The sequence below is a fragment of the Candidatus Omnitrophota bacterium genome, assembly GCA_041650805.1.
Lineage (GTDB): Bacteria > Omnitrophota > Gorgyraeia > 2-01-FULL-45-10 > 2-01-FULL-45-10 > JBAZKM01.
Genome location: JBAZKM010000005.1, coordinates 1 through 115,343 on the forward strand (window position 1 = coordinate 1; position 115,343 = coordinate 115,343).

The window sequence follows — 115,343 nt, forward strand, 5'->3', positions numbered from 1 at the left end:
GACCCGGAATCTATCACCTCGGGCGATATAGACGGCGACTCCAGGGACGAGGTCGTGATCGACTTCGGCGCCTCTTACGGCATATGGATATGGCATGACGACGGAACATGGCTCCAGATAACCGCGGTCGACCCGGAATCTATCACCTCGGGCGATATAGACGGCGACTCCAGGGACGAGGTCGTGATCGACTTCGGCGCCTCTTACGGCATATGGATATGGCATGACGACGGAACATGGCTCCAGATAACCGCGGTCGACCCGGAATCTATCACCTCGGGCGATATAGACGGCGACTCCAGGGACGAGGTCGTGATCGACTTCGGCGCCTCTTACGGCATATGGATATGGCATGACGACGGAACATGGCTCCAGATAACCGCGGCCTGAGCGCAGGATAGATAGTGACCGTAAAGCCAAAAAGGTCTATAATAGCATCATGAAGAAGTGGTTATTGATAATTTCAGCCGTACTCGGTTTCGGCCTCATCCTCGCCATAGGCGTCACTTCCATAACAAGATCTTCCCTTAAAGAGTTTGAAGCCGGATTGAGATCACCCCCTAAATCCCCTCCGGAGAGGCCGCGCGCCCTTAAAGAGAAAACGACGGAAATAAAAGATCCGGCCGTAGAGAAGGCCGTCCCGGATACGGCCCCTGCGGTCCCGGCCCATGCGGTCGAAGCGCCGCTGCCGGAAGAGGCAGAAGAGCCGGCAACACCGGAGGAAGAGCCCCCTGCAATAGAAGAAGAGATGGTCCAGCCGTTACCCGAAGAACCGGCAGTCATAGAGGATATTCCCGCGGAGGCGGTCCCGGAGCCCACATCGCCCGCTCCGGCCGAAACGAAGACCCCTGAGATGACCGTCGAGAACGCGGCCCGGATCATCGCGGCGACGCCAGCCGTCAGGAATACGACGGGACCCGTTGCCGGGGCCGATCAGGCGGCCTCTGCCACCCCTCCGCAATCCACCCAGACCGATGCGGCCTCCGCGGCCAAGGCGTCCAATGACATAACCTCTTTCGTCCCGCAGACGAATACCGTAGGCCCGGTGCCGGCTTCCGCCAAACCCGCCAAGCAGCTCCCTCCGTTCACCCCCGTAAGGAACACAACCGGCCCGGTAAAGACGAACAAATAACAAAACGTTCAATATAGATTTGCTGATTATCATTCTCAATGATATAATTACTATATATCATGAGCAAAAGCTATACCGCGAGTTTCTATGATTGGCAGAGCGGCGCCGCGCGGTCATCGGCGGAGGAGATGGTCCCGCTCATCATCGACCTGGTCCGCCCCGCCTCGGTAGTCGACGTGGGTTGCGGCACGGGGGCATGGCTTTCCGTCTTTAAAAGACACGGCATATCGGATATCCTCGGTATCGACGGCAGTTCCGTCCGCCGCGATATGCTGGAGATACCGCCTGACCGCTTCCTCGCAGTAGACCTCGATGAGCCCGCCGGAGTGAATAGGACGTTCGACCTCGTGATCTGCCTTGAAGTGGCCGAGCACATAACGGCCGCCCGCGCAGAGCGCTTCATAGATTTTCTTGTACACCTGGGGCCGGTCGTCGTCTTCTCGGCGGCCATCCCGTTCCAGGGGGGTACCAACCATGTCAACGAACAGTGGCCCGGATACTGGTGTGACCTCTTCTCCCGGAAAGGGTATGTCGCGGCGGACTGCATAAGGAAGAGTGTCTGGCAGAACGAAAAAGTGGATTACTGGTATGCCCAGAATACGCTGGTCTTTGTCAAAAGAGAATCGGTCGACAGGTTCCCGGGCATCAAGCGCTGTTATGAGAATACGGATCCCCGGTCCCTGTCCGTAGTGCATCCGAGACTTTATCTTAAGAAGGTCGACAGGGCGCTCAGCGGCCCGGACCTGACCGAGCTGCCGGTCCTGAAGGTCATCGCGGCGCTGCCGGCGCTTATATTCAGGTCGTTCTTCAGGAAGATAATGGGGATATTCCGCCTTATCAAAGGCCGGAGATGAAGACGGGGATGCCATCATCTCTCTGGAACAGAACATTCCTTAAGAATTTTGCCTCGCTTTCTGTCCTGCAGGTCAGTAATTATATCCTGCCTCTGATAGTCCTGCCTTATCTCGTGCGGGTCATCGGCCCGGAAAAATACGGGCTGATCGCTTTCGCGCAGGCGCTCTGCCAGTATTTTGCCGTCATTACGGATTACGGTTTCTGGATGTCCGCTTCGAGGGAGATCGCCATAAACAGGGACGACGAAAAGAAGGTGTCCGAGACGTTCTCGTCCGTGATCGCGGCCCAATTCCTGCTCATGTCGGCCTGCTTCCTGGTCTTATGCGCCATGCTTCTCTTCATACCCCGTTTCAGGAACGACTCGCTAGTCTATCTCTTCACTTTTGGCACCATCCTCGGCAGCATCATGTTCCCGAACTGGTTCTTCATGGGGAAGGAACGCATGGAATTCATGGCGGTGCGGGATATACTCGTCAAGATCGTCTTTACGGTATTAATATTCGTATTTGTCAGGAAGACGGAGCACTACATCTATGTCCCCATAATAAATTTTTTCGGTTACATGTGCGTAGGGTTATTGAGCGTGTGGACGCTGGTGAGAAAATTCAGGATAAGGGTCCGCGTGCCCCGCATATCGGATATCGTCAGCCGTCTTAAGAATAACAGGCATATCTTCGTCTCCGCCATATCGTTGAATTTCTACTTTGCCACCAATACATTCTTCCTGGGCATATTCACCAACAATACGATCGTCGGTTTCTATGCCGCGGCCGAGAAGATAATCATCACCATAACGCAGATATTCAATCCGCTCTTCAACGCCGCTTATCCTTACATCGCGAAGCTCGCCAACGAGTCGAAGGAGAAGGCGCTTGAAAAGGTGAAGAGGATATCGGTCATAACGATCGCCGCCTCCTCGGCCATATTCGCGGTCTTCCTGGCGCTTTCTGACGGGATAAACCTGCTTATACTGGGACCGCGGTTCGCGGATTCCGCGGCCATATCGAGGATACTCTCTCCGGTGCTTGTGACCCTGCCCGCCGTGTGCCTCCTGGCAAATGTGATACTGGTACCCTTCAGGCTGGAGAGGCCTCTCTCGGGGATATATGTGCGCGGCTGGATATTGAATACGATAGCCCTTCTCATAGTGCTGGGCATCTTCAGGGCGGGCGCCGCCGGCGTCGCTCTGACCAACGTAACGGTGCAGGCCTCATTGGCCCTGGCGATGCTCCTGGCGGTCAAAAGATACGGGGTGATAAGATCTCAAACAGCGAGCTGAAACGCTATGCGGCGGTAGTCTCTCTCGCTATTATAGCGACCCTCGGGATATTTTTTGTCCCGCTGGCGTTATTCCTCCTCATCGCATTCCTGTCGATCGCGGTCCTCTACCTGAAGAGCCCCAAGGTCAGTGTATTGATGATCGGCATATTGCTCATATTCCAGCCGCTTATAGTAGCACTGGTGGGGCGTTATCCGGACGCGGAGCTTCTGGTCAAAAGGTCCGAAGAGCTATTCATCCTGTTTGCCTTCGGCGTCGTCTTCTTCCGGAATATCGTATTCGAAAAGAGATGGTTCAGGACCGGCATCGAGATCCCGGTACTTTTACTGGTAGCCATAGCCGTCGCGGGATCCCTTAAGAACAGGATAGTGCCCGCGCACCTGGCGGCCTTCGACCTCATGCTGCTCCTCAAGGGTTTCATGGTATATTACATAGCGTATTCCCTGCGGCCCGATATCGGGGAGATATCGTTTTCATTACGGATCCTGCTGGGCGTGGGATTGTTCATCCTGTTTTTGGGGTTCGCGGACCTGGTCTCGCCCGCGACCTTCGCGAACATGCTGCGGGATGCGGAACCGACCGAGTACAGGTTCGGGATACCGTCCATAAGCTCAATGCTCTTCCACCCGGGGGCGTTCGGCGGGCTGATGGCGTTCTTCGGGTGTTTTTCGCTGGCTTATTATCTCGTTATGAAATCACCGCGGTATCTGGGTATCGCCGCGCTCTTTTTCGCGGGCGTCTTCTTCTCGGCCAGGGTAAAGCCCATCGTGGGGATCATGTGCGCATGCCTTGTGCCCATAATGGTCCTTCCCGTAAAGAAGAGAGTGAATTTCATATTATTGCTCGCCCTGCTTCTCCTGATCACGGCCAATATCATAGGCCCGAAGGTGGGCGTGCTTTTTCATGACAAGATATATGACTACTTCCAGGGGCCAAGGGCAGGCAACTTCGCCCGCAACGTCCTCTATTCAACGAGCCTGCGCCTGGCGAAGGACTTTTTCCCATTCGGCAGCGGGTTGGGGACGTTCGGGGGATGGGTGGCCGCTCTCTATTACAGCCCCATATATGCCATATACGGCATAGACAACGTGCTGGGGCTGGAGAGGGGCGGGAAATTCCTCACGGATACGTTCTGGCCTTACATAGTGGGGCAGTTCGGTTATTTAGGGCTGGCCTGTTATCTATGGATAATAGCCGCTATATTCATGCGCCTTGCCAGGGCGTATAAGAGGTCCAGCCTAGACGCCGTAAGGGCTTTCATAATCGGGACGCTCATGATATTTACGGAGGCGCTCGTGGAATCCATCGCGGAGCCCGTATTCCTGAAACCCCCTCTCTTCTTTCTCATCTTCGCCTGCGTCGGCGTCTCCCTTTCGTTATCCGACGCTCGTATCAACGGGCAGGGCCCGGAGGAAGGAGGCAGTCATGCCTAAGATGCTCTTCCTGAAGACGTCATTCTCCGGCTCAAGCAGATATCTTATGGATGGGTTCAGGAATATGGGCTGGGAACTGACGGTGGTGGAAGTGCCTTTCCCGAAGACCGACAGGATCCTCGCCCTGGCCCTGAACTTCCGCTTCGATCCCATGGAATGGATAGCGGCGGCCCAGAACTGGCTTGGCCAATTCTATAAAAGGCCCTCTCTCTTCATGGCGAAGACGAGATTCTGCCAGGACGCCGTGGAGAGATACGGGGAGAGCGTAGACGTCATATTCCAGACGCAAAGCCTCTTCATGCCCGTAGCCGGCATAGAGGGCCTAAGGACGCCTTATACCGTATTTACGGATTATACAAATATGCTTGCCGATAAGAACCCCTATTGGCGTCCTTTCGCGCCGGCAGGGAGAGAGAGCTACGAGCTCGAAAAGAGGCTCTTCCGGAACGCGTCCGCGGTCTTCATCACCAATGAGAACGCCAGGAGGTCGCTGGTGGATGACTACGGCGTCTCCGGGGACAGGGCGGTCGTAGCCAGGTTCGGGGCGCCTTTCGATAAACTGCCGGAAGACAGGCCCAGGAGCTATGACGGCAAGACGATACTCTTCATCGGCAAGGACTTTGAGAGGAAAGGCGGATGGGTGCTCGTAGAGGCCTTCAGGAGGGTCAGGCAGGAGATACCGGCCGCCGAGCTCATCATCGCCGGGCCTCAGAAGTACGCGTTAAAGATAAGGGATGAAGGCATTTCGATCTTAGGCAGGATAGGCGACAGGGAGCGTATCGGGGGCCTGTATAAAAAGGCGTCTCTCTTTGCTATGCCCTCTTTGAGCGAACCGTCCGCCCAGGTATTCCTGGAGGCGATGGCCTATAAGCTGCCGTGCGTCAGTACGGACGTGGACGGGACTTCGGAGATAGTCAAAGACGGCCAGACCGGCCTTCTTGTCAAGCCGAAGGATGCGCAGGCGCTCGCCGGGCGCATCGTCTCCCTTTTGAAGGACCAGGACCTGATGAAGAAGATGGGCGAATACGGTTACGCGCGCGTAAGGTCCGATTTTACGTGGGAGAGGACCATAAGAGATATGGACGCGCGCCTGAGGGCCATAATAGCCGGAAAGGGCCGGCCATAGACGATGAATATACTGATGCTCGTGCCGTGGGAAGTGGATACCGTCGCCGAAGATGACGTATCGCGGCAATCGGCGAATGTACTGGTGAGGGGTGGGCGGTACTGGTTCTTCCGCCACCTGAAACGCGGCGATGTAAATATAGACGTGATCGGGAAAAGGGAAGCCCCGCTTATAGATCATATTGAGAAGCGGCTCCTCCGGTTCCATCTACTCTATCCGCTTGCGGTATCCGGACGGGTCCGGAAGTACGACATGGTATTCTGTTTCCATTCGCAGATAGGCATCGTGCTGGCGCTATTGATGAGCGTATTCGGCCCCCGGGGCATCCCGCTCATCATATTCGACGTCGAGGGGCTCGGGAGAAAGCATAATTGGTGGCAGCGCGCCCTGATAAAGAAGGCGCTCCCCGCGGTCTCTAAGATATTCTATTTTTGCACCGCCCAGAAAGAGGATTACATCAGATATTTTCCGGAGATAGGAGAGAGGGCCGTATTCGTGCCGTTCGGCATAGACGTATCCAGGTACGCTGCCGGGAGGGCGGTTGAGGAGGACCGGATCATCTCGATAGGCCATCAGGACGCCTCTTTCAGGGACTGGGGCACCCTTCTGGAAGCGTACGCGCTGGTGGGTACGAAGACCTCATTGCTCATAGTCGGCAAAGAGGATTTCGGATGCTGCGCGGTCGGGCGCAGGAGATTACCCGGCGGCGTCGAATTGGCGGGCAGGGTCGGCCTGGGCCGGCTCAACGACCTCGTCCTCAGGTCAAAGTTCGTCGTCCTGTCCCTCCCGGAACGGAGGCATTCGTTCGCCCAGATGACGCTCCTCGGGTGCATGGCGCTCGGGAAGGCCGTAATAGTTTCGAAGGTCTCGGGCGTGATCGACTACGCGGAGGACGGCAAGACAGCCCTCTTTACGAGGCCTTACGATGCGGAAGATATGAGAGATAAGATAGTGTCTCTTCTTCGCGACCCCGGCAGGGCCGCTGCCATAGGCGCGGACGCGAGAAGAGCGGTGGAGACAAGATTTACGGAAGAGATGATGGCCGCAAGTATATTTAATGCCGTATCCGGGCTGGGATGAGAGATGAAGGTACTTCTCGTAAATAAGTTCTTCTATCCGAAAGGCGGGTCCGAAAGCATCTTTTTCGATACCGCCCGGGTCCTGGTATCGAAAGGCCACAGCGTCTCCTTCTTTTCGATGGCGGATAAGAGGAACCTGCCGTCGCCTTACGGGAAATACTTCGTGGCGAATGTAGATTATGAAAATATGAATGCCGCCGCCGGGATAAGGGCCGCAGGAAAGATCATCTACTCGTTCGAGGCGGAACGCAGGATGGAGGAGCTTATAAAGGACGAGAGGCCGGATATAGCGCATCTGCACAATATACACCACCAGATCTCGCCCTCGATAATCCGCAGCCTGAAGAGACACGGGATCCCGGCGGTGATGACGATGCACGATTACAAGATGTCCTGCGCCTCGTATATGATGCTTGCCGGGGGCGCGGTCTGCGAGGCTTGCCGGGGGCGCAGGTATTATCATTGTCTCCTGAAAGGATGCGTCAAGGGCTCGAGGATGAAGAGCCTCGTCAGTACGGTCGAGATGTACCTGCACCATTCGGTCCTCAAGATATATGACATGATCGACCTATTCATAGCGCCGAGCTCATTTTTGAAGGATAAACTGTACGAAATGGGATTCCGGGGAGAGACGGTCCATATACCCAATTTCATATTCCCTGATAGCCTCGGACCCGCCCCGGACCGGGGGGGCCGGACGATCGCCTATTGCGGCAGGTTGTCCGGGGAGAAAGGCCTGAAGACGCTTATCGCGGCCATGAAAGGGGCGGGGGACCTGAGGCTAAGGATAATAGGGGACGGGCCCGACCGCAGCATGCTGGAGAAGTTCGCCGCGGAGACGGGGGCCGGGATATATTTCACCGGGCATCTTGAAGAGGCCGCCCTGCGGGAAGAGATGGCCGGGGCCGCCTTCCTCGTCCTGCCGTCGGAGTGGTATGAAAATAGTCCGAGGGTGATCATCGAGTCCTTCGCGATGGCCAGGCCGGTGATCGGCGCCGATATAGGCGGGATACCGGAACTCGTAAAAGACGGGCATACCGGATTTACTTTCAAGCCGGGGGATCCCCGGGACCTGGGGGAGAAGATCAGGTATCTTGCGGACCATCACGATAAAGCGCTGGAGATGGGCAGGAACGCAAGGCGGTTCGCCGCGGAGGAGCTGAACGGCGAAAAATATTACGGGTCATTGATGAAGGCCTACGGGCGGGCGTTCGAAAGATCCGGCAAAAAGGGGTCCTGAAAGATGTTCGGGTCGAAAAGCAGATTATACGGTTCGGTGATAGTGACCTACAGGTGCAACGCGCGCTGCAACATGTGCAACGTCTGGGAGCACCCGACGGGCTCCGGCGAAGAGATAGGCCCGGACGTCATCAAAAAACTTCCCCGCATGTCCTTCTGCAACGTGACCGGGGGGGAGCCGTTCGTGAGGCAGGACCTGCCCGATATAGTGGCCATCCTGCGGCAGAAGGCAGACCGTATCGTCATAAGCACGAACGGATATTTTACCGACAGGATAACGGACCTGTGCAGGAGATACCCGGGCACAGGCATACGTATAAGCATAGAAGGGCTGCGGGGATCGAATGACGCCATAAGGGGGATACCGCAGGGGTTCGACAGGGCATGGCAGACGCTTTTAGAGTTGAGGGATATGGGCATGAAAGATATAGGTCTTGCCATGACCGTGCAGGATTCCAACGCTAAGGACCTCACGGCCCTTTATCAGCTCGCCCTGGGTCTCGGTTACGAATTCGCGACAGCGGCGCTGCATAACTCGCACTATTTCCACAAGAGAGACAACGTCATACGCAATAAAGAGGAAGTTATAAAAGAGTTCGGGAAGCTCATAACGCTTCTCCTGAAGTCGAAGAAGCCCAAGGACTGGTTCCGGGCATATTTTAATTACGGCCTGATAAATTACATAAGGGGTAAGAAGAGGTTCCTGCCGTGCGAGATGGGGCAGGACGGGTTCTTCCTCGACCCCTTCGGTGATGTACTCGCCTGTAACGGGATGGACGAGAAGATGCCGATGGGGAACCTGAAGGACCAAACCTGGGAAGAGATATGGGATAGCCCGAGGGCAAGAGATGTGCGCGATAAGGTGAAGTACTGCACCAGGAATTGCTGGATGATAGGGAGCGCCGCGCCGGCGATCAGGCATCATCCTATGGGGCCGGTCGCGTGGGTGCTGGCCAATAAATTAAGGGTCATGTTCAATAAAGAGATCGACCTGAGATGAAGAATATCAAAGTAGCCGTTTTGGGGACAAGAGGTTTTCCCGGAGTGCAGGGAGGCGTGGAGGCGCATTGCGAAAAATTGTACCCGCGCCTTGCCTCTCTCGGGTGTGACGTGACCGTCTTCACCAGGGCGCCTTATGTGGATACGGGTATAGGAGAATATAAGAAGGTAAGGCTGGCGGCTCTTACGTGCCCCAGGAGCAAGAACTTCGAAGCGATAATCCACACCGTGAAGGGTATCTTTGCGGCCGGAAAGATGAGGCCGGATATACTCCATATCCACGCCATAGGCCCGTCTCTCCTCGTCCCGCTGGCAAAGCTCCTGGGCCTTAGAGTGGTGATGACAAATCACGGCCCGGATTACAAAAGGAAGAAGTGGAATTTCATAGCCAGGTTCGCCCTGAGGATGGGGGAGCGCATGGGAAGCCGTTTCGCGGACGGTGTGATATGCATATCCGAAAAGATAGGAAGAGATATCAGGATAAGATACGGCCGGGATGCCGACGTGATACCAAACGGGGTGGAGGCCCCCGTGATATTGAGATCGGAAGAGGCCCTGAAAAAGTATTCTTTGACCGGCGGCAGGTACATATTGACGGTCGGCAGGTTCGTGCCCGAAAAGGGGTTCGACTATCTGATAGATGCATTCGCCATGGCCTCGCCTGAGGGCTGGAAACTTGTGATAGCAGGCGATGCCGACCATGAAGACAGGTACAGCAGGGCCCTTAAGAAGAAGGCCGCCGGCCGGAAGGATGTTGTCCTCACAGGGTTCCTGAAAGGCAGGGACCTGGGAGAGCTGTACAGCCGCGCCGGCCTATTCGTCCTTCCTTCGTATTATGAAGGGCTGCCCATAGCGCTTCTCGAGGCGATGAGCTACGGCCTTTCGTGCGTGGCGAGCGCCATCGATGCCAATAGGGAGGTGCCCCTCCCCGGCGGGCGTTATTTCGCCGCAGGCGACACCGGCGCGCTGGCCGGGAAGATAAGAGAGTTCACGGCCAGGCCTTTCAGCGGCGAAGAGAGCTTGTCGGAGAGGAAGACGGTCCTGGAAAAGTATGACTGGGATGTAATAGCGGGAAAGACGCTCGAAGTATACCGCAGGATATCAGGCGGACGCAATGTATAATAACGGACGGCACATCGTGAATTTTGCGCTTGCGGCAATCTGCCTCTTGCTGGCGGTGCCTATAGCCATGCCCCTGGCCGCGGAGATAGCGTACAATAACGCCGAGCGGCTGGAGGGCCGCCTGCAGTACGCAGGCGCGCTGGCGGATTACAGGAACGCCATTCGGGCAGATCCCCTGAGCGCCCGCTACAGGTCGGGCTATGGGGCGTTCCTCCTCAGGCGCAGCGCGGACCAGAAGGGCAGGATCGCCATATACTGGCTCGAGGAAGCGGTGCGGTCGTTCTCGTATGCCGCTGAACTCAATCCGAGGAGCGCAGAGACCGAACTGAACATGGCCCAGGCCAAGATGCGGCTCTTCCTGTATAACGTGCGGGAGAAGCGGCTCAAGGACGAGGCCTTTGTCCACTTCAGGAATGCTCTTAAGAACGACCCCAATGGTTTCAACATATCCTATTCGGCCGGCTACTCCGGGATAGTGGCATGGAAATTTTTGAACGACGGAGAGAGGCGCCTCGTCCTGGACAGGTTACGGTACAGCATATCTCTCAGGCCTTCATATAGCAGGCACATCTATCCGCAGCTCTGGCGGTATACGAAAGATCTCGGCCCCCTCAAGGAGGTCACCCCGGATACGCTAGAAGCCAACGAGGGCCTGTATTATTTCATAGTGGATAATAACCTGAAAGAATTGATACCGGAAGGGCGCGCCAGGGTCGATCTCTTCAGGGAAAGAGAACGCCCGGAGGAGGTCTCCGCAGAGAGGGATGCGGAACGCAGGAGGATAGAGGTCATAAAGACCGGCCGCGGCGCCGCCCCGGCGGCCGCTTCGGTCGGGCAGGAGGATTGGCGCGGCACCGATCATTCCGGTAAAAATCCTTACGTCAACGGCGCCATGTACTGGGGAGGGGCGGTGGATGCGGTGATAGAGATGCCGCCGGGCCCGTCGGTAGTGAGGATCAAGGCAAGAGGTTCTCCCGTCGAAAAGGTCTACCCGTATATGGTCGTGAAGCTGGATGCCGAAGAGATCGGAGAGGCCTTCGCGGAGAGCCCGGAATGGAAAGAGTACTCTTTCAAGGTCAGGACGGACGGCGGGGCAAAGGTCCTCAGCGTCATATTTATGAACGACCTCGCCACCGATGCGGAGGACAGGAACCTCTTTGTAGGTGAGGCCGTGATAACCAAAGACGGGGAATGACATGTATAGGGCTTTTCTGTTGAGCGGCGTCTCCTTCCTTCTCGTCTTCGCGCCTGTCGCGCGCGGGGCGGTGAGGATATGGTCGATCACACCGGTGCTGCTTATAGAGTTGCTGCTCGTGTTTGCCTGGTTGTGGAGGGTAAATAACAGGGTCCACAGTCCACAGTCCACGGTCCACAGAAAATTCGCGAGGACGGAGATAGACCTGCCGATCGCGCTCTTTGTGATCCTGGCAGTCGTCTCGGCCTTCTTATCCGTATATAAACACGATAGCATATATGCCGTCATGAAACTTTTCGGGTATGTGGGCGTATATTATCTGGTCGTGAACGAATTCGACCGCGAAATGATAAAAAGGCTTTTGAATATAGTCATATTCACCGGCGCGGCCCTCTCCCTCTGCGGCATTATGCAATATGCGGATCTCCTGCCGCGCGAATGGTGGGTCCCCAAAGAATTTTTGGCCGCCACATATGTCAACCATAACCATTTCGCGGGGTATCTGGAGCTGGTGATACCGGTAGTAATAGGAATGATAGTAAATGGAGTTAGGAGTCGGGAGTTAGGAGTAAGAAGGAAAGAGATAGTGCTCGTCATGGCGCTCGTCATGATGATGGCGGCTTTCATACTGGCGCAGTCGCGGGGGGCATGGTGCAGTCTGGGGTTCGCGGTCCTGGTCATGATAGCCATTCTCGGAAAGAGCAGATCAGGCCGGGGGAGACATTTTTTTATGATCTTCGTCCTCCTCTTCATAACGTTCCTGTCGATATATCTCAATATAGACCTCATAACACAGAGGATCGACCAGCCCGCCGGGGAGGCGTCGCTCGCCATCCGCATGAAGATATGGCGCGGCAGCATGGAGATGCTGGCCCGCAACCCTTTCACCGGAACGGGCATCGGCACATTCATCTGGGCATTTCCCCGGTTCAGGCCTCCGGAACTGCAGGTGATGGCGAACTTCGCGCATAACGATTACCTGCAGATGGCCGCGGAGATGGGCCTGGCCGCTCCGGCGATCATGCTTTGGATATTTATATCGGCTATACGGCGCGGGGCGGCTAAAGGGGCTTCGCATCCCGTACGGCTCGGGTGTGCCATGGGGGCCCTGAGCCTGGCTATCCATGGTATCACTGATTTCAATTTTCATATCACGGCAAATATGCTATTATTCACTGTATATCTTGCCGTCATAATGAAAGGGCGCGCCGGGAACGGAGGAACGGATAATGCTTAAGGAAAAGGACGCTGTCATCCGGAAGGCGATGTTGCTATTCGATGCCTTCGTCGTCTCCGTATCGTTCTCGATAACATTCCTCCTCAGGCAGAACCTGAAGTCGTTCTACAAGCTGGATATGATCCCTTCGACGGATATCATCACCGACATGTCCGGCGCCTCGCTCAACGATTATCTCGTCGTCCTCTTCTTCATAGTCCCCATATGGTGCATCATGCTCTACCTGTCGGGCATGTACCGTTCCATGCGCACAAAGACGATCCTGGAAGCTGTCTGGATCCTCATAAAGGCCTCGTTCTTCACAACCCTTGCCTTCGGCACCATCGTCTTCCTCTTCAAGATGAAATTCGTGAGCAGGGCCTTCTTCGTCATATTCCTGGCCCTGAGCTCTCTTGCCATACTGACCGAAAAGATCGTCATATTTTCGATCATGCATTACGTGAGGCGCCAGGGGTATAACTACAGGCGGTTCATCGTGGTCGGCACCGGGAAGCGCGCCGCCAGGTTCATCGAGAGGATAAGGCACCACCCGGAGTGGGGCCTGAGGATAGAAGGTATAGTGGACTATGAGAAGGAGCATGTGGGGAGGGAGGTCGAAGGGGTGAAGGTCATAGGGACTCTCGAAGACCTGCAGAGGATACTACATGACAACCCGATAGACGAAGTGGTCTTCATAGTCCCGCGCGCGGTCCTGAGCCGTATAGAGGGTTCCGTATACATATGCGAGACCGAAGGGGTGAAGGCCACCATCGCGGTGGACCTCTTCGACGTGAGGGTCGCCAGGTCGCGCCTTACGGAACTCGAGGGTGTGCCCCTGATAACGTTCGAGACGACGTTCGCGGAGGAATGGCAGCTCTTCATCAAGAGGGCCGTCGATATCATCGCCTCCGGTATAGGCATAATCGCCTTAAGCCCGCTCTTCCTGGTGACGGCCCTTCTGATAAAGATGACATCGCCCGGGCCGGTCTTCTACAGGCAGAAGAGGGTCGGGCAGAACGGCCGCCGCTTCGTCCTTTATAAATTCCGGTCGATGTACGAAGGGGCTCACGAAAAATTATCGGAATTGATGGCCATGAACGTCATGAAGGGGCCCGTTTTCAAAATGAAGGACGACCCGAGGGTTACGCCGCTCGGCCGGCTCCTGAGGAAACTGAGCATAGACGAGCTCCCGCAGCTCTTCAATGTCTTCATGGGCCAGATGAGCCTCGTCGGCCCGAGGCCGCCGCTCGCCAAAGAGGTGGCTCAGTACGAGCCCTGGCAGAGGAGGCGCCTCTCGATGCGGCCCGGCATCACCTGTATCTGGCAGATAAGCGGCAGGAACAATATAGATTTTGAGGACTGGATGCGGCTCGATCTGGAGTATATCGACAACTGGTCATTGTGGCTCGACTTCAAGATCCTCGTGAAGACGATACCGGTGGTGCTCTTCGGGATAGGCGCTTACTGAGGCCGGTCGTCTATTTTATGAGAAGGAGATAATATGGTGAAATTGCACAAGATACGGTTAGTTGCAGCGCTCTTCCTGTGCGCGGCCGTTTCCGGAGGCTGCGCCCCGAGACATGCCGACGATGATAAAGTGATCGCCCGCGTAAACCGTTACGAGATGACGCTGGAGGACCTCCGGGACGAGCTTGCCACGAGGGGCGCCGGAGGCAGACACCTCGCCGCAGGGACTTCGCTGCCGACGGATGACCTGCTCGACGAGCTTATCACCAAAAAGGTCCTGGTGCAGGAGGCGCAGAGGCAGGATTTCGACAAGGACAGGATGTTCATGAAGGAGATAGAGCGGTACTGGGAACAGGCGCTCATAAAGATCCTGCTCAAGAAGAAGACGCGCGAGCTCGCCCGGACCATCAAGGTGAGCGATGAAGAGGCGCGCGACGAATACGGGCGCATCAAGGAGGAGGAAGGCGGCAGGGTAGAGCCGTATGAGATGATGGCGAGCGGGATAAAGAACGACCTCCGTTACCGCAAGATCCAGGAGGCCCTGGATAAGTGGGTCATCTATCTGAAGAAGGAAGCCAACGTCAGGATATACAAAGAGAATATAAAGTGAGGTGAAATATGGAGACGTCCCACAGGAACAGGAGAAGGAACTATTTCATAAAGAAGAGATTCCAGACGTCTTTTATAATTAAATTCTGCTCCCTCGTGGTGCTGGGAGCCGTTATCTCGGGCGCCATCATATACGCCATGTCGAAGGCGACGGTCACCACGACATTCGATGATTCCCGGCTTACAATAAAGAGCACGGCCGACTTCATCCTCCCGGCGGTGCTACTGGCGAGCGCCGTCGTCATCATCGTCATAGGCCTCGCTACGATAGTCATGACGCTATTCACGTCGCACAGGATAGCCGGTCCTCTCTACCGTATGGAAAAGGACGTCGGCCACGTCGCGCTGGGTAACTTCAACAAAAGGTTCAGCCTGCGCCACGGGGATGAGATCAAGCCGCTCGCCGAGAGCCTCGACGCGATGGTCTCGATGCTGAGGGTGGAGATAAATACGATAAAGGACCTCGTCCGCGAACTCAATTCGGACGCGGCCGCGATCGAAAAGGACGACGGTGTCAAACTGCCGCCGCGGTTCAAAAAGAGATTAGCCGACCTTATGACAGTGATCGAGAAGTTCAAGACGTAATTCAACCGGATACAATGCAGATATCGTTCCCGACACGTAAAAATTTGCTGGACCCGAAGATCATGGCGCTCTCATTCGCGGTGGCCGCCGCCTCTTTTTGCGCGCCCCTATTCGGCGAATATGCGGAGTCGCTGAAGGGGACCGGCGATGCGGCCGCGAGCGCCGTCGCGGAAGGTGCGCCGCCCGCCGCGGCCCAGGAAGAGTGGCGGTCGACGGAGAGCGAGTTCTTCACCATATATTACCGCCCGGACGCAAGCCTCAAATCGATGGACAGGAAGTTGCGCCGCCGGGGGTATTATATGAGCTGGGGCAGGTCTTCCGAGGTCCTGCCCGGTTCCGGGGCTAGCATAGCCCGGAGGATGGACTCGATCTTCGGTAGGGTCGAAGAGGTCCTCGACATGTATCCCAGGAATATGCATATAAAGATCAGGATCTTCAGGGACAGGGAAGAGCTGAGCGAAGAGTATAACAGGATCTTCCATAAGAGCGCCCATTTCAAGTCGTTCTACGTCCACAAACATGAGACGATCTACACCTCCGAAGAGGATATATCCGACTCGGTCATCTCTCACGAGATGGGGCATGCCATAGTCGACCACTATTTTGCTATAATCCCCCCTCCGAAGATACGAGAACTTCTCGCATCATACGTCGATACACATCTGGATGAGGAATAGGATGGTACAATTCTGTTAGGTAATAAAAAAGCATGATTTAGTCGATTGACGTCTAGATGAAATTATGATATATTAGTATCACAAACTATAAACAGACCCGGTTATATCACACTCTATGGAGGAAAAGACGATGCGAATATTGAAATTTTCATTACTTGCCGTATGTGCGCTGTCTATACTATTTATAGCGACCGCATCCCAGGCAGCGGGCGGACTGACCGTGGCAGAGATCACCGGGAAGGTGCTCGTCAAGATACAGCCATCCGCGGAATGGGCGCCGGCAGCCAAGGGCCAGGTCCTCAACGGCCAGGATGCCATAAAGACGGAAGCGGACGGCGGTGCCCTCCTGGAGCTTCCGGACAAGAGCAGCGTTACATTGAAAGCGAATTCCGAGCTGGCGGTAGAGGCGATCCTGTGGGAAGATGCCTCCAAGAAGGTGGGGCTCAACCTTCCTGACGGGGAGCTCAGGGCAATATTGAATAAACTTGGCCCCGATTCCGAATTTACGGTGAAGACGCCGACCGCCATATGCGGCGCAAGAGGGACGATCTTCTACCTGCTGTCGAGGGGCCTGAAGACGAGGGTATTCGTCGAAGACGGCCTGATAGAGTTCATCAATACTAAGAGCGGCGAGAAGAAGGACGTCGGCGAGGGCAACTATTCGGATGCCAACGATGACGGTACCATTACGGAGCCGGGCGCGCCTTCAGAGGGTGACAAGAAGGAGATGACATCCGGTTGGGATACGGGTCTGGTAGCCGAACCGTACAGCGAGCCCGCAGGCGATAATGCAGGCGGGACCGAAGATGATATACAGCCGGCAGCTGTGATACAGGAGACGCACGCAAGCCAGATATAAAGAACGACAAATATTCAAAGAGATCAAAGAAGGGGCCTTTTGAGGCCTCTTCTTTTTGTCCCGCCGGAATTGTCTAAAAAGCTCTTGACAATTATCCCCTTAATGATAAGATTTTAATATTATTATGTCAATAAACTATATATCGGTCCACCAACCACACGAAAGAGCCAGATGAAGATAATGAGCTTGCGGGGCGTACGTCCCATCCTGACGGGTTATCTTGTAATATCGTTCCTCTTCTCCTATTCCTGCGGTCCGTCTTATGCTGCCCTCCTCAACAAGGACCTTCCCCAGAGAGAAGGCGTCAAGCTGGGCAGCAGCAATATGATATTTCACTCCGCTTTTTCACAGGAAGAGCAGTACGATTCCAACGTCTACCTCACCGATTCCGACCTGCGGTACGATCTCGTGAGCATAATGAACCCGTCCCTGGGTATCGAGATACCGTTCAGGGATAACAGCATAAGCGCCGATTACGACTGCAATATGGTCTTCTTCGGCCACCAGGTCGAGCAGGACCACATAGACCACCGGGTGAGGGGCCTCATCGATATAAACCTCACGGACTATAAGATCGAGGTCAAGGATATGTTCAGGCACTTCACCGACAGGTCCGGTTCCGAAAATACGGCCCGGCTCAAGAGGGACACCAACGATCTCGACGCGGAGATATCCGCGGAGTTTGAGCGTTTCGGTTTCAGGGCGGGATATTCCAACAGCATAGAGGACTACCTGACCACCGATATATCCTTTGACCCGTTGACTTACGAGGACAGGAGCACAATGAGGCACGACGTCATGGGCGAACTCAGTTACCGGTTCATGCCCAAGACGCTCTTCCTCCTGGAGACGGACCTCGGCTACGTCGATTACTACAACTGTTCCCTCGTCCCGAACTCCTGGTATACCGAAACGGTGGCCGGCATAAAGGGCGAGTGGTTCAGCAGGGCAAACGTCAATTTTAAGGCCGGTTTCAGGTACCAGCACTATGAGTCGTCGGACCTGATAGACGATAAGCCGTATATAGGGCCGGTATTGCGCGGCGGTTTCGACTATTACATCACCGAAGACGATACCCTGGGGGTGAGGGCCGAGAGGACCATATATGAATCGACCTACGACAAGATGAACTATTACAACGTGAACCTCATAGGGTTCGACTATACGCATAAATTCAGCGATAAGCTTTCGGTCTCGGCCGCCGGTTTCTACCAGATCAACCTCTATCCCAGCGAGACGACGGAGAACGGCAAGACCGGGAAGAGGTACGACAATTTCTTCGGCGGATCATGCGGTGTGCGTTATGACGTGCGTAAATGGGTCTCGGTCGAAGCCAGGTACGAATATAACCAGAGGATATCGAGGTTCGATACGTTCGATTACGCGGATAACCTGATATCGCTGCGCGGGACAGTCGGGTTCTGATAATATGACAAAGATCTTATCGGTGTTCGTTTCGGCAGTGCTGGCATTATGCCTCATATCCCCGGATCTCTTTTCGGCCGAGAGGCCGGAGTACCGCATACAATCTTCGGATGTCCTCTCGATAACCGTGCACGGCCAGCCCGATCTCGCCACAAAGACGAGGGTCACCCAGGACGGGTATATATCGTTCCCTTTGATAGGAAAGGTCGCCGCCAAGGGGCTCACCGTCCAGGAGCTGGAGCAGACGATAAAAGAGATGCTCGAGAAGAGCTACCTGGTGAACGCGGCGGTCCTCGTCTTCATCGAGGAGTACCATCCCAGGCAGGTCTCGGTCATAGGAGAGGTGAAGAGCCCCGGTAAATACGACATGCCGGGCGAGAAGAACATAACCCTGATGCAGTCGATCGCGATGGCGGGCGGTTTCACCAAACACGCCGAGGTCACGAGGATACGCATCATGAGGATAGAGAACGGCGAGAAGAAGACCTTCGTGGTGAACTCAAAAGAGATCACCGATAAGGGGGATAAGGACAAGGATATGCTGCTTGAGGCCGAGGACATTGTCTTCGTGCCGGAGAGTTTCTTCTAAAGAAAGAACGGTATAAATGCACGCTTCCCAGCCCATCAACGAAACCTTACACCTGCAGGACTATATCAACGTGGTGCGCCACAGGCGCGACGTCGTGACCCTCTTCTTCGCCACCGTCGTCCTGGTCGTTGCGATAGGCAGTTTCGTTATGATGCCCATATACCGGGCGACCGCGGTGCTACTTATAGATGTCGAAAGCCCGAATGTGCTCACCACGTCGGGGACCGTGGCCCTCGAGTCGCAGAACTACTATTCCTATAAAGAGTATTACCAGAGCCAGATAGAGATAATAACTTCCGAGGCGCTCATCAGGAAGGTATTCGATGAATTCGGCCTCGGCAAGATGAGGGAGTACGCGAAGGCGAGAGAGCCGATCAAAAAATTCATAAAGACAATAAGGGTGGAGCCGGTGCGCGACACGCGGCTATTCAGGTTGAACGTCGATAACAGGGACCCGGAGGTCGCCAGGAAGATAGCGAACCGGCTCGCCGAGATATACGTGAAGCGGAACCTGGCCTACATAAGCAAGAACGAACTGCTGAACCTGCTGAAGAACGAATACCTGAAGCTGGAGACGCGGCTTTCCGAATATACCAAGGTCTATAAGGAGGACCACCCCGAGATGATACGTCTCCGCAAGGAGATGTCGGAACTTGTAACGAAGATAGAGCGAGAGAAGGAATCGGCCATCACTTACGATATAGGGGACATGGAGTCCAAGACCGAATACCGCCATACCCTAGAGGGCCTGAAGGCCAATAACGTAAGCATACTCACCCTGGCCGAGACGCCGCGCATACCGATAAAGCCCAAGAAACTCCTGAACATAATCATAGCGATAGTGGTGGGGCTGGTCGGCGGGACCGCCCTCGCGTTCTTCTTCGAATATATGGATAATACTGTAAAGGACGTCGAAGAGATAGAGCGGATGACGCACTGGCCCATACTCGGTAACGTCCCGACGATAGACGCCTCCGGCAAGATGGCGGAAGGGGAGAAGGACCTGTACGTCCATATAAGGCCGAAGGACCCGATATCCGAGATGTACCGCTCGATCAGGACCAGCATATTGTTCTCGGCGACGGAAGAGCATCCCATAGACAGCATTATCGTAACGAGCCCCGGGCCCCAGGAAGGGAAGACGCTGATGTTGTGTAACCTCGGCATCGCGATGGCCCAGAACCAGAAACGCGTGCTCCTTGTGGATGCCGACATGCGGAGGCCCCGCCTGCACGAGGCCTTCAAGATACATAACGAGACGGGGTTAAGCGATTTCCTCTCGGGACAGGCGCCTTTCGATAAGCTGGTCCAGAAGACCGAAATAGAAGGTCTCTCTATAGTGAGCGGGGGACCTCATCCGCCTAACCCGTCGGAGCTCCTGGCGAGCGTCAGGATGAAGGAATTCATAAAGACGGCCAAAGAGAAGTTCAATTTCATAATATTCGACACGCCCCCGTCGGCTATCCTTACCGACGCCATCATCCTCTCGAGGGCCGTCGACGGTACGGTGATGGTGATCGAAAGCGGGAAGACCGAGCGCAAACTCCTCAGCAGGGTCTGCCGGCTCTTCGCCGATTCAAGGGTGTACGTAATAGGCGTCCTGCTGAACAAGATCCGCATCAAGTCGAGCGAATACGGTTATTACTCTTACTATTACGGCAAGTTGGATTGAACCCGGCGCGAGTCACTCCCCGAACAACCCGCTCTCATAGGCCTTCACCAGCGCCCTCGACGCGTGCTGTACGTAGTCGACACGGATAGGGTCCCTCTCAAGCGATTGCCTGAACCCCCCGGCCGCCCTGGAAGCGTTCTTCAGATAAAAAGAGTTCTCTTTGGTGAACTGCGTCTGCAGGATGAACCTTGTCCCCAGCCTTATCGACTCGGAGTACTTCGCGGCGCGGGCCGTGTCGCCCGTCTCGCGCGCTAACCTGTACGCGTCATTGATGCCTTCGAGGTAGACCGAGGTCGAACATCCCCTGGGCGTGCCTTTCGTAAAACCGCCTATCTCGTCAGGGTGGCCGCTTTCGAATACCTGGTAGTTATCTATGCTCCAATCGTTCATCTCGAATATGAAATCGGCAAGAGACCGGTCCTTTGTATGCCGGTATAAGAGGTAATATGTCTGCGTGTGCCACGGTATGAATGCGGCGTTCTTATTTGCCCTCCAATGGTCCCTGTAATAGGGGAAGGCCTTCTTCACGGATCCGAGATATGCCTCGTCCCCCGTTGCCGCGTAAAGGTGCATCAGGCCGAGCATCGCCTCTCCCGGGGCATAGTCGATCCCGTCGTTACCCTTTTTGATGAAGTCCGTGTCGTATGAGCCGTCCGGGTCCTGCATCGCCAGGATGCCGTCCCCGAGACGTTTCAGGACCCCGCCCTTATCCGGACGGTCGGTATTGAGGAGGGCAAGTATCATGAAGGCATTGTAGGCGATGGAGGCCCTCCCGTCGATGACGAAGAATGAGTAGCCGCCTTCATCGCGCAGACGGCCGAGGTAGTAGTCGATCTCGCGCTCTATCAGCTCGTCCGATGAGCCGTCCCGCAGGAAACGGCGCAATTCCGTGATGGCCCAGAGCGCCGCCATCTGGCGGGGGTGGTTATTCTTTTCCGAATAGAGGTCCCTGGCCGGAGAGTATGCATATTGCGTCATGCCGGACCCCGGATCGACGTTATTGAGGAACCACCCGTAGCCGAGGGATATCCTCTCCAGGATCGCGGATCTCGTTATATCATGCGCGTCTACCGGGACATTGAAACGGTAAAGGTCGGTGGTGCGGCGCCGGGCATCGCTCCTGAAGACGACGGAATCGTATAGGTATATCTCAATATCTTTGCCGAGGTAGCCGTCTTCCGGCAGGCCGGCCTTTTTGGAAAGCTGCTTCATCGCCGTTTCGAGCCCGATATTGGCCGTGATCATCACCGACGGTATGAAATACGTATGCTTGCCGCCTTTAGAGACCGACAGGCCGTGTATGCCCGGCTCCGCGTATCTTTTCAGATAAGCGAGGTCGTTCTGCGCCATCCTCCTGCCGTTATAGAGGAAGCTTATCACGACCGAGACATCTTTGAGGCCGTCCTTGGTAAGGTCCTTTTTGAACCGCCTGTCCCCGGTCACGTTGATGGTCGCTTTCCTGATATCGGCCAGGACCCTGTTGATATCCTTCGGCCTGTAGCTATTCCCCTGGCATCCTATGAGGGTGTTACCGTAGTAGACCGAGACGAAGACGATGTCGTAATCCGGATCTGGCGCACCCGTCTCCGGCACCGGTATCTTCGGCACGGCCTCCCCGTCCAGGCAGCGGCCCAGGACGAAGTATACGTACCCGGCCAGGAATTTCTTCTCTTTATATGTGAGGTCTTTTACGGAAGAGGCGCTCGCGGCGGATGGTCCCGTCGAAGGGGCGAACGTCGAGAAATATGATAAGATCGTTACAGCGGCTAAGATCTTTCTTCCGAGTGTCATCGGGAAAGATTTTAGCACATCCTCAACTTAATGAGAACAGAAAATTTGCGGAAAAATAGAGTTTACACTTGCCGAAACGCGATTACGTGATATAATTACAGTGTCGTATAACACGGGGTGTTGCCAAGAAAAAATTGTCAGTCGTCTTGACCATTTTTTTTCTTACCCAACACATCGCTCTGCAGCAACTGGCCGCGGAACCCTACTCACCGCTGCCTAAGGTAAAAGTTAGTTTAACAGAAACCAATCTTTCCTTCAGATACCTCAACGACACGATCCTCCTGGCGCTCACCCTGTATAAACTTGACGCCGTCGAGAGATACACGAAAGAATCGATAATAAAGGAGTATGGCGCCAGGTTCGCGGGGCTCTCTAAGGTCAGGTTCGACCTCGAGAATATGGATATCGGCAGAAAAGGTTGGACCCGCTACTACCCGTTTTACATAAAAGGCGAACAGTTCATAATGCGCATCTTCCTTACCGAAGAGTCCTCATTCCAGCCGAAGGTACAGGTGCTGTACGAAGGGGCCATAGATAACCCCAGGGTGACATTCCAGGTATTGCCCCCGCTCCAGGAGATCTTGAAGGCATGTCACATGAAGCCGCACAGCCCGCAGTCCGCCTCCGCAGTAGGCACAAGCCTTTGAAACCCGGACCTCTCCTTCCCGTCCTATTAGTGATAGCTTTCGTCTGCCCGGCCGCCATGGCCGACCTCGATGACCTGATAGACGTGGCTCAGGGCCAGTCGAATATGCAGAAGCACTACGCCGGGGAGACGCAGACCTATAACGGCGTGAAGCGCGCACTGGAGACGGGGGTCCTCGCTAAGGGCAGGCCGGCATCGGAGATCAGGGCCCGGTACGGCGAACCGGTCGTTACGCTCTGGGACCGGGACAAGAATATGGAGAAGTGGATATACAAGAGCGCCTCATCGTCTTTCTTCGACGGGGAGCAGGTCTATCTCTTTTTCGATAAGGACTGCACCCTCGTCGAGACCGAGATGAGGAAGAAGGACGACGCGGCCCGCTGAAACAAGATTTGCTTGCCTAAACCCATTCCGTTCGGTACAATAACCTGAAAACCATATAAGAAGGAGTGTGTCATGTTATTCAATTTTATGCCAAAAGAGTTCAACTTCTTCGACCTCTTCGACAAGCAGGTCGACTTTGCCGTTGACGCGGCGAGCTACCTCAAGGAAGTGGTGTCAAACGGGTCTGCGGACGGGGAGGTGCTCCGCAAGATACAGGATATCGAGCATTACGCAGACGACGCCGCGCACAGTGTCATAGACCGCCTGAACAAGACGTTCATCACGCCGTTCGACAGGGAAGATATACACGCCCTCACCAAAGAGATCGACGATATCGTGGATATGATAAACACCATAATAAGCCGGAAGAAGGTGTATAAGCTCGAGGGGGTCGATAAGGACCTCGTGAAATTCGCTACGGTGATCGAGGAGTCGGTCCGGGCCGTATCCAGGGCGGTAAAGGGTATGCGCGCCATGAAGCACTCGAAGACGGTCTTCGATGCCTGCGTCGAGATCAACCGTCTCGAAAATGTCGGCGACGAGATGCGCGACGAGGTGCTCGGCAGGCTCTTCGAGACATCGAAGGACCCCATAGCCGTAATAAAGTGGAAAGAGATATACCAGGACGCCGAGACGGTCCTCGATATCTGCGAGGATGTCGCGCATGTGGTGGAATCGATCCTCGTGAAGCAGGCCTGATCCATGACATTCAGTATCCTCCTCCTGATAGTCCTCGCGCTGGCGTTCGATTTCCTGAACGGTTTTCACGATTCGGCCAATTCTATCGCCACGGTCGTCTCGACGCGGGTCCTGTCGCCGCGCCTTGCGGTCATCTGGGCGGCCTTCTTCAACTTCATCGCGTTCCTCTTCTTCGGCCTCCACGTCGCGAACACGATAGGCAAGGGCATAATAGACATAACGATAATCGATAAGGGGATCATCTTCGGGACGCTCGTCGGGGCATGCGGATGGAACCTCATCACGTGGTACCTGGGCCTTCCGACAAGCTCTTCCCACGCCCTGATCGGCGGCATGATAGGGGCCGCGCTCGTGAAGGCTGGGCCCGGGTCGCTCGTATGGAGCGGCATCATGAAGACGGTCAGTTTCATAATCATCTCGCCCGTACTGGGGCTCGTTCTGGGGCTCGGGTTCGGTTTTGCCGTATACTGGCTCTTCCGTAAGAGCGCGCCCCTGAAGGTGGACCATATATTCAGGAAAGGGCAGCTGCTCTCAGCCGCGTTCTACAGTATGGGCCACGGCGGGAACGACGCTCAGAAGACGATGGGGGTCATCGCAAGTTTATTATTCAGCGCGGGGCTTCTGGGCAAGACATTTTATATACCTTTCTGGATCGTATTGATGTGCTATACCGCCATCGCCCTCGGCACCATGTTCGGGGGATGGCGCATAGTCAAGACGATGGGCCAGAAGGTCGCGAAACTCAAACCGGTGGACGGTTTTTGCGCGGAGTCTGGGGCGGCCATAACGCTCTTCATATCGTCGGCCTTCGGCATACCGGTGAGCACGACACACACGATAACGGGCGCCATAATGGGCATCGGCTCGCTGAAACGGCTGAGCGCGGTAAAGTGGGGAGTCGCAGGCCGTATAGTATGGGCATGGGTATTGACGATACCGTGTTCGGCGGTGATATCGGCCCTGGCATATGCGGCCGTCCGGCATTGATATGACATAGGAGATCCGGTGGACCTGATAAAGACGATCATGGAATTCGTCTTCCACATAGATAAACACCTTAATGTAATGATCCAGAATTTCGGGAGCTGGTCCTACCTCCTGCTCTTCATGATCGTCTTCGCGGAGACGGGCCTCGTAGTGACCCCGTTCCTCCCGGGCGACTCTCTCCTCTTCGCATCCGGTGCGCTCGCCTCGAACGGTTCGTTCGACTTCTGGCGGCTTTTCATCGTGCTCACCGCCGCCGCGGTCATAGGCGACAGCGTCAATTACGCCATAGGCAAGGCCATAGGCCACAGGGTATTCGAGGAGGGGCACTCCCGCATTTTCAAGAAAGAGTACCTCGACCGCACTCACAGGTTTTACGAGAAGTACGGCGGCAAGACTATAATACTGGCGCGGTTCGTCCCCATCGTGCGGACGTTCGCGCCCTTCGTGGCCGGCGTAGGCAGGATGAATTACGGCTACTTCTTCCTCTATAACGTGACCGGCGCGCTATTGTGGGTCTCCGTCTTCGTGGGGGGCGGGTTCTATTTCGGCAACGTCCCCATCGTCAAAGAGCATTTTTCGATCGTCATATTCGCCATCGTGGTCATCTCCATCCTGCCGGCGGCCGTCGAGGTATGGCGGCACCGCCGGACAAAATAGGCACCGGGCGCATGGATAAGAGACCTCTTACGGCAAGGATCCTGCGGTATTTCAGGTGGCTCTACCTGAAGATATTCAGGATCAACGACACCCCTCAGAAGATAGCCGCGGGTTTCGGGATCGGCGTGCTCCTCGGCGTCATGCCGGGCACGGGCCCCTTCGCCGCGCTCTTCCTCGCCATACTTTTAAAGGTGAACCGGGCCGCGGCGTTACTCAGCAGCATCCTGACAAATACGTGGCTTAGCATACCCGTATTCTTCCTGGCCGTTAAGACGGGTTCAGCCGTGACCGGCATCGGCTACGGTGATATAAGCGATTCGTGGTCTCTCTTTTTGAAAGATTTCACCTGGGGGAAGCTCCTGCAGCTATCGGTGTACGATATCATCGCCCCGGTGGTCATAGGGTATATCCTGGTCTCTCTATGCATGGGCATCATCGCGTACTTTGTGGTATTGGCGATAACTGAACGGAGAAGGAAGGCGTAAGACCCTTCCGAAAAGGAGGTTTATATGGAACGGGCAAATGTAGTGACCATGAAAGGTAAACCGGTAACGCTTGTGGGTGATGAGGTCAGGGTGGGGCAGAAGGCGGGGGATTTCAGGGTGCTCGATACCGGCCTGTCGGAGAAGACGCTGGCGGATTTTAAAGGCAGGATAAAGCTCATCGCCGCCGTCCCTTCCCTGGATACGCCCGTATGCGATACGGAGATAAAGCGTTTCAACGACGAAGCGGCGAAACTCTCCAAAGACCTGGTCGTGATCTTCATCAGCATGGACCTCCCGTTCGCCCAGAAGAGGTTCTGCCAGGAGTTCGAGATAAATAAGGTGAAGACCCTCTCCGACCACAGGGACGGCGACTTCGGATCGAAATACGGCGTCCTGATAAAGGAGCTGCGGTTACTGGCAAGGGCCGTCTTCATCGTAGATAAGGACGACACGGTGCGATACGTCGAATACGTGAAAGAGCTCGGCATGCCTCCGGATTACGACGCGGCCCTCAGGGCATTGAAGGGCATAGTCGCCTGACGGCTAGGGGCTCAGGTCATTCAGGCGGGTCCAGCTCCCGTCGCCATGGCGCACCCACAGGCCGTAACCGGTCCCGAAGTCGATGATGATCTCGTCTTTCCCGTCAGCATCGGTATCCCCGGCGATCATCGCTTCGGACTTTACATCGCTTATCAAGTCCCATCTGCCGTCATCATAGTGTAACCATATCCCGTATTCGGGGCCGAAGTCGATGATTATGTCGTCTCTGTCATTACCGTTAAAGTCACCAGCGGTGATAGAGACGGCGTTTAGGGGGCTTATCTCATCCCAGGCCCCGCCGTCATGCCAGACCCATATACCGTGTGCAGGGCCGAAGTCCAGCACCAGCTCTTTCCCGCCGTCCCCGGTGATATCGCCCGTCGTCATCGATTCCGGGCTTACGGGGCTTATATTGCTCCAGGCGCCGCAGCTGTAGGCCCATATACCGTACGCAGGGCCGAAGTCTAGCACCAGCTCTTTCCCGCCGTCCCCGGTGATATCGCCCGTCGTCATCGATTCCGGGCTTACGGAGCTTATCTGGAGCCATGTGCCGTCGTTATGCCAGACCCATATACCGTGTGCAGGGCCGAAATCCAGCACCAGTTCTTTCCTGCCGTCCCCGGTGATATCGCCTGTCGTCATCGATTCCGGGCTTACGGAGCTTATGAAGCCCCAGCCCTGGTCATCGCGCCTCACCCATATCCCGTATTCGGGGCCGAAGTCGATGATGATGTCGTCTTTTGTATTGCCGTCGATATCGCCGGCAGCTAAGGAGAGGGAAGAGAGGTCATGGAGCCGGCTCCAGGTGCCGTCATCATGGGCTATCCAGATGCCGTATAGTGAGCCGAAGTCGATGACGATATCGGCCTTGCCGTTACCGTCAATATCGGCGGGTACCATGGGCAGCCTCGCGGCGGTTACGGTGATCTCCAGGGATGCGGTGTTGCCGGCGGCGTCCACAGCGTGTATCGCGCCGCCGTATCTCTCGCCGGTCACGATCGCAAAGTTGCGGCTAAGTTTATCAGCGCCAGCGCTGTAAAGCGACCTTATCTCTTCGGACGATAACGCGCGGTCGAAGACGACCACATCGTCGATAGAGCCGTCGAAACACCTCCCGCCCCCGTCGCGTCCGCCTATGGTGAGGTTATGCCCTTCCACGGCTATTGTCTGCTTGGAGAAGGCGGTCTCGCCCTTCAATGCGCCGTCCACATAGATACGCACGGAGGTCCCGTTAAAGACGCCCGCCACGTGGTGCCAGCTGCCCAGTATGACATCCGTCTCCCTCGCCTGCTGTTTTGTCCCGTTCCATGTGAAGAATCGCCATGTACCGAGCTGGGTTGCCGCAAGGACATACGGCTCATTCTGGAACCCCGTGCCTTTGCCGACTATGTACCTGTAACCGTCCGTCTTTATGGACGTCTGCTTGACCCACGCCGCGACCGTGACCTCATTTTCCATATTGAATGAGGCGCCGTTCCCGGCATTTATATAATCGCTTGTGCCGTTCAGCCTCAGGGCCTTACCTCTCTTTGCGTCCACCGTGCTCGCGGGGCCCAGGGAGCCCATGAACTGTCCGAAATTATCATGGGCGGAGCCGTCAGGCGCGCCCGACTGGCTGCACTCCTCAAAGTTCCACCACCCTGCCAGGCTGCCGTTCCAATCTATTAAGAGGCTCGTCTCCGAAGGGTCCTCCGCGCCGGCCGTTATATCTACGCTGTCACCGGACCTTCTCTGGGAAAGCTCTATGGCCGGGGCTGTCATGTCTATCCTGAGCGTATAGGGCCGGGGAGAGGAACGGTTATTATCCAGGATATCCGTCGCAGAGCACTTCCATACATACTCGCCTTCCGGCAGCGTCTCGGCAAACGTCACGGATGCGTTTAATCCGGTGACGCCTTTGGCCTGTACCTCCGTAAACTCGTCCCCGGACTTCATATGCAGTTTAATATCTTTCAGTTCGGCGGTGCTGACGGCAGACCCGGCGAAGGTCACGGCGCCGTCCCTCAATGAAAGGCCGTTAGCAGGCGACTCGAGCGTGACGGTCGGGTTCATATAACCGGGCAGCCCGAAGAACGAATCCCGGTCCAGCAGCCCGCCGCCAAGTCCGGCAAGCATCTGCCATTGGTCCATGGTCCTGCCGTCCTCATAATAGACAGGATCACCGTTCGCGTCTACCCCGTACTGATAGTATCCCCTGAATAGGTAAGGCGTGGAAGGGTTATACCAGTAATTACCGCCGGATATGAGAGTGTCTATAAAATGCTTCCAGAAGGTCCCCTTTGCCATGTCTCCTTCCAGCAGGTAGTTCCCTTCCCCGGCAATGGTATTATTTGTGAGGGTCCAGAACTCCGGGCGCAGGTTAAGGAAGGCGCCGGTCTCATGATCGGGAGTGAAGTTATCCTCTCCGTCCGGCTCCTGGCCGGCTATCACGATCTGGGACCCGATGTTATCGCAGATCTCATTATTTTCCAGCGTGACGTTACGGGAGTAGGTTGAATATACGCCGTATCTCTCATTGGATCTTATGGCGCAGTTCCTTATGATAAAAGGCCCCTGGCTCCTCTCCATTATGATGCCGCTCAGGTAGTTATCCCTCAACTCGGAATTTTCTACCAGGATGTCCTTATTGTCCGAATCGAACCACAGCCCGCATGACCGGTTGCCTATCGTCTTATATCGCGTGAACGTCATGTTCCGTGTGAACATGAACTTCTGCCCGACCGCCCAGTCATAGAAATCGCCCCATGCCGCCCGCCAGGCATTGTACGAGGATTCGCTCTCTTCGATACGGACAAAGTCCGCGCGCCAGCCGCATAATCCGCTCCCCCCGTTATAGTTTGCTATGACCCCCTTCACCGTGATGTCGCTGCTTTCACCGACCCATGTCGAATGGCGTATGCCCCCTATCCAGAGGCCGTTCCAGTTGTTCCACAGGAATTTACAGTTTTCGATGACGATATTGCCCGACTCCTGTATCTTCACGGCGGACTCTTCGACGATGCTGTTAAAATGCGTAAAGGTGAAACCGTTCAGGATGACATTTATCGCGGAGTCGGAGCTGAATCCCACATTACGCGTAGAGACATCGATAACCGCCGTTCCTATATCGGTAGTTTGTGGAAGACGGATGTAAGCGATGTCGTTCTCTTCATCGATATAGAAGGTCTCCTCCTTCAATTCTTCGCTGGCGAGGACCTGGGTAAGGAGTGAACCGTTAACGAATATCATCTCCCTCCGCCTGACTATCGGCGCCATGGAAATATAATACGGCGACCCGGCCCAGATGTCGGCGGAAAGGCCCCAGTCGTACGGCCACGGGTGGCTGTATATCCCGTTACCCTGTCCGGTCCAGCCGTCCCAAACGTCCGAACCCGATATTATGACTTCCCCGTTTGCCTCGATGCTGATAGAAGGGTATTGGTCGTAGAACGCCCGGCGTTCCTGGATGGTATTGGTGTGCGTGATAAAATTGAGCGGGTCAAATGAGGCATCGAGGCGCATCGTCTCTCTGTATGTCCCGGCGGCGATGATCACCCGTGTGTCGGTATTATTAGCCTGGTTGACGATGGCCTGCGCGAGGGCCTTGTTTATCGTCTTCCACGCGGCGTCCGTAGATGTGCCGCTATTCAGATCGTTGCCCGATGCGCCATCGACATAGTAGACGACCCGGTCGAACGCTTCGGCCGGCCCGACGGTGATCAGATAAAAAGCGAGGAGCGTGAACGCAACGAACTTTACCCTGTACATAGATATCCCCATGGCCCACTTAGTTAACAATATTAGTAAGTGTAGTCAAAAAAAGCCCTTATAATATCCCTATAGAGCTTCATATAGAGTATGCCACATAATTACCTCAATGAAAAGCGGCCATATCCTGCTTTTTCATTTCTTACATTATTATTGTTGACTAAATCTGACTTTTGAGATATATTTGGAGTGGCCACGAAAGGAGTGGCGTATGGTAATGGTCATCCTAAATGTGCAACGACAATAAGCAACCCGGGGGAAGGGGTTGCTTTTTTTAATGGGAGTTCTATATGGATAGGCATATCTGTATGTTCTATGAGACAGAAAAAGACCTGTGTCAGATAGCGGCATCTTTTTTCAGGACGGGAGTAGAGAATAATGAGTTGTGCGTCTGGGTCGTCCCGCCGTATATGGGGATCGAAGGCGCGAAGAAGTCCCTCGGCGCAGAGATAGAGGACCTCGACGCCCATATACGGAAAGGCCGGATGAAATTCATGAATTCGACCGATGTCTATAACGGCCCGGACGGAATCTCTCCGGATAAGCTCCTGGACGGACTTACCAGAATGGAACGAGATGCCCTGGAGAAGGGGTTCTCCGCCCTGCGTATCAGCGGGGACGCCTCCTGGCTCCCGGAAGTGAACTGGGAAAAGTTCGTCGATTATGAGCGGAGGGTGAACGAACTTTTAAAGGAAAAGAAGATCACCGCGCTCTGCACATTTCCCATGCAAAAGTTGGATCTGCACAATATCTTCACCATGAAACTCTACCACGGGGTCACCATCACGAACCAATCCGGCCATATCGAGTATTCCAAGAACTATTAAGAAGAGGGGGGGCGTATGACGATGAACATGATCCTGGGAAGGCGCGCTAAGATGACGATAGCCTTTTTGGCCGCGGCCCTTACAGCCCTTACGACCCTTACGCTTTTGAGCTTCGCCGCCGATAAGGACGAAGAGAAAGAGAACCCCAATATAGCATTGACGATCTCCCAGAGGCCTTACCAGGAGTTTGCCATAAAGCTGAAGGCGAACCACTCGAGGGGCTACAAGTGGGTGCTCGATAAGAATTTCGACAGAAAGCTCCTGGAACCGCTCGGCACCGAATTCGTCAGGCCGAAGGGCGGGATGGAGGGCGCTGACGGCACGGAGGTCTGGAGCTTCAGGGCGCTGGGCGAAGGGGAGACGGTCCTCTCCTTTAAATTTGCCAAACCGTCGCAAAAGGAGCTCCCCGCGACCAAGACGGCCGTATATACCGTGAAGGTGAAGACCCCTGCCCCGCAATAGTACATCTCTGTCCACTTAGCTGTACATATCCCCTGTCATAGTCTGTCATACTTCGTATCCCATCATATTGGTATCCAATAAGTTACAAGACGCATCCATTGTATTTAATATGGCACAAAAATTGCTTATATTAGTGGTGTAAGAAATTTTTGTCTGTATATGATCATAAAGGAGGGAGTATATGAATATCAGGGGAATGGCGGTTGCGGTATTTCTTATCGCTGCAATGATATTAGGTAGCCACGCCGCAGAGGCGTCGGTGCTCGATTTTGAGACGGGCTCACAGTCGGGCGAGACCGTGATCTTCAACAACCAGGGGTACGGCGGGTTCACCTGGGACGAGAATTTTTACTTCATTAACGAAAGCGGTTTTTACGGCAACGACCCGATAAATTTCCCTTCTTACGACCATGCCGTCTATAACGGTAACGGCATCCTCGTCTCAACCGTCACCCGGAGCTCAAACTTCGATTTTATAGGGGCTTCTTTCATACCGTGGCTTTCCCAGAACCAGATCTACGACTATTCTTCGACGACGATAACGATGAAAGGGTATAACGGCAGCGACCTGGTAGGCGAGGTCACGCATTCGCTCACCGACAGCTTCGTCTATTGCGCCGCGAATTTCTCCGGCATCGACAGGCTGGAATTCATCGCGACCGAAAATCCGGCACCGCATGCCCCTTTGTATGAGAACGAGCGGTGGTGGCTGATGGACGACTTCACTTACACCGCGTATGACACGGGCGGCGATGTCGTTCCCGAACCCGCGACGATGGCCCTCTTCGGCATCGGCGGCGCGGTAGCTGCATTCATAAGGAAGAAGAAGAGAGTATAATTTTTTATCGGGGATCGTAACCGAAAAGGAGATGGTATGAAGAAGGGACTTATCGTTATCGGTTTGATAGTGTCGGTGATCTTATCCGTTGGCCCGGCCAAAGCCGCGGTTATCGTCGATACCGGCAGCGTATCCGATCCGCTGAACGGCGGCCCGATCCTGGTGGGCAATGTCCCCGGCTATAGCTATTTTCAATGGTTAGCCGGTAAATTCACGCTCGGCCAGACCTATACGGTGACGGATATCCAGGGCTGGATCTCGACCGGTTATTCCAACAGCCTGGCATCCAAACTGACGCTGGTCGTCTACGGCGACGGCGGGACGGTCCCGAATAAGAGCAATGAGCTCTATAGCGGCCTCTTTGACCTGCCGGGGACTACGACAATAGCGCACAACTGGTATGGCGTGAGCGGGTTGAGCCTTACGCTCGGGCCCGGGTCATACTGGGCGGCCTTTGAGACGAGGCAGGGATATATGTATGACGGGTATATGCAGCATCCCGTGCCGAACCCGCTTTCGGGTTATGCGGTCGCATATCCCAGCTACCCCAATTATAATTCATACGCGAACGCGAATTTCGGTCTGAAGGTCCAGGGTGTTCCGGGTCAAAGTCCGGTCGTCCCTGAGCCCGCCACTATGGCGCTCTTCGGGATAGGCGGCGCGGCGGCGGCATTTATGAAGAGGCAAAAGAGAACGTAATAGAGACCGCTTAGTAATTTTCACACCGGCCCTCGATTCCTTCGGGGGCCGTTTTTTATTATAAAGCCTCTCTTGCCGATTAGAGGGATTGGAGCTATAATAGCGTCTGAAAATATGAGACCATATATAGATAAGGTGACGGCGGAAGACCATCTCCCCGAAGACCTTGAGATGAACGATGAATTCAAGTCGGCATTCAATATCATGGAGAATACCCGGCAGTGCATCTTCATCACGGGCAAGGCCGGCACCGGCAAATCGACGCTCCTGAGGTATTTCAAGGCCCATACGGGCAAGAAGATAATCGTCCTTGCCCCGACGGGCGTAGCGGCCATCAATGTGAGCGGGCAGACGATCCACTCCTTCTTCCGGCTGCCCCCGAAGATAATCCACAAGGATACCATAAAGCGCCTCAGGGACAGGACCCTCATCGAGAATCTCGACATGGTGATAATAGACGAGGTCTCAATGGTGCGGGCGGACGTCATGGACGGTATCGACTACGCGCTGCGCTTGAACCGCGGCAGGATGAAGGACCCGTTCGGCGGGGTCCAGATGGTATTTTTCGGGGACCTCTTCCAGCTCTCGCCCGTGGTCGAAGACGAAGCTAAGGAAGTGATGGGGGAGCTCTACCCGAGCCCTTATTTCTTCAGCGCCAGGGCCTTCGACGACCTCTATATACGCCTCATCGAGCTGTCGTCCATCTACAGGCAGAAGGACAGCTCGTTCATGGAGCTTCTGAACAGGGTCCGGAACAAGGAATATACCGGCGCGGACCTGGCCACGTTGAACAGGAGGGTCCAAAGAGGCGCCTCCGTCTCCGGCAAGGACGCGACGGTGACCCTGACGACGACGAACGTACTTGCTAACAGGATAAACCGGGAGCGCCTGTCGGAGCTCCCCGGCAGGGAGATAGTGTACGAGGCGGCGGCGACCGGGAAGTTCGAAGAGTCGGCATACCCGGCAGACGCGGCCCTCAGGCTTAAGGAGGGCGCGCAGGTGATACTGATAAAGAACGACCCCGACAGGCAGTGGGTGAACGGGACGCTCGCGAAGGTCGTGGCCCTGTCGGACGATTCGATAGTCGTCGATATAAACGGACGCACATGCGACGTCCCCGTAGTCAAGTGGCAGAAGATAGAGTATAGTTACAACGAAGAGGAAGATAAGATAGAGGACGAGGTCGTCGGGGTATTCGAGCAGTATCCCATAAAGCTGGCCTGGGCCATAACGATACATAAGAGCCAGGGCCAGACGTTCGATAAGGTCGTGATCGATCTCGGTAACGGGGCGTTCACCCACGGCCAGTTATATGTGGCGCTCAGCAGGTGCACCTCCCTGGACGGCATAACGTTCAAGCGGCCGGTGACCGGGAGCGACATCATATTCGACCGCCGTATATATGAGTTCAGGGACAAGTTTGAAGAACTGGTTTAAAAGGATAAAGGATATATGAAGATATTGCGGCCGCTGGTGATACTCGACCTGGAGACGACCGGCACATGGGTCGAAAAAGACAGGATCGTTGAGATAGGCCTGATCAAGCTTATGCCGGGCGGGGCAAGGACCGATTACATAAGGCGCGTCAACCCTGGTATCCCCATACCCCCGAACGTCAGCCGCATCACCAATATCACGGACGCCGACGTCAGGGACAAGCCGGCCTTCAGGGAGATAGCGGGGGAGGCCCTGTCGTTCCTGGGGGACTCCGACCTCGCGGGTTTTAATATACTGAGGTTCGACCTGCCTCTCATGGAGCGCGAATTCTACGATGCGGGCCTCAGCTTCTCCTGGCGCGACCGCGAGATCTATGACGCCCAGAAGATATACCATATACACGAGAAGAGGGACCTTATGGCCGCCTATCTCCTCTACTGCGGCAAGAAGCTCGAGAACGCGCATTCCGCCCTGAACGACGCGGAGGCCGCCATGGATATACTAGACGCTCAGATAAGGCAATACGGATCGGAGGAGAATGGGCTGGGGTCTTTAAGGGACATCGACTACGAACGCTCGAACGATTACTTCGATAAAGGACGGAAGTTCTGCTGGTGGAACGGCGAGCTTTACCCGACTTTCGGCAAGTACGGGAAGAAGAAGAGCCTGAAGGAGATCGCCGGCTCCGACCGCGAATACCTGGAGTGGGTGCTCACCAAGGACTTCAGCGCCGAGGTCAAGGCGATGGTAAAGGACGCCCTCGGCGGCAAATTTCCGCAGGTGAAGGACGGTAAAGGATAAGGCATGAATGATCGGAGGTGCCGGTTATGAGATATACCAGAGGCACGATAGGAAGGGTATTCCTCGTCAAGTTCGACGATAAGGACATCCTCCTGGAAGAGATAGACGCCCTCGCCCGGAAAGAGCGGATCAAGGCGGCGACCTTCATATTCCTGGGCGCGCTGAGGGAAGGGGACCTCGTGACGGGCCCGAAGAGACCTGTCATCCCGCCCGATCCGAACTGGACGAGTTTCAAGGGCGCGTGGGAGGTCTTCGGCACCGGGACGATATTCACGAATAAGAGCGGTCCGCAGATACACATCCACACCTCCATGGGAAAGAGGAACAAGACGCTCACCGGCTGCGTCCGGAAGGGCTCGAAGGTCTTCCTCGTCATAGAGGCGGTCATCTTCGAGCTCAAGGGCGTAAAGGCGGCAAAGGACCTCGACCCCTCGACCGGCCTGAATCTCCTGCAGATAGGGAAGTAGGCGGGAGAATTTCCAAATTTCCGGGACCCCGGAGGTAAAGATATGTCGCAAAAAGAAGATAAGAAGTGGTACTTTAGAAATACGACGCTGGCCGTCGCTATTTTGTGTGTCGGACCGCTGGCTTTGCCGTTGCTTTGGGCCAATCCGGGGTTTCGACCGAAGGGTAAGATATTTATCAGCATCGCCATCATTGTGTTGAGCATAGTCCTATTTATAGGATTCGCCAGATCACTTGAGTCCGCGGGCGATTACTATAAGATGCTCGATGATATGTTGAAGCAGTAAATTCCCCGGGAATAACGATGAAGAATAACGAGATATGCGGGAACAGTAATGTGACCGTCCAGAAGAAGGACGGGGAGGTCGTTATAAAGATAATAGGCGACTTTGACAGCTCTACGACACCCTCGATACAGAAGTGCTGCAAGAAGATAAAGGAGAACGGGGACGCGGGGAAGATCATACTCGATTTCGCGAGAGCCGTTCGGGTGGATACGACCGCCTTCGCATGCATAATCAACTTCATCAAGGAGCATATAGGTTCCGGGACGGAGATATTCGTTACTAACCTGCATGACCCGGAAGAGCGGCTTATGGACATATTGAAGGTGGAGAAGCTGATAAAGGTCCTGTGATGGTACAAAATATGGCGAAGGGTAGGATGACGGTAATAGGGGCAGTCGTTATGGTAACGGCATGTTGCGGTTGCGCCTCTTTGATGCTTAAGGAGAAGGAGAGGGCGCTCGACGAGGCTTTTGATAAGGGCAAGATAACAAAGACCGAGTACTATTCATCTATCGGCGACCTGCAACGGGAAAAGGCCAGGAAGGGCCTGAAATAGGATGGGTCGATCATGAGTTATTATTTACCGGCAGTCCTGAGACAGGTTCTCGGTCGATACGTATAAAGATGCGGAAGCGATGATAAGGGCGCTTAAGCGCCTCAGCGCCGATAACCTGACGAACCTCACCCCGCATCCCCTTAAGGTCTTCTTCTCTTACAGCCATCCGCCCGTCCTTACGAGGATAGCGGACATAAGGGCGCGGAGTGAGCAGGCGCACTCCCGGGAGGACCTTACGGCGAAGTGTTAACCCGCGAAGATTTGTGATATAATTATCCCATGGAGACGGAAGATAACCTTATAGCGTCTAAATTCGAAGAATGGACGAAAGGGAAGGACCCTAAAGAGGCGAGGATATCGGTATTCGAGCATATCCGCGACATACCGTATGCGATAGTCCCGTCTTTGAGGGACCCGGCCGCCGGCCCTTCCGGCCTCCTGAAATTATGCAAGGGCTCATGCGTGCCGAAGCACTTTTTACTCGGGACGATGTTCGGCATGCTGGGGATAAGCGTTAAGTACGCCACATACACCTTCAGCTGGGATGACCCAGGCGTAAAGTATCCTCCCGACCTGAGGGCGCTCGTAAAGAAGATGCCGATAACCGGCCACCTCGCCTGCAAGGCCCTGATCGACGGCAGATGGGTATTGGTCGATGCCACATGGGACAGGCCGCTCGCGAAGGCGGGGTTCCCGGTAAATGAGCGCTGGGACGGCGTAAGCGATACGGCGAACGCCGTCAAATACATAAAAGAGACGGTCCACGAAAGTCTCGAAGAGAGGATCGAGTACGACGGCGCCGTGAGAGGCGCGTTCACGGCCGGAGAGAAGGCCGCTTATGGCGAATTCATCCGGAGACTTAACCCCTGGCTCGATAAGATCAGGGGACGATAGCTTTGGCCCGGGCGTGGGGCCCGCGCCTGTCACGGGAAAGCGGTAACCAAAAAAGGAGAGGAAGTCATGGCAGATGCAGCTGTAGAAAGCAAACATGATAAATTCAAAAGGCTGGCGACGCAGAGGGTGGCGAACGCGCTCAAGAAGGTAGAGCTGATCGGGAACCTCTCTTCTTCCGGCTACGAATATTCTACGGAAGAGGTGGATAAGATATTCACCGCCCTCCAGCAGACTCTCGACAGCACGAAGAACAGGTTCTCCAAGAGCAAGAAAGAAGAGACGAAGAAATTCGAACTATAGACGGCTCGTGTGTGATCAAGATCAGGGAGGCGGACCTCGAGGAAAAGTTCATATGCTCGAGCAAGCCGGGCGGGCAGAAGGTCAATAAGACGTCCGCGTGCGTATACCTCAGGCACAGGCCCACGGGTATCGAGGTCAAGTGCCAGAGGGAGCGCTCCCAGGCCCTGAACCGGCTTCTTGCCAGGAGGATACTCGTCGGTAAGGTCGAATCGCTCGTCCTGGGCAGGGAGGCGAGGGAGCGGAAGGAGATAGAGAAGATAAGGCGCCAGAAACGTAGACGCTCCCGCAGGGCCAGGGAGAAGATACTCAGGGATAAGAAGATACATTCCGAAAAGAAGCGGCTGAGGATATCCCCCGGCATAGAATAGATCTTCGGAAATAACAGGAGGTGCGGCATGGGTCTTATGGGTTGGATAATAGCGGTCATAGTGGTCATATTTCTTCTGGGGATAAGGATCGTGCGCCCCACGCACAGGGGGCTTGTCGAGAGGTTCGGCAGGTATAACCGCTTTGCCAGCCCCGGGTTCAACTGGATAATCCCGGCGGTCGAAGTGCTCTACAGGATCAATATAACGGAACAGATGATAGACGCCGAGCCCCAGGAGATCATCACCAACGATAACCTGAATGCCAAGGTCGACGCGCAGGTATATTTCAAGGTGAAGGCGGATGAGGATAACGTGAAGAGCACGCAGTATAACGTGAATAATTACCAGTGGCAGATCGTGAACCTGGCGCGCACCACGTTGAGGAATATCATCGGCACCCTTACCCTGAAATCGGCCAACAGCGAGAGGGGCAAGATCAACGCCGAGCTGCACAAGACCCTCTGCGAAGAGACCGCGAGCTGGGGGCTGGAGATCGTCAGGACCGAGCTGAAAGAGATAGACCCTCCCAAGGACGTCCAGGAGACGATGAATAAGGTCGTCAAGGCAGAGAACGAGAAGATCGCGGCGATCGATTATGCCACCGCGACCGAGACCGCGGCAGACGGCCAGAAGAGGGCGGAGATCAAGAAGGCCGAGGGCATAAAGCAGGCGCGCATCCTGGAGGCGGAGGGTGAGGCGGCGGCGATAAAGCTGGTCAATGAGGCGGCAGAGCACTATTTTGTGGGCAACGCGCAGGTCCTGCGGAAACTCGAGGCGGTCGAAAAGTCACTGGCGAACAACGCGAAGATCGTCGTCCCGGCAAATACGGAGTTGGTAAACGTCATCGGCGAAATGGCCGGTATCCTGCCCCTGAAGCACAAATAGCCGTAAGTATCCGCGATATTGTCGCAACTGCGTTATTTCACCCATGCCGTAGCGCATCGCAGTAGCCGACGTTTTAACGTCGGCTACGTCTGTGGACAAAAATAGGGACAGCGACCATTTTCTGTTAATAAATAGGCGCTGACCCCATTTTAGGTGAAACAGTTCAAGCTCCATCCCTATACGGTTCGTAGGCTGGCAAGAGCGAAGAAGATCCCTGCCTTTAGGTTCGGCGGCCAATGGCGATTCCGAGGGGATGAGATAAGCGAATGGTCAAAACATCGCCCTGCGCCCAAATCGTACACTCCATTTTCAGTATCCGACATAGCCAGTCGTCTGCGCTAAAGAGGCGTATATCTGGCCGGGCATAATCTCATACAATCTAATATAATCTCATATAGTTGAAGTACGACAAAACAGAGAAAAAATAGCTTGACATTCTGTCAGAAAAAGTGTATATTTTTTCTGACAAGAGAGAGGTGGCATAAATGACGCAAAGCATTGATAATAGGATACTTAACAGGATATACGGAAGGCATAGGGGTTGGGTCTTTACTCCAATCACATTTCTTGACCTTGGAAGTCGTACAGCCGTTGATCAGACTTTGGGACGTCTGACTAAATCAGGAACTATACGTCGTTTGGCTCGAGGATTGTATGACTACCCCGCGAAACATCCCGATTTTGGCGACCTTCCGCCTAATTATGATCGTATCGCACAAGCACTGGCGGGACGAGATAATTTGAAAATTCAGCCTTCCGGCGCATATGCCGCCAATCTGCTTGGTTTAACGGAGCAGGTTCCGGCAAAGATTGTTTTTTTCACGGACGGCCCTAATCGTAAAGTGCAAATAGGTAAAAGGAAGATCGTTTTAAAAAGAACAACGCCGAGAAACATGGCAACAGCAGGACGGATAAGTGGATTAGTCATTCAGGCCCTGCGTTATTTAAAGCAGCGTAATATAGATGCAACTGTCATTGCAAAGCTTAAAAGACGATTGTCCGGTGATGATAAAAGTACGCTTATGAATGATATTCGTTATGCCCCGGCATGGATAGGAAATATCTTTAGAAGAATACAAAAGTGAGAAGTTTATGGATAATTTTTTGTTATTAAAGGATTCAGATAAAAAAGCATATTTTGATGTAGTGGCGGATGAATTAGGTGTCACGCCTCAGCTTATAGAAAAAGATTTCTGGGTATGCTGGATACTCAAAATGCTTTTTTCATTGCCTAAATCAGGCAGTCACTTGACGTTCAAAGGAGGCACGTCGCTTTCTAAGTGCTATAACGTTATCAAGCGTTTTTCCGAAGACGTTGATGTTTCAATCGAAAGGACTTTTTTAACAAGTCAAGAATCGATTGAACCAGACAGGAAACAGGGCACTAAAGAAAATCAGCGAAGGTTGGATCGCTTGAAGCAGGCATGCCAAGAAAAGATTGTCGATGTGATTATTCCCGAGTTGGAGGATAACATTGGCTCCGCTTTATCTAGTATAGGGAAATGGGTGATTAAACTGGATCCTGATGATCCGGATAATCAAACCATTTTATTTACCTACCCGAGCGCTATCGAAAATGGCAAGGGCGGCTATGTTCAGCCCGTTGTAAAAATTGAACTCGGAGCGAGATCGGATCATTGGCCTGTTGCGGTTATGTCTGTTAAGCCTTATGTTTCTGATGCGGCCGGTAAGGTGACTATTGAAGGCGCGCAGGTACGCGTTTTGGGGGCCGAAAGAACATTCTGGGAAAAAGCGACAATATTACATGCAATAAGCCATGGCTCAAAATTACGCGCAAGGATGTCACGCCACTACTACGACGTGGGCGAGATGGTTGGTTCTTCTATTTATAGCAAAGCTATTCAGAATATTGACTTGTTGATAAAAGTTGCTGAGCATAAGGACTTATTTTTTAAAGACAGTAAGGCGCGGTATGATTTGGCAAAGCCCGGGAGTCTTCGGTTAATGCCTTTAGGAGAGCATCTTGTTCAGCTAAATGATGACTATCGGCAAATGCAGGAAATGTTTTTTGAGGACCCGCCGTCTTTTGAAAGTATTTTGGAAAAATTGAAGACGGCAGAAGAAGAGATTAACAGGATCAAGCAATGAACTATTGGTGGACGTCACTACCACTTTTCAAGGAAAATAGGGACAGCGACCATTTTCTGTTAATAAATAGGCGCTGACCCCATTTTAGGTGAGGCGGTCGAAAAGTCATTGGCGAACAACGCGAAGATCGTCGTCCCGGCAAATACGGAGCTGGTAAACGTCATCGGCGAAATGGCCGGTATCCTGCCCCTGAAGCATAAATAGCCGTAAGTATCCGCCATTCGGTACGGTAATCCGACAAGATGCTGGTCCTCCTTCGCCCTTCAATGCGGATACTGAGGTAGGGCTTCGGAGAGACTGCGGCGCTCATTGAGGTTTCAGAAGTTGATAGACAGTTTGCTGGCGTAGCTCAGTTGGTAGGGCAGCGGTTTTGTAATTCAACAAAGGCCGTTTCTCAAGGCCTTATCACCCCGTAAGTTACAACTTCCCCAATTGCGAACCCCTTAAAACATTCAGTATAGAGTGGTATTGTTTAGTATCCTTTCGTCAAGAAGTTGGCACCTACAAGACACCAAAGCCCAAAACGGGACCACCTCCTGACCCCCCGAACACCCCCGGTGAGCCAATATAGTGCCTCACGATTTGCTTGTAGACAAAAAGCCTCAGTGCTATAATAATACCCAATATGGATAATGACAATGCAAGCTTACATATAAGAAGGTTATATGGCCGGGAATAAAATCCCGGCTTATTTATTTGGGGCACGAACCGAAAATAAAAATATGGAAACAAAGTCTTTAAATAAAAACTTACGCAAAGCAAGCCAAGCAAAGAAAGACGAGTTTTATACCCAACTCGTTGATATTGAAAAAGAGTTAAAACACTACAAAGAACAATTTCGTGGCAAGGTTGTTTATTGCAATTGTGACGATCCGTTCGAGAGTAATTTTTTTAAATATTTCGCTGCCAATTTTAACGCACTAAAGCTAAAGAAGCTTATTACTACAAGTTATGTTAAATCTCCTATTGTCGGTGGGCAGTTATTGCTGTTTGAGGTAGAAGGGTTAAAGCCATCGGGCAAAGAGCCATTTAAAATCGAGATCAAAAAAGTTCCAGATGCTGATGGAAATGGTGCGATAAATCTTGACGATGTGGAGTATTTGTTAAAACACGACAAAAACACTGCAACCCCTCTGCGTGGCGATGGCGACTTTCGTAGCGAAGAATGCATAAAGTTGATTAAAAAGGCGGATATAGTTGTAACGAATCCGCCGTTTTCTTTATTCCGTGAATATGTCGCTCAACTTGTAGAATACGAAAAAAAGTTCATAATTATAGGCAACACCAATGCGTTAACTTATAAAGAAATCTTTAAATTAATTAAAGATAATAAGTTGCGTACCGGTTATACAAATTTTAATGTTGGGATGTTCTTTGTCGTACCAGACGACTGGGAACATTTTCATCATAAAGATGAAAAAGGAAGAAAAATTGCACGAGTATCAACTTCATGCTGGTTCACAAATATGGATGTTGAAAAACATAAAGAATATTTAACTCTGTATAAAAAATACAATACCGAAGAATATCCCAAATATGACCACTACAACGCAATCGAGGTATCAAAAGTTGCGGAAATTCCAATGGATTACCGCGGTACTATGGGCGTGCCAATTACCTTTCTCGATAAATACAATCCTAATCAATTTGAAATCATTGATGGCTTAAATCGATACACTATATTAGACGTTGCTGGTCTGAATAATAATGCTGTAAAAAAGCATCTTCATATGACAGAGATAGGCGGAAAATCGACGTACTTTAGGGTTTTGATTAAGAATAAAAAGAAGATAAAATATGAAAATCGAACTGCACAAAATTCAAATTCGTAAAGTAATAGCAGGCTACAAAGACAGTGCCGAAGAAGGCGTGGTGGCTTATAGTGGCAAACTTGATATTCGTCCAAAATATCAGCGTGAGTTTGTGTACAAGGCAGATCAGCGCAATGCCGTAATCGAAACTATCAAAAACAGCTTTCCGTTGAATGTAATGTATTGGATGATTAGAGAAGACGGTGGCTACGAAATGCTGGACGGCCAACAACGCACCATTAGTATCGGGCAATATGTTAATGGCGATTATTCTCTGGACAACCGTTTTTTTCATAATCTGACCAAAGAGGAGCAGAATAAAATTCTTGATTATGAACTAATGATTTATTTCTGCGAAGGCACGGATATAGAGCGACTGGATTGGTTTAGGGTTATCAACACCTACGGAGAGAAAGTTAACGATCAGGAAATCCGTAATGCTGTTTATACCGGGCCGTGGCTTAGTGACGCGAAATTGAAATTTAGCAAATCAAATTGTGCGGCATATCGCTTAGCAAATGACGGGGGCCAATTAGTAAGTGGTTCGCCAATTAGACAAGAATATTTAGAAACTGTACTGGTGTGGATAAATGACGGCAAAATAGAAGATTATATGGCAAAACATCAACACGATGCGAATGCCAACGGGCTGTGGGATTATTTTCAAAAAGTAATTGCGTGGATACGGGCAACATTTACGAATTATCGTAGAGAGATGAGTAGTGTGGCATGGGGGGAATTGTACAATGTATTCAAAGATAAGAAACTGAACGCTAACAAACTAGAATCTGAGATTAAAGAGTTAATGCAGGACGAAGACGTAACAAAAAAATCCGGAATTTATCCGTATGTTTTAACTCGAAATGAAAAATTCTTGAATATTAGAGCATTTACAGATAAGCAAAAAAGAGAAGCATATGAAAAGCAAAAAGGTAAATGCATAAAATGCAAGAAACGTTTTGAGACAGAGGAAATGGAAGCCGATCATATAAAGCCCTGGCACGAAGGCGGAAAGACTATTTCAGAAAATTGCCAAATGTTGTGTAAGCAAGATAACCGAACCAAATCTGGAAAATAAAACCAACCGGGGAATAAAAGGGGCCATCCCAGAAAGGGACACCCTACAAGATGGATGAAAGATTCTAGGGTGTCCCCAAATAGGATGGCCCCAGTATGTAATAGGGTAGGGAAGGAGCTTAAGTATGAAAGATGACCACCCGAAACATGACCCCAGAGAAATAATTCGCGGATTTCAACAACTGCTTTATTCTCCTACAAAATCTATTGGATTTTTTGCAGGAGCCGGAACATCGATGTCGATAAAAGATCCCACCTCAAAAAAAGCGCTTATCCCCGGCATAAATGAATTAACAAACATTGTGGAGACTCAACTATCCGCCGAAAAATCCAAAACATGTTATAAGGCCATAAAAGAAGAGCTCAGTAAGAATAAGCAGCCCTCTCAAATCGAATACATACTTTCAAATATACGTCTAAAGGCTCAGGTTATTGGTTCAGAAACCTTGTGCGGTTTAAATCAACAGGGATTTAAGGACTTGGAAATCGAAATTACGAAAAAGATTGAGAAGCTCGTTTCTCCTGAGATACCAAAAGACATAGTTCACCAAAAATTTGCAAAATGGATTCGCAATGCTAACAGAAGAAAAGCTATAGAGGTATTTACAACAAATTATGATTACTTGTTTGAAGTTGGTTTCGAAAGGGAAAAGGTGCCGTATTTTGACGGCTTTGTCGGTAGTCATAAACCATTCTTTTATCCTGCATCTGTAGCGGAAAATGATCTGCCCGTCGATTGGGTACGTCTATGGAAAGTTCACGGATCTCTTGGATGGCGACTAGACGAAGAGCATAAGCGAATTGTTCGTGAAAAATCCGAGGGGAGCCTTATGGTTTTCCCATCCTTGTTAAAATACGACGATTCTAGAAAACAGCCGTATGTAAGCTTCATAGAGCGACTTGATAATTTCTTGCGAGAAGATGACAGTTTTTTAATTATTTGTGGATATGGATTTGGTGACCAACACCTTAACGATACAATCATTCACGCGCTATCTAGAACCAGATCGTCCGCGATTTATGCGTTTCTTCATGGAGAGGCTTCAGAAGATCACCATGCAGTTAAATTAGCCAAATATGAGCCACGCTTAACGTTAATGGCAAAAAATTCGGCGGTAATAGGTGGTACATATGGCTTGTGGGAATTAAACAGAGAACCATCTGCTTCAGATAGCACTCAAATCGGCTCTTATTTTGACGAAGATGCTGTCCCGGCAAATTTAACCACGCCTGCTAAGGATAATGGTAAGAAAATACCTGATCACGAAGCTTATTGGGACGGCAAGGGGGTTTTGAAGTTAGGCGATTTTTCGAATCTAGTGGAGTTTTTAAATTTAATGCTTCCAGAGAATTCTTAAAAGGAAAAAATGCTTCGCAATGACACAATAATAGGTACGGTAGAAAGCGTTCTAGGGAATCGTATATCAATATTGATTGATACCGAACATTTGCCCTCCAATGTTCCGGTAATCGATGGGCGCGTATATCGTATTGGACAGATTGGCTCTTTTTTGAGGATACCGATTGGCTATATAGATCTTTATGGGGTCGTTACTCAGGCGGGAGCAGATGCAATACCAGAAAAATTGCGAGACATGGAAGATGCAGATAAACTCAGTAAGCAAGCTAGAAATTGGCTAACAATGGTTTTGGTTGGAGAAAGGGTTGGAGATCGCTTTGAGAGAGGTGTAAGCCAGTCGCCAGTAAGCGGGGATCATGCTCACCTTGTCACAATCGATGATTTAAAAATTATTTATGGCAACATGAATGACAAAGGTTCTATTTCAATTGGGCAGATTAGCGCATCGGAAAGCTTATCTGCAAGACTTGATATAGATAAATTAGTAACCAGACATGTCGCGCTTCTCGGCTCTACTGGGAGCGGAAAATCTAATGCTGTAACAGTTTTTCTTAGTGAAATAGCCAAGGGCAAATTCCCATCGGCTCGTATATTGTTAATAGACCCCCATGGTGAATATGGCGCAGCGCTTGGTAGTCATGCCAGAGTATTTAAAATTAATGCCAATAAACATAATGGCGAATATCCCTTATTTATTCCTTATTGGGCATTACCATTTGGAGAATTATTAAAAACATTCGTGGGCGCACTTACAGATCCTCAAGAAGAATATGTACGGGAAAAGATTTTCTCAAAAAAATTGGAAGCTAGTAAGAATCTTGCCTCCCCTCCTGAAGAAGCAGCGCTAAGCGCAGATAGCCCCATACCTTTTAGTCTGAAAGAATTATGGTACCAGCTAGATCGATTTGAACGCCTGACTATTAATAGAGGGGCAGGCGGAACAATTACGGAGGCACTGATAAAAGAGGGAAATTCTGATTCTTTGGTTAGCGCACAATTTGAGCCCCATTCTACTACAAACACCAATCCATATTTAAATAACCAAGCTAAGGGAATCCTGCGTTATCTTAATAATATTAGAAATAGACTGGTCGATCAAAGATTTAATTTTTTCTTCCATCCGGGTGAATGGGAACCTTCAAAAGATGGAAAAGTAAAAAAAGATTTAGACGCACTTTTAGTGGATTGGCTAGCCCATGACAAACCTATCACTGTATTAGATCTATCAGGAGTACCGGCAGAAATTACTGCGATTGTATCAGGAGCCGTTATCCGAATTGCCTATGACGCACTATTTTGGGCACAAGATTTACCGATTGGTGGCAGAAAACAACCGTTATTAATGGTATTAGAAGAGGCTCATATGTATTTGCAGGCCGGAGAGGAGTCCGTCGCTTCTAGCTCTGTTAGAAGCATTGCAAAGGAAGGACGAAAATATGGGCTAGGATTGATGTTAGTTACTCAACGACCATCCGAACTTGATCCTACGGTTCTTAGTCAATGCGGGACCACAATAGCATTACGCATGACCAACGGTCAAGACAGAGCTCATGTCTCATCCGCAGTTCAAGATGATTTATCAGATATGTTGGCACTTATACCAAGCCTGCGAACTGGAGAAGCTCTAATCTTTGGCGAGGCTGTGAAAATCCCATCACGAGTAAGAATTGATGCGGCCACGAAAGCACCTAAAAGTGAAGACCCCAGAGTCTCAAGAGCGTGGTCGCAATCTCCACCATTAGCAGATTATTATAAGCAAGCAATCGATCTTTGGCGTAATGGTCGATTTAGTGTTGAAAAGAAGGAGGAAAAATAATTATGGAAATGAAGCAAGTAGCTTCCTCTAATCTTCAAGCAGTTGGATATGACGAATCTACAGAAACTATGCGGGTTCAATTTACAAATGGTTCAATCTATGAGTACCGCAATATACCCGCCGTTGTGTATAATGATTTTATGCAAGCAAGCTCATTAGGAGCTTATTTAAATAGAAACATTCGTAATAATTACCCCTATGAAAAAATCGGTTAAATTAATAACTGTAGGTGAGCAATGAGTCAGTATTATAATGGGAAAAGAACCCGCAACTTGTTCGATCCTAAAAATGTGGCACCTTTTAAATTAAGTCGCACAAAAATTGACCTTTTTTTATCATGCCAAAGATGCTTTTATCTTGATCGACGATTAGGTGTTGGACAACCTCCAGGATATCCGTTTAGCCTTAACTCTGCAGTAGATGCCCTTCTTAAAAAAGAATTTGACACTTATAGAAAAAATAAAACCGCACACCCTTTAATGAAAACTTTTGGTGTTAATGCTATTCCATTCCAACATGAGAAGCTTGATGAATGGCGTGATGCGTTAAGGAAAGGGGTTTCCTATCTCCACAAATCGACGAACTTTATTGTAACGGGTGCCATAGATGATGTATGGGTAACCCCTGAAGGCGAGTTACTGATAGTTGATTATAAGAGCACATCAAAAAAGGAAGAAGTTAACCTTGATGCAGAGTGGCAAATATCTTATAAAAGACAGATGGAGCTTTATCAATGGCTTTTTCGTAGGAATGAATTTAAGGTTTCGGAAATCGGATATTTTGTTTATTGCAATGGCCAGTCTGGTAAAGAGGCCTTTGCAAATAAACTCGAATTCGATGTAAAGATAATTCCATATAAAGGCGATGATGCATGGGTTGAGCCAACTTTAATAAATGCTAGAAAGTGTTTAGATGCTGATACAATTCCGGAAGCAAATCCAGAATGTGATTTCTGCCGCTATCACGAGCTGGTAAAAGAAGCTGAGAAGGATACTAAATGAACGCAAATGAACCTGAAAGCATTTTTCGATCCGCTTCGCCAGAAGAACTGCGGGAAAGAGCGCTTCAACATCCCAACATACTTTCGAATGATATTCGAGTTACTATTGAAAGAAAAATTGTAGAATTAGAAACCGAATATCAACATACGCAAGGGTTAATTCTAACGGAATCTGATTTAAAATGCTTACTATACAACAAGTTAGCAGAAATTCCTGTGTTGCGTAGAAGTTTAAACACACGAGACAGCCATATAAAAGCAAATTCCATTCATACGGAGTTGCCTTGGTATGACGAGAATAGAAAATTAACTATAAAGCCAGATATAACCTTACTTGAGCCAGCACATTTAAGTATATTACATGGCTACGGGCTACATCCGTGGCAAAATCTTCCAAGTAAAGGATGTTCTTTTAGCGGCAATGCGATTATTTTTGAGTTAAAATTCATAAGAGCCAGGTCAGGAATTACACAACAGAAACTAAGGGGGTCTATAAAAAAGGACCATAGAAAGATAGAAAGGTTATTTATACGGCTTAACTCAGAAGGTTATTCTCATAACGTATTTTGCTACTTTGTTATTTTTAATAAGACAAATAAGAAGTGTGCAGAATTTGATGATTTTATGAATAGTTTTAGAGAAAGCAATAAATACAAAATGATTTATGCTACAGGTGGGATTGATTAAAAATAGCTGTAGGCTATGCAGTCAGAATTAAAATTTCAATAAATCGGCAGGACTTACCTTTTGGAGTTTTGGGTACGGTTCTGGAGGCAATCCCAGGCCCGTCCCTGTTCTGATCCCAGAGTTGTCCCCGGCGCAATCCCAGACCTGTCCCCGACGAAATCCCCGACCTGTCCCATAGAACGCTATCCTTTTTCCCTTGCCTAAGTATCTGCCATTCGGTACAATAATCCGATAAGCCCCTTCCCGAGAGCAGTGAGATAAAAAGGGGTTTCAGGGGAAAAGACCGTTTTCCCCTGAGCTCATCTATAGCTTGCGAAGGAAGGGATATATTAAAGGGAAACCATTGGGTTTCCCTTTAAGGAGCGGAGGCCGAGCAAGACCTACCAACGCTATAACACGTTGGTCGCAGCGAGGCCGAAGCGACGCTGGCGTAGCTCAGTTGGTCCTCCTTCGCCCTTCAATGCGGATACTGAGGTAGGGCTTCGGAGAGACTGCGATATGCTTTGAGGTTTCAGAAGTCGATAGACAGTTTGCTGGCGTAGCTCAGTTGGTAGAGCAGCGGTTTCGTAAACCGCAGGTCGGGGGTTCAACTCCCTCCGCCAGCTCCATCCTACTTCGCTCAAAGCTTTACAGCTTTGAGCTTCGTAGGACAAGTTCCTACTTCGCCCTTCAACGGGTGAAAAGTCGGGTAGGGCTTCGCAGAGATAGTACTTACCTGCACCACGTATTGTGAAGGTCGTCCCACCTCTCGATCGTATCCTTAAGGTATTCGACATAGCCGTTATTTATGAAGTCCCAGGGGACGTATATCTGGGTACCGCGGCCGTTGGCGACATTACCGAAGAGGAATACCGTGCCTCTCTTCAGCATCACCTCGCCGCGCATCCTCGCATCGTTATAGTCCCCGAGGAAGAGGTTGGCTTTCGTCTCCGGGGGAGACCCGATGAACCTCTCTTCGGAGAACCACGGCCCATCAAATCTTGACTTGCCCTTCTCCCCGGTGCTGTCGAATACGCGGAAGAGCCTTATGCTGTCCGCGACCACCGTGCAGATATCGTACTTTCCGTCCTCGAAATCCTTTATGACTTTGCTGTAAGATCCCTCGGGCAGGGTCCCCGCGTAGATAGAGGTGCCTTCGAGGAGCGGCGGCGCGCGCGAAGGCGCGACATGCGGATAAGCGGACTTCCGGCCGAAGACGGCAAGGTTGGCGGCCTCTATCTTATCGAGCGCATCCTTTACGAAGGGCCTTGCGTCTATCTCCGACAGCTCTTCGCACATCCCGGGCCCGGCCGGTGGTCCCCTGGCAAGCTCTCTCCCAGGCCCGCCTTCGTCTATTATTGCCGGCGACTCGTAGTCCTTCCATATCCTCTCGAACTCCTCCTCGTAGTCCCTGACACGGCCCGGTATCACCACCAGATTTTCGCTATTCTTCTTCTCCGCCGCCGCGGTCCAGTTGTAGCTCCCGGTGAGCGTATTCTGGCCGATCAGGGCGAACTTATTGTGCATGATGCCGTGCGGTATGCGGTGATACCTTATTATGAGCGAGCCGCGGACCTGCCCGTCGGCCCTCTTCCTCTCGGCCTCTCTCTCGAGGCCGCGCAGAAACTCCTCGATGCCGTAACTGAGGCGTTTCTGCGTCTTGTCGAGGATGATCCTCACGTCGACCCCGGCCTCTTTCGCTTCAAAGAGGGTCCCGGCGATGTCTCTATCGGTAAAGTAGTATAGGGCTATATCTATGGTCTGGGGGTATTCGGGGTGGGCTGACTTTGCGGCTTTAGTATCTTCTATGATTCGTTTTATCTCATCATGGCAGCCGCCATGCGGGGAGAATAAGGCCTTTATCCGTGAAGGGGGGCCTCTCGCCCCGGGCGGAGAGCGGCCTGAGAGGACGCCTCCGAATATCCGCTCGAACTCTTCCCGGAACGGCTCCGCGCAGCCGAGGACTATCGTATTCTCCCGGTAGTCATTGGCCTTCTCCGTCCAGTTGTAGCTTCCGGTCACCACGAACTTATCGTCCACTATCATGAACTTATTATGCATGAGGCCGCTCTTACGTTTATCTATAACCGTCTCTATGCCCGCCCCCTTTAGCTCGCCGGCCGCCTTTCTCTTCACATTGCACTTATCCATGACCACCCTTACCTTCACACCCCGCTCGTGGGCCTTCAACAATGCCGCAAGTATGGCCCTGTTGTCGAATTCGTATATCGCTATATCTATCGTCCTCTCCGCCTCTCCCATCGCCTCTATTACCTGCCTCTCGCACCCGCCGTCCGTTGAGAAGGCGACGGGCGGGGTGTCCTTTATCTTTTCATACTCCTTCCCGGAGATGGTCTCGCAATAGAGCGTTCTTTCCGTATCGAACGGGAGGGCCGTATACGCGCATGTCCTGGCCTCGGCCTTGTTCAGGAAGTAGTGCAATATGAGAGGGTCGCCTCCCGTACTTTTCAGATATTCTATGTAAAAGCCGCCCCGTTTCCCGGCGGCCTTGAATTCGCCTCCCAGGCCGGATGCTTCGTGGATCGTTTCAAGCCGCCCGATGAGCCTGCTCAGCTCTCCGGTGCCGGCATTCGACTCAAGGGCTTTCGATATGGTATTATTGACGTAGAGGCAGTAGTAGTCCTCCTTGAAGCCGTTCTTTATATCTTTGTCGAACCTGCTCTCTACGACGACGGGCGTCTTGTCGGCATCCTCTATCTTCGCGATGGGGTCTATATTCGACGGGGGGCTGAGGGCCCTCTTCATCAAAGGCAGGTCGAACGCGGTACATGTTGAAGTGATTAAAAAAGACCATATGGTTATTGCGATGCCGAGCTTACCATATGGTCCTATCCTTCGTATGCTGCCGCGATCCGGCCTCACCCTCATAAATATCACCCCTTTGAGGGCATCAGATTTATTATTGCGTCATCTCATAAGCGTTATCTTCCTCCTCGAAACAGGTTGTAGTATTATGCCAATAAAAAATGCCTGGCAAATATGCCAAGCATCGATTTTCATACACCAGATAAGTATACACGAGGGTATGCGAACTGACAAGGCACGAAGTCCGGCTTTTTCATTATTTACGCGCTCCTAAAGCCGCTTTTTTTCCGGCAGTATGATATAATATATGCATACGGAAAGAGGGGAGGGCCTTTATGCCAAGAAAGATACTGGTCCTGTCGGGCAGTCCCAAGCCGGACGGCAATACAGCCGCGCTCGTCGGCTGGTTCGTCGAAGGGGCGCGCTCAAAAGGCGCGGATGTCGAAGTCGTCCCGACCGCCTTTCTCAAATACAAGTCTACGGGGTGCATGTCATGCAGGGCGTGCCAGAAGAAGGAGGAGTACGAGTGCGCCATAAATGACGAGGCGACCCCGGTCCTGGCGAGGATGGCGGATGCCGATGTCATCGTAATGGCCACGCCGCTCTACTTCTTCGGTCCGAGCGCACAGCTGAAACTCGTCTTCGACAGGATGTTCTCGCTATATAAATGGGACAATGAGGCCGGCACCATGGTGACCCCGCTTAAGGATAAGACGCTCGTCCTGATGGCGAGCGCCTACGAAGACGTAGGGCTGGACGCGCTGGCTAAACCGTTCGAGATAACGGCCGGCTACACGGGCATGAAGTTCGAATCCCTCCTCGTCCCGAACGCGGGCGTATCGGGCGATATAAAGAAGAGGGAAGGGGTGCGCGAGAAGGCCATAGAGCTGGGCAAAAGAGCGGCTATATGAGATACACGCGGTATATATTGATATGCATCGCGGTTTTTTTATCGGAGGGGGCATATATGAGAGACGCTGAGGCAGGAGAGGAAAAGGCGACCTTTGCGGCCGGCTGCTTCTGGGGGGTTGAGGAGGCGTTCAGGACATTGAAGGGCGTCGTCTCGACCAGGGCCGGTTATACGGGAGGCAGGACGAAGGACCCGACCTATAAAGAGGTCTGCACCGATACCACAGGCCATGCCGAATCGGTCGAGGTCACTTACGATCCGTCAATGATATCATATGACGAACTCCTAAGGGTCTTCTGGGATATACACGACCCTACGACCCCGAACCGGCAGGGGCCGGACACCGGCTCACAGTACCGTTCGGCCATATTCTATCATGATGAAGACCAGAAGAAGGCGGCGCTCGCTTCAAAGGAATGGCTTGAACGGACTGGAAAGTTCAGCAGGAAGATCGTGACCGAGATAGTCCCTGCGTCTGAATTCTATGAGGCCGAGGAGTATCACCAGCAGTATGATATGAAACGCGGGGTAAGGTCCTGTCCGCGGCCGCAATAAGGTGAATATGCTTAGGCATATATTTATACTGACACTTTTTATTTCATCCGTGCTCCTTCCCGGCATGGGCGAGGCGAGGGTGATCGAAGAACATATCTACCTCGTGCCGGCGGGAGACGTCGATGCGAAGGTGCTGGAATATATAAAAGGGCGCCTCCCGGAGGCGCTCCCCATGACGTTGAGGGTGACGATAGAGACGCGGAAGGAGCTGCCCCCGGACGCTTACTATGCCTCCCGGAAAGGGTATGACGCCTCGGCTGTCCTGGACGGCATATGGCGGCTCGTCACGATAGATGTACGTAACGAGCGGGTGCTGGTGGTGACCGGCGCCGACCTCTATACCCCTGAGGCGGATCACATATCCGGCCTGGCGGACGGGAAGAGAGGCATATGCATAATATCGCTGGCGCGCCTTGGGGACGGGTCCCGCGGCCCGGGACCGGATGATAAGCTCTTTCCGGAGAGGGCCTTCAAGGAGGCGCTGTACGTTATAGGCAGATCGCTCGGCCTCGCTGACTGCTCCGACCCGAAATGCGTCATGAGCTCTTCCGCCGGCGCTCCGGATACGGGCAAAAAGAAGGACAGGTTCTGCCACGATTGCCGGAGATCGCTGCGCCGCAATTATGATGACCCGTTATTCAAGTCGTTGTCCATATAAAGGAGGTGGCTATGGTGATATTGGCCAGGATGGTGGGGGTAGTGATCGTATGCATGGGCACCGTCATAGCGCTCAACCCGGCCGTCTTCAGGAGGGTGATCGATTTTTGGTCCAGGGGAAATAACGTCTATATGGCCGGGGCGATGAGGCTCGTCTTCGGCACGATCTTCATACTGGCGGCCCCGCAATGCAGGTTCCCCCGGGTCGTATCGATACTGGGTGTACTGATGCTGATAGGCGCCGCGGTCGTCTTCCTGCTCGGCCCGAAACGTATAAAGTATATATTTGACTGGTGGCAGAAGAAGCCGCCTGCGGTAATGCGCGTCATGGGCCTTCTGGCCATATCGATAGGAGCGCTGGTACTTTACGTGATATGAAGATGATACGTTTCCGGGACGTATTCAAAGATAAGAACTTCTCGCTACTCTGGTGCGCGCAGGTCGTATCGAACTTCGGCGACCGGCTGAACCAGATGGCGCTGGTCGCCCTCGTCTACCAGCGCTCCCCCGGGAACGCCGTGGCGCTCGCCAAACTGATAGCCCTTACCATAATCCCGGTCTTCCTGATCGGCCCGATCGCGGGCGCGTGGGTCGACCGGCTGAACCGCCGGAACGTCATGATCATATGCGACATCCTGCGCGGTTTCCTGGTGTTGTTGATACCTTTCTTCATCAAGACGAACCAGATCCTCCCGATATATCTCATAGTATTCCTGACGTTCTCGATCTCGAGGTTCTTCATCCCGTCGAAGATGGCCATAATACCGGAGCTCGTCTCGAGAGAAAAACTCCTGGTCGCGAACACGCTTTCGGACACCACGCACATGATAGGGAACGTCGTGGGCCTTGTGGTCGCCGGCATCATAGTGAATATCCCTTCAATAGGCGCGGTCGGCGGGTTCTATATAGACGCGACGAGCTTCTTCATATCGGCCGCCTTCATCGGGATGATAGTCCAGAGGGAGTTCATACGGCACGTGCGCGATGATTTTGAGGTGACTAGAGAGGCGCTCGAGGACTCCATCAGGAAGTCGATCGTTACGGAGATAAAGGAGGGGATAGGATATCTTACGAAGTACGGTAATATGCGTTTCATCGTGAACGCGTTCTTCCTGCTGATGGCCGGGATAGGCGCGATATCGTGCGTCATCATCGTCTTCATACAGGACGCCTTCGATACGCCGACGCGGGACCTGGGGTTCCTCGGGATGTTCCTCGTGATCGGGCTTTTTCTCGGCACGCTCTTGTACGGGAAGTTCGGGCAGGGCCTGAAGAAGAGGATGATCGTCTACGCCAGCTTCACCGCGACAGGTATCTCCATAGCGCTCTTCACCTTTTCCGTGAAGGGATGGCCCGATATACTGCTTTCCGGGCCGCTGGCGGCGCTCATAGGGATCGCGGTGAGCCCGATGATGACGTCGATGAATACACTTACGCACGAGACGGTCCCCGAAGAGGCGAGGGGCCGGATATTCAGTTCGCTCGAAGCGGTCATGCACCTTGCTTTCCTGGTATTCATGTTCGCCGCCGCGTATGCGGTCAAACATACGGGCAGTTTCTGGGTGCTCACAGGGACGGGGATGTTGTTTCTGGTATACGGTGTGTCGGGGGTCTTATATGAAAACAGGACGAGGACTACTTATCCTTAGAGGAGAGCTTCTCTTTTTTGACCTTATCGTCGCAGACCTTGTAGTAGTTGCAAAGTTCGCAACAGAGGTTCTCCTCGCCCTTCTCTCCCCGGTACCACTTCGTCTCGCAGGTCCAGTATATCTGGCACGTTTCGCAGCAGTTCAACTTATCGCGGGTCATTTTCTTCCTCCGAGGTATACAATACAATATCGGAAAAACAATGTCAATAGATATTTAAGAGGAGAATATGAATAATAAAAAGATGATAGATGTAGCGGTGCTCATGCTGTACATAGGGATCATATATTCCACGCTATCCGTGATGCCGGTGGTATTTTCGTTCTTTTCGAAACTGGTCGGACCGAAAGGAGGCCTGGTCATAGATATCGCGGCGTTCGTGATGATAGTGACCGTATGCCTCCTCTTCGGGTCGCGGCTGGGCCGGAACGGCGTCATGCCTTATATATGGCTTATGGTGATATTGTCGGTATATGTCTATGTCCTCATGGAGTGCACGCCTATCATCGCGGAGAAGGTCCACCTCCTCGAATACGGGTTTCTCGCGTATCTGGTGTGGAGGGTCTTCAGGGATGTGCGGCAGGAATGGATACGGTATCTTCTGATAACGGCGCTGGTCGTGGCGGTCGGGTGGTGCGATGAGCTTATCCAGGGGACTCTGCCGAACAGGGTCTATGACGTGCGGGACATATATCTGAATATATTGAGCGGACTGCTGGGGCTCGCCCTTGTTATGCTCCTGGCCCCTGGGAGAGACCGGAGATAGGGCGGACCCTATTTGACCATCCACCTCAACTGCGCAAGTATAAGCATGTGAGCTATCAGTAACTGCGGTATAGCGACCACTATACCCACCTTAAGCCACTCCAGGAAACCCACGGCCCCCAGCTTCCTGCGTTCCATCACGCCGACAGCCACTATATTTGCGGTGCTCCCTATTATGGTGAGGTTGCCGAGAAGCGTGGACCCGAAGAGGACCGACCACCAGAGCGGGAAGGTCGGTATGCCCATAGCGCCTATATCCTTGATGATCGGCACGAACGCGGCGACGGCGAGGACGTTGTCCATTACGGAGGTGAGGGCCCCGGACGTCCATGCGCATATGGCGACGAGGAGAGGGATGTTGTCCCCCGCCGCGCCTATTATCCTCTGCGCGATGACGGAAGTGATGCCCTGGAATTTAAGCGTGCCGACGGAGGCGAATAAGAACAGGAAGAACGCGAGCGTCCACCAGTCGACCCTCTTTTCTACGATGACCCGCGCGTTCTCCCTTGAGAGGAGAAGCGCAGCTGCGGCCCCCAGGAGCGCGGTACCGAGGAGCATCGTATTCTTTTCAAGCCCGAGGAGATGCTCCACATGGGAGTGGAGAACGAGCCCGATTATGACGCAGGCGAAGAGAAGACCCGATACCAGGACGCCGCGCGTGACCGGCTCTTTTGCGGATAATGCTTCTCCGCGGCTCTTCCTTTCACCGGCATCGGACCTTAAAGCGGTGTGAAGGTGGCCGATCGCCTTTGAGTAATAGAAGAAGAACAGCATGATAGTGGCAATAAGCACGACGATGGAAATGGGCGAGGCCCACCGCAGGAACTCCGCGAACCCGAGCCCGCTCCTCATGGCGATGATGACGCCCACCGGGTTGCCGACCACGGTGGCGCTTGAACCGACATTCGTCGCGAAGACGACCATGATGAGGAAGGGGACGGGGTTAAGTTTGTATTTGGAGGTTATGTTGAGCATCGCGGCGGCCATGAAGAGTATCGATGTGACCTCATCTACAAGGGCTGCCGAAAGGAACGAGGCGACGAGCATCACCGTCATGAGCCGCCTGCCGTCCATCCCCACCAGCACGATGAGACGGTCTATGAGATGCTCGAAGAACTGCTTCTCTTCCAGAAAACCGACCACTATCATCATGCCTATAAGGAAGAGTACGATATCGAGCCCGGCGAATTCCACCACATGAGCGACATCGATGAGCCCGGTGGCGAGCAGTATCCCCACGCCGAAGAACGCGAAGGCGAGACGGTATTGCCAGAAGAATATCGCCCCAAAGAATATCGAAGAGAAGCCCGCTACCGCCGCCAGCTGTTTAGTCGTGAGGCCCAGGAGAGAGGACGCCGCGACAAGGACGACGATCCCCGTGATGTAGTATATCGCATTTTTCATCTCTTGCCTGTCCTTTCCGGTTTGACTAAGCGCCATTGTAACATACAAGGAAACCGGCCACAATGTTTTTTGTTGAGTAAATCGCGGATTCATTATATAGTATAAGCCGGGTCTCATCAATATACCTGTAAATAAGAAAGGAGAGTGAACGGTATCATGTTTGAAGTAACGAACGATAATTTTGATAAAGAAGTGACGAAGTCCGATAAACCCGTCCTGATAGATTTCTGGGCGACGTGGTGCATGCCCTGCAAGATAATAGCGCCTCTCGTAGAGGAGCTGTCCGATGAGCTTGCCGGGGAGATAAAGGTCGCCAAAACGAATGTCGATGACAGCCCGGAGCTCGCAACGGAGCTCTCGGTCCTTAATATCCCCACGCTCATACTCTTTAAGGACGGAAAAGAGGTCACCCGCATAATCGGAGTCAATTCCAAGGAAGCGATAAAGGCGAAGATAAGCTCCGTCCTTCGTTAAAGAGGCCATATCAAGATGTACATCCTGGGCATATCGGCGTTCTACCACGATTCCGCCGCCGCGCTGATAAAAGACGGCGATATAGTCGCGGCCGCCCAGGAAGAGAGGTTCACGAGAAAGAAGCACGACCAGTCATTCCCGTCAAACGCCGTAAGATTCTGCCTGGAGAAGGCCCACATCACCATCGGCGACATCAATTACGTCGCCTTCTACGACAAGCCCTTCATAAAATTCGAGCGCATACTCGAGACATATCTCGCCTATGCCCCGTACGGCGTCAGGTCCTTCGTGAAGGCGATCCCCATGTGGATAAAGAAGAAGCTCTTCATGAAAGACCTCATGCAGAAAGAGCTCGGCTACAAGGGCGTGATAATATTCCCGGAACACCACGAATCCCACGCGGCGAGCGCCTTCTTCCCGTCGCCGTACCGCGAGGCGGCGATACTGACCATGGACGGGGTGGGGGAGTGGACGACGGCGAGTTTCGGCTCCGGGACCGGCAACACCATATCGATAAGGTCGGAGATAAAGTTCCCCCATTCGCTCGGCCTCCTCTATTCGGCGTTCACATATTACACCGGTTTCAGGGTCAATTCGGGCGAATACAAAGTGATGGGCCTCGCCCCGTACGGGAGGCCCATATACCGGGACCTCATACTGAAGGAGCTGATAGACCTTAAAGAGGACGGTTCCTTCAAGCTGAAGATGAAATACTTCAACTACTGCGCCGGCCTCACCATGACGAACCGGAAGTTCCATGCCCTTTTCGGCGGCCCGCCAAGGAAGCCGGAATCGAAACTGACACAGCGCGATATGGACCTGGCGCGGTCCGTGCAGGATGTCACCGAAGAGGTGATGCTGAAGATGGCCTGCCACGTCCGCAAGGTCACGGGAAAAGAGCACCTGGTGCTGGCCGGAGGCGTCTCCCTGAACTGCGTCGGTAACGGCAGGATATTGCGGGAGGGGCCGTTCAAAGGCGTATGGGTGCAGCCGGCGGCAGGCGACGCGGGCGGCGCGCTCGGCGCGGCCCTGTTCGTATGGTACCAGTACCTGGGCAACCCGCGTTCCGCGGACGACAGGCACGACTTCCAGAAAGGCTCGTTCCTCGGCCCCGATTACAGTAATTACGAGATAAAGAAGTTCCTGAGGGAGTGCGGCGCCCCGTACACGGAGCTCAGCGACCCGGAGATACCGGAGCGGATAGCGGACCTGGTCGCCTCCGAGAAGGTCATCGGCTGGTTCGAAGGTAGGATGGAATTCGGGCCGCGCGCGCTCGGGAGCCGCAGCATCATCGGCGACGCGCGTTCGCCGAAGATGCAGGAGGTGATGAACCTCAAGATAAAGTTCAGGGAGAGCTTCCGCCCGTTCGCGCCGTCTGTATTGGCCGAGAAGGTCTCCGACTATTTCGAGATGGACGGTGAAAGCCCGTATATGCTCCTCGTTGCGCCGGTGAAGGCGTCGAGGAGGAGGCCGGTGAAGGGCGGGGAAGAGGAGCTCTTCGGCCTCGCCCGGCTGAATGTCGTACGGAGCGAGATCCCTGCCGTGACGCATGTCGACTATTCCGCCCGCGTCCAGACGGTGGACAGGGCCCGGCATCCCCGCTTTTATGACATGGTAAAAAGGTTCTACGAAAAATACGGCTGTCCGGTGATAATAAATACCTCCTTTAACGTCAGGGGCGAACCGATAGTGGCCTCGCCGAAAGATGCGTACCTCTGCTTCATGCGCACCAATATGGACTACCTGATAATGGGCAACATGCTGCTTGAGAAGAAAGAACAGAAGCCGCTCGATAAGGATGTCGACTGGCTCAAAGAGTTCGAACTGGATTGACCATGATAATCTGGGATGAGATAAAGGCGATAAGGAGCGGCAAAAAGGAACTGCGCGAATTTGGTTTTACATTTGCGGTGATTTTTGCTATCTTAGGGGGCATAGTCCTCTGGAGGGGGAAGGGTTCATGGCCTTACCTCTTCACCGCCGCGGTTCTGTTTGGCATCCCTGCTGCGGCGCTGCCGGCGGTCCTCTTACCGCTCCAGAAGGCGTGGATGGCATTTTCCGTAGTCATCGGATTCTTCATGAGCCGGCTCGTCCTGGCGCTCTTATTCTACGGTGTAGTGACCCCGATAGGGTTATTGATGAGGCTTACGGGTAAGGATATCCTGGACGAGCGGATAGACCGGGGGAAGGGGTCATACTGGCAGGATAGGCCTCCCGCGGCGAAGGACAGGGCAAGTTACGAAAAACAGTTCTAGGAGGATGGCATGGGTGCTATGGGGTTTTTAAAAGAGTTGTGGGAATTCATGAGGATGCGGAAACGCTGGTGGCTCCTCCCGATAGTGATAATGCTCGTACTCCTGGGGCTCCTGATAGTATTTACGGAATCGAGCGCGGTAGCGCCGTTCATCTATACGCTGTTCTGATATTAGGGTATAGGGTATAGGGTATGGGGGGTAGGGAAATGATGAATATTGCGGTATTGTGTTCGGGGAACGGGACGAACCTGCAGGCGATCATAGACGGCGTGAAGTCGGGTCACATACCGGCTTCCATAGCCCTCGTCGTGAGCGACAATAAGAAGGCGTTCGCCCTGGAACGCGCCCGCAAGGCCGGGATAGAGACGCTCGTCCTGGACCCGAAAGATTTCAAGTCCCGCGAAGATTTTGACCGCAAAATAGTGGAGGGGCTGAAGAAGAGAGAGGTCGGGCTTGTGGTCCTGGCCGGCTTCATGCGTCTCATGAGCCCGTATTTTATAAAGGAGTACAGGAACAGGGTCATCAATATACACCCGGCGCTCCTGCCGTCATTCAAAGGCACTCACGGCGTAAAGGACGCGCTGGAATACAGCGTAAAGATCTCCGGCGCGACAGTCCATTTCGTCGACGAGGAGCTCGACCACGGGCCTATCATACTGCAGTCTCCCGTAGAAGTGAAAGATGGCGATACGGAAGAGAGCCTGTGGCAGCGCATCCATGAAGAGGAGCACAAGATCTATCCCGAGGTGGTCAAATTGTTCGCTGAAGGACGGCTCAGGGTGGAAGGTAGAAAGGTAATAATAAAATAGTCGAAAGGAGTAACGGCAAGCATGAAGACGGGCATTAAAGACGTTAAGGCGAGAGAGATACTCGATTCGAGGGGGAACCCGACGGTCGAGGTGGATATATGGCTCGGGGACGGTTCGTTCGGCCGCGCTGCGGTGCCGAGCGGCGCGTCTACCGGCGAACATGAGGCGGTAGAACTCCGGGACGGCGACAAGTCGCGCTACCTCGGCAAGGGCACGCTCAAGGCGGTCGCCAACGTGAACGGCGAGATAAGGAAGGCGATAAAGGGCAAGGACGCCCTGAAACAGGGCGAGCTCGATCAGCTCCTGATAGACCTCGACGGTACGGAGAATAAGGGGCGCCTCGGCGCGAACGCGATCCTCGGTGTCTCGCTCGCGGCCGCGAAGGCGGCGGCTGTTTCAAAGAAGATGCCTCTCTACAGGTATATAGGCGGGGACAAGGCGAAGATATTGCCGATCCCGATGATGAATATATTGAACGGGGGCGCGCACGCCGACAATAACGTCGACCTCCAGGAGTTCATGGTCATGCCGATAGGGGCCGATTCTTTCAGGGAGGCGCTCCGCTGCGGCGCGGAGGTCTTTCACAACCTGAAGAAGATATTGCACGACAGGAAACTCTCTACCGCCGTAGGAGACGAGGGAGGGTTTGCGCCGGACCTCAAGTCGAACGAAGAGGCGGTGGAGGCGATACTGGCGGCGATCGACAGGGCCGGATATAAGGCGGGCAAAGATGTCGCGATCGCGCTCGACCCGGCGGCGAGCTCGTTCTACGAGAACGGCAAATATATCTTAGAGGCCGAAGAGAAGAGGGAGAATTCCAGCAAGGATATGGTGGAGTTCTATTCCCGGTGGGTATCGAAGTATCCCATCGTCTCCATAGAAGACGGCCTCGCGGAAGACGACTGGGACGGCTGGAAGGCGCTGACAGAAAAACTGGGGAAGTCCATACAGCTTGTAGGCGATGATCTCTTCGTCACAAATACGAAACGCCTCAAGATGGGAATAGACCGGAAGGTGGCGAATTCGATCCTGATAAAGGTGAACCAGATAGGGACGCTGACCGAGACGCTGGAAGCGATAGCGATGGCTAAGAAGGCCGGGTATACGGCGGTCGTGTCCCACCGCTCGGGCGAGACCGAAGACACCACCATCGCGCATCTTGTGGTGGCGGTCAACATGGGCCAGATAAAGACAGGCTCCGCCTGCAGGTCGGAAAGGATATGTAAGTACAACGACCTTCTCCGCATCGAGGAAGGGCTCGGTAAAAAAGCGGTATACGGGAAGGCAATTTGGCGAAAATAAAGGGAAAGGTACTCTTCGCGATCATAGTCCTTGCAGTGATATTCCTGCCGCCGTTCGCGAAGTATCAGGAGTTGAGGTACAGGAATAAGAAGCTCGAGAACGAGCTGATCGAGATGAAGAGAGAGGCGAGGCGGCTTGAGATGGAGAAACTGCGCCTCGAGACCGATATCACCTACGTCGAAAAGAAGGCGCGCGAGAAGATAGGCGTCGTGCGTAAGGGCGAGATAGTCCTCAAAGAGTCGCCTAAGTAAGCTGTCAGCTATCAGCCGTCAGCTTTCAGCTAAAAGCAAAAAAGAAGGGGAAGCTTATTCGGCTTCCCCTTTTAAAATGGTAGCGGGGCTCCGATTCGAACGGAGGACCTCAAGGTTATGAGCCTTGCGAGCTACCAGGCTGCTCTACCCCGCAATGTGTATTGTATTATACAGACCTACCCGAAAAAATCAAGCAAAATTTTACAATAAATCCCCGCATTCTAACCAGGTTAGATATGGCAGGTTAGGAATGAAAAAATGCAGCTGGCTTTCTCTTGACTTAACGTCATTCTGTAGTATACTTATCAGGTTATCTTTAAAGAAGAATTATCACGTAATATGAACATAATATGACAATGCGAAATAAGTCCACAGTCCACAGTCCACAGTCCACAAATATACTAGCGTATCGCTGGGCTAAAAAGCCCCTTGCGGCTTTTGTCGCGGGGGTCTTTCTCTTTACAGGTACCTTTGGCTATGCCGGGGATAGCCTCTCGCCCTCATTACGTTCCAGGATGGCCGGGTTCCAGGAGAAGTTCCTGGCCGGGGAGGTCCTGTTGTCCCATAAACGTGTCAATGAATATATAGAGAACGCTTTCGCGGGCGGGGCGGCAAAGAGGGATGGGGAGACGATCGGGATCGGTAGTAGCAAATTTTACAGAGCCGGGCAGCTCGAATTCAACGAAGCAGAGGTCGTCTCCGTACCCGGACTGCTGGCAAAGGCGCGTCAGCCCGCGCATGTAGGGCTCGGCCGGGCCGCCGGCAGACCGACCATATACCTGGATGGCGGGTTATATTATGATGAGGACCTGCGGCGGCACGAGGTCGACGAAGTGGTCCAATGGGAACTCTTACGGGGCAAGCTCAATTTGAGACCGCACCAGATGCGGCAATGGATCCTCGACCATTTTGACCTTCCCGATGAAGATCTGAAGGGCACCGAATATGAAAGATCGGCCCCGGAACTTACCTCCGCCGCGATCGCAAGGAAATTCCACGAACGGTCGCATCGATTTCCGAAGCGCCTGTATAAAGAGGGAGCAAAAGAGATGGATTTTGCCACGATGTTAGCCCTCTACGATGAGGCGGAAGAAGAGAAGGACGTCAACATCGCCTCGCATGAGGCCGGGCCGTCGAAAGAGGCGGTCTTCGAATCGCTCCTCGACTTTTATAAGAGCAAGGATGATCCGTCCCGCAGGGCGGGCGTCATCAGGTATCTCGGCCAGGCAGACCCGGACGTGGTCGCCGAGGCGATAGTAGACGTCCTGAACTTCATGGGCCGCCTCTACATGGACCGGCTCAGCCGTTTCTCGGAGGCAGGGCTGGAACGGGACGGGGTGCAGGACGCGGCGGATACGCTGAGCCAGAGCCCCAATATACACGTGACCGTGAATTACCACTACCAGTACCTGGACTATACGGAGAATTATCAGCGCGATCTCGCGTCTCTGTTCGATGCCTGGTTCCATATAACATCGAGCGAAGAGCTTTCGAATTTCCGCATATTCGTCAAGGAACAGCAGACGATATTCCTGCGCCTTCTTCCCGAACTGGGCGAAGGCTTCATGTCGGCGTTCCTCCTCAACAGGGAGGAAAAGTACTACCTGGCCAATACTGCCGGCGTGAGCGTCCGCACACCCGCAGAAGAGTGGGATGATAACATGGTCAATCTTATAAGGCCGGACCACGCGCGCTGGATGGAAACGATAGATAAGAGTGCGGCCGACCCCATGGTGGGGTACGGCTCATGCGGCCACTATTTCCTTGGCGCGCTCATGGAACTGGAGGACCCGGATCACCTGTTGGTCGCAGACAGGGCACCCTCGCAGCTTGTGAATATGTTCCTGCGCCGTCCCGGGGGCAGGATGCCGATGATGATATTGGGACGCCTTATCGGATTCCTGATCAGAGCGGGAGACCCGCGCGGCGAATCTTCGGCAGACGGTGCCAGTTTCCAGGAGCTCGGGCTTGACAGGGAGACGGGAGAGAGGTTCGTGTCCGAATTGGAACGCCTGATCGACACATCGGAAGACCCATTCCTGGTACGTGACGCGCTCACCTCATATTTCTACGTACGGGAGGTCCCGGAAGACCGGAAATACGAGCGGCTGTTGAAGGTCATAGAGAGGGCGGCCTCTTCCACCGATGACATAAGAAGAAGGTGCTGGTTTGCCGCCAGGATATTACCGATACTGTCATACCCCGTACTCACCCGGCGCATGCAAGGCCTTCACTATCGCCTTGGCCGGTTTACCGAGCGTATTTTATATGAGACAGGGGATGAGGCTATAGCGCATCTTCAGGGCGAAGGCCCGCGCCTGACCGATACCGAATATGCCATATTTAATACGATCGCCCATCCCGCCGTCAAAGGCCCCGCGCTATTTGTAGATAAGGACGGCACCGTCCGTGAGCTCGATCAGGCCGAGCATGACCTCTTGAACACGGCGCTCAGGGGGCTCGTATTCGGTCCGTCGCCGATAGCCCCTCTCGATGAGACCGCCGCAAGGCGCCTCATAGGAGAGGAACTGTACGCTTCTATGCAGAGGACCGGCCCGCCCGTCTCGGCCTACGTCATAGATGACGATGAATTGACCGTACTATTGCCATACGAATATATCTACCTCGCCGAAGGCCTCATCACCCACGCCGGGACGTTCAAAGGAAGGGCCCATAACCTCTTCATCCCGCGCTCGATATATGAAACCCTGCTCAAACCCGAGCATGCCGGAGATCTCGAGAACTGGCGAAAGCACGAGGTCGGACACCTCTTACACCGCGACGCCGACATCACACCCGACGCAGCCGAAGCCGATTCCGCAAGGCGGATACTGGAAGAGAGGGTAGTGAAGAATACGCTCGATATGCGGCCCATAAAGAGCGGCCTCATGGGCGGGCGTTTTGTCGGGCTTGCCATGGCGACGAAGGAACTGCTCAATCCCGATAACAGGCCTATCAGGGTCCTGAGCGGGGCATCGGGCAGCGACGTTTCCGATCTCTTTCTCTCTACGAATGCCGCCGTTACGGTGCTTGTCGATTCCCTCAATTTTGAGCCGTACAGAAGGGGCAAAGGTTATAATTTTGACATACATGATAGATACCTGGAGCATAAACGCAGGAGGGGTTTTATTTACGGGAGCCACATGAGCAAGACGCCGGTATTGAACGGCATCATCGGGGAACTTTCGATGATGGGTGTGGCAGGTGAAGAGATCGAAGAGATAAAGGACGATTGGGCCAGAATATGTAACGGAGACCATAGTACAAAACGGTTGTCCCGGGAAGGTATGGACTCCGGCAGATTCGCTTACAGGATAAGATTTGACTGGGCATATCCGGGAGAGGACCCCAAAGAGAGAGAGGTAATATATATTCAGGAAAATATGGAGTATATAAGAGACAGTATGCCTGCTATACGACGCATGGCAGGGGGCGGCCTGGATGGATATTATCAGAGGGCCGCGCAGAATCTGCCGAAGTCCTACAACAGATATATAGGCGATGTCGCCTCCGCGATAACTGCTAATGGATTTATCGCAACGGATGATCACGATAATGACGGGATGGACCATTCGGTGCTGAAGATGGCGGCTATCCGTTATATGGGTTTTCGGTCAAGGCCTCCGTCAGCTGAAATGAAAAGATGGGCCGGACTGGTCAGGACATCAGCCGGCGCATACGCTGACGGCTATGGCTGGGAGATATCCATAGCGTTAAAGACGGATGACGCGGAACCCGGCAAAGTACCCGTCTTTACCCGGACCGACAGAGGACATATGGCCGATCTTGTGGAAGCGGCAGGGAAAAAGATCGAAAGAGGCGAACTGGATGCCCGGTTGCCGGTGGTGGCAAGGATAGTGGCAGGAGACGGGAGGGTCATAGCGACCGCTGCAAGAAAAACCCTGGACAGGCCCACTAAATACGGGGTCAAGGCAGTCCACGCGGAGATAGCGGCGATACGCGAGGCAGAGGCGGCGGGTTTCTCCGATTGGAGAAATGCCACGCTCTATGTCAACATCGATTCATGTTATATGTGTTCCAGGGCGATCACGGAATTCTATCATTTTAAGAGGGTCGTCTACGGGGTAGAGGACCCGACGACGGCCGATCATAACCGCAACAGGGACGGATACGGGGATAACGGGGTCGAATTGACGGGGTGTGACGATCCCGAAATAAGAGGAAGGATCTACGCGATGTTCGAAGAGGCCTTTAGAGGAGGCGTACGCGACATCGCCTTGCACGAACATATAGTTCTGCACGAGAAGAGGGTCATAAAACATTTCAGAGAGGAGTTCGATCTCCTGGTACGGCGCCTCGACCAGGAAGGCCAGGTGGCCGTATTCGATGCCGACCTCTGGGCCCGGAATAGAGGCAACACGGAGGCAGAAGGTATGCTCCTGCGCCATCTCGAGTGGTTCAAGCAGGACCTAAACCCGGCGAAAGGACACCTTGTCGTCTTGACGGGCACGGAGGAGAATTGTGCGGCGGCAAAAGAACGCCTGATCGGAGACGGCCTCTTTGACGACCTGGCTATAGTGATGGGAGGGGCCTCGGCGCCTTCCGAACGTCTCGCCGCATCCGGCGAAGCGGACGAAGACGCGAACGGCTCGCCGGCCGGGCTCCTGAACAGGATCTCGAGGAGCGACGAGCTGATGAAGATGGCGTTAAATAAAGACGACGGGCTTGAAGCGGCGTATGCAGCCCGGGCAGGGGCGTATCATGCCGGGACGACGCGGTCAGAGTTCTATATATTGAGGGATATCGGGGTGTTCGTACCGGTAAAAGGCAAACGCGGCTACTATCGATTCTCGGATATGATGATAGGATACGATGAAAAAGGGAATATCGATCCCAATTATACCCGGACGATGATAAATGCGGTCAAGGATATACGCTACCAGGTCGCCAAAAGAGGCACGGACCGGCCGCTCTATCGCGGGGATATCCCGGAAGATAAGAGGCCGGTCGTGAGAGAGCTCGTCAGGATGACTGTCATAAACCAGGCGAGGGATAAGTTCATGCCCGCAGTCGAGGAGAATAAGACGCTCTGGCATGTCATAGAGAGCGATGTGATACCCGTGGACCAGCGTGCAAGCATCGTCACGGCTTTGAATAAATGGTCACGGGAGTCGGATCTCCGCGAAAAGATACGGATATTGAACGACGGGGAGAGATTGACCGATGTGATAGCGGATATCAGGAAAGACCCGAATGCCGTCGTCGATGTCGCGCTCAGCGACGAAAGTCACACGGATCAGTTACCGGATGATAAGGCGATAAAGATGCTGGTCTTCAGGAGCGGCTCCAATTTCATCCAGCTGGAAGGCGTGCTCGATGCGCTGAGGGCCCTGCACAACACCGACCGGCAGGCGGTCATAAACGATCTATTGCGTATATATTCACGTATGGCCGGGGAATCTTACCGGGGAGATATACCGCCGCCCGATCTGTTAGATGATCCGAGGGACTTTGCCCGCCGCTTCATATTCAACCTGCCGCCCGCCACGGCCGTCCCGGCCGATGACATACCCAAGATGAACGAACGGCTCTTACAGCTCCTCAGGGCCGCATAATCCTATTTATTGATATGAACTACTCTCGCCGGAGGGAAGCCGTTGAAGTGCGTTGAGGAGGCGAGGCTGTACGCCCCTATGTTCTCCGCGTAGAGGAGGTCGCCTATCTCGAGTTCCGGCAGTTCCTCGGCGACCGAGATCGTGTCCAGCGCGTCGCAGGTCGGGCCGAAGACGGCACATATCTTCTTCTCGCCGTCCTTGAACGACCTTATCGGATATATGCAGTGGTCGAAGAGGATGCCGGAGAAGGTGTGGTATATCCCGTCATCTATGTAGTAGCAGGTCTTGCCGTCGCGGACCGCCTTGCCTATGATCTTTGCCACGAGCGTGCCGGCATTAGCCACCATGAAGCGCCCCGGCTCCGCCAGTATCTCGATATCCTTTGGGAACATCCTGTCTATCTCGGTATTAAGTTTCCTCGCCAGCGTCTTGAAGGCCTTCACCTTACTGTTGTACTTGACGGGGAACCCGCCTCCTATATCGAGTATCTTTATCTTGTGGCCGCGCGATTCCGACTCTTTGAATATGGAGGCGGAGAGCTGCAGGGCCTGCATATAATTCTCGAAGTTGTTGCACTGGCTTCCTACGTGGAAGCTTATACCCTCGACGACGAGGCCCATATTGAACGCCTCGAGTATCAGGTCGACCGCCTCTCCGGGGTCGGCCCCGAACTTCGAAGAGAGCTCCACCATAGAACCGGTATTCGGCACCTTTATCCTCAATACGACGCCGGCGTGCGGGCAGAATTTCTTTATCTTCTTCAATTCCTCTATATTGTCGTATGTCACGAGCGGCTTGTAAGGGTCGAGCTCGCGCAGCGTCTCTTCCTGCTTTATCGTATTGGCGTAGATTATCTTGTCCCAGATGAAGTCCTGCCGTTCCTTGTCCGGGAGGCGTTTTATATTCTCATATACGATCATGAACTCCGGGAACGACGCCACGTCGAAGCTCGCGCCGAGCGAATAGAGCGTCTTCACGATCTCCGGGTTCGAATTTGCCTTCACGGCATAGTATGCCTGGACGCGGGGCATGCTCTCCTTGAACTCCCCGTAGTTCTGTCTTATCTTTTCATGGTCTATGACGAATACCGGGGTGCCGTTCTTTTTTGCTATCTCCTGAAGATGGGCCGGGGGGATATCCTTTTCGCCGTTTTTCATCGCCTCTCCTTGATATATTTAAGGTTTGAAGAGAAAATTATGGAAGCACCAGAGATTCTTCTTGTCCGGGTACGCCGCGGTGTTCTCTTTGAAGAATACGCGGTAGTTCAATAAGGGTGTCCAGGAGTAAGGTTTAGAGACAAATTTGCCGAGGTACGGCTTCGCGATAGCGAGGACATGATCATGCGGCAGGTCGTCCGGGGCGCATATGCCCTTCCGCGGGTTCTCTATCATCCACATGACCGCCGAGACGACGCCTATAGCCACCTGCATCGTCGTGGCGTTCTGGTGCCCGACGAGACGCCTCGACTCCCCGATGCTGAGGATGCTCCCCGTCCACCATGAGCTATAACGGTGTCCCATGAGGAGCGCCCCGAGCGTGTCGGCGCCGGTCGTGATCTCATCGTTCATGATCCTGCACTTCGGCTGAAGTTCGTAATTCCTGCAGCGGAGCTCATACAAGGAAGAGAGGCTTTCGTGGCACGGCATGTAGGCGTAGTGGACGGTCGGCCTGTAGACGGCCTTCCCGTTCTTCCATACGGTCAGCTTATCGGATATGGAGAACGCCTCCCCGTGGCGTATGACCATGCCGATGATCTCCTGGTCCGGTATCCATGACCTGACCCACGTATTGATACCCATCTGCGACAGGAATATCTGATTTCCGGGGCCGTGGGGAGGGATGTTGGCCAGCGCGGGGAGCTTCTTCTCATGTGTTCCCCATCCGAGCTCGGCAGGGGATATGCCTTCCTCCCTGAACCCTTCGATGCTCCATGTCCCGACGAACTCATCCACTTCCTTGGGCCTGTCGGTTATCTGGGTGTCGCGCTCGCTGCAGTGTATGACCTTTATCCCGAGCTTCATGGCAAGATGCGAAAAATTCTTTTCCCGGACGAGGCGCTCGACGGCATTCGTCTCCTTCTTCGGCGCGCCCTTCTCCCTCAGCAGCTTTTCCGCTATATCGAGGATACCCTGTTTTGTGAAATGGGATATCAATCCCGGGTTGGCGCCGTGGTCTATCACGGCGCTCGTGGAATCTGCGCCGTTCCATTTAGAGATGACGTCGCGTATCAGCATCTGCCTGTAATAGAGCGACTTTTCGTAAGGGCTCTTATTGTGGATATCGGCATACGGGTCCCAAACCTCGACGGAGGTGTTGACGTAGAGGACCTTATTGTCATGGCACCAGGTGAGTATCTCGATACAGTCGATATTCCAGGCGAGGTCTATGATGAGCCCGCCGGCGGAGACGTACTTCGAGAGTATCGTCGTCATGTTGAACGGCGTGATCTTCTCCTGGAAATATCTTATGCCCTTGTCTGTCCAGGGCTTCAGCGCCTTGCGGTAATCGATGAAATCTATGACGGTTATATTCTTATACGGGATCTTGATGTTCTTCAGGAGGACCGGCAGCGTACATCTCGACACCGAGCCGTATCCGATTATCAGCACCTTATTATTAAATACCATTACCACCCTCCTTATTTTTATTCCGTACAATTGTACATTGATATGATAATTGTGTCAAGTCATTGGGTTGCCCGGCCGCCCCAATTTCCTTTGACTCGACCCTTTTATAATGCTAAAATAAAACTCCGTTGATGGAGGAATATAAGATATGATCCAGCGTTATTCGCTTCCGAGGATGTCTGCCATATGGAGCGAGGAGAACCGTTTCAGGAAGATGCTCGATGTCGAGATCTTCGCATGCGAGGCCCTCGCGAAACTCGGCCGCATCCCCAGGAAGGCGCTTTTACAGATACAGAAGAGAGCGCGGTTCGACGTAGAACGCATAAAAGAGATAGAGAGCCAGACGAACCACGACGTCATCGCCTTCATAAAGAACCTCTCGGAGAATATCGGCGAGGACGCCAAATACGTCCACATGGGGCTCACCTCGAGCGATGTCCTCGATACGGCCCTCTCGGTCCAGATGCGGGAGTCCTGCGAGCTGCTGATAGAAGACGTCAACAGACTGCTCAGGATACTGCGCTCGAAGGCGCGCCGGCATAAACGGACGCTCATGATCGGCCGGACGCATTCCGTGCACGCAGAGCCGATGACGTTCGGGCTGAAGCTGGCGCTCTACTTCGACGAGATGAAGCGTGACCTCGAGCGGCTGAAGGGCGCGCGCGAAACTGTGAGCGTCGGGAAGATCTCCGGCGCTGTCGGGACGTATGCCAATATCGACCCGTTCGTCGAGGAGTATGTCTGCAAACGGCTGGGCCTGAAGGCGGCGCGCATCTCGACGCAGATATTACAGCGCGACAGGCACGCGGAGTTCCTCACGGCGATAGCTATCACCGGGACATCGATAGAGAAGTTCGCCACCGAATTCAGGAACCTCCAGCACACGGAGATAGGAGAGGTGGAGGAGTACTTCTCCTCGACACAGAAGGGCTCGAGCGCGATGCCGCACAAAAAGAACCCGATCTTGTGCGAGCGGCTCGGCGGCCTGGCGCGGATACTCAGGGCGAACGCCGTCGCCGCCATGGAGGATATGGTGCTGTGGCACGAGCGCGACATATCCCATTCTTCCGTGGAGCGCGTGATATTGCCGGATTCGACGATACTCCTCGATTATATGCTCAATAAGTTCGCCGAGGTCGTCTCGAAGCTTATCGTGCACGAAGACAGGATGCTGGAGAACCTCGATAAGTCGGGCGGAGTGGTATTCTCGGGACGTCTTCTCCTGGAGCTCGTCAACAGGGGCCTGACGCGCAACGAGGCGTACGACAAGGTACAGAAGGCGGCCTTCAACGCCAAACGGGATAATACGGGGTTCAAGGAGTCGCTCCTGGGCGACGACGGCATACGGTCCATACTGAGCGCGAGGGAGATCGAAGAGATATTCGATTTCAGGTACCATATTAAACATGTCGACAGGATATTCAGGAGAGTCGGAATATGAATAAGCTTAAGCAGATATACGAAGGGAAAGCGAAGAAGCTGTACGAGACCGAAGACCCGGACCTCGTGATACAGGAGTTCAAGGATGACGCGACGGCGTTCGACGCGACGAAGCGCGGCACGATAGTGAATAAAGGGGTGGTCAATAATAAGCTATCGGAGAAGATCTTCACGCTCCTGGCGAAGGACGGCATACCCACGCATTTCGTCAAGCGTCTGAACGACCGCGACATGCTCGTAAAGCGGGTCAAGATAGTGCCCGTGGAGGTGACGATACGCAATATAGTCGCGGGAGGCATGGCGAAGCTCTTGGGGCTGGAAGAGGGGATAGTCCTCAAAGAGCCGGTCCTGGAGTACCACTACAAGGAAGATAAGCTCCATGACCCGCTGATAAACGATTACCACATCGCGGCCCTCGGCATCGCCACCAGGAAAGAGATGGACGCCATAAAGAAGTATTCGTTCAGGATAAACGATGCACTCAGGAATTTTTTTGATTCGAAGGGGCTGACACTCGTCGACTTCAAGCTCGAGTTCGGCCTGTACAAAGGGAAGGTGACCCTGGCCGACGAGATATCCCCGGATACATGCCGCCTTTGGGACAAGACGACGAAGGAAAAGCTCGACAAGGACCGGTTCCGCCGTGACCTCGGCAATGTCGAAGAGGCATACCAGGAAGTGCTGCGGAGAGTGATGGAGTGAAACGAGTCACCTATAAATCCTCAGGCGTAGATATCGACACCGCGAACGCGCTCGTTTCGGATTACAAGCGCTTTGCGAAGTCCACGAAGACGCCGGGCGTCATAAGCGATGTCGGGAGTTTCGGGGGGCTCTTCAGGCCCGCGTTCAGGAAATTCCGAGACCCGGTACTCGTCTCGTCGACCGACGGGGTCGGGACGAAATTGAAGATAGCGTTCCTCGCCGATAGGCACGATACGGTGGGCATAGACCTTGTAGCCATGAGCGCCAACGACGTCCTCTGCTCCGGCGCCGAGGGGCTCTTCTTCCTCGACTATATCTCGACGGGCAAGGTCAGGCCGCGCGTCCTGAAGGCGGTGGTCAAAGGGATAGCGGACGGGTGCCGCGAGGCCGGCTACGCGCTCGTAGGCGGCGAGACGGCCGAGATGCCGGGCATGTATAAGGCCGGCGAATACGACCTTGCCGGGTTCGCGGTCGGCATCGTCGGGCGGGGCGAAGTGATCGACGGCCGCCGCATAGCCATAGGGGATATCGTCCTGGGCCTGGAGTCGAGCGGATTGCATTCGAACGGGTATTCTTTAGTGAGGAAGGTCTTCTCCCGGAAAGAGCTGAAAAGGTATTCGAAGGAATTATTGAAGCCGACGCGCCTCTATTGCAGGCCGGTCCTGGCCGTAAAGAAGGAAGCGGAGATAAAGGGGATAGCGAACATAACCGGCGGGGCATTCTACGATAAGATACCGAGGATAATACCGAAAGGGATGGCCATAGAGATATACGGGGACTCGTGGGAGATACCAGAGATATTCTCCATGATCAAAGAGAAGGGGAATGTGGATACCGGGGAGATGTTCCGCACGCTCAATATGGGCATAGGCATGGTGCTGGTATTGCCGGGGCGCGACGTCGACAGGGCGCAGGCGGTCTTAAAACGCCATGCGTTACGCTCGCACGTGATAGGCAGGGTTGTGAAGGGGAACGGGCAGGTAATAATAAGATAATGAAGATCCTGTTGATAGGTTCAGGCGGAAGAGAGCACGCGCTGGCATGGAAGATGGCGAAGAGCCCGAAGTGCGAGAAACTGTACTGCGCGCCGGGTAACGGCGGCATGTCGGAGATCGCCGAGCTTGTAAATATAGAGGCCGACGATATCAACGGGCTGCTTGAATTCGCGAAGTCGAAGAAGATAGGCCTCACCGTCGTGGGTCCGGAGGTCCCTCTCGTAGCCGGTATCGCCGACGCGTTCCAGAAAGAGGCCCTGAAGGTATTCGGCCCTGCAAAGGGACTCGCGCGGCTTGAGGGGAGCAAGGTATTTGCAAAGGAGATGATGAAGCGTCTCGGTGTCCCGACAGCCGGTTTCAGCGTATTTGATAATGCAGAAGCGGCGCTGAAGCACCTGGAGGAGAAGGGCGCGCCCATAGTGGTCAAGGCGGACGGATTATGCGGCGGCAAGGGCGTCGTCGTCTGTAAAACGGTCGATGAGGGCAAAGAAGCCATAAGCGCCATGATGATCGGCAAGGTATTCGGACCCGCAGGCAACAGGATCGTCATGGAGGAATGCCTCACGGGTGAGGAGGCGTCCATAATAGTCATATCCGACGGGAAGAATGTGATCCCGCTTGCGTCGAGCCAGGACCATAAGAGGGTATTCGACAAGGACAGGGGACCCAATACGGGCGGTATGGGCGCATATTCTCCGGCGCCGGTCGTGACCGACGCCCTTTTGAAGAAGGTGATGGAGACGGTCATATACCCGATAGTACAGGATTTTGCGAGATCCGGGACACCTTATAAAGGGGTTCTCTACGCCGGCATAATGGTAACGGAAAAAGGCCCTATGGTCCTGGAATTCAACGTCAGGTTCGGCGATCCGGAGACGCAGGCGATACTACCCCGCCTCAAAAGCGACCTGGTGGAGGTCATGGAACGCGCCTCGGACGGGAGACTGGGCGGCTATAACCTTGAGTGGGACAGGAGGCCGTGCGTTTCGGTCGTTATGGCGTCCGGCGGCTACCCGGATAAATACGAGAAAGGTATAGAGATAAAAGGGCTGGACGATGTGAGGGCAGAGAAGGACGTCGTCGTGTTTCACGCCGGGACCAAGGTCGGGATCCGTTCCACCGATACCGCCAGGACTTTTCTCACGAACGGGGGAAGGGTGCTGAACGTGACGGCCCTCGGGGATGATATAGAGAAGGCCATCGACAGATGCTATGAAGCCGTCCGCATGATAAGCTTTGACAGGATGCATTACAGGAAGGATATCGGGCACAGGGCTATAAAAAATAGTAACCAGTAGCCAGGAGGCGGTATGAAACGGCTGAAAGTTGCGATAGTGATGGGGAGCGATTCCGACCTTCCGACGATGGACGAGGCGGCTAAGGTCCTCGGAGAATACGGCGTTGAGTATGAGATAAAGATATTATCCGCCCACCGTTCCCCTGACGATACGGCAAAATTCGCGAAGTCGGCAAGGGCGAGGGGATTCGGGGTGATCATAGCGGGGGGGGGCGGGGCGGCGGCGCTTGCCGGCGTCATAGCAAGCCATACGACGCTTCCCGTCATAGGGGTGCCGATGGAGACGAAAGAGCTGAAAGGCATAGATTCGCTCTTCTCCACAGTGCAGATGCCCTCAGGCGTTCCCGTTGCGACGTTGACCATAGGGAAGACCGGGGCAAAGAACGCCGCCATACTTGCGCTTGAGATACTGGCCATACGGGATAAGACGATAGAGAAGAGATTGCTTACCCTTAAGAAGTCGCTTGCAGAGTCGGTCAGGAAGAAGAATATCAGGTCCTGATGCGTTCTTCGAAGAGCACGGAAGTATTAAAGACGTCGCCCAAGGATATATTGCGCGCCGCACGCGTCCTGAGAAGCGGAGGGCTCGTCGCGTTCCCGACGGAGACGGTCTACGGCCTCGGCGCGGATATGACGGATAAAGGCGCCGTAAGGAGGCTCTACAGGGTCAAGAAGAGGCCACTCTCTAAACCGTTCGCCGTCATGATCGCGGACAGGAAGATGGTCGGGAGGATGGGGTGCCGTTTCACCGGTGAAGCCAGGGCGCTCACCGATAAGCTCTGGCCGGGGCCGCTTACAGTGATATTGGAAGGCAACGGCGGAAAAAAGACCGGTTTCAGGATGCCCGACCACGTGGTAGCGCTGAAACTTCTTAAGGAAGCGAAGGTCCCCCTGGCGGTGCCTAGCGCGAACCTTAGCGGTAACCCGCCTCCGAGGTCCGCAGGGGACGTCTTGAGGGACCTGGACGGTAAGATAGGGTTGGTACTTGACGGAGGCAGGACAAATATAGGCGTCGAGTCCACGGTCATAGACATGACCGTCACCCCTCCGCGTATACTCCGTGAGGGCGCGATATCGCGCCGGGAAATAGAAAATATATTGGCTCATAGCAAACCGAGGCGCAATGGGTAAAGTACGCTCGATCCTCCTGGTATGCACCGGCAACAGCTGCCGTTCCGTTATGGCCGAGGGCCTTCTGAAGAAGTATCTGAAAGAGGCGGGGAAAGGCGACATAGAAGTCCGTTCAGCCGGCGTCATAGCCGTCGATGGCCTGGGGCCGACGATAGAGACGGTCGAGACGATGAAGGAAGAAGGCATCGACGTATCGAATTTCCGGGCGACCCGGCTTACCGATGAATTGATAAAGAGTTCGGACCTTATACTGGTGATGGAAGAATCCCATAGGGCCGAGATAGTAGAACGGGTGCCGGAGGCGGCCCCGAAGACGCACTTACTGAAGAAGTTCGGCGCGGAAGACGATAAACGGCACAGCGAGGGGTTCAGCATCCCGGACCCCATAGGGCGTCCGCCGAAGGATTACGGATATTGCAGGGAGACGATAAAGAGAGAGATAGAGAGGATCGTGAAATTATTATGAAGATAGCTATAGGGAGCGACCACGGCGGTTATGAATTAAAGGGGGAGCTGATAAAATTTCTCAGGGCCGAAGGGCATGATGTCAGGGACCACGGTACCCATTCGAAAGAGTCGTGCGATTACCCGCTGATAGGGTTCGAGGTGGCCAGGGCGGTGGGCGAGGAGAAGGCGGAGAGGGGTATATTGATATGCAGGACCGGCGTAGGCATGGTCATAATCGCCAATAAGGTCTCCAACGTAAGGGCCGTCGCCTGTTATGACGTGCGGATGGCGAGATCATCCAGGGAACATAACGATTGTAACGTCGTAGTCCTGGCGGCCGATTACACGGACGCGAAGAGCGCAAAAGAGATAGTTAAGGTGTGGCTCGCTACCGGCCATCTCGGGGACCGGCACGCGCGGCGCGTGAAACAGATAAAAGAGATCGAATCAAAAATAAAAGGGAAGTAGACGATGAAGCATCTTAAAAAAGAAGACCCGGAGATATTCAGGGCGGTCCTGGACGAGACGAAGAGGGAGAACGCCGGCATAGAGCTCATAGCGAGCGAGAACTTCGTTAGCGAGGCGGTGCTCGAGGCGCAGGGATCGAGCCTGACCAATAAGTACGCGGAAGGATACCCGGACGCGCGCTGGTATAACGGATGCCGTTATGTAGACGTCGTGGAACGACTTGCCGTGGAGCGGGCCAAGAAATTATTCGGGGCCGAACACGTAAACGTCCAATCGCATTCGGGGACGCAGGCCAACATGGTCATCTACTTCGCCATGCTGAAACCGGGCGATACGGTCCTTTCGATGTGCCTCTCCTGCGGCGGCCATCTCTCTCACGGCCACCCGCACAACTTCTCCGGCAAATTTTATAAGATAATCCCGTACGGCCTCGATAAGGATACGGAGATGCTCGACTACGACGCGATAATGGAACTGGCCAAAAGGCACAAGCCGAAGATGATCCTGGCGGGCGCATCGGCGTATCCGCGTTCGATGGATTTCAGGAAATTCAGAAAGATCGCCGACGCGGTCGGAGCGTTCCTCTTCGTCGACATAGCGCACATAGCCGGCCTTGTGGCCTCGGGGCTTCACGAAAGCCCCGTCCCGTACGCGGAGTTCGTCACCTCTACCACCCACAAGACGATGCGGGGGCCGAGGGGCGGTTTCATAATGTGTAAAAGAGAGTTCGCGAAAAGGATCGATACCGAAGTGTTCCCGGGCATACAGGGAGGGCCCCTGATGCATGTGGTCGCGGCGAAGGCGGTCTGCTTCAGGGAAGCGCTTAAGCCCGGGTTCAGATCGTACCAGAGACAGGTCCTGAAGAACGCCAGGACACTTGCCGGAGAGCTCTCAAAAAGGGGCTTCAGGATAGTGGCGGGCGGTACGGATACACACCTCTTCCTTGTCGACCTCACCGCCAAAAAGATCACCGGGAAGGACGCGGCCATACTGCTGGACAGGGTGGGCATAACCGTCAACAAGAACCTGATACCGTTCGACACCAATTCGCCTTTCGTGACGAGCGGGATCCGCATCGGATCGCCGGCCGTCACGACGCGCGGGATGAAAGAGCCCGAGATGCGGAAGATCGCATCACTCATCGATGCGGTCCTGGGCGACCCCGGCAATGAAAAGGTCTCCCGGGCGGCGCGGGAAGAGGTCGGTATATTGGTAAAGAAATTCCCGCTGTATAAGGGCCTCATTAAAGACCTCGAGAGGAGATAATGATCGTGAAACGGAAGCGAGTAAAAGTCCACGGTCCACGGTCCACGGTCCACCGCCCGAGCTGGGATGAATACTTCCTCGGGATCGCCGACCTCGTATCGAAGCGCTCGACATGCCTCCGCCGGCGTGTAGGCGCTGTCCTCGTGCGCGACAAGAATATACTGGCCACCGGATATAACGGCGCGCCCAGCAAGATAGAACACTGCGACATCACAGGATGCATACGCGAGCGGCTCAGGATCCCCTCCGGAGAGCGCCACGAACTGTGCAGGGGGCTCCACGCCGAGCAGAACGCGTTCCTCCAGGCCGCGCTGCACGGCACGAGCCTGAAGGGCGCAAGTTTATATTCCACGACCCAGCCGTGCATAATCTGCGCAAAGATGATCATAAACGCCGGCATCGGCGAGGTCGTCATAAGGGGCGATTACCCCGACAGGATGTCTAAAGAATTTCTCCGCGAGGCGAAGGTCAAGCTTCGGGTCCTCAAATAAAGTATGAGATGCCCGTATTGCGGCAATAAGAACGACAGCGTCATCGACTCGAGGGTATCGAAAAACGCCTCGAGCGTGAGGAGACGCCGCGAGTGCCTGAAGTGCGGCAAGCGCTTCACCACGTACGAATACGTCGAGAAACTGCCGCTCATGGTGATAAAGAAGGACGGCCGGCGCGAGCCGTTCGACCGGGAGAAGCTCATAAAGGGGATAGTCGTTGCCTGCGAAAAACGCCCGGTCAGCATGAAGCGCATCGAAAAACTGGTCGACGACATAGAGCGCGCCGTAAGCAAACGCCACGAGCTTGAGGTCTCTTCCCAGGAGATCGGGGAGCTTGTCATAAACCACCTGCACGAACTGGACGAGATAGCCTACGTCCGCTTCGCCTCCGTCTACAGGCAATTCAGGGACGTCAACCAGTTCATGAAAGAGCTGAAGAAGTTCCTTAGATAGCTGAAAACCGATGCACGAGGCCCTCTACTACGAAAAATTGGATTCCGGGAAGGTCCACTGTCACCTCTGCCCTAATGAGTGTATCGTCTCCGACAGGATGCGCGGGGCGTGCGGGGTGAGGGTCAACAAAGGCGGCACGCTCTTCACCGAAGTCTACGGCAAGACGACGGGCCTCTCGCTCGATCCCGTAGAGAAGAAGCCGCTATACCGGTACCACCCCGGCGAATATATACTGTCGGTCGGGACCAGGGGCTGCAATTTCCACTGCGGTTTCTGCCAGAACTGGCACATATCCCAGGAGCTGGATACCCCGACGGAAGATATAACGCCTGAAGGCATTATCCGCAGGGCCAGGGAGCTCCGCTCCTTCGGCATCGCCTACACTTATAACGAACCGTTCATATGGTATGAGTTTGTGCTCGATACCGCGAAGCTCGCGAAGGCGAACGGGCTCGAGAACGTGCTCGTGACGAACGGCTACGTGAATATGGGCCCGCTTGAGGGGATGCTGCCGTACATAGGCGCCATGAACATAGACCTGAAATCTTTTGATGAAAGTTTTTACCGGAAGGTATGCAGGGGGTCGCTCAAGCCGGTGCTCGATGTAATCAAAAGGTCGGCTAAGAGCTGCCATGTCGAGCTCACGAACCTTTTGATACCTACGCTGAACGATTCCGAAGAGACCATAGGAAAGATGGTCGATTGGATCTCGGAGAACGCGGGCCCCGAGACCCCCGTTCACTTTTCGAGATATTTCCCGTGCTACAATATGAGCCTTCCGCCCACCCCGATCGAGACGCTGAAGATGGCCGAGCGGGTGGCGAAGAAGAGATTGAAGTACGTATACCTGGGGAACGTCTAGAGGCCTACCGGTAGTACCTGTCTATATCCTTAAAATCTATCTTCAGGTTCGCCCTGAGGGAGGGCGACTTGAACCATTCGTCGAATATCCTCGTCTTAGCGTTCTCCATGACTTTTTTGGCGAAGACCTCTTTATCTTTTTTGAAGGCCTCTTCGTCGATGCCTTTATATTCGGCGACCCTGAATATGAGGGCCCCGCTCCTTACCTCGGTCGTCTTTGAGACCTCTTCCTGTTTCTTCGCTCCCCCCGGGGCCGCGGGGTCTGCCGGGGGCGTTCCGCCTCCGGTCAGGGTCGAGGCGATATCCGCTATGGTCCACGCCTCCCCGATACCGTCGAGATAGTCGGACCGCGAAAAGAGTTTACTCTCCGTGACCTTGAGGTTGAGCTTTGAGGCCGCCGTCTCAAAAGTCTCTTTGTCCCCCTCCATCATCCCGACCACCTTTTCTCTCATCTCATCAGTATTCTTAATGGCCAGCTGCCTGGCATCCTTCTCCGCGAGATACGATTTTATGCTCGACTTCACGTCATCGAACGCCGCGAAGTGCTCTTTCTCCCCCTCTTTCAACGGGATGACGAATTCATTCCTGTTCAGGTCGTAATATTCCTTAGCGCGCGCGTCCTCGACCGCCGCCGCATCGGCGAGGTCCTTATATTCGGTCAGTATGTATGATATCTTGAACTGCTCCTTCTCTCTCCTGTAGGCCTGGGCCACCTCTTCGTCCGTCACCTTGATGTCTTTGGCAATGATATCGTTCAGCTTCTGTATGGCGAGGTTCTCCCTCACTATCTCCTCGAAGGTCCTCGGCGTAAGCCCTATGTTATATCGCAGCACATGCTGGTATATCTTATCGTCGAAGGTCCCGTTCCTTATGAAGAGGGGGTGGGAGCGTATATAGTCGATGACCTCCCTATCGGAAATATCTATTTTGTGGGTCTTTGCCTCTTTGAGCATTATGAGACGGTCCCAGGCCACCTTGGCGAGGAACGGCTTATTCGAAAGGAACGACTCAAGGATCTTTTCCTGGCCGGCATAGTTGAGGACGAGGATGCTCCTCATCGCGGTCATGCTCTCGTAAAGCTTCTCGAACGATATCTTCCTGCCGTCGATCGTCCCGACGTACGAAGGCCCCTTCTCTCCGGAGCCCCCTAAATTCCCGGTGCCCCACAGCACGAAGGCGGGCATGACGAGTATGACGAGCCCCCAGAATATTACCTTGGATACGTACTTCTGCCTGAAAAATTTCAGCATCTCGGTTCTCCCTTCATCTTGGTCAGTACGTAGATTATATTTTATTACCCCCTGCGATGCAAGGGATTTTTTGCGCGCCACCGTGTATCTTGACATTCAGCATCATATTATGTACAATAACACAAGATAGAAGACAGGGTGAAGCAAGGTAACAAAAAAGAGAAAGATGATCTGCCATGAAACTTCGACTTGGGATACCTAAAGGGAGTCTCCAGGAAGCTACCGTCAGGATGTTCAGGAAGGCGGGGTTCTATCTGGGCGTAAGCGATAGGTCCTATTTCCCGTCGATAGACGACGATGAGATAGAGCCGATCCTGTTCAGGGCGCAGGAGATGTCGCGGTATGTGGAGGACGGCATCATCGATTGTGGCATAACGGGGAACGACTGGATACTCGAGAACTCCTCCAACGTGGTAAGGGTCGCGGAGCTGATCTACGCAAAACAGAGCATGCGGCCGGTCAAATGGGTCCTCGCGGTATCTATCGACTCCAGGATAAAGAAGGTGTCCGACCTCAGGGGCAAACGCGTAGCGACTGAACTTGTCGGGGTCACCAGGGCTTTCCTGAAGAAGAACAAGGTGAAGGCGGAGGTGGAATTCAGCTGGGGCGCCACAGAAGTGAAGCCGGCCATCGGCATCGACGCTATCGTCGAGGTGACGGAGACCGGTTCGAGCCTCAGGGCGAACAATCTGAGGATCGTCGTCGTAGTATGCGAATCCACGACGCAATTCATCGCGAACCGCAAAAGCTGGCTGAACCCGGCCAAGCGCGCCAAGATCGAAAATATAGCGCTTCTCCTGAAGGGCGCGATACTCGCCGAGGAGAAGGTGGGCCTTAAGATGAACGTCACCAAGCGTGACCTTAAGACGGTGCTTGCCATACTGCCGGCGATGAAAAAACCGACCATATCGCCCCTGTCAGACCCGGAGTGGCTCGATATAGATACGATAATCGATGAAAAGACGGTCAAACACCTTATACCGAAATTGAAACAGGCGGGTGCCCAGGGCATCATAGAGTACCCGTTGAATAAAGTCATATATTAAAAGTCATACATTAAATTCGCGAAAGAGGGGTGATATAAAGATGCCGTGCGGCAGAAAAAGAAAAAGAGCGAAGATGGCGAAGCACAAGAGGAAGAAGAGGATGAGAAGAGATCGCCATAAGAAGAGGATGAGATAACAGAGGGTGCATCCCAGGCAGATCCTTTACGTTTTCATTATCGTCGGCGCCATATCCGTGCCGGTAACGGTTTCGGATGCGGCGCCGATGGGTGCCAGGACGCCGTCAACGCCGTTCTCAAGATCCCTTGCCCATTACATAATGGGCATCATATACGATAATGAATCGAAGACGGACGCAGCAATAAGAGAATACAGGTCAAGCATCGTCTTCGATAAGGAGACGAGCCTTATACACACCAGGCTCGGACGTGCCTACCTTCTGTCCGGGGACGGGGCAAAGGCGACGGAAGAGCTGCTGGCAGCGAAGTCGCTGGACCCGACGGACACCAAGCCGCGGTTCCTCCTGGCGCTCGTATATGCTTATGAGCGTAAATTCGACCTGTCCCGGAAGGAATATGAAGAGATCATCCGTCTTGAGCCCACCTCGTTCCTGGCGCTCAGTTCTCTGGCAGACATATATGTGGCCCAGGACAGGATGGATGAAGCCGTTGGCATGTATACGCGGTTACTGGAAAAGGAGCCGAGGTCCTATTTTCTTTATTTCAACCTCGGGGTCATATATGCCCGCCTCGGCAGGATAGATAAGGCCATCGAGACGATGGGCAGGGCGGTGGCCCTGGACCCGGACCATGCCGAAGGATATACGGCGCTCGGCGTATTGCATGAAGCGAACGGGGATATCAAGAGCGCCATAGCCGATTTTGAAAATGCGGTCAAAATAGACGATGATAACGAAAAGCTTTATCATTATCTCGCCTATCTTTATCAGAAAGAGAACAGGGACTCCGACGCCATACGGCAGTACGGGTTACTGGAGAAGCTGGACCCGCGATCGGCCGATACGTACATCGCGTGGGCAAATATCTATCTGGAAGATAATAGGCCTAAAGACGCCTGCGCGGTGCTGGAGCGCGGGATAGCCAACGGCGCAGAGAGCGTGGAGATATACCTGGCCTTGGGGTACAGCTCCGTTGCCGATGACCGCGGCGAAGATGCCCTGAAATGGTATCACAAAGCGCTTGAGCTCGACGGGACCGATGGCAGGGTACATTTTTATCTCGGCGCGCTGTATGAGAGCAGGAAAGATACGGAATCGGCTGTAAGGGAGTTCAGGGAAGCCATCCGCCTGGCCCCGGATTTCGCCGACGCGTATAATTACCTCGGCTACATGTTCGCGGAAGGGTCGGTCAACCTCGACGAGGCGATCCTGCTCATAAAGAGGGCGCTTGAGCTCGACCCCGATAACGGCGCGTACCTCGATTCGCTCGGTTGGGCCTATTTCCGGAAAGGCATGACGGACGAGGCGCTCATCGAGATGGATAAGGCGGTGAAGCTTGAGCCGGACGACGCCGTGATCAGGGACCATATAGGCGACATCTATTTCCGGAAGGGGTTGCGCGAGAAGGCGCGCGGAGAATGGAAGAGGTCGCTTGAGCTCGATCCGAAGCAGGACGCGGTGAGGGAAAAACTTAATAGGCGTTAAAAGGACACCATGGAAAGACCGGATATAAAAGAGTTGCGGAAGAAGGCGGTAGAGGTCAGGAAAGACATACTCAGGATGCTCATGCTGGCCGGATCGGGCCATACGGGCGGCAGCCTCTCTATCGTAGAGATACTTCTGTCTTTATACTACTATAAATTGAGATGCGATCCCAGGGAGCCCAAGCGTAAAGGGCGCGACATGCTGATACTCTCAAAGGGGCACGGCTGTCCGGCGCTCTATACGGTGCTCGCGCACAAAGGATACTTTCCGAAAGAGAAGTTATGGACGCTGCGCAAGCTGGGAAGCCAGCTCCAGGGGCACCCCCAGATGGGCCTTGCCGGGGTCGAAGTATCGAGCGGTTCGCTGGGCCAGGGGCTTTCGATAGCGAACGGCATCGCCCTCGCCGCGCGCATGGACAAGCTGCCGTTAAGGGCATATTGCATCATGGGCGACGGCGAAACGAACGAAGGACAGGTCTGGGAGGCGGCCATGTCGGCCTCTCACTACAAGCTTGACAGTGTATGCGGCATAATCGATTTCAACAAACTCCAGATAGACGGTTTTTGCTGCGAGGTAAAGGGCATGGACCCATACGCCAATAAATGGCGCGACTTCGGCTGGCACACGATAGAATGCGACGGCCATGACCTTGCCAGGCTGATGGATGCCCTAGATGAGGCGGAGAAGGTAAAAGGAAAACCGACGATGATCATTGCGCATACGGTAAAGGGCAAGGGCGTGTCGTTCGTCGAGAATAAGGTGGAGTGGCACGGGATAGCCCCGAAGAAAGAGCAGTATGAAAAGGCGGTCCTGGAATTGGATGAAGCGTTGGGAAAGATATAAGGTCAAGTTAAGGAGAAAAATATGTTTTCACGAAAATGGAAGATGTACTTCAAGATGTACTGGCTGAGGATGGTGATAATCCTCGTGATCATACTGGTATGCATACTCGCCGTGTGGGGGCTCATGTCCCTCGAGTCGTTCTACCGGAACATCACGCTGGCGACTATGCCCATCAACCTCATCATGGTCGCCCTGAACGCGACCATATTCGTCTTCATGTACATGATGTTCATGCAGGGAGGCCTCGCCAAGATCTCGAAGTCGAAGATACGCGGGGAACTTGTGAATGTAAGGTGGAGCGACGTCATAGGCATGGACGAGGCAAAGCGGGAGGCCTGGGAGGTGGTCCAGCTCATAAAAGACAGGGCGAAGGTCAAGAAGATCGGCGGCAAGATCCTGCGCGGTATCCTCATGCTGGGTCCCCCGGGGTGCGGTAAGACGTATCTGGCAAAGGCGGTCGCTACCGAGGCGGGTGTGCCGTTCCTTTCGATGTCCGGGAGCGAATTCGTGGAGATCTTCGTCGGAGTGGGCGCTTCACGCGTGCGGAGGTTGTTCAAAAAGGCGCGTGAGCTCGCCTACGGCTACGGCGGATGCATAATATTCATCGACGAATTGGACGCCATCGCGCGCAAGAGGGTCTTCTCCGTATTCGGCGGAACCGAGGAGACGAACTCGACGCAGAACCAGCTCCTCGCCGAGATGGACGGCCTCCAGGAGAAGGATGAGAACGTCATAGTCATAGGCGCCACGAACGCCGGGGAGGACACCCTTGACCGGGCGCTCCTGAGGCCGGGGAGGTTCGACAGGAAACTCTATATAGACCGTCCCAACCTCGAGGAGAGGGAGAAGATATTCCAGTATTACCTGGAGAAGATAAAATACGACAAATCATCCGTAGAGGTGAAGCGTCTCGCGCGGAAGGCCGTCTACAAGACGCCGGCAGAGATAGAGAATATAGTGAAGGAGGCGGCCCTCATAGCGACGCGCGATAACAAAGAGGCGGTGACATATAAGCACATATCCGAGGCGATCGAGAGGATCGAGATGGGGCTGAAGCACAGGCGTCACATGACGCCTAAGGAGAAGGAGATGACCGCATATCACGAGAGCGGCCACCTCATGGTCCTGTACCTGCTCCACCCCACCGAGGATGTCTTCAAGGCGTCTATCATAGGCAGGAAGGAGTCGCTGGGTGTCGTTTACCACCAGCCGCGCGAAGAGGCATTCACCAAATCCAGGGAATCCCTTCTCGCTGACATCAAGGTCGCGCTCGCCGGTTACGTTGCCGAGAAGATGAGGTTCGGCACATCGTCCACGGGTGTTTCGATGGACTTCAAATCGGCTATGGCTACGGCGCACGCGATGGTATGGTCTCTCGGGATGAACGACGCGGGTTTCATAGGCGACTACGCTACCATACCGGAGACGCAGCTCTCGGAGGATGTAAAGGAGACGCTCAACAGGGAGACGAATAAGGTGTTCCAGAAGTGCCTCAAGGATGTCGAGGACCTGCTGGCAAAAGAGAAGGAACTGCTCGAGCGGTTCGTGAAAGAGCTTCTCGCTAAAGAGGAGCTGGATTACGATGAGATCGACTCGATATTCAAAGAGTACGGAAAACGTTCGCTGACCACATCATAGTATGCGCAATAATTTTGCGGCGCGCGCCGTCTTATGCGGCGCGCTGCTTGCGGCTCTGATCGGCTGCGGCCCGACATATCCGAAGGAGAGGTTCGAGGAATCGATCGTCCGGATATGCAAGGACGAATATAAGCTCGACGTGAAGGTCATGACCGCCGGGAAGACGATAGCTATATACGTGCCGCTCACCGACCTGATCGACATCACGCTCTCCATAACCCAGGCCGCCAGCGAGAAGATAAACGACGTAATACTCAGCGTATCGAGGGTCGCTCTCTCTACCGATGCCAGATATGATTTTTACTGTGTCATAGCGCATGATATCCGCGTCCCGGAGATACAGATAGTCATCATAAAATCGGTCGATGACGTAAAGCGTTTTATGCTTAACGATATCTCAAGGAGCGATTATTCGAAGCGGATGCTCATAGATATACGCATGAGCCCCCAGTCGCAGAAAGAGCGGGCCGTCAAAGAGATATTCGACAAGATGAGCCTCGACAGGAAGTGGCAGGACCAGGTGATGGACGACTTCTTCAGGGGGGAGCCGACGGCCCTCAGCGACATCGGATACTGGAACGACCGTTTCTACATAAAAGACGTGACGATGCCGGAATTCCTGGCTGAGCAGGCCTCGAACAGGGTGAAGATGCTCTTCCGGGAGAATAAAAAACTTTCAGAGCTCTTTTTCCTGAAGTCGGTAAAGAACGTCTACATCGACCGGTCCGGGCGGCGTTTCTTTAAGATGGACATCCTGGTGCAGGAGAAGGGTTTCAAGGAGCTCCCGCGCAGTGATGCCGCCAGGAAGGTATTTGAGGCGGTGCTCGATGTGACGGCCCCGATGCTCCGCAGTTACCGTTTCACGGATTTCGACCATATCGAAGTGGTCAACCAGGCCGACGGTTCTATGATAAGCGTATCGCGGGACGACCTCGAGGAGTACAGGAAGAAGAAGGCAACGTTCGAAGATATAGTGCAGTGATCAAAAGGCGCATATAAGGAGAGCGATGGGACAGGAAAAAGTTCAGATGGTGCCGACCAGGGACGGTTTCGGCGAGGGCGTTGTGGAACTCGGCAGGACCAACAAGGACGTCGTGGTGCTCTCGGCCGACCTGACCGACTCTACGCGCGCGGCCTGGTTCAAAAAGGAGTTCCCGGACCGTTTCTTCGGATGCGGCGTCGCCGAACAGGATATGTTCGGGACTGCCGCCGGATTCGCGCTCATGGGGAAGATACCGTTCGCGTGCACCTTCGGGGTATTTGCGTCGGGCAGGGCGTGGGACCAGATAAGGGTGTCGGTCGCCTACATGAACCTGGGCGTCAAGATAATAGGCACGCACGGGGGCATCTCCGTAGGCCCGGACGGCGCGACGCACCAGGCGCTCGAAGAGATAGCCCTTATGCGCATAATACCCAATATGACGGTGGTGGTGCCTGCAGACGCCCTAGAAGCGAAGAAGGCGACCATAGCCTCTGCCGGGATAAAAGGGCCCGTCTATATACGGCTGGGCAGATCGCCCTCCCCGGTCATCACTAAAAAGGAAGATATATTCAGGATAGGGAAGGCGAACGTCATAAGGGACGGTAAGGACGTCACGATATTTGCCTGCGGACAGATGGTCTATGAGGCCATGGTCGCGTCTGATATGCTGGCAAAAGAGGGGATAGATGCGCGCATCGTCAATCTCCATACGCCTAAACCGGTCGATAAAGACGCTATAATAAAAGCGGCGAAGGATACGGGGGCGGTGGTCACTGCCGAAGAGCACACCGTCCTGGGCGGCATGGGGAGCGCGGTGGCGGAGGTCCTCAGCCAGAACTTCCCGGTCCCGGTGAAGATGGTAGGTCTCGCGGACAGGTTCGGCGTTTCCGGAGAACCGGACGAGCTTTTCGAGTACTTCGGCATAAACGCAAAGCATATCGCCAAGGCGGCGAAAGAGGCGCTCTCCGCAAAAAGGTAATTTTTTACGAACGACGAACGCCGAACAACGAACGACGAATTATGACATCGATCGAACTGACAGCACCGGCGAAAGTAAATCTGTTACTTAAGGTTCAGGGCAAGCGCAGGGACTCCTACCATAATATACTCACCATATTCGAAAGAATATCTCTCGCAGATACCGTCAGGATCCGTAAGATACCCGTCGGGCGCGGCATAGAGGTCCATTCGGACAGGTTCATAACGAAACACAAAGAAGATAACCTGGTATATAAGGCAGCCAGCCTGGTATTAAGGGATGCCGGGATAAAGGCAGGGGTACGGATAGAGCTGAAGAAGAGGATACCCATAGCGGCGGGACTGGGCGGCGGCAGTTCGGATGCGGCGGCCGTTATCAAGGGGATAAATAGGCTCTTTGGCCTGAAGATGAAAGAGAAGGCCATGATGCGCCTGGGGTCGCGACTGGGCGCGGATGTGCCTTTCTTCCTGATCGATCCGCCGTTCGCGCTGGGGAGGGGCAAAGGCGACCTGTTGACAGAGATAAGGTCAAGCTCCGGGTTCTGGCACCTTATAATATATCCCGGTTTCAGGGTCCCGACCAAAGAGATATATGAGGCATATGACAGGGCGGATTTTGCCTTGACAATGAAATCGGCCGATGCTAAAATAACACTCCCTTTCAGGCGTAATCCGGGTTTTGGTACGGCGGAGGCGATGCTTCACAACGATCTGGAAGCCGTAGTCAGGTCAAAGAGAAATACCATAGGCAGGATAATAGAGCGCTTGGTCCAAATTTTAGACAAAAGAGCTATCATCTCGGGAAGCGGGCCAAGCATCTTTTGTCTATACAGGACCAGAAAGGAGGCGATGGCCGCTAAGGAGAAGCTGGCAAAGAGCGTGCCCGGACGCGAGATGAGGTCCTGGCAGGTATTTGTGGCAAAGACATTTTGATCTATCAAATCTGCATGTAACTTTAAGGAGTAGAAGATGATGGAGATCACTGAGGTAAGGATTTTCCCGAAAGAAGGCCAGGACAAGAAATTAAAGGCGTATGCGACGATCACATTCGATAACGCTTTCGTGGTGCGCAACGTGAAGGTGATAGACGGGAACAAAGGTTTTTTTGTCGCGATGCCTTCGAGAAAGATAAAAGAGCCGTGCCCCAAGTGCGGTTTCCGGAATGCGGTAAGGAGCAAGTTCTGCAACCAGTGCGGCACATCTCTGCCGCAGACGGAACCGAGGGTCCAGAACCCGGGAGAAGATATGGCCCGGCAATCCGAACATAAGGATATCGCTCATCCCATAACTGCCGAATGCAGGGAATATATACAGAAGAAGGTGCTTGAGGCATACGAGAACGATAAGAAGAACCCCTCCGCGCGCCCGGCCGAACCGAAGGGCTATTCCGGCCCCAGGATGGTCGAGGAAGAGGAGAATGATATAGAGCTGTAATTGGTCCACAGTCCACGGTCGATAGTCCACGGTGTAAAGCATATATAGGACGGTGGCCGTAGACCGAACGGCCCAGCAGTGTCTCACCGAAGAAGTTGGGAGGTCGTTCAATGGTAGGACACGAGAATTTGGGTCTCGCTATCTTGGTTCGAATCCAAGCCTCCCAGCCAAACAGGAGCGCATCTTGAAAGATACGATCGCCATAGTCCTTGCGGCAGGACGGGGCACCAGGATGAATTCCCGGACGCCCAAGGTGCTTCACGATATCCTCGGTAAGCCGATGATACACCATGTCCTCGATAGCGTGAGACAGGCGGGGGTAAACGACATAGTGGTCATCGCCGGCCACGGGAGCGCACTTTTAAAGAGATCGCTGCCGGATGCCAGGGTGCTCGTGCAGAAGGAACTGCTCGGGAGCGGCGATGCCGTGAATACGGCGCGCAAGGCGCTCGGTCGCTACACCGGTGATCTCCTGGTGGTGTGCGGAGATACGCCTCTTCTCAGGGGCGATACCCTGCGGGAACTGATCCGTACACGTAAGAGTTCCGGCGCCTCGGCGGTGGTGCTCACCACAGACCTTAAGGACCCGACGGGTTACGGGAGGATAGTCAGGGACGAGAACGGCGCCGTGATCAAGATCATAGAAGAGTTGGAAGCAGGTCTCTATGAGAAGGTCATAGAGGAGATAAATGTAGGTTCATACTGTTTCAGGGCGGAAGATCTCTTCGATGCCCTTACCGGAGTGAAGCCGGATAACGATAAGAAAGAATACTTCCTCACCGACGTGATCGCGGTCATGAATAGAAAGAAGAAGACGGTGAAGGCGCTGAAGACGGACGATACCGATGAGGCGATAGGGGTGAATACGAAGAACGACCTTGCGGAGGCTACACGGATCATGAAGGGCAGGGTCATGAGCGAACTTATGCTGGGCGGCGTGACCATCTACGATCCGTCTTCGACGACGATATACCCGGGTGTCAGGATAGGCGCAGATACCGTCATATACCCGAACACTATAATAGAATCGGATGTGGAGATCGGGAAGAACGCGTCGATAGGGCCTTTCGCGCGCCTGCGCCCCGGAGTCCGTCTGGAAGATAATGTAGAGGTCGGGAATTTCGTAGAGCTGGTCCGCACCGAGATAGGCGAAGGCACGAAGGTCAAGCACCACACCTATCTCGGCGACGCGAAAGTGGGCAAGAACGTCAATATCGGAGCAGGCACCATAACGGCCAATTTCGACGGCTCAAAGAAGCAGAGGACCGTTATAGGCGACGGCGCTTTCCTTGGGATCGGGACGAGGCTTATAGCCCCGGTCAGGATAGGCAGCCATGCCGTCACCGGCGCAGGGTCTGTCGTGCCTAAGAACAGGGACGTACCGTCCGGCGCTACCGTAGTGGGCGTGCCGGCCAGGATATTGGGCATTGCAAAGAAAAAGAGGGTGAGACGATGAAGAACGGCATATTGCTATTTAGCGGTAACGCCAATAAGAAGCTGGCGCTCGATATCTGCAAATTTCTCAAGGTCAGGCTGGGTGACGCATCGGTCGATACATTCTCAGACGGTGAGATACGGGTCAAGATCAACGAGAATGTGCGCGGCCACGACGTATTCGTGATACAGCCTACATCGTCCCCCGCGAACCAGAACATCATGGAGCTTCTCATAATGATAGACGCGCTCAGGCGCGCCTCGGCGCAGAGGATCACGGCGGTCCTCCCTTATTTCGGATATGCCAGGCAGGACAGGAAAGACCAGCCGAGGGTCCCTATCACGGCAAAGCTCGTCGCGAACCTCGTGACGGTAGCCGGCGCCGACAGGGTGCTCACCATAGACCTTCATGCCGGCCAGATCCAGGGATTTTTCGACATACCCCTTGACCACCTCTTTGCCGTAAAGATCTTCGCCGACTATCTCAAGAAACTTAAGTTCAACCACAGCCTCGTCATCGTTACGCCCGACGTAGGAGGCATAAAGACGGCCAGGTCCTACGCGAAACGCCTGAAGTGCGGGCTCGCGATAGTCGACAAACGGCGCGTTAACGACAGGGAGGCGGAGGTCATGCATATACTGGGCGAGGTCAAAGGCAAACACGCCGTGATAGTAGATGATATGGTGGCCACCGCCGGTTCATTGGTAGAAGCGGTAGACGCGATCAAGAAGGCGGGGGCGAAGGACGTATACGCTATCGGCACCCACGCCGTCCTCTGCGGTCCGGCGATAGAACGCCTCAGGAAGTCGCCGCTCAAAGAACTTATGGTGACCGATACTGTGCCCATACCGAGGGAGAAGATGATCGGCAAGATCAAGGTGCTCTCCGTGGCGTCGCTTCTCGGCGAGGCAATAAAGAGGATCCACGAAGAGGCATCCGTAAGCGTCCTGTTCAGATAAGAAAGGAAGAGTCGAATATGGAGAAAGTCATACTTAAAGCGGAAGTGCGGGAAGGCGCGGGGAAGAGGACAGCGAAAGATCTGCGCGCGAAGGGCAGCATCCCGGCCGTAGTCTATAAGGGCGGCAAAGACGCCATGAAACTGCAGGTGACGATAAGAGATCTCGATGAGGTCATCCACACCAGTGCCGGCGAGAACGTCATCATCACATTGAACATATCCGGTCCCGATAAGCATAAAGAGAAGACCGTGATAATAAAAGAGATCCAGCGGGATCCCATAAAGGACGGGATCCTGCACGTCGATTTTAACGAGATCTCCCTTACCGAGATGCTCAAGGTGAATATACCGCTGGCGGCGCACGGCGAGGCCTCCGGTGTCAAGAAAGACGGCGGTATCCTCGAGCACATCATGTGGGAGGTGCAGGTGGAATGTCTCCCCGCGGATATCCCGGAGAAGATCGAGGTCGACGTATCTAATATGAATATAGGCGATTCCATCCTGGTGAAGGGCATAAAGGTGCCGGAGGGAGTGAAGATACTGAATGACCCCGAGCTTATCGCTTTCATCGTTAAACCTCCCAAGGTAGAGGCGCCGAAAGAAGAGATAGCGGAAGAGTCCAAAGAGCCGGAGCTGATCAGGGAGAAGAAGGAGAAGGAAGAGGGCGAAGAGGAAGCGGCCAAGGAGGCCGAGAAGCCGGCAAAAGAGGCAAAGAAGGAGCAGGATAAGTGAAGTGCATAATAGGGCTGGGGAACCCGGACCTGAGATACAGGTCCACCAAGCATAATGTCGGCGCGAACGTCATCAAAAAGATAGCGGCCGAGAATAGCATACGTATAAACAAGAACGCCTATTCGTCGCTTATAGGCAAGGGGAAGGTCTCCGGCGAGGATGTCATCTTCGTCTTCCCGCAGACGTATATGAACCTTTCCGGGCAGGCGGTCAAGGATATCTTTATGAATGAGATGAAAGATATAAAGGACCTCCTGGTCGTATGCGACGATATAAACCTGAAGCTCGGCAGGGTAAGGCTGCGGAAGAAGGGGTCATCCGGGGGGCATAAGGGGCTTGAGTCGATCATACGCGAACTGGCCAGGGATGACTTCGCCCGCCTGAGGGTCGGCATAGCGACCGATGTCCATAAAGGGGATATAACGAATTATGTCCTGACCCCGTTCAAAAGACACGAGATGAGGAATGCCGCCCATGCCATTACGCTCGCCAGGGATGCCGCCGTCTGCTGGATAGAGGAGGGCATAGAGAGCGCCATGGCGGAGTTCAATAAGAAAAAGGCCGGGACGTCCTGAAACAGCGGATCAGATTATGGTTGCATTAGGTTATATAGTGTGTTAATATTATAAAAATAAATACATTACCCCGACGAAGCAAATCTTCTTTGGATCACAGGAGCTGCGAAGGCGGGAAAAAAAGGATGAAACAAAATGAATGATTATGAAGCCCTGTTCATACTGAAGCCGGATATTTCCGAAGAGGATACGAAAGGCCTCTGTAAGACCATTACGGAGGTCATCGTTAAGAATTCCGGCACCGTCAAAAAAGAAGAGAATTGGGGCAGGCGCCCGCTCGCCTATCCGGTGAAGAAGTCAAAAGAGGGGTACTATTATAAAGTCGACTTTAACGCCCCGGCCGAATCCGTAGCGAAACTCGACGCCGCTTATAAATTGAACCAGTCCATACTGAGGACCCTGATAACGAGGCGATAATGGCCAACCTTAATAAAGTGCTCCTGATAGGAAATCTGACAAGGGACCCGGAGTTGAGATATGTGCCGAGCGGCACGGCAGTGGCTACGTTCACCATAGCGGTCAACAGGTTCTACACGACGCCGGCCGGCGAAAAGAAGGAACAGACGTCATTTATAAGGGTCGTGGTATGGGGCCGCAGGGCGGAGGTCTCCGGTGAATATCTTTCCAAGGGAAGCCCGGTCTTCGTGGAAGGGCGTCTTCAATCGAGGGCGTGGGAGACGCCGGACGGCCAGAAGCGCAGCACCATCGAGGTTGTAGCCGATAATATCCAGTTCCTGAGAGGCGGAGACCGCCAGGGGAGCGCGGCAGCTAAAGATGCGGCCGCCACCGAAGAAGTGGCCACCATAGACCTGAGCGAGGAGCCGCCCGTATCCGGTGACCAGGCAGGCACAGGTAAGCCGGCCGCACCCGCATCAGACAGCGAAGTCCCATTTTAATACGAGGAGAACCATATGCCACCAAGATTCGGTAGAGATAAAGATAAACCAAAAAAGCGCGAACCCGGAAAGAAGAGGGTCTTCAGGAGAAAGCCGTGTAAATTCTGCATAGAGAAGGTGGAGAAGCTTGACTATCTCGACTACGGCAGGTTCCAGAAATTCATAACTGAGCGCGGGAAGATCATACCGTCTAGGATCTCGGGGAGCTGCGCGAAGCACCAGAGGCAGCTTGCCCGCGCCGTAAAGAAGGCCCGCATCGCGAGCCTCCTGCCGTTCGTCGCGGAATAATAAAGGATAAATACGATGAAAGTGATACTGGTCGAAGATATAGATCGCCTGGGGAAGATGGGTGATGTGGTCACGGTCAAGGAAGGGTATGCGAGGAATTTCCTCATACCCAAAAAGAAGGCCAAGGAGGCCACTCCCGGCAACATGAAACTGCTGGAGACGCTGAAGAAGAAAGCGGCCGAAGTGGAACGCAAGAAGATGGAAGAGATGAAGGCGCTTGCCGACAAGATCTCCGGCCTTTCGTTGACCATAGGCGCCGCGGCAGGTGAGGAAGATAAACTTTTCGGCTCGGTGACCACCGACGCCATAGCGAATGCCCTGAACGCGGAGCATATCGTCATAGACAAGAAAGATATAATCCTCGACGAACCGATCAAGAAGCTCGGCGTCTATCAGGTTATCGTAAAGGTACACCCTGAAGTGAAGGCAAATCTGCGGGTGTGGATAGTAAAGCAGTAATTTTCATAACGCGCGCATAGTCCTCCATGCCATCACAGGAAATGATCGAAAAGATACCGCCTCAGAGCCTGGATGCGGAGACGGCCGTCCTGGGTTCGATGCTCCTGGACCATAATGCCATCTCCCAGGCAATAGAGTTTTTAGACGCCTCATATTTCTACAGGGACTCCCACAAAAAGATATACTCCGCCATAATCAAACTCTTCGAAGAGAACAAGGCCGTAGATATCGTAACTCTGGTAGAAGAGCTTAAGAAGGCCGGGACTCTCGACGAGGCCGGCGGGCCGGCGTATATCGCCAACCTCGCGTCGGCCGTCCCCACCGCGGCGAATATCGTCCACTACGCAAAGATAGTGAAAGAGAAGATGATACTCCGGCACCTCATAAATACATCAACGCAGATAGTCACGGAGTGCTATGACACGACCCAGGATATAGACGAGCTTGTCGACAAGGCGGAGCAGCTCATCTTCGATATATCTTCCAAAAAGGTGGAATCGCGCGTCTCTTCGCTGCGCGAGGTCATCAAGGGATCGATCGAAACTATAGATAACCTTTACCAGAGGAAAGAGAATATAACGGGCCTGGCCACGGGTTTCAGGGACCTCGATATAAAGACGGCGGGGCTCCAGATGTCCGACCTGATAGTCGTCGCGGGACGGCCTTCTATGGGCAAGAGCGCGCTGGCCTCCTCCATAGCGGAACATGTTGCCGTCGTGGAGAAGATACCGGTCGCGTTCTTCAGCCTCGAAATGTCCAAGGAGCAGCTCGTCCAGAGGATGCTCTGCTCTCACGCGCGGGTCGATGCCCACAAGGTCAGGACGGGGTTCCTCTCCCAGGCGGACTGGCCGCGCCTCGTCAGCGCCGCCGGAAAATTATCCGAAGCACCCATCTATATAGACGATTCTCCCGGCATAACTGTGCTTGAGCTCCGCGCAAAGGCGCGGCGCCTGAAGGCGCAGCATGACATACAGCTCATAGTCCTGGACTATCTCCAGCTGATGCAGGGTCCTGCCAGGGCGGAGAGCAGGCAGCAGGAGATATCGGAGATATCGCGTTCTTTGAAGTCGCTGGCCAGGGAGCTCAACGTCTCGCTCATAGCGATAAGCCAGCTCTCCAGGGCGGTAGAACAGCGCTCCGACCACAGGCCCCAGCTTTCCGACCTCCGGGAATCGGGGGCCATAGAACAGGACGCGGACCTTGTCATATTATTGCTCAGGGAAGAGTACTATAACCCTACGGACGAGAACAAGGGCCAGGCGGAGGTCATAATAGCGAAACAGAGGAACGGCCCGGTGGGCAGCATGATGCTCGCTTTCGTCGGGGAATATATGAGATTCGAGAACCTCGCGCCCTCCCGCGGCGAGGAATTTGTGGATGTCGATATGGAGCGCGTCTAAACTATGAAGAAGATATTGATCGCGGCAGCCCTCTCCGTCCTGACCGCCCTGGCGGTGAACGTTACGGTCACAATGGATGCCTCTGCCCAGGGCGACAGCGAAGGGAAGACGATAACGGACCTCCGCGTTAAAGGGAATAAGGCGATAAGCAAGGAGACGATCATCTCCAAGGTGAAGGCGAAGGTGGGAGACCTCTTCAATAACGAATCCCTTAACGATGACCTCAGGCGGCTTTATGCGACGGAATATTTTACCGATGTATCCATAGATGTCGAGGACCATGAGAAAGGCATCGCGGTCACTTTCATCGTAAAGGAAAAATCGGTGGTGGGCGATATCATCTTCGAGGGTAACCGCGCGGTGAGGGATACGAAGCTCAAGTCCCTGATGAAGACAAAGCCCAACGAGATGCTGAACCAGGTCCTTCTTGCCCAGGATATGGTCGATATAAAGGATTTTTATGTGAAGAAAGGGTACCCGTCGATAGATGTCAAGTACTCGGTCGATGTGGACGAGGCCGTCAATAAGGCCACTGTCACGGTCACTGTCGACGAAAAGTCGCGCGTTAAGGTGGCCAAGATAACGATCACAGGCAACAAGGCGGTGAAGACGGGCAGGATAGTGAAGTTCCTGGCGACCAAACCGGCATGGCTTTTCAACAGCGGCGTCTTCAAAGATGACCTGTTCCAGGAGGACCTGGAGAAGATAAAATCCGTTTATGATGACGAAGGTTTTCTCGATGTCGAAGCGGTCCCCAGGATGGAATACAGTGAGGACGGCAAGCTCCTCTACATAACCATAGAGGTCAGGGAGGGGAAACAGTACAAGGCGGGCAACGTAGCCGTCAAAGGAAATCTCGTGCTGCCTGAGAGCGATATCGTTTCAAAGATGAAGCTTAGATCCGGCATGCCGTTCTCGAATAAGACCCTGAGAGGCGACGTGGTCGCGGTGAGGCAGCATTATTACCATTACGGGTATATGAACGCCTCCATAGATATCGACAAGAACCTCAACGCCGCCACAGGCGACATAGACGTCACTTATATCATAGACGCCAAAGAGCTCGTCTACGTGGGCAAGGTGGAGGTGCGGGGCAACACCAAGACCAAAGATATCGTGGTCAGGAGAGAACTGAGGCTCTATCCCGGAGATAAGTTCGACGGTGAAAAGATACGCCGTTCGAAGGAGCGGCTCTATAACCTGGGCATATTCGAGGATATAGGGTTCGACGCGGAGCCGACGAGCAACCCGGAGACGCAGGATCTCGTGGTGAGCGTAAAGGAAGGGAAGACCGGGGAGTTCTCGTTCGGAGGCGGTTACAGTTCCGTCGACCAGCTGCTCGGTTTTGTGGAGGTCTCACAGAGAAATTTCGATATATTGAACTTTCCCACATTCACCGGCGCGGGGCAGAGCATGACGGTGAAGGCGGAGATCGGTATGACGAGGGCCAATTATGACGTGAGCTGGACCGAACCGTGGATCCTGGGATACCCCGTCTCTCTGGGGCTCGATTTCTACCAGACGTCCCACAGGAAAGAGCTGGATATAGGATGGCCGTACGATGAGCAGCGGACCGGCGGAGACGTGCGCCTCGGTAAAGAGTTCACGGAGTATCTGCGCGGCGACGCGATGTACAAACTGGAGCAGATCCACATAGGGGACGTGGTCGAGAACGCGTCCCAGGACCTGAAGGACGAATCGGGCACCAATATGCTTTCGAGCATGCTTTTCCAGCTGACGTTAGATACGAGGGACAACATATATAACCCCGGCCGCGGGTACGTGATCAACGGCTCGATCGAAGATGCCGGCGGTATATTTTTCGGCGACAAGGACTATGTCAAAGGCACCGCCACAGCCGCTTATTACCACACCTTCTTCGATAAGTTCGTCCTGGAGCTCAAAGGCAGGGCCGGGCTCGAGAACGCTTACGGCGACTCCGACGAGGTACCGATATATGAACGGTTCTTCGGCGGCGGCGCAAATACAATACGCGGCTACAAGGAGAGAAAGGTGGGCCCGAGGGACCCCGGTTCGAACGATCCTATAGGAGGCGAGGCCATCGTCGTGGGGAACGCGGAAGTGACATTCCCCATTTACGAAAATGTACTGAAGGGTGCCATATTCTATGACGTGGGAAATGTGTGGCGCCGGGCGGAAGATTTTATTGTCGGCGGCGGATATAAGCACGGTATCGGCATAGGGGTGAGGGTCAAGACACCGATAGGCCCCGTGAGCCTCGATTACGGCTATCCGCTTGTGAAGAATTTTGAAGATGAGAAGACCGGCGAGTTCTATTTCAAGATGAGCCGGGGATTTTAATAGGAAAAAAGGAGGAAGGTCATGAGCAAGAGGATAGTTTTGTTAACGGTCGCTCTCTTCGCTATAGCGGCATTCACATCGGGCCTGGCCCGGGTCGCGTGCGCTGCGGAGCTAAAGATAGCGTATGTGGACATGGGGAAGGTCTTCTCCGACTATAACAAGACGAAAGACGCCGAAAAGGTCATGGAGGAGAAGACGAAGGTCAAGGAAGGCGAGAGGAAGACGCTTGTGGATGAATTGAGGAAGCTGAAGGACGAGCAGGCGCTCCTTTCCGAGAAGGCCAAGGCGGAGAAGCAGACGATCATAGACGAGAAGGTGAAGAACCTGCAGGAATTTGACAGGAAGGCGCGGGATGAGCTCATCAAAGAGAGAAACGATAAGCTCGGCACCCTTGTAAAAGACATGGAGAAGGTCATAGAGGATTACGCGAAAGAGTCCGGTTATGACTTCATCGTGGATTCCCGCATCCTTCTTTACGGGAAAGAGCAGTACGAGGTCACCGCCGAGATCCTGAAACGCTTAAATAAATAGGACCGGGGTGATCGGAGAAGTGGCAAAGCAGAGGACCATAAAAGACCCCGTCGAGATAGAGGGCGTGGGTCTTCAGACCGGCGCTAAAGTAAAACTGTCCCTGAAGGGCTCTCCCGCGGGAAGCGGAATAAACTTTATAAGGGTCGATCTCCCGAATAAACCACTCCTTAATATCCAATCGTTCAATTTCGATGAGTCGGTCTCCAGGGAGCGCAGGACCGTCCTCGGCATAGGGCCTCTTGAGATCCAGACGACGGAACATTTTCTTGCGGCGCTGGCCGGGCTCGGCATAGACAATATAATAGCAGAAGCGGATAACGCAGAGCTCCCCGGGCTTGACGGAAGCGCCGCCGGTTTCCTGGCCGCGCTTAAAAAAGCGAAAGTGATCGAACAGGAGAGCTCCAAAAGAGAGATCGCGTTAGACTCTCCCGTATGGTGCGCGGATAAAGACGCATTCCTGGCCGTCTTTCCCGGCGATGGGTTCAGGGTGTCGTATACGATGTCATATCCTCACCCCGCTCTCGGCACACAGTTCCTGAGTTTAACGGTGGATGAGGCCGCGTTCGAGGGCCAGATCGCCCCGGCGAGGACATTCTGCCTGGAAGAGGAAGCGCTCGAGCTCCTGAAGAGGGGGTTGGGCAAAGGGGCCGATTATGACAATACGCTCGTGATGGGGAAGGGCGGCCCCATAAAGAATGCATTAAGGTTCCCCGATGAGCCGGTGAGACATAAGATACTGGACCTCATCGGCGACTTATGTCTGGCGGGCGCGCCGCTTAAAGGCCACGTCGTCGCTATAAAATCCGGGCACCGGTTGAATATGGAGATGGTGAAAAAATTAAAAAAGATAGTTAAGGGTTAGGGGTTGGGAGTTAGAGGTTAAGCGAAGGAGAATGACATGGGAAAATCGGAACTCGATATAAAAGGCAAGCCGATCGATATCAATATGATACAAAAGATACTGCCTCACAGGTATCCGTTCCTTCTTGTCGACAGGGTGCTCGAGGTGAGCGCGGAGAGGGCAGTAGGCATAAAGAACGTGACCATAAATGAACCTTTCTTCCAGGGCCACTTCCCGGGCCATCCCATCATGCCGGGTGTCCTCATTTTGGAGGCGATGGCGCAGGTCGGCGGCGTAGCGGCCCTCAATATGAAAGATAATATCGGTAAACTCGCGTACTTCCTGACCATAGACAACGCCAAATTCAGGAAGCCGGTCGTGCCCGGGGACCAGCTGGTCATAGAGGTCAATATAATGAAGGCCAAGTTGAGCATCATGCAGGTCCGCGCCGTCGCGAAGGTGGAAGGCGCAGTGGTCACGGAGGCCGAATTCAAGTTCGCTTTTATCACTCCAAACGAAACCGCATAACCATATGTCCCGCATAGGCCTAGTCGCCGGAGAGGGAAAACTTCCGGTCGTATTTTCAAAGATAGCCCGCGCCAGGGGCGACACCGTCATAGGGTTCGGCATAAAAGGGATCACATCCGACGAGCTTGAGCGCCACGTGGAGAAGATGCACTGGGTCAGGTGGGGCGATCTCAAGAAGGCCATATTCCTGCTCGTCACGGAGCGCATCAAGGATATCGTCATGCTCGGGAAGATAAAGAAAGAGATACTCTTCAAGGAAGAGGAAAAATTGGACGACGATGCTAAGAAGGTCGTGGGCGTCGTCCGGGATAAGAAGGATTACGCCATCCTGAACGGGGTGACCAAAGCCCTTGCCGTCGCAGGCATACAGGTGATAAGTCCGGCCGCATATCTCAAAGACCTTATACCCGTCAAGGGTGTTTTGACAAGGAGAGGACCCACCGCCGCCGAAGAGAAGGATATCGAATACGGGAAAGAGGTGGCCCTCACCCTGTCACGGTTCGATATAGGCCAGACGACGGTGATCAAGGAGAAGACGGTGATAACGGTTGAGGCGGCGGAAGGCACGGACGAGACGATAAAAAGGGCAGGCGCGCTCACCGGAGGCGGTTTCACCGTAGTTAAGATGGCCCGTCCCGATCAGGATATGCGGCTTGACGTCCCCCTGGTCGGGGTAGAGACGATAAAGGCGGTGGCGGACGCAAAAGGCAGCGTCGTCGCCCTGGAAGCAGGTAAGACCCTCCTCTTAGACAGAGAAGATGCGGTAAAACTCGCCGACGATAAAGGGATCTCCATCGTCATAGTCTGATGATCTTACAATATCGGAAGGTACTTCTTCACCTCGTGGCTCGTGACGTGGATCCTGTACTCTTCCCACTCTCTCTTCTTATTGATCAGGAACCTGGTGAAGATATGCTCTCCGAGCGCCTCTTTCAAAAGGGCGCTCTTCTCCGTTTCGGCTATTGCCTGTGACAGGTTACCCGGCAACGCGATCAGCCCGCGTTCCTGCCGTTCCGACATCTCCATCTTATAGATATTGGGTTCAACAGGGTCCGGTATCTTATACTTCTTCTCTATCCCCTCAAGGCCCGCCGTAAGGATGGCCGCAAAGGCGAGATATGGGTTGCATGCCGGATCGGGGCAGCGCAATTCGGCCCTCGTAGCCTTCTCGTTACCCGGCCTGTAGAGAGGGACCCTGATCAGCGCCGTCCTGTTCCTCTGCGCCCACGATACATAGACCGGCGCCTCGTAACCGGCCACCAGACGCTTATAGGAGTTGACCCATTGCGCTGTGAGCGCGCTTAACTCCCGGGCGTGTCTTAACTGCCCGGCGATGAACTGTTTCGCCGTCAGGGAGAGATGGTATTTATCGTCCTTGTCGTAGAATGCGTTCTTGTCCCCTTTAAAGAGGGATTGATGTGTATGCATGCCGCTCCCGTTGACGCCGTATATCGGTTTCGGCATGAAAGTGGCATAGACATTATGGGCCTTGGCGACCTCTTTTATGCAGTAGCGCGCGGTGATTATATTGTCGGCCATTATCAGCGCCTCGCTGTATTTAAGGTCTATCTCGTGCTGGGACGGGGCCACTTCATGATGGCTTGCCTCCATCGGTATACCCATATCCTCGAGTATATTCACCGTCTTATTGCGTATGACGTCGGCGAAGTCATTCGGTATCAGCTCAAAATACGTCCCTTCATCGAGGACCTCGGGGGACTTATCGGATTTGAAGTAGAAATACTCGAGCTCAGGCCCTATGTAATAAGTGTAGCCCAGCTTCCCGGCGCGTTCCAGGGCCCTCTTCAATACGTATCTTGAGTCGCCGGCATAAGGCGTCCTGTCAGGGTTGAGGATATCGCAGAATAACCGCGCAACCGTTCCCGACGACTCTTCCCACGGCAATATCTGGAACGTGGCGGCATCGGGCATCGCGATGATGTCCGACTCCTGCGCCTCGGCGAAACCCGTCACCGAAGAACCGTCGAACCCCTTGCCATGATAAAGCGCCTCCTCGAGGTCGCGCTGGGTGATAGATACGCACTTGAGTATGCCCAGGATGTCGACGAACCATAGCTGTATCGTGCGTATGTTGCGTTCCTTTACGGCCCTGAGTATGCGCTCCTTCGCGTCTTTAGCGGAACGCATGTTCCTTATATCGGTATCTTTCCCTGTATGGGTCTTTTTAAGGTGCTTCAATTCGTCCTCCTCTATGATGTACTGCCTGCCGACACGGGACGCCCTGATCGACCCCTTCTGTATCTTCTCGACCACCGCCTGGCGCGATATCCCGAGCAGCTTTGCGGCCTCCGTAGGGCTCTTGTACCCTTTCTTCATATGTTCCTCCTTGATTTATGCTACTTGACACTTGTCAAGTATACTACATCACTTGACAACTGTCAAGTGAAAAAGAGCGGATATTATTTGGCATTAACGGAGGAGCGGAAAGATCGCGCGGGCGGCGCGCTCGGAGGCGCCCGGGGTACCGAGAGATGCGGCGACGGACCTGAGGGAGGATACGATCCCCGCCCTTCTTTTGTCATCGGCCAGTATGGATACGGCCCTCTCCGCTATCTTTTCCGGCGTCACATCGAACTGGAGAAGCTCCGGGACTATCTCCCTGCCGGCTATGATATTGGCAAGCCCCAGGAAAGGCGTCCTCAACACTATCTGGCTTGCCACATATGTCAGGAAGTTCACTTTATAGACGAGCAGGAACGGCTTTCCCAGAAGCGCGGTCTCCAGCGTCGCGGTCCCGGAGGCGACTATCGCGAAGTCCGCGGCGGCGACTATGTTATACGTGTCGCCTTCCGCCAGCGCTATATCGACGCCGGACCCTTTCATTATATTTTTGTAAAGGGCGGCGGGCAGGTCTTTGAACTTTGCGATGACGAATTGCACGTTCTTCACCCTGTTCTTTATGAGGGCAGCCGCCGAAAGCATGGGCGTCAGGAGCGCCGTCACTTCGAGCGTCCTGGAACCGGGCAGCAGGGCGACGGTCATCTTATCCTGTGAAAGGCCGTATCTTTTCAGCGTTTCTGACCTGGGGAGCGTGGCCTTCACCGTCTCCATGAGCGGATGGCCCACCCACTCGGCTTCTATGCCGTGCCTCCTGTACAGCTCCTCCTCGAATTTAAAGAAGACGACGACCTTCCTGACGCACTCTTTTATTATCTTTATCCTGCCCGCGCCCCATGCCCATACCTGGGGGCTTATGTAGTAGACGACAGGGATGCCCCTTTTTTTGAGATAACGGGCAAGGCGCAGGTTGAAACCGGGATAGTCGACGAGTATGGCAAGGTCCGGCCTTTCGCGGCCTATCCTGCCGATGACCGCCGATCGGGCGGCCTTCACCGCAGAGAGGTTCTTTATCACCTCGACGAGACCTATGAGGGCAAGTTTCGATATGTCATATACGACATCGACGCCGGCCTCCCTGGAGAGATTACCCCCGAGCCCGAAGAACCGTAAAGACGGGTCGAGCGACTTCAGGTCTTTTACCAGGTTGGAGGCGTGGAGATCCCCCGAGGGTTCTCCGGCGACTATCAGGATCTTTTTAGGGGATGCCATCGTCACTTGGCAGGTTTTATCTTTTCTATTATTGCGAGCGCGACCTGGAGGGCGCGCCTTCCTTCAACGCCGGATACGACGGGGCGTTTGCCTGTCCTGACGCATTCCACGAATGATTTGAGCTCTTTCTTGAGCGGCTCTTTCTTCTTTATCCGTATCTTCTCTTTGATTATCTTATCTTCGGTCTTCCTGAATATCGCCGCTTCCTGGCTCACGTAATCGAGGGAGATGTAAGAGTCCTCCTGGAATATCCTTATCTTGCGCACGACGTCCTTGGTGACGCGGCTGGCCGTGATATCCGCCACTGTGCCGTCTTCGAACGTGAGGCGGACATTCGTCACGTCCTCATAATCCGATATGGTGCTCAATCCCACCGCCTCTATGTTGGCGACCTCTTTCTTCACCAGCCCCAGGACTATGTCTATGTCGTGGATCATCAGGTCGAGGACCACGCCCACGTCTTTCACCCTCTTATGAAAAGGGCCCAGCCGCTGGCACTCTATGAATTTCGGTTTTTCGAGGTATGGCTCTATGGCAAGGACGGCCGAATTGAACCTCTCTACGTGGCCAACCTGGAGTATGAGCTTACGGTCTCTGGCTATTTCTATGAGCTCATCCGCTTCGGAGAGCGTCTTGGTTATCGGCTTCTCTATCAGTACGTGGATATCGTGCAGCAGGAAATCTTTGGCTATATTGTAGTGGAGGCTTGTGGGTACGGCTATGCTCGCCGCGTCTATCTTTCCGAAAAGCTCCTCGTAATCGCTATAACTCGCCGTGTGGTACTTTTTCCCCACCTCCAGCGCCTTTTCGATGTTACAGTCGCATACCCCTACAAGCTTTACGTCTTTGAGCCGGGAATAGACCTTGGTATGTATGGAACCGAGGTGGCCCACCCCTATGACCCCTATGTGCGTCTTCTCCATAGATGCTTCCTATTGGTATATATTAGGTTAAGATTATAGCATTTGATGCAACGGGTTACAAGAGATTTCTCAAAAGGGCCGTTTTGCCGGTACAAATTTACCTCGACAAAGAGGTGCCGCTGTGTTAACATATGCATCTATATCCTCAGGACAGAAAGATGAAACAGTACATAAGATTGCTGAAATTTGTGTTGCCGCACGCCTGGGTGCTTGCGCTGGCCGGGGTATGCATGGTGGCCTCATCCGCGTTCAGCGGGGTCTCCCTGAGCATGATCATCCCCCTGGTCGACAATATCATCACAGGGAAGAAGATACTGATACCTCCGGGTGTCACCCTGCCGCCGGTGGTGCAGGACCTGGTCAACGCGGCAAACACGATGTCCCCGATGGTCCTCCTGAACCGCATGACGCTCATAGTCATGATCCTGTGGTTCCTGAAGAACCTCTTCGAGTTCCTCCAGACGTACTTCATGAACGACGTCTCCCAGCGCGTCATAAAGGACGTCAAAAATATCATCTATAAGAAGGTCCTCACCCTGGGCATGGACTTCTATTATAAGAACCCGACCGGGAAATTGATGTCGCGCATCACTTACGACGCCGCGATAATACGCGATTCGATCTCGACGGGCGTCACCGACCTCCTATACCAGCCGATACAGCTCCTGATATACCTGGGGCTTCTCTTCACGATAAAGATATACTTTTCGATATCCTGGGTCCTCATCTTCGTGAGCATATCCCTCTTCCTCCTTGTCATATACCCGGTCGTCAAGATAGGGAAGCGGCTCAAGAGCATATCCCGGCAATCGCAGGAACAGATGGCCGACATAACAACGACGCTCCACGAGACGATCTCGGGTATACGCGTCGTGAAGGCGTTCTCTATGGAGGGGTATGAGGCGGAGAAGTTCGAAAGGCAGAACGAGCAGTTTTACCGGCTTTGCATGAAATCGGTGAAACGGATGACGGTGGTGAGCCCCATAACCGAATTCGTAGGTATGTTATGTATAGCGGTGATCCTCTGGATAGCGGGCAAAGAGATCCTGTCGGGATCGCTCTCCGCCGGCGCTTTTATAACGTTCCTGGCGAGCCTGCTCTCCATCATGAGGCCGATAAAACGGCTTACGAACGTCTACAGCATAAACCAGCAGGCGATGGCCGCAGCCGCAAGGATATTCGAAGTGCTCGATACGGTCCCGTCGGTATCCGAGAAGCCGGGGAGTGTCGGGATCCGCAGGATAAGGGATAGTGTGATCTTAAAAGACGTATATTTCAGGTATGAGGATAAGGATATCCTTAAAGGCATCAACCTGGAGGTCAAGGTAGGCGACATCGCCGCCTTCGTAGGGCCGAGCGGCGTAGGGAAGACGACCCTGGTCAACCTGATACCGCGTTTTTACGATGTCTCTAAAGGGGCCGTGCTGATCGACGGCATCGATGTCAGGGACGCCTCTTTCGGGTCACTGAGAGGCCAGATAGGCATAGTGACGCAGGAGACGATACTCTTTAATGATACGGTGGCGGCCAATATCGCCTACGGTTCCAAGAACCGGAAGATAGGCGACATAATGAAGGCCGCCCAGATAGCGAACGCGCATTCGTTCATAATGGCCATGCCCAAAGGTTATGACACGATGATCGGCGAACGCGGTTTCCGCCTTTCCGGAGGCGAGAAGCAGCGCATAGCGATAGCCAGGGCCGTATTCAAAGACCCGCCCATCCTGATACTTGACGAGGCGACCTCCCAGCTCGATACCCAGTCCGAGATCCTTGTCCAGGAGGCGATAGACAGGATGATGAAGGGCAGGACCGTCTTTGTCATCGCGCACCGTCTCAGCACGATAAAACACGCCACGTTGATATATGTCATGGACGGCGGGCGCATAGTGGAGGCCGGTTCCCACGATTCCCTGATAGGGAAAGACGGCCTGTATAAGCGGCTTTACAATATGCAGTTCAGGGACAGCGTATTGAGTTAGAAGGAAAAATGTATTGCTATTTTGGACCTTATTGATATAATATTAGGCCCTATATCGGGAATGCAAAAATCGCAGAAAGAGAAAGGAAGAAAGGTTTAAAACTATGGTAGATTCTACATTGACCAAGACATTATTGGAGGCAGGGGTACATTTCGGTCATGAGACCAAACGCTGGAACCCGAAGATGAAGAAGTTCATATTCGGGGAGAAGAACGGTATCTACATCATAGATCTGGAGAAGACGAAAGATGCCGTGGCAAAGGCGTGCGCTTTCCTTAAGAGCGTCTCATCGTCCGGGGGTAACGTCCTGTTCGTGGGCACCAAGAAGCAGGCCCAGGACATCATAAAGGACGAGGCCCTCAGGTGCGATATGTTCTACATCAACCAGCGCTGGCTCGGCGGCACGCTCACCAATTTCCAGACGATAAAGAAGAGCTTAAAGCGCCTGAGCGAACTCGAGAAGATGAAAGAGGACGGCAGGATGGCGAAACTCTCGAAGAAAGAGGCGTCCCAGCTCAACAAAGAGGGGGTCAAGCTCATAAAGAACCTGGAGGGGATACGCTCGATGGATAAACTGCCCAGGGCGGTCTTCATCGTGGACTCCAAAAAGGAAGAGATCGCCGTCAAAGAGGCGAAGAAACTGAATATACCGGTCGTAGCGCTTGTCGATACGAACTGCGATCCGGATGTCATCAATTACGTCATCCCGGGGAACGACGATGCCATCAGGTCGATAAAGCTCGTCACGAGCATAATGGCCGACAGCGTGATCGAGGGTAAGGAGGCGTTCGTAAAGGGCGAAGAGGACGCGAAGGCGGAGGCGGAAAGAGAAGCCGCCGAAGAGGAAGGCGAACCGATCAAAGTGCTGGATACCAAGATCGAAGAGCTGGTCGAAGGCGATCTGAAGCTGAAGGAGGATGAGGCCGCGCCGAAAGACGTCCCCATCAAGAAAAAGAAAAAAGTGAAATAGAAAGGCGAGTAACATGTTAGACGCGATAAAGAAACTGAGAGAGAAGACGAACGCCGGCATTGTGGATTGCAAGAAGGCGCTGCGCGAGTCGAACGGCGATATAGATAAGGCGATAGAGGTATTGAGGAAGCAGGGCGTGACGCTGGCATCGAAGAAGGCGGGGCGCCAGGCAAAGGAAGGGCGCTCGGAGAGCTATATACACCTCGGCGGGAAGATCGGCGTGCTGGTAGAGGTGAACTGCGAATCGGATTTCGTCGCCAGGAACGATGATTTCAAGACGTTCGTGAAGGATGTCGCCATGCAGGTCGCGGCATCGAATCCTATTTACGTGAGGAAAGAGGACGTGCCTGCCGAGGCCATAAAGAAAGAGACCGACATAATAAAGGCGCAGGTTGTCGGGAAGCCCGAGAACGCGATACAGAAGATAGTCGAAGGGAAGCTCACCAAGTTCTATGAGGAGGTCTGCCTCCTGGAGCAGCCTTTCATAAAAGACCAGAACCTGAAGGTAAAAGATATCCTCACGTCCATGATAGCCAAGATCGGCGAGAATATAATAATCCGCCGGTTCGTAAGATACCAGGTGGGGGAAGAGGTGTAGCGGCGGGGTTTAGGGAAGGAATATACTATCAGGGTATAGGGTATAGGGTATAGGGTATAGGGGATAGGGAAGATGAAGAAGGCGGCTTTTAAAAGAGTCGTTTTGAAGTTGAGCGGAGAGGCGCTCCAGGGCCGTCTCGGGTCAGGCATCGATTATGACGTCATCGCCTCAATAGCGCGGCAGATAAAAGAGGTGAAGTCGCTCGGTATCGAGATCACCATAGTCATCGGCGGCGGTAATATATTCCGCGGCATAGCGGGCTCCTCCAGGGGCATCGACAGGGTAAGCGCCGACTATATGGGCATGCTGGCGACGGTGATAAACGGCCTCGCCCTGCAGGGCGCGCTGGAGAGCGCGGGCGTCTTCACGAGGGTGCAGACCGCCATAGCGATGGAAGAGCTGGCAGAGCCCTATATAAGGCGCCGGGCGATAAGGCATCTTGAGAAGGGCCGCGTCGTGATCTTCGTCGGCGGCACGGGCAACCCTTACTTTACTACCGACACCACCGCGGCGCTCCGGGCCATCGAGATCGGGGCCGACGTCATCCTGAAGGCCACGAAAGTGGACGGTGTCTACTCGTCCGATCCGGTCAAGAACAAGAAGGCCCGCAAGTACGACACCCTGCGATACATCGATGTCCTTAAGAAGGGGCTCAAGGTCATGGACGCTACCGCGACGAGCCTCTGTATGGACAATAAATTGCCGATAATCGTATTTAACCTCCAAAAAGAGGGGAATATAAAGAGGGTCATGACGGGCGAAAAGATAGGAACGATAATAAAGGGGTGAGGCGCTTATGACTATAAAAGAGATCGTCCACGATACCGAGATGAAGATGAAGAAGACCATAGAGGCGACACAGCGGGAGTTCTCCACCATAAGGACGGGGAGGGCCTCGAGCTCTCTCGTCGAGGGGATAAAGGTCGACTACTACGGCGCGCCGACGCCGCTGAAACAGCTGGCCGCGATATCGGTCCCCGACGCCAAATTCATCGCGATACAGCCATGGGACAAATCGTCGCTCGCCGATATTGAGAAGGCGATAATGAAGTCGGATATAGGGATAACGCCTACCAACGACGGGAAGTCGATACGCCTATCGATACCCCCGCTCACCGACGAGCGCCGCGCAGAGCTGGACAAGATACTGAAGAAGATAGCCGAAGACGGACGCGTATCCTTAAGGACGGCCCGGCACGTGGCCATAGAACACGCGAGGAAGCTCGAGAAGGACAAGGTCGCTACGGAAGACGAGAGGTTCAAGGCGCAGGACGACATCCAGAAGCTGACCGACAAGCACATCAAAGAGATAGATAATCTTCTCGAAGCGAAAGAGAAAGAGATCGCTGGGTAGCTACTTTAGGGTTGTCCAGCATCCGGCGAGTACGTTGATAGTTTTGCTCCGCGAGGAGGTTCTGAGAGCACTCTTTTAAATTTCATAAATCAGAGATTTATCGAAATTTATTTATTCGCTCTCAGAACGCAAATTTTCGGAGAAAATTTGCGGGCCGCTAGCTCATCTGGTAGAGCACCACACTTTTAATGTGGGTGTGGCAGGTTCGAGTCCTGCGCGGCTCACCATTAGAAAAAGCCCTTCAGATAAACTGGAGGGCTTTTTCTATGTAGGCTTCTGTGGCGAAAATATCCGAAGGAATTCGGCCGCCGTTTAAAAATCGACGCTCGTCAGCCGATAGGTTCGCTCCGAAAGGGCTCTTTTGAGGTTTAAATTTTCAGAGAAAATTCAAACCTCATTTTTTCCCTTTCGGAGTGACAAATCGCAGAGCGATTTGTCTAAGTCCTGCGCGGCTCACCGGCGAAAATATCCGAAGGAATTCGGCCGCCGCTTAAAAATCGACGCCCTTCAGCCGATAATGACACATCTTTGGCGCAGGGGCTACTTAGAAAAGACCACCTTCCCGTAAAACCAAAAAAAGTTAGCTCACTTTCTGTTGCTTTAACTCAACCTATATGATAAGCTTATAGTACAAATTATGAGATATGTGCATAGATATAAGCTTAAAGAGCTGATAAGAAATGGATCTGTTTGGGCAAGCCGGGCGAGTTCAGCCTGGCTTTTTAATTTAAAATTTAGAAAAGTACTCGTCACCGCCATATCTCTGGGCATTTCGGCCTCTTTTTATACGGAATCGGCCTGTTATGGCCTTGCCACACTCCCCGCTTCGCAAAATCCTGTCATCAAGCGGGAGATCCTTGCCGCGCTGCATAGGACCAAGATCAGGTACGCCGAATCCGAAGACGCGATAAGGCTGCTCAGGGCTAACAATGCGTCATGCCTTCTCCTCTCATCAGGCAATTACCTCGTGACGAAAGAGGTCGCTCGGGATGACACAGCATTATTGAGAGCCATTATCCATGAGGATATAGAGGCGATCATGCAGATAACGGCCAAAGACGATAAGTATCGATATCGAGGTATAAAAGAACTTATCCTTAAGCACTTCCCGCCCGGTAAAAATAACGATCTGCCCATGGAGTCGTATGTAAACCATACCGTTGCAAGTGCCTTCGAATGGCTTGTTCTCACAGAAGACGGTGTAGCGCATAATGGCGATATACCTGAAAGCGAATCGGTTTTTATCGGCGCTATAGCGTCTGTCATAATTGCCAATAAACACAACTTATTCACCGATGAATTCTGGGACTCCGGGATCCGCGGCCGTAAGATAAGAGAGGCGTTGCGGAAGGGGATGAGATTTTATTTAGCGGCCTCACCCAATAACGCAGCGCTTCTGGATAGAAGGTCGTACGGAATGGAAGTGGATGACGTCATTTATGACAGTCGTATCTATACGGCACTATCCAATTGTTCCCAGGTGCCCGGTAGCGTCAGGGATATCCCTCTTTACTTTAAAGAAGAGAGCGAATTCAGCCGTTATTTTGACGTCGACACAGTTGAGACGGGAGGACAAACAGGGGAGGACTCATCCGGCCGGGAAATATATATGCAGTATCGCATCAAGTATAAATTGAGGCCGTGTTACGTGGAAAAGGTAAATTTCTCCGTCTCGCATCTCATATGCGGGATAGTTAACAACCTGAACCCGCCCCTCCTGAGGTTCCCGGTCTGGGATGGCGAATACAACCATAGTGACGTGGTCTTCGATCTCTTCAAGAAAGAGACGCCGCCGTATGAAGATATCTCCGCTGAAGCCCGGATGTGGATAGACCGTTTTAGCGCTATTACCGGCGAGCGGGAACTGGCATTTTGCATTGCGCGCGCGCCGGAGATAATACGGCATTATAAAGACAAAATATCATGGGAGGTCTTCTTATCATCCTTGGCCCCGAATTTAATGGCGGAACGCCGCAGGAACAGGATAGGGGACATAACTGCGGCGAGCGTCGATAATTTATGCGGCCGTCTGGCAGATATGGGGTATTCAGACGCTGGCTTTAAAGAGGATATCGACCGATTGCTCGGCGAAGAGTTCTTCCGGGATTTTCGCAATATGGCAGATATCATAAAATTGGAGAGGAGATCGTTGGCCCATTTTATAGAAGTCCGCGAGGTCACCGCCGAGAGCGTGATCGGTGCCACAGAGTGCGGTTGTCTGAACGAAGACATGGAGGAAGCAAGAAAGCGATATCCGCCGATAGACGAAAAACAGGGGTGCAAAATATATAATTCGGTGGGTTACAGATCCTCCGGACCGCCTTCATATGGACCGGACGAAACGGTCTATTCCTACGATATCGTTCTTAAACAGACCGTTGCGGGACCCATGCCTTCTTCAATAGCGCGGCGTTTATTGGCCGGATCGAACGGTGACGGAAAAGAGACGATGGAGCTGGTGAGAAGATTGAATGGAATGGATGACGCCTCTTTTAGAGAGGAATGCCTGCGCCTAGGGCTGTTCAATGGCGAGGGCGATGAGGCGCGATCTTTCAGGAGAAATACGGTGCGGGTAGCCTGCGATATCCTGCACACCACGATAGGGAGGCTTGTTGCCGAAGGATGCAGGATAGTGTCCATAGACGAGTCCGACAGGACCGAAGAGGACTACGAGGGCGGGTACAATCTACCACAATTTGTATTTTACAATATAAGCTATGACGAACCGGCCATAAAGACAACGGACTCCAAGACGAGAAAATGCCTCGTCCTTGACTGTGACGGTGTCTTATGGGGAGGAGTGGTGGGAGAGGACGGCGCGGACGGCATTAATTTAAGCCCGGCACATCTTGAGTTTCAGAGGCGTGTGAAGGCCCTGAAAGAGAGAGGGGTCATCCTGGCGCTAAATAGTAAAAATAACCCAGAAGATGTGTTGGGGGCTTTTGCTGCGCACCCCGAGATGCCTTTACGGCCGGACGATTTTGCAGCCATAAGGGTCAATTGGAACGATAAGGCGACAAATATTTCGGAGCTCGCCGCGGAGCTGAATATAGGATCGGACAGTATGGTCTTTCTGGATGACACTCCGCATGAGAGGGCCCTCGTCAGAAAGATGCGTCCGGAGGTCCTTGTGCCGGATATCCCGGTTTTCCCAGACGCCTATCCCTCTTTTATCAAGAGCCTTGATGTTTTCGGAAAGGATAGACCCGTTACGCCGGAAGATATGAGGAGAACGGAGATGTATGCGGCCATGCAGAGCAGGAATGCTCTGCGCAGCGCGTCGGCTTCCATGGAAGAATATTACCGCTCGTTGGACATGAAAGTGGTGATAAGGGAAGGGCAGGAGAACCTGCCGTTCGTATCCCGGATAGTTCAATTGATCGAGCGGACGAACCAGTTCAACCTTACGGGCAGGAAGCGAACCGAAGAGATGGTGCATTCCAATGTGACCACCGCCGTCCTGGCCGAAAGGGTGTATACGATGGAATTGAGCGACAGGTTCGGCAATGCCGGTATAGTCGGAGTTATGATCCTCACGCGGCCTTTCGACAAAGGGTACAGGATAGACAGGTGGTATGTAGATACTTTCTGTATGAGTTGCAGGGCCATAGGCCTTACAGCCGAAGAGACATTCATGGCCGAGGTCGCAAATAGGCTGAGGAGCGAGGGTACTAAATATCTAGAAGGTAAATATGTGTATACAGGCAAGAATGGGCTTGTAAAGGATGCGTACGGCAGGCTTGGATTCAGGGAGGTCGGGACCGACAGGGAAGGGGGTGTCCACTGGGAAGCGTCCCTGAATGATGCGGTATTGAGCCCCCCTGCGCATATCGAAATATACGATAGCGCAAACCGGATGTTCGAACCGCTGCCGGAACTCGTCTACTCCGGCGGCATCGAAAGCGTCGCTTCCTATCTTTTTACATTGGCCAGGAATAACGGACTGGACGATACGCGGCTAAGGGAATCCTTTGCGCGCGCCCGGCAAGCTATAAAGGAACCCGATACACTGAGAAATCTTTTGTGGTTGGAGATAAACTTGCTCGGATTTCATACGAAGGTCATCAACATCCCGGGCGAGTATAAGACGGCTCATGCGACCTGCGGTAATATCAGGAAAGTAACGGATCGTCTTGTAGCAAGCGGCTATAATATACTGCATGTTGAGGAGACCGGACGGGAGAGGACCGGCAGCGACCTGGGCGAAGTGGATATCAGCTATAAAGTCTATTATTGCCTGCCGGGCAAGGCGGCTATCGTACGCGAGGCCGTACCCGTATATGATTTTATCAACGACGAAAAGTGGATCGACCGTTTCCGCGATCTATTGGATCAAAACCGGTATCAGTTGGGGAGATCGTACTACTCTCTGGTCACCATCATACTGCCGTCTTTTCAAACGGGACATGCAAACGATACGGATGAAGA

General features: G+C 53.5%; 117 protein-coding genes and 4 tRNA genes (1 of these 121 running past the window's edge). 109 read left to right on the forward strand and 12 right to left on the reverse strand.

What is annotated here, in order from left to right; translation table 11 throughout:
• From WC515_04355 to WC515_04450, 20 genes are all read left to right on the forward strand, one after another.
• Positions 1-390: hypothetical protein (locus WC515_04355; protein ID MFA5146586.1), on the forward strand; the 390-nt coding region annotated here is incomplete at its 5' end.
• A gap of 49 nt (positions 391-439) precedes the next feature.
• Positions 440-1,132: a hypothetical protein gene (locus WC515_04360; GenBank protein ID MFA5146587.1), complete on the forward strand. Its 693-nt coding sequence runs from the start codon at positions 440-442 to the stop codon at positions 1,130-1,132.
• 59 nt (positions 1,133-1,191) lie between these two features.
• Positions 1,192-1,986, forward strand: coding sequence for a class I SAM-dependent methyltransferase (locus WC515_04365; protein MFA5146588.1), 795 nt, complete (start codon positions 1,192-1,194; stop codon positions 1,984-1,986).
• Positions 1,983-3,266 (forward strand): oligosaccharide flippase family protein, encoded by a 1,284-nt coding sequence (locus WC515_04370; protein MFA5146589.1) that lies wholly within the window; start codon positions 1,983-1,985, stop codon positions 3,264-3,266. The genes WC515_04365 and WC515_04370 overlap by 4 nt, the downstream gene beginning before the upstream one ends.
• A gap of 137 nt (positions 3,267-3,403) precedes the next feature.
• The gene (locus WC515_04375) at positions 3,404-4,699 is read left to right on the forward strand and encodes a hypothetical protein (GenBank protein ID MFA5146590.1); all 1,296 of its coding nucleotides are present in this window, start codon (positions 3,404-3,406) and stop codon (positions 4,697-4,699) included.
• Positions 4,692-5,825 carry a glycosyltransferase family 4 protein gene (locus WC515_04380; GenBank protein ID MFA5146591.1) on the forward strand — a complete coding sequence of 378 codons (1,134 nt, stop codon included), beginning with the start codon at positions 4,692-4,694 and terminating at the stop codon, positions 5,823-5,825. The genes WC515_04375 and WC515_04380 overlap by 8 nt, the downstream gene beginning before the upstream one ends.
• Positions 5,826-5,828: 3 nt before the next feature.
• Positions 5,829-6,905, forward strand: a complete 1,077-nt coding sequence (locus tag WC515_04385; protein ID MFA5146592.1) for a glycosyltransferase family 4 protein — start codon at positions 5,829-5,831, stop codon at positions 6,903-6,905.
• A 3-nt stretch (positions 6,906-6,908) separates the two neighbouring features.
• On the forward strand, positions 6,909-8,144 hold the full coding sequence (locus WC515_04390) for a glycosyltransferase (protein MFA5146593.1): 1,236 nt from the start codon (positions 6,909-6,911) through the stop codon (positions 8,142-8,144).
• Positions 8,145-8,147: 3 nt separating this feature from the next.
• The gene (locus WC515_04395; GenBank protein MFA5146594.1) at positions 8,148-9,143 is read left to right on the forward strand and encodes a radical SAM protein; all 996 of its coding nucleotides are present in this window, start codon (positions 8,148-8,150) and stop codon (positions 9,141-9,143) included.
• A complete protein-coding gene (locus WC515_04400) occupies positions 9,140-10,264 on the forward strand; it encodes a glycosyltransferase family 4 protein (protein MFA5146595.1) in 1,125 nt (374 codons plus the stop codon). Before WC515_04395 ends, WC515_04400 begins: the two co-directional genes overlap by 4 nt.
• Positions 10,257-11,459 carry a carbohydrate-binding domain-containing protein gene (locus WC515_04405; protein ID MFA5146596.1) on the forward strand — a complete coding sequence of 401 codons (1,203 nt, stop codon included), beginning with the start codon at positions 10,257-10,259 and terminating at the stop codon, positions 11,457-11,459. The genes WC515_04400 and WC515_04405 overlap by 8 nt, the downstream gene beginning before the upstream one ends.
• A gap of 1 nt (position 11,460) precedes the next feature.
• Entirely contained in the window at positions 11,461-12,696 is a 1,236-nt protein-coding gene (locus WC515_04410) for an O-antigen ligase family protein (protein ID MFA5146597.1), read from the forward strand.
• Positions 12,689-14,143 carry a sugar transferase gene (locus WC515_04415; protein MFA5146598.1) on the forward strand — a complete coding sequence of 485 codons (1,455 nt, stop codon included), beginning with the start codon at positions 12,689-12,691 and terminating at the stop codon, positions 14,141-14,143. The genes WC515_04410 and WC515_04415 overlap by 8 nt, the downstream gene beginning before the upstream one ends.
• A gap of 33 nt (positions 14,144-14,176) precedes the next feature.
• On the forward strand, positions 14,177-14,752 hold the full coding sequence (locus WC515_04420; protein MFA5146599.1) for a hypothetical protein: 576 nt from the start codon (positions 14,177-14,179) through the stop codon (positions 14,750-14,752).
• Between the two features lie 8 nt (positions 14,753-14,760).
• Positions 14,761-15,336: a methyl-accepting chemotaxis protein gene (locus WC515_04425; GenBank protein MFA5146600.1), complete on the forward strand. Its 576-nt coding sequence runs from the start codon at positions 14,761-14,763 to the stop codon at positions 15,334-15,336.
• Between the two features lie 14 nt (positions 15,337-15,350).
• Positions 15,351-16,013, forward strand: coding sequence for a hypothetical protein (locus WC515_04430; protein MFA5146601.1), 663 nt, complete (start codon positions 15,351-15,353; stop codon positions 16,011-16,013).
• Positions 16,014-16,143: 130 nt separating this feature from the next.
• Entirely contained in the window at positions 16,144-16,872 is a 729-nt protein-coding gene (locus WC515_04435; protein MFA5146602.1) for a FecR family protein, read from the forward strand.
• A 171-nt stretch (positions 16,873-17,043) separates the two neighbouring features.
• Positions 17,044-18,297 carry an outer membrane beta-barrel protein gene (locus WC515_04440; protein MFA5146603.1) on the forward strand — a complete coding sequence of 418 codons (1,254 nt, stop codon included), beginning with the start codon at positions 17,044-17,046 and terminating at the stop codon, positions 18,295-18,297.
• 4 nt (positions 18,298-18,301) lie between these two features.
• Positions 18,302-18,886 (forward strand): polysaccharide biosynthesis/export family protein, encoded by a 585-nt coding sequence (locus tag WC515_04445; GenBank protein MFA5146604.1) that lies wholly within the window; start codon positions 18,302-18,304, stop codon positions 18,884-18,886.
• Between the two features lie 16 nt (positions 18,887-18,902).
• Positions 18,903-20,558: a polysaccharide biosynthesis tyrosine autokinase gene (locus WC515_04450; protein ID MFA5146605.1), complete on the forward strand. Its 1,656-nt coding sequence runs from the start codon at positions 18,903-18,905 to the stop codon at positions 20,556-20,558.
• Between the two features lie 12 nt (positions 20,559-20,570).
• On the opposite strand, the gene WC515_04455 is transcribed toward WC515_04450, so the two are convergent.
• Positions 20,571-22,349: an AMMECR1 domain-containing protein gene (locus tag WC515_04455; GenBank protein ID MFA5146606.1), complete on the reverse strand. Its 1,779-nt coding sequence runs from the start codon at positions 22,347-22,349 to the stop codon at positions 20,571-20,573.
• 146 nt (positions 22,350-22,495) lie between these two features.
• On the opposite strand from WC515_04455, the gene WC515_04460 reads away from it, so the two are divergent.
• The 7 genes from WC515_04460 (at position 22,496) to tpx (ending at position 26,747) form a co-directional block, all read left to right on the forward strand.
• A complete protein-coding gene (locus WC515_04460) occupies positions 22,496-22,996 on the forward strand; it encodes a hypothetical protein (GenBank protein MFA5146607.1) in 501 nt (166 codons plus the stop codon).
• Positions 22,993-23,379 carry a hypothetical protein gene (locus WC515_04465; GenBank protein ID MFA5146608.1) on the forward strand — a complete coding sequence of 129 codons (387 nt, stop codon included), beginning with the start codon at positions 22,993-22,995 and terminating at the stop codon, positions 23,377-23,379. The genes WC515_04460 and WC515_04465 overlap by 4 nt, the downstream gene beginning before the upstream one ends.
• 72 nt (positions 23,380-23,451) lie before the next feature.
• Positions 23,452-24,078 (forward strand): DUF47 family protein, encoded by a 627-nt coding sequence (locus WC515_04470; GenBank protein ID MFA5146609.1) that lies wholly within the window; start codon positions 23,452-23,454, stop codon positions 24,076-24,078.
• Positions 24,079-24,081: 3 nt separating this feature from the next.
• Positions 24,082-25,065 carry an inorganic phosphate transporter gene (locus WC515_04475; protein ID MFA5146610.1) on the forward strand — a complete coding sequence of 328 codons (984 nt, stop codon included), beginning with the start codon at positions 24,082-24,084 and terminating at the stop codon, positions 25,063-25,065.
• Positions 25,066-25,083: 18 nt separating this feature from the next.
• On the forward strand, positions 25,084-25,722 hold the full coding sequence (locus WC515_04480) for a DedA family protein (GenBank protein ID MFA5146611.1): 639 nt from the start codon (positions 25,084-25,086) through the stop codon (positions 25,720-25,722).
• Between the two features lie 11 nt (positions 25,723-25,733).
• The gene (locus WC515_04485; protein ID MFA5146612.1) at positions 25,734-26,207 is read left to right on the forward strand and encodes a DUF2062 domain-containing protein; all 474 of its coding nucleotides are present in this window, start codon (positions 25,734-25,736) and stop codon (positions 26,205-26,207) included.
• Positions 26,208-26,231: 24 nt separating this feature from the next.
• On the forward strand, positions 26,232-26,747 hold the full coding sequence (gene tpx, locus WC515_04490; protein ID MFA5146613.1) for a thiol peroxidase: 516 nt from the start codon (positions 26,232-26,234) through the stop codon (positions 26,745-26,747).
• Between the two features lie 3 nt (positions 26,748-26,750).
• Here the strand turns inward: tpx and WC515_04495 are convergent, their stop codons facing one another.
• Positions 26,751-30,494 carry a LamG-like jellyroll fold domain-containing protein gene (locus WC515_04495; protein MFA5146614.1) on the reverse strand — a complete coding sequence of 1,248 codons (3,744 nt, stop codon included), beginning with the start codon at positions 30,492-30,494 and terminating at the stop codon, positions 26,751-26,753.
• A gap of 290 nt (positions 30,495-30,784) precedes the next feature.
• Here WC515_04495 and WC515_04500 point away from each other — a divergent pair, with 290 nt between their 5' ends.
• The 26 genes from WC515_04500 to WC515_04625 all read left to right on the forward strand — a co-directional run bounded on the left by WC515_04500 (position 30,785) and on the right by WC515_04625 (position 49,781).
• Positions 30,785-31,321, forward strand: a complete 537-nt coding sequence (locus tag WC515_04500; GenBank protein ID MFA5146615.1) for an MEDS domain-containing protein — start codon at positions 30,785-30,787, stop codon at positions 31,319-31,321.
• A gap of 15 nt (positions 31,322-31,336) precedes the next feature.
• Positions 31,337-31,783: a protease inhibitor I42 family protein gene (locus WC515_04505; GenBank protein MFA5146616.1), complete on the forward strand. Its 447-nt coding sequence runs from the start codon at positions 31,337-31,339 to the stop codon at positions 31,781-31,783.
• Between the two features lie 181 nt (positions 31,784-31,964).
• Positions 31,965-32,621 (forward strand): PEP-CTERM sorting domain-containing protein, encoded by a 657-nt coding sequence (locus tag WC515_04510; GenBank protein ID MFA5146617.1) that lies wholly within the window; start codon positions 31,965-31,967, stop codon positions 32,619-32,621.
• Between the two features lie 36 nt (positions 32,622-32,657).
• Positions 32,658-33,320 carry a PEP-CTERM sorting domain-containing protein gene (locus WC515_04515; protein ID MFA5146618.1) on the forward strand — a complete coding sequence of 221 codons (663 nt, stop codon included), beginning with the start codon at positions 32,658-32,660 and terminating at the stop codon, positions 33,318-33,320.
• A gap of 114 nt (positions 33,321-33,434) precedes the next feature.
• Complete coding sequence (locus WC515_04520; protein ID MFA5146619.1) at positions 33,435-34,757, forward strand: AAA family ATPase; 1,323 nt, start codon at positions 33,435-33,437, stop codon at positions 34,755-34,757.
• Between the two features lie 15 nt (positions 34,758-34,772).
• Positions 34,773-35,558 carry a 3'-5' exonuclease gene (locus WC515_04525; protein ID MFA5146620.1) on the forward strand — a complete coding sequence of 262 codons (786 nt, stop codon included), beginning with the start codon at positions 34,773-34,775 and terminating at the stop codon, positions 35,556-35,558.
• A gap of 26 nt (positions 35,559-35,584) precedes the next feature.
• A complete protein-coding gene (locus WC515_04530; GenBank protein MFA5146621.1) occupies positions 35,585-36,025 on the forward strand; it encodes a DUF296 domain-containing protein in 441 nt (146 codons plus the stop codon).
• 42 nt (positions 36,026-36,067) lie between these two features.
• Positions 36,068-36,310 carry a hypothetical protein gene (locus WC515_04535; protein ID MFA5146622.1) on the forward strand — a complete coding sequence of 81 codons (243 nt, stop codon included), beginning with the start codon at positions 36,068-36,070 and terminating at the stop codon, positions 36,308-36,310.
• A gap of 17 nt (positions 36,311-36,327) precedes the next feature.
• Positions 36,328-36,660 carry an STAS domain-containing protein gene (locus WC515_04540; GenBank protein MFA5146623.1) on the forward strand — a complete coding sequence of 111 codons (333 nt, stop codon included), beginning with the start codon at positions 36,328-36,330 and terminating at the stop codon, positions 36,658-36,660.
• Positions 36,660-36,866: a hypothetical protein gene (locus tag WC515_04545; GenBank protein ID MFA5146624.1), complete on the forward strand. Its 207-nt coding sequence runs from the start codon at positions 36,660-36,662 to the stop codon at positions 36,864-36,866. The genes WC515_04540 and WC515_04545 overlap by 1 nt, the downstream gene beginning before the upstream one ends.
• Positions 36,867-36,945: 79 nt before the next feature.
• On the forward strand, positions 36,946-37,116 hold the full coding sequence (locus WC515_04550) for a hypothetical protein (protein MFA5146625.1): 171 nt from the start codon (positions 36,946-36,948) through the stop codon (positions 37,114-37,116).
• A gap of 29 nt (positions 37,117-37,145) precedes the next feature.
• Positions 37,146-37,760, forward strand: a complete 615-nt coding sequence (locus WC515_04555; GenBank protein MFA5146626.1) for a hypothetical protein — start codon at positions 37,146-37,148, stop codon at positions 37,758-37,760.
• A gap of 66 nt (positions 37,761-37,826) precedes the next feature.
• Positions 37,827-38,060, forward strand: coding sequence for a hypothetical protein (locus tag WC515_04560; GenBank protein ID MFA5146627.1), 234 nt, complete (start codon positions 37,827-37,829; stop codon positions 38,058-38,060).
• Between the two features lie 11 nt (positions 38,061-38,071).
• Positions 38,072-38,428, forward strand: coding sequence for a peptide chain release factor-like protein (locus WC515_04565; protein ID MFA5146628.1), 357 nt, complete (start codon positions 38,072-38,074; stop codon positions 38,426-38,428).
• A gap of 27 nt (positions 38,429-38,455) precedes the next feature.
• The gene (locus tag WC515_04570; GenBank protein ID MFA5146629.1) at positions 38,456-39,313 is read left to right on the forward strand and encodes an SPFH domain-containing protein; all 858 of its coding nucleotides are present in this window, start codon (positions 38,456-38,458) and stop codon (positions 39,311-39,313) included.
• 153 nt (positions 39,314-39,466) lie between these two features.
• On the forward strand, positions 39,467-39,655 hold the full coding sequence (locus WC515_04575; GenBank protein MFA5146630.1) for a helix-turn-helix domain-containing protein: 189 nt from the start codon (positions 39,467-39,469) through the stop codon (positions 39,653-39,655).
• Between the two features lie 143 nt (positions 39,656-39,798).
• Positions 39,799-40,398, forward strand: coding sequence for a DUF6088 family protein (locus WC515_04580; protein ID MFA5146631.1), 600 nt, complete (start codon positions 39,799-39,801; stop codon positions 40,396-40,398).
• Between the two features lie 7 nt (positions 40,399-40,405).
• Positions 40,406-41,422, forward strand: coding sequence for a nucleotidyl transferase AbiEii/AbiGii toxin family protein (locus WC515_04585; protein ID MFA5146632.1), 1,017 nt, complete (start codon positions 40,406-40,408; stop codon positions 41,420-41,422).
• Between the two features lie 722 nt (positions 41,423-42,144).
• Positions 42,145-43,254: an adenine-specific methyltransferase EcoRI family protein gene (locus WC515_04590; protein ID MFA5146633.1), complete on the forward strand. Its 1,110-nt coding sequence runs from the start codon at positions 42,145-42,147 to the stop codon at positions 43,252-43,254.
• Positions 43,220-44,311, forward strand: a complete 1,092-nt coding sequence (locus tag WC515_04595; GenBank protein MFA5146634.1) for a DUF262 domain-containing protein — start codon at positions 43,220-43,222, stop codon at positions 44,309-44,311. Before WC515_04590 ends, WC515_04595 begins: the two co-directional genes overlap by 35 nt.
• A gap of 124 nt (positions 44,312-44,435) precedes the next feature.
• On the forward strand, positions 44,436-45,668 hold the full coding sequence (locus WC515_04600) for an SIR2 family protein (protein MFA5146635.1): 1,233 nt from the start codon (positions 44,436-44,438) through the stop codon (positions 45,666-45,668).
• Between the two features lie 9 nt (positions 45,669-45,677).
• The gene (locus WC515_04605; protein MFA5146636.1) at positions 45,678-47,486 is read left to right on the forward strand and encodes an ATP-binding protein; all 1,809 of its coding nucleotides are present in this window, start codon (positions 45,678-45,680) and stop codon (positions 47,484-47,486) included.
• Positions 47,487-47,488: 2 nt separating this feature from the next.
• A complete protein-coding gene (locus WC515_04610) occupies positions 47,489-47,701 on the forward strand; it encodes a KTSC domain-containing protein (GenBank protein ID MFA5146637.1) in 213 nt (70 codons plus the stop codon).
• A gap of 57 nt (positions 47,702-47,758) precedes the next feature.
• Positions 47,759-48,487, forward strand: a complete 729-nt coding sequence (locus tag WC515_04615) for a PD-(D/E)XK nuclease family protein (GenBank protein ID MFA5146638.1) — start codon at positions 47,759-47,761, stop codon at positions 48,485-48,487.
• Positions 48,484-49,173 carry a hypothetical protein gene (locus WC515_04620; GenBank protein ID MFA5146639.1) on the forward strand — a complete coding sequence of 230 codons (690 nt, stop codon included), beginning with the start codon at positions 48,484-48,486 and terminating at the stop codon, positions 49,171-49,173. Before WC515_04615 ends, WC515_04620 begins: the two co-directional genes overlap by 4 nt.
• 532 nt (positions 49,174-49,705) lie before the next feature.
• Positions 49,706-49,781: transfer RNA gene (locus WC515_04625), tRNA-Thr, on the forward strand.
• Positions 49,782-49,884: 103 nt separating this feature from the next.
• Here WC515_04625 and WC515_04630 read toward each other — a convergent pair.
• Positions 49,885-52,041 carry a phospholipase D-like domain-containing protein gene (locus tag WC515_04630; protein MFA5146640.1) on the reverse strand — a complete coding sequence of 719 codons (2,157 nt, stop codon included), beginning with the start codon at positions 52,039-52,041 and terminating at the stop codon, positions 49,885-49,887.
• 272 nt (positions 52,042-52,313) lie between these two features.
• Between WC515_04630 and WC515_04635 the strand changes: the two genes are divergently transcribed.
• Genes WC515_04635 through WC515_04655 form a run of 5 tightly spaced genes read left to right on the forward strand, consistent with a single transcriptional unit; the run spans position 52,314 to position 55,749 of the window.
• On the forward strand, positions 52,314-52,889 hold the full coding sequence (locus WC515_04635) for a flavodoxin family protein (protein ID MFA5146641.1): 576 nt from the start codon (positions 52,314-52,316) through the stop codon (positions 52,887-52,889).
• A 56-nt stretch (positions 52,890-52,945) separates the two neighbouring features.
• A complete protein-coding gene (msrA, locus tag WC515_04640; GenBank protein MFA5146642.1) occupies positions 52,946-53,443 on the forward strand; it encodes a peptide-methionine (S)-S-oxide reductase MsrA in 498 nt (165 codons plus the stop codon).
• A 7-nt stretch (positions 53,444-53,450) separates the two neighbouring features.
• Entirely contained in the window at positions 53,451-54,101 is a 651-nt protein-coding gene (locus WC515_04645) for an archaemetzincin (protein ID MFA5146643.1), read from the forward strand.
• An 11-nt stretch (positions 54,102-54,112) separates the two neighbouring features.
• Positions 54,113-54,478: a hypothetical protein gene (locus tag WC515_04650; protein ID MFA5146644.1), complete on the forward strand. Its 366-nt coding sequence runs from the start codon at positions 54,113-54,115 to the stop codon at positions 54,476-54,478.
• Positions 54,475-55,749, forward strand: coding sequence for an MFS transporter (locus WC515_04655; GenBank protein ID MFA5146645.1), 1,275 nt, complete (start codon positions 54,475-54,477; stop codon positions 55,747-55,749). The genes WC515_04650 and WC515_04655 overlap by 4 nt, the downstream gene beginning before the upstream one ends.
• Here WC515_04655 and WC515_04660 read toward each other — a convergent pair.
• On the reverse strand, positions 55,736-55,909 hold the full coding sequence (locus WC515_04660; GenBank protein MFA5146646.1) for a hypothetical protein: 174 nt from the start codon (positions 55,907-55,909) through the stop codon (positions 55,736-55,738). The two genes, WC515_04655 and WC515_04660, sit on opposite strands and share 14 nt — an antisense overlap.
• Before the next feature lie 67 nt (positions 55,910-55,976).
• Between WC515_04660 and WC515_04665 the strand changes: the two genes are divergently transcribed.
• Entirely contained in the window at positions 55,977-56,513 is a 537-nt protein-coding gene (locus tag WC515_04665) for a VanZ family protein (protein MFA5146647.1), read from the forward strand.
• A gap of 8 nt (positions 56,514-56,521) precedes the next feature.
• Here WC515_04665 and WC515_04670 read toward each other — a convergent pair whose 3' ends face one another.
• A complete protein-coding gene (locus WC515_04670; protein MFA5146648.1) occupies positions 56,522-57,916 on the reverse strand; it encodes an SLC13 family permease in 1,395 nt (464 codons plus the stop codon).
• Positions 57,917-58,072: 156 nt separating this feature from the next.
• Between WC515_04670 and trxA the strand changes: the two genes are divergently transcribed.
• From trxA to WC515_04705, 7 genes are read left to right on the forward strand one after another with little or no spacing between them, the layout of a single operon-like run.
• A complete protein-coding gene (gene trxA, locus WC515_04675; protein ID MFA5146649.1) occupies positions 58,073-58,390 on the forward strand; it encodes a thioredoxin in 318 nt (105 codons plus the stop codon).
• A gap of 15 nt (positions 58,391-58,405) precedes the next feature.
• The gene (locus WC515_04680) at positions 58,406-60,223 is read left to right on the forward strand and encodes a carbamoyltransferase (protein MFA5146650.1); all 1,818 of its coding nucleotides are present in this window, start codon (positions 58,406-58,408) and stop codon (positions 60,221-60,223) included.
• A gap of 2 nt (positions 60,224-60,225) precedes the next feature.
• Entirely contained in the window at positions 60,226-60,645 is a 420-nt protein-coding gene (locus tag WC515_04685) for an SxtJ family membrane protein (protein MFA5146651.1), read from the forward strand.
• 18 nt (positions 60,646-60,663) lie between these two features.
• Positions 60,664-60,813, forward strand: coding sequence for a DUF5989 family protein (locus tag WC515_04690; GenBank protein ID MFA5146652.1), 150 nt, complete (start codon positions 60,664-60,666; stop codon positions 60,811-60,813).
• A 38-nt stretch (positions 60,814-60,851) separates the two neighbouring features.
• A complete protein-coding gene (gene purN, locus WC515_04695) occupies positions 60,852-61,454 on the forward strand; it encodes a phosphoribosylglycinamide formyltransferase (protein MFA5146653.1) in 603 nt (200 codons plus the stop codon).
• Positions 61,455-61,475: 21 nt separating this feature from the next.
• Positions 61,476-62,756 carry a phosphopyruvate hydratase gene (gene eno, locus WC515_04700; protein ID MFA5146654.1) on the forward strand — a complete coding sequence of 427 codons (1,281 nt, stop codon included), beginning with the start codon at positions 61,476-61,478 and terminating at the stop codon, positions 62,754-62,756.
• The gene (locus WC515_04705) at positions 62,744-63,007 is read left to right on the forward strand and encodes a septum formation initiator family protein (GenBank protein ID MFA5146655.1); all 264 of its coding nucleotides are present in this window, start codon (positions 62,744-62,746) and stop codon (positions 63,005-63,007) included. The genes eno and WC515_04705 overlap by 13 nt, the downstream gene beginning before the upstream one ends.
• A gap of 77 nt (positions 63,008-63,084) precedes the next feature.
• On the opposite strand, the gene WC515_04710 is transcribed toward WC515_04705, so the two are convergent.
• A tRNA-Met gene (locus WC515_04710) sits at positions 63,085-63,161 on the reverse strand.
• Between the two features lie 196 nt (positions 63,162-63,357).
• On the opposite strand from WC515_04710, the gene WC515_04715 reads away from it, so the two are divergent.
• Positions 63,358-68,583 (forward strand): deaminase, encoded by a 5,226-nt coding sequence (locus tag WC515_04715; protein ID MFA5146656.1) that lies wholly within the window; start codon positions 63,358-63,360, stop codon positions 68,581-68,583.
• A gap of 2 nt (positions 68,584-68,585) precedes the next feature.
• Here WC515_04715 and WC515_04720 read toward each other — a convergent pair whose 3' ends face one another.
• On the reverse strand, positions 68,586-69,740 hold the full coding sequence (locus tag WC515_04720) for a type III PLP-dependent enzyme (GenBank protein ID MFA5146657.1): 1,155 nt from the start codon (positions 69,738-69,740) through the stop codon (positions 68,586-68,588).
• A gap of 18 nt (positions 69,741-69,758) precedes the next feature.
• On the reverse strand, positions 69,759-71,210 hold the full coding sequence (locus tag WC515_04725; GenBank protein MFA5146658.1) for a saccharopine dehydrogenase C-terminal domain-containing protein: 1,452 nt from the start codon (positions 71,208-71,210) through the stop codon (positions 69,759-69,761).
• Between the two features lie 148 nt (positions 71,211-71,358).
• Here WC515_04725 and purB point away from each other — a divergent pair, with 148 nt between their 5' ends.
• Genes purB through amrS form a run of 12 tightly spaced genes read left to right on the forward strand, consistent with a single transcriptional unit; the run spans position 71,359 to position 80,762 of the window.
• Entirely contained in the window at positions 71,359-72,651 is a 1,293-nt protein-coding gene (gene purB / locus WC515_04730; protein MFA5146659.1) for an adenylosuccinate lyase, read from the forward strand.
• On the forward strand, positions 72,648-73,352 hold the full coding sequence (gene purC, locus WC515_04735; GenBank protein ID MFA5146660.1) for a phosphoribosylaminoimidazolesuccinocarboxamide synthase: 705 nt from the start codon (positions 72,648-72,650) through the stop codon (positions 73,350-73,352). The genes purB and purC overlap by 4 nt, the downstream gene beginning before the upstream one ends.
• Positions 73,349-74,347: a phosphoribosylformylglycinamidine cyclo-ligase gene (gene purM / locus WC515_04740; GenBank protein ID MFA5146661.1), complete on the forward strand. Its 999-nt coding sequence runs from the start codon at positions 73,349-73,351 to the stop codon at positions 74,345-74,347. The genes purC and purM overlap by 4 nt, the downstream gene beginning before the upstream one ends.
• Positions 74,347-75,645, forward strand: a complete 1,299-nt coding sequence (purD, locus tag WC515_04745; protein MFA5146662.1) for a phosphoribosylamine--glycine ligase — start codon at positions 74,347-74,349, stop codon at positions 75,643-75,645. The genes purM and purD overlap by 1 nt, the downstream gene beginning before the upstream one ends.
• Positions 75,646-75,657: 12 nt before the next feature.
• Positions 75,658-76,146, forward strand: coding sequence for a 5-(carboxyamino)imidazole ribonucleotide mutase (gene purE, locus WC515_04750; GenBank protein MFA5146663.1), 489 nt, complete (start codon positions 75,658-75,660; stop codon positions 76,144-76,146).
• Complete coding sequence (locus WC515_04755; GenBank protein MFA5146664.1) at positions 76,146-76,775, forward strand: L-threonylcarbamoyladenylate synthase; 630 nt, start codon at positions 76,146-76,148, stop codon at positions 76,773-76,775. The genes purE and WC515_04755 overlap by 1 nt, the downstream gene beginning before the upstream one ends.
• A complete protein-coding gene (locus tag WC515_04760) occupies positions 76,768-77,241 on the forward strand; it encodes a low molecular weight protein arginine phosphatase (protein MFA5146665.1) in 474 nt (157 codons plus the stop codon). Before WC515_04755 ends, WC515_04760 begins: the two co-directional genes overlap by 8 nt.
• Positions 77,238-77,690: a ribose 5-phosphate isomerase B gene (gene rpiB / locus WC515_04765; protein ID MFA5146666.1), complete on the forward strand. Its 453-nt coding sequence runs from the start codon at positions 77,238-77,240 to the stop codon at positions 77,688-77,690. The genes WC515_04760 and rpiB overlap by 4 nt, the downstream gene beginning before the upstream one ends.
• Positions 77,691-77,693: 3 nt before the next feature.
• Positions 77,694-78,956: a serine hydroxymethyltransferase gene (gene glyA, locus WC515_04770; protein ID MFA5146667.1), complete on the forward strand. Its 1,263-nt coding sequence runs from the start codon at positions 77,694-77,696 to the stop codon at positions 78,954-78,956.
• 5 nt (positions 78,957-78,961) lie between these two features.
• Positions 78,962-79,447 (forward strand): cytidine/deoxycytidylate deaminase family protein, encoded by a 486-nt coding sequence (locus WC515_04775; GenBank protein ID MFA5146668.1) that lies wholly within the window; start codon positions 78,962-78,964, stop codon positions 79,445-79,447.
• Between the two features lie 3 nt (positions 79,448-79,450).
• Entirely contained in the window at positions 79,451-79,900 is a 450-nt protein-coding gene (nrdR, locus tag WC515_04780; protein MFA5146669.1) for a transcriptional regulator NrdR, read from the forward strand.
• 10 nt (positions 79,901-79,910) lie between these two features.
• On the forward strand, positions 79,911-80,762 hold the full coding sequence (gene amrS, locus WC515_04785; protein MFA5146670.1) for an AmmeMemoRadiSam system radical SAM enzyme: 852 nt from the start codon (positions 79,911-79,913) through the stop codon (positions 80,760-80,762).
• 4 nt (positions 80,763-80,766) lie between these two features.
• Here the strand turns inward: amrS and WC515_04790 are convergent, their stop codons facing one another.
• Entirely contained in the window at positions 80,767-82,011 is a 1,245-nt protein-coding gene (locus tag WC515_04790; GenBank protein ID MFA5146671.1) for a SurA N-terminal domain-containing protein, read from the reverse strand.
• Positions 82,012-82,187: 176 nt separating this feature from the next.
• Here WC515_04790 and hisG point away from each other — a divergent pair, with 176 nt between their 5' ends.
• From hisG to lpxI, 23 genes are all read left to right on the forward strand, one after another.
• A complete protein-coding gene (gene hisG / locus WC515_04795) occupies positions 82,188-83,057 on the forward strand; it encodes an ATP phosphoribosyltransferase (protein MFA5146672.1) in 870 nt (289 codons plus the stop codon).
• 142 nt (positions 83,058-83,199) lie between these two features.
• The gene (locus tag WC515_04800; protein ID MFA5146673.1) at positions 83,200-84,678 is read left to right on the forward strand and encodes a tetratricopeptide repeat protein; all 1,479 of its coding nucleotides are present in this window, start codon (positions 83,200-83,202) and stop codon (positions 84,676-84,678) included.
• A gap of 9 nt (positions 84,679-84,687) precedes the next feature.
• Positions 84,688-85,521, forward strand: coding sequence for a transketolase (locus WC515_04805; GenBank protein MFA5146674.1), 834 nt, complete (start codon positions 84,688-84,690; stop codon positions 85,519-85,521).
• A 21-nt stretch (positions 85,522-85,542) separates the two neighbouring features.
• Entirely contained in the window at positions 85,543-87,159 is a 1,617-nt protein-coding gene (locus WC515_04810) for an AAA family ATPase (GenBank protein ID MFA5146675.1), read from the forward strand.
• 1 nt (position 87,160) lies between these two features.
• Complete coding sequence (locus WC515_04815; protein ID MFA5146676.1) at positions 87,161-88,141, forward strand: hypothetical protein; 981 nt, start codon at positions 87,161-87,163, stop codon at positions 88,139-88,141.
• 25 nt (positions 88,142-88,166) lie between these two features.
• Complete coding sequence (locus tag WC515_04820) at positions 88,167-89,120, forward strand: transketolase family protein (GenBank protein MFA5146677.1); 954 nt, start codon at positions 88,167-88,169, stop codon at positions 89,118-89,120.
• A 41-nt stretch (positions 89,121-89,161) separates the two neighbouring features.
• Positions 89,162-90,052, forward strand: a complete 891-nt coding sequence (gene ispE, locus WC515_04825; protein MFA5146678.1) for a 4-(cytidine 5'-diphospho)-2-C-methyl-D-erythritol kinase — start codon at positions 89,162-89,164, stop codon at positions 90,050-90,052.
• A gap of 36 nt (positions 90,053-90,088) precedes the next feature.
• The gene (locus WC515_04830) at positions 90,089-90,553 is read left to right on the forward strand and encodes a septation protein SpoVG family protein (protein ID MFA5146679.1); all 465 of its coding nucleotides are present in this window, start codon (positions 90,089-90,091) and stop codon (positions 90,551-90,553) included.
• Positions 90,554-90,649: 96 nt separating this feature from the next.
• Positions 90,650-90,723: transfer RNA gene (locus WC515_04835), tRNA-Gln, on the forward strand.
• A 14-nt stretch (positions 90,724-90,737) separates the two neighbouring features.
• A complete protein-coding gene (locus WC515_04840; GenBank protein MFA5146680.1) occupies positions 90,738-92,009 on the forward strand; it encodes an NTP transferase domain-containing protein in 1,272 nt (423 codons plus the stop codon).
• The gene (locus WC515_04845; protein MFA5146681.1) at positions 92,006-92,947 is read left to right on the forward strand and encodes a ribose-phosphate pyrophosphokinase; all 942 of its coding nucleotides are present in this window, start codon (positions 92,006-92,008) and stop codon (positions 92,945-92,947) included. The genes WC515_04840 and WC515_04845 overlap by 4 nt, the downstream gene beginning before the upstream one ends.
• Positions 92,948-92,964: 17 nt before the next feature.
• Positions 92,965-93,678, forward strand: a complete 714-nt coding sequence (locus WC515_04850) for a 50S ribosomal protein L25 (protein MFA5146682.1) — start codon at positions 92,965-92,967, stop codon at positions 93,676-93,678.
• Complete coding sequence (gene pth / locus WC515_04855) at positions 93,675-94,253, forward strand: aminoacyl-tRNA hydrolase (protein MFA5146683.1); 579 nt, start codon at positions 93,675-93,677, stop codon at positions 94,251-94,253. Before WC515_04850 ends, pth begins: the two co-directional genes overlap by 4 nt.
• 135 nt (positions 94,254-94,388) lie before the next feature.
• Entirely contained in the window at positions 94,389-94,670 is a 282-nt protein-coding gene (gene rpsF / locus WC515_04860) for a 30S ribosomal protein S6 (protein MFA5146684.1), read from the forward strand.
• The gene (locus WC515_04865; GenBank protein MFA5146685.1) at positions 94,670-95,149 is read left to right on the forward strand and encodes a single-stranded DNA-binding protein; all 480 of its coding nucleotides are present in this window, start codon (positions 94,670-94,672) and stop codon (positions 95,147-95,149) included. The genes rpsF and WC515_04865 overlap by 1 nt, the downstream gene beginning before the upstream one ends.
• Before the next feature lie 15 nt (positions 95,150-95,164).
• Positions 95,165-95,437 (forward strand): 30S ribosomal protein S18, encoded by a 273-nt coding sequence (rpsR, locus tag WC515_04870; protein MFA5146686.1) that lies wholly within the window; start codon positions 95,165-95,167, stop codon positions 95,435-95,437.
• A gap of 15 nt (positions 95,438-95,452) precedes the next feature.
• Complete coding sequence (gene rplI / locus WC515_04875; GenBank protein MFA5146687.1) at positions 95,453-95,896, forward strand: 50S ribosomal protein L9; 444 nt, start codon at positions 95,453-95,455, stop codon at positions 95,894-95,896.
• 41 nt (positions 95,897-95,937) lie between these two features.
• Complete coding sequence (gene dnaB, locus WC515_04880) at positions 95,938-97,296, forward strand: replicative DNA helicase (protein MFA5146688.1); 1,359 nt, start codon at positions 95,938-95,940, stop codon at positions 97,294-97,296.
• Positions 97,297-97,299: 3 nt separating this feature from the next.
• Positions 97,300-99,618, forward strand: coding sequence for an outer membrane protein assembly factor BamA (gene bamA / locus WC515_04885; GenBank protein MFA5146689.1), 2,319 nt, complete (start codon positions 97,300-97,302; stop codon positions 99,616-99,618).
• Positions 99,619-99,639: 21 nt separating this feature from the next.
• Positions 99,640-100,149: an OmpH family outer membrane protein gene (locus WC515_04890; protein ID MFA5146690.1), complete on the forward strand. Its 510-nt coding sequence runs from the start codon at positions 99,640-99,642 to the stop codon at positions 100,147-100,149.
• Between the two features lie 7 nt (positions 100,150-100,156).
• On the forward strand, positions 100,157-101,011 hold the full coding sequence (lpxC, locus tag WC515_04895) for a UDP-3-O-acyl-N-acetylglucosamine deacetylase (protein ID MFA5146691.1): 855 nt from the start codon (positions 100,157-100,159) through the stop codon (positions 101,009-101,011).
• 36 nt (positions 101,012-101,047) lie between these two features.
• A complete protein-coding gene (gene fabZ / locus WC515_04900) occupies positions 101,048-101,518 on the forward strand; it encodes a 3-hydroxyacyl-ACP dehydratase FabZ (protein MFA5146692.1) in 471 nt (156 codons plus the stop codon).
• A 4-nt stretch (positions 101,519-101,522) separates the two neighbouring features.
• Complete coding sequence (gene lpxI, locus WC515_04905; protein MFA5146693.1) at positions 101,523-102,326, forward strand: UDP-2,3-diacylglucosamine diphosphatase LpxI; 804 nt, start codon at positions 101,523-101,525, stop codon at positions 102,324-102,326.
• A 5-nt stretch (positions 102,327-102,331) separates the two neighbouring features.
• Here the strand turns inward: lpxI and WC515_04910 are convergent, their stop codons facing one another.
• The 3 genes from WC515_04910 to WC515_04920 form a co-directional block, all read right to left on the reverse strand.
• Positions 102,332-103,855 (reverse strand): glutamine synthetase beta-grasp domain-containing protein, encoded by a 1,524-nt coding sequence (locus WC515_04910; GenBank protein ID MFA5146694.1) that lies wholly within the window; start codon positions 103,853-103,855, stop codon positions 102,332-102,334.
• Between the two features lie 93 nt (positions 103,856-103,948).
• The gene (gene lpxB, locus WC515_04915) at positions 103,949-105,088 is read right to left on the reverse strand and encodes a lipid-A-disaccharide synthase (protein MFA5146695.1); all 1,140 of its coding nucleotides are present in this window, start codon (positions 105,086-105,088) and stop codon (positions 103,949-103,951) included.
• Positions 105,089-105,090: 2 nt separating this feature from the next.
• Complete coding sequence (locus WC515_04920) at positions 105,091-106,011, reverse strand: Gfo/Idh/MocA family oxidoreductase (GenBank protein ID MFA5146696.1); 921 nt, start codon at positions 106,009-106,011, stop codon at positions 105,091-105,093.
• A 158-nt stretch (positions 106,012-106,169) separates the two neighbouring features.
• Between WC515_04920 and WC515_04925 the strand changes: the two genes are divergently transcribed.
• The 7 genes from WC515_04925 to WC515_04955 form a co-directional block, all read left to right on the forward strand.
• Positions 106,170-107,993: an ABC transporter transmembrane domain-containing protein gene (locus WC515_04925; GenBank protein ID MFA5146697.1), complete on the forward strand. Its 1,824-nt coding sequence runs from the start codon at positions 106,170-106,172 to the stop codon at positions 107,991-107,993.
• Between the two features lie 103 nt (positions 107,994-108,096).
• The gene (gene rpsB, locus WC515_04930; protein MFA5146698.1) at positions 108,097-108,963 is read left to right on the forward strand and encodes a 30S ribosomal protein S2; all 867 of its coding nucleotides are present in this window, start codon (positions 108,097-108,099) and stop codon (positions 108,961-108,963) included.
• A gap of 13 nt (positions 108,964-108,976) precedes the next feature.
• Positions 108,977-109,561, forward strand: coding sequence for a translation elongation factor Ts (gene tsf / locus WC515_04935; GenBank protein ID MFA5146699.1), 585 nt, complete (start codon positions 108,977-108,979; stop codon positions 109,559-109,561).
• 72 nt (positions 109,562-109,633) lie between these two features.
• Positions 109,634-110,350, forward strand: a complete 717-nt coding sequence (gene pyrH, locus WC515_04940; protein ID MFA5146700.1) for a UMP kinase — start codon at positions 109,634-109,636, stop codon at positions 110,348-110,350.
• A 7-nt stretch (positions 110,351-110,357) separates the two neighbouring features.
• Positions 110,358-110,915, forward strand: a complete 558-nt coding sequence (gene frr / locus WC515_04945) for a ribosome recycling factor (protein ID MFA5146701.1) — start codon at positions 110,358-110,360, stop codon at positions 110,913-110,915.
• Between the two features lie 151 nt (positions 110,916-111,066).
• Positions 111,067-111,142: transfer RNA gene (locus WC515_04950), tRNA-Lys, on the forward strand.
• Between the two features lie 419 nt (positions 111,143-111,561).
• Positions 111,562-115,343: the 5' portion of an HAD-IIIC family phosphatase gene (locus WC515_04955; protein MFA5146702.1), read on the forward strand. 688 nt of this gene lie beyond the right edge of the window; only the first 3,782 of its 4,470 coding nucleotides appear in the window; its start codon is at positions 111,562-111,564; its stop codon lies beyond the right edge, outside the window.

Excerpts from the sequence above, each read along its gene's own strand:
- WC515_04360 (MFA5146587.1), top strand. The coding sequence starts at position 440 with ATGAAGAAGTGGTTATTGATAATTTCAGCCGTACTCGGTTTCGGCCTC.
- WC515_04365 (MFA5146588.1), top strand. The coding sequence starts at position 1,192 with ATGAGCAAAAGCTATACCGCGAGTTTCTATGATTGGCAGAGCGGCGCC.
- WC515_04370 (MFA5146589.1), top strand. The coding sequence starts at position 1,983 with ATGAAGACGGGGATGCCATCATCTCTCTGGAACAGAACATTCCTTAAG.
- WC515_04375 (MFA5146590.1), top strand. The coding sequence starts at position 3,404 with ATGATCGGCATATTGCTCATATTCCAGCCGCTTATAGTAGCACTGGTG.
- WC515_04380 (MFA5146591.1), top strand. The coding sequence starts at position 4,692 with ATGCCTAAGATGCTCTTCCTGAAGACGTCATTCTCCGGCTCAAGCAGA.
- WC515_04385 (MFA5146592.1), top strand. The coding sequence starts at position 5,829 with ATGAATATACTGATGCTCGTGCCGTGGGAAGTGGATACCGTCGCCGAA.
- WC515_04390 (MFA5146593.1), top strand. The coding sequence starts at position 6,909 with ATGAAGGTACTTCTCGTAAATAAGTTCTTCTATCCGAAAGGCGGGTCC.
- WC515_04395 (MFA5146594.1), top strand. The coding sequence starts at position 8,148 with ATGTTCGGGTCGAAAAGCAGATTATACGGTTCGGTGATAGTGACCTAC.
- WC515_04400 (MFA5146595.1), top strand. The coding sequence starts at position 9,140 with ATGAAGAATATCAAAGTAGCCGTTTTGGGGACAAGAGGTTTTCCCGGA.
- WC515_04405 (MFA5146596.1), top strand. The coding sequence starts at position 10,257 with ATGTATAATAACGGACGGCACATCGTGAATTTTGCGCTTGCGGCAATC.
- WC515_04410 (MFA5146597.1), top strand. The coding sequence starts at position 11,461 with ATGTATAGGGCTTTTCTGTTGAGCGGCGTCTCCTTCCTTCTCGTCTTC.
- WC515_04415 (MFA5146598.1), top strand. The coding sequence starts at position 12,689 with ATGCTTAAGGAAAAGGACGCTGTCATCCGGAAGGCGATGTTGCTATTC.
- WC515_04420 (MFA5146599.1), top strand. The coding sequence starts at position 14,177 with ATGGTGAAATTGCACAAGATACGGTTAGTTGCAGCGCTCTTCCTGTGC.
- WC515_04425 (MFA5146600.1), top strand. The coding sequence starts at position 14,761 with ATGGAGACGTCCCACAGGAACAGGAGAAGGAACTATTTCATAAAGAAG.
- WC515_04430 (MFA5146601.1), top strand. The coding sequence starts at position 15,351 with ATGCAGATATCGTTCCCGACACGTAAAAATTTGCTGGACCCGAAGATC.
- WC515_04435 (MFA5146602.1), top strand. The coding sequence starts at position 16,144 with ATGCGAATATTGAAATTTTCATTACTTGCCGTATGTGCGCTGTCTATA.
- WC515_04440 (MFA5146603.1), top strand. The coding sequence starts at position 17,044 with ATGAAGATAATGAGCTTGCGGGGCGTACGTCCCATCCTGACGGGTTAT.
- WC515_04445 (MFA5146604.1), top strand. The coding sequence starts at position 18,302 with ATGACAAAGATCTTATCGGTGTTCGTTTCGGCAGTGCTGGCATTATGC.
- WC515_04450 (MFA5146605.1), top strand. The coding sequence starts at position 18,903 with ATGCACGCTTCCCAGCCCATCAACGAAACCTTACACCTGCAGGACTAT.
- WC515_04455 (MFA5146606.1), bottom strand. The coding sequence starts at position 22,349 with ATGACACTCGGAAGAAAGATCTTAGCCGCTGTAACGATCTTATCATAT.
- WC515_04470 (MFA5146609.1), top strand. The coding sequence starts at position 23,452 with ATGTTATTCAATTTTATGCCAAAAGAGTTCAACTTCTTCGACCTCTTC.
- WC515_04475 (MFA5146610.1), top strand. The coding sequence starts at position 24,082 with ATGACATTCAGTATCCTCCTCCTGATAGTCCTCGCGCTGGCGTTCGAT.
- WC515_04485 (MFA5146612.1), top strand. The coding sequence starts at position 25,734 with ATGGATAAGAGACCTCTTACGGCAAGGATCCTGCGGTATTTCAGGTGG.
- tpx (MFA5146613.1), top strand. The coding sequence starts at position 26,232 with ATGGAACGGGCAAATGTAGTGACCATGAAAGGTAAACCGGTAACGCTT.
- WC515_04495 (MFA5146614.1), bottom strand. The coding sequence starts at position 30,494 with ATGTACAGGGTAAAGTTCGTTGCGTTCACGCTCCTCGCTTTTTATCTG.
- WC515_04500 (MFA5146615.1), top strand. The coding sequence starts at position 30,785 with ATGGATAGGCATATCTGTATGTTCTATGAGACAGAAAAAGACCTGTGT.
- WC515_04505 (MFA5146616.1), top strand. The coding sequence starts at position 31,337 with ATGACGATGAACATGATCCTGGGAAGGCGCGCTAAGATGACGATAGCC.
- WC515_04510 (MFA5146617.1), top strand. The coding sequence starts at position 31,965 with ATGAATATCAGGGGAATGGCGGTTGCGGTATTTCTTATCGCTGCAATG.
- WC515_04515 (MFA5146618.1), top strand. The coding sequence starts at position 32,658 with ATGAAGAAGGGACTTATCGTTATCGGTTTGATAGTGTCGGTGATCTTA.
- WC515_04520 (MFA5146619.1), top strand. The coding sequence starts at position 33,435 with ATGAGACCATATATAGATAAGGTGACGGCGGAAGACCATCTCCCCGAA.
- WC515_04525 (MFA5146620.1), top strand. The coding sequence starts at position 34,773 with ATGAAGATATTGCGGCCGCTGGTGATACTCGACCTGGAGACGACCGGC.
- WC515_04530 (MFA5146621.1), top strand. The coding sequence starts at position 35,585 with ATGAGATATACCAGAGGCACGATAGGAAGGGTATTCCTCGTCAAGTTC.
- WC515_04535 (MFA5146622.1), top strand. The coding sequence starts at position 36,068 with ATGTCGCAAAAAGAAGATAAGAAGTGGTACTTTAGAAATACGACGCTG.
- WC515_04540 (MFA5146623.1), top strand. The coding sequence starts at position 36,328 with ATGAAGAATAACGAGATATGCGGGAACAGTAATGTGACCGTCCAGAAG.
- WC515_04545 (MFA5146624.1), top strand. The coding sequence starts at position 36,660 with ATGGTACAAAATATGGCGAAGGGTAGGATGACGGTAATAGGGGCAGTC.
- WC515_04550 (MFA5146625.1), top strand. The coding sequence starts at position 36,946 with ATGATAAGGGCGCTTAAGCGCCTCAGCGCCGATAACCTGACGAACCTC.
- WC515_04555 (MFA5146626.1), top strand. The coding sequence starts at position 37,146 with ATGGAGACGGAAGATAACCTTATAGCGTCTAAATTCGAAGAATGGACG.
- WC515_04560 (MFA5146627.1), top strand. The coding sequence starts at position 37,827 with ATGGCAGATGCAGCTGTAGAAAGCAAACATGATAAATTCAAAAGGCTG.
- WC515_04570 (MFA5146629.1), top strand. The coding sequence starts at position 38,456 with ATGGGTCTTATGGGTTGGATAATAGCGGTCATAGTGGTCATATTTCTT.
- WC515_04580 (MFA5146631.1), top strand. The coding sequence starts at position 39,799 with ATGACGCAAAGCATTGATAATAGGATACTTAACAGGATATACGGAAGG.
- WC515_04585 (MFA5146632.1), top strand. The coding sequence starts at position 40,406 with ATGGATAATTTTTTGTTATTAAAGGATTCAGATAAAAAAGCATATTTT.
- WC515_04590 (MFA5146633.1), top strand. The coding sequence starts at position 42,145 with ATGGAAACAAAGTCTTTAAATAAAAACTTACGCAAAGCAAGCCAAGCA.
- WC515_04595 (MFA5146634.1), top strand. The coding sequence starts at position 43,220 with ATGAAAATCGAACTGCACAAAATTCAAATTCGTAAAGTAATAGCAGGC.
- WC515_04600 (MFA5146635.1), top strand. The coding sequence starts at position 44,436 with ATGAAAGATGACCACCCGAAACATGACCCCAGAGAAATAATTCGCGGA.
- WC515_04605 (MFA5146636.1), top strand. The coding sequence starts at position 45,678 with ATGCTTCGCAATGACACAATAATAGGTACGGTAGAAAGCGTTCTAGGG.
- WC515_04610 (MFA5146637.1), top strand. The coding sequence starts at position 47,489 with ATGGAAATGAAGCAAGTAGCTTCCTCTAATCTTCAAGCAGTTGGATAT.
- WC515_04620 (MFA5146639.1), top strand. The coding sequence starts at position 48,484 with ATGAACGCAAATGAACCTGAAAGCATTTTTCGATCCGCTTCGCCAGAA.
- WC515_04630 (MFA5146640.1), bottom strand. The coding sequence starts at position 52,041 with ATGAGGGTGAGGCCGGATCGCGGCAGCATACGAAGGATAGGACCATAT.
- WC515_04635 (MFA5146641.1), top strand. The coding sequence starts at position 52,314 with ATGCCAAGAAAGATACTGGTCCTGTCGGGCAGTCCCAAGCCGGACGGC.
- msrA (MFA5146642.1), top strand. The coding sequence starts at position 52,946 with ATGAGAGACGCTGAGGCAGGAGAGGAAAAGGCGACCTTTGCGGCCGGC.
- WC515_04645 (MFA5146643.1), top strand. The coding sequence starts at position 53,451 with ATGCTTAGGCATATATTTATACTGACACTTTTTATTTCATCCGTGCTC.
- WC515_04650 (MFA5146644.1), top strand. The coding sequence starts at position 54,113 with ATGGTGATATTGGCCAGGATGGTGGGGGTAGTGATCGTATGCATGGGC.
- WC515_04655 (MFA5146645.1), top strand. The coding sequence starts at position 54,475 with ATGAAGATGATACGTTTCCGGGACGTATTCAAAGATAAGAACTTCTCG.
- WC515_04660 (MFA5146646.1), bottom strand. The coding sequence starts at position 55,909 with ATGACCCGCGATAAGTTGAACTGCTGCGAAACGTGCCAGATATACTGG.
- WC515_04665 (MFA5146647.1), top strand. The coding sequence starts at position 55,977 with ATGAATAATAAAAAGATGATAGATGTAGCGGTGCTCATGCTGTACATA.
- WC515_04670 (MFA5146648.1), bottom strand. The coding sequence starts at position 57,916 with ATGAAAAATGCGATATACTACATCACGGGGATCGTCGTCCTTGTCGCG.
- trxA (MFA5146649.1), top strand. The coding sequence starts at position 58,073 with ATGTTTGAAGTAACGAACGATAATTTTGATAAAGAAGTGACGAAGTCC.
- WC515_04680 (MFA5146650.1), top strand. The coding sequence starts at position 58,406 with ATGTACATCCTGGGCATATCGGCGTTCTACCACGATTCCGCCGCCGCG.
- WC515_04685 (MFA5146651.1), top strand. The coding sequence starts at position 60,226 with ATGATAATCTGGGATGAGATAAAGGCGATAAGGAGCGGCAAAAAGGAA.
- WC515_04690 (MFA5146652.1), top strand. The coding sequence starts at position 60,664 with ATGGGGTTTTTAAAAGAGTTGTGGGAATTCATGAGGATGCGGAAACGC.
- purN (MFA5146653.1), top strand. The coding sequence starts at position 60,852 with ATGATGAATATTGCGGTATTGTGTTCGGGGAACGGGACGAACCTGCAG.
- eno (MFA5146654.1), top strand. The coding sequence starts at position 61,476 with ATGAAGACGGGCATTAAAGACGTTAAGGCGAGAGAGATACTCGATTCG.
- WC515_04715 (MFA5146656.1), top strand. The coding sequence starts at position 63,358 with ATGACAATGCGAAATAAGTCCACAGTCCACAGTCCACAGTCCACAAAT.
- WC515_04720 (MFA5146657.1), bottom strand. The coding sequence starts at position 69,740 with ATGAAAAACGGCGAAAAGGATATCCCCCCGGCCCATCTTCAGGAGATA.
- WC515_04725 (MFA5146658.1), bottom strand. The coding sequence starts at position 71,210 with ATGGTATTTAATAATAAGGTGCTGATAATCGGATACGGCTCGGTGTCG.
- purB (MFA5146659.1), top strand. The coding sequence starts at position 71,359 with ATGATCCAGCGTTATTCGCTTCCGAGGATGTCTGCCATATGGAGCGAG.
- purC (MFA5146660.1), top strand. The coding sequence starts at position 72,648 with ATGAATAAGCTTAAGCAGATATACGAAGGGAAAGCGAAGAAGCTGTAC.
- purD (MFA5146662.1), top strand. The coding sequence starts at position 74,347 with ATGAAGATCCTGTTGATAGGTTCAGGCGGAAGAGAGCACGCGCTGGCA.
- purE (MFA5146663.1), top strand. The coding sequence starts at position 75,658 with ATGAAACGGCTGAAAGTTGCGATAGTGATGGGGAGCGATTCCGACCTT.
- WC515_04755 (MFA5146664.1), top strand. The coding sequence starts at position 76,146 with ATGCGTTCTTCGAAGAGCACGGAAGTATTAAAGACGTCGCCCAAGGAT.
- WC515_04760 (MFA5146665.1), top strand. The coding sequence starts at position 76,768 with ATGGGTAAAGTACGCTCGATCCTCCTGGTATGCACCGGCAACAGCTGC.
- rpiB (MFA5146666.1), top strand. The coding sequence starts at position 77,238 with ATGAAGATAGCTATAGGGAGCGACCACGGCGGTTATGAATTAAAGGGG.
- glyA (MFA5146667.1), top strand. The coding sequence starts at position 77,694 with ATGAAGCATCTTAAAAAAGAAGACCCGGAGATATTCAGGGCGGTCCTG.
- nrdR (MFA5146669.1), top strand. The coding sequence starts at position 79,451 with ATGAGATGCCCGTATTGCGGCAATAAGAACGACAGCGTCATCGACTCG.
- amrS (MFA5146670.1), top strand. The coding sequence starts at position 79,911 with ATGCACGAGGCCCTCTACTACGAAAAATTGGATTCCGGGAAGGTCCAC.
- WC515_04790 (MFA5146671.1), bottom strand. The coding sequence starts at position 82,011 with ATGCTGAAATTTTTCAGGCAGAAGTACGTATCCAAGGTAATATTCTGG.
- hisG (MFA5146672.1), top strand. The coding sequence starts at position 82,188 with ATGAAACTTCGACTTGGGATACCTAAAGGGAGTCTCCAGGAAGCTACC.
- WC515_04805 (MFA5146674.1), top strand. The coding sequence starts at position 84,688 with ATGGAAAGACCGGATATAAAAGAGTTGCGGAAGAAGGCGGTAGAGGTC.
- WC515_04810 (MFA5146675.1), top strand. The coding sequence starts at position 85,543 with ATGTTTTCACGAAAATGGAAGATGTACTTCAAGATGTACTGGCTGAGG.
- WC515_04815 (MFA5146676.1), top strand. The coding sequence starts at position 87,161 with ATGCGCAATAATTTTGCGGCGCGCGCCGTCTTATGCGGCGCGCTGCTT.
- WC515_04820 (MFA5146677.1), top strand. The coding sequence starts at position 88,167 with ATGGGACAGGAAAAAGTTCAGATGGTGCCGACCAGGGACGGTTTCGGC.
- ispE (MFA5146678.1), top strand. The coding sequence starts at position 89,162 with ATGACATCGATCGAACTGACAGCACCGGCGAAAGTAAATCTGTTACTT.
- WC515_04830 (MFA5146679.1), top strand. The coding sequence starts at position 90,089 with ATGATGGAGATCACTGAGGTAAGGATTTTCCCGAAAGAAGGCCAGGAC.
- WC515_04845 (MFA5146681.1), top strand. The coding sequence starts at position 92,006 with ATGAAGAACGGCATATTGCTATTTAGCGGTAACGCCAATAAGAAGCTG.
- WC515_04850 (MFA5146682.1), top strand. The coding sequence starts at position 92,965 with ATGGAGAAAGTCATACTTAAAGCGGAAGTGCGGGAAGGCGCGGGGAAG.
- rpsF (MFA5146684.1), top strand. The coding sequence starts at position 94,389 with ATGAATGATTATGAAGCCCTGTTCATACTGAAGCCGGATATTTCCGAA.
- WC515_04865 (MFA5146685.1), top strand. The coding sequence starts at position 94,670 with ATGGCCAACCTTAATAAAGTGCTCCTGATAGGAAATCTGACAAGGGAC.
- rpsR (MFA5146686.1), top strand. The coding sequence starts at position 95,165 with ATGCCACCAAGATTCGGTAGAGATAAAGATAAACCAAAAAAGCGCGAA.
- rplI (MFA5146687.1), top strand. The coding sequence starts at position 95,453 with ATGAAAGTGATACTGGTCGAAGATATAGATCGCCTGGGGAAGATGGGT.
- dnaB (MFA5146688.1), top strand. The coding sequence starts at position 95,938 with ATGATCGAAAAGATACCGCCTCAGAGCCTGGATGCGGAGACGGCCGTC.
- bamA (MFA5146689.1), top strand. The coding sequence starts at position 97,300 with ATGAAGAAGATATTGATCGCGGCAGCCCTCTCCGTCCTGACCGCCCTG.
- WC515_04890 (MFA5146690.1), top strand. The coding sequence starts at position 99,640 with ATGAGCAAGAGGATAGTTTTGTTAACGGTCGCTCTCTTCGCTATAGCG.
- fabZ (MFA5146692.1), top strand. The coding sequence starts at position 101,048 with ATGGGAAAATCGGAACTCGATATAAAAGGCAAGCCGATCGATATCAAT.
- lpxI (MFA5146693.1), top strand. The coding sequence starts at position 101,523 with ATGTCCCGCATAGGCCTAGTCGCCGGAGAGGGAAAACTTCCGGTCGTA.
- WC515_04910 (MFA5146694.1), bottom strand. The coding sequence starts at position 103,855 with ATGAAGAAAGGGTACAAGAGCCCTACGGAGGCCGCAAAGCTGCTCGGG.
- lpxB (MFA5146695.1), bottom strand. The coding sequence starts at position 105,088 with ATGGCATCCCCTAAAAAGATCCTGATAGTCGCCGGAGAACCCTCGGGG.
- WC515_04920 (MFA5146696.1), bottom strand. The coding sequence starts at position 106,011 with ATGGAGAAGACGCACATAGGGGTCATAGGGGTGGGCCACCTCGGTTCC.
- WC515_04925 (MFA5146697.1), top strand. The coding sequence starts at position 106,170 with ATGAAACAGTACATAAGATTGCTGAAATTTGTGTTGCCGCACGCCTGG.
- rpsB (MFA5146698.1), top strand. The coding sequence starts at position 108,097 with ATGGTAGATTCTACATTGACCAAGACATTATTGGAGGCAGGGGTACAT.
- tsf (MFA5146699.1), top strand. The coding sequence starts at position 108,977 with ATGTTAGACGCGATAAAGAAACTGAGAGAGAAGACGAACGCCGGCATT.
- pyrH (MFA5146700.1), top strand. The coding sequence starts at position 109,634 with ATGAAGAAGGCGGCTTTTAAAAGAGTCGTTTTGAAGTTGAGCGGAGAG.
- frr (MFA5146701.1), top strand. The coding sequence starts at position 110,358 with ATGACTATAAAAGAGATCGTCCACGATACCGAGATGAAGATGAAGAAG.